This window comes from Paenarthrobacter sp. NPDC090522, assembly GCF_044769225.1.
Taxonomy (GTDB): Bacteria; Actinomycetota; Actinomycetes; order Actinomycetales; family Micrococcaceae; genus Arthrobacter.
In genome coordinates this window covers 56870-152107 of record NZ_JBIVXL010000003.1, presented here as the reverse complement: position 1 = coordinate 152107, position 95238 = coordinate 56870, and the positions used below count along the sequence as shown (strand labels likewise).

Annotated in this window: 96 protein-coding genes and 1 tRNA gene (1 of these 97 running past the window's edge); 60 read left to right on the top strand and 37 right to left on the bottom strand. The window is 64.6% G+C overall.

Annotation, left to right across the window (positions count from 1 at the left end):
- Window positions 1-76: 76 nt before the first annotated feature.
- From ACIQT2_RS04665 to ACIQT2_RS04645, 5 genes are all read right to left on the bottom strand, one after another.
- Window positions 77-484 (bottom strand): hypothetical protein, encoded by a 408-nt coding sequence (locus tag ACIQT2_RS04665; protein WP_387433762.1) that lies wholly within the window; start codon window positions 482-484, stop codon window positions 77-79.
- 49 nt (window positions 485-533) lie between these two features.
- A complete protein-coding gene (locus ACIQT2_RS04660) occupies window positions 534-1832 on the bottom strand; it encodes an alpha/beta hydrolase (protein WP_402944022.1) in 1299 nt (432 codons plus the stop codon).
- Window positions 1833-1839: 7 nt separating this feature from the next.
- The gene (locus ACIQT2_RS04655; RefSeq protein WP_402944020.1) at window positions 1840-4338 is read right to left on the bottom strand and encodes a bifunctional lysylphosphatidylglycerol flippase/synthetase MprF; all 2499 of its coding nucleotides are present in this window, start codon (window positions 4336-4338) and stop codon (window positions 1840-1842) included.
- Window positions 4339-4422: 84 nt separating this feature from the next.
- On the bottom strand, window positions 4423-4602 hold the full coding sequence (locus tag ACIQT2_RS04650; protein WP_397323899.1) for a glycine zipper domain-containing protein: 180 nt from the start codon (window positions 4600-4602) through the stop codon (window positions 4423-4425).
- A 75-nt stretch (window positions 4603-4677) separates the two neighbouring features.
- Complete coding sequence (locus ACIQT2_RS04645; protein ID WP_400331280.1) at window positions 4678-5907, bottom strand: multidrug effflux MFS transporter; 1230 nt, start codon at window positions 5905-5907, stop codon at window positions 4678-4680.
- A gap of 173 nt (window positions 5908-6080) precedes the next feature.
- Between ACIQT2_RS04645 and ACIQT2_RS04640 the strand changes: the two genes are divergently transcribed.
- The 6 genes from ACIQT2_RS04640 (at window position 6081) to ACIQT2_RS04615 (ending at window position 11334) form a co-directional block, all read left to right on the top strand.
- Window positions 6081-6929: a phage holin family protein gene (locus tag ACIQT2_RS04640; RefSeq protein WP_402944017.1), complete on the top strand. Its 849-nt coding sequence runs from the start codon at window positions 6081-6083 to the stop codon at window positions 6927-6929.
- Between the two features lie 47 nt (window positions 6930-6976).
- Window positions 6977-7600 (top strand): CDP-alcohol phosphatidyltransferase family protein, encoded by a 624-nt coding sequence (locus tag ACIQT2_RS04635; protein WP_402944369.1) that lies wholly within the window; start codon window positions 6977-6979, stop codon window positions 7598-7600.
- On the top strand, window positions 7600-8502 hold the full coding sequence (locus tag ACIQT2_RS04630) for a DMT family transporter (RefSeq protein ID WP_400331284.1): 903 nt from the start codon (window positions 7600-7602) through the stop codon (window positions 8500-8502). The genes ACIQT2_RS04635 and ACIQT2_RS04630 overlap by 1 nt, the downstream gene beginning before the upstream one ends.
- Before the next feature lie 109 nt (window positions 8503-8611).
- Window positions 8612-9808 carry a glycosyltransferase gene (locus ACIQT2_RS04625; protein ID WP_402944013.1) on the top strand — a complete coding sequence of 399 codons (1197 nt, stop codon included), beginning with the start codon at window positions 8612-8614 and terminating at the stop codon, window positions 9806-9808.
- 84 nt (window positions 9809-9892) lie between these two features.
- Window positions 9893-9966, top strand: a tRNA-Ile gene (locus ACIQT2_RS04620).
- Window positions 9967-10143: 177 nt separating this feature from the next.
- The gene (locus ACIQT2_RS04615) at window positions 10144-11334 is read left to right on the top strand and encodes an acyl-CoA dehydrogenase family protein (protein ID WP_400331290.1); all 1191 of its coding nucleotides are present in this window, start codon (window positions 10144-10146) and stop codon (window positions 11332-11334) included.
- Between the two features lie 5 nt (window positions 11335-11339).
- Here the strand turns inward: ACIQT2_RS04615 and ACIQT2_RS04610 are convergent, their stop codons facing one another.
- Window positions 11340-11861, bottom strand: coding sequence for a M23 family metallopeptidase (locus tag ACIQT2_RS04610; protein ID WP_402944010.1), 522 nt, complete (start codon window positions 11859-11861; stop codon window positions 11340-11342).
- Window positions 11862-12262: 401 nt separating this feature from the next.
- On the opposite strand from ACIQT2_RS04610, the gene rpsB reads away from it, so the two are divergent.
- The 6 genes from rpsB (at window position 12263) to ACIQT2_RS04580 (ending at window position 17136) form a co-directional block, all read left to right on the top strand.
- Window positions 12263-13117, top strand: a complete 855-nt coding sequence (gene rpsB, locus ACIQT2_RS04605) for a 30S ribosomal protein S2 (RefSeq protein WP_400331295.1) — start codon at window positions 12263-12265, stop codon at window positions 13115-13117.
- Window positions 13118-13238: 121 nt separating this feature from the next.
- Window positions 13239-14075: a translation elongation factor Ts gene (tsf, locus tag ACIQT2_RS04600; protein WP_400271383.1), complete on the top strand. Its 837-nt coding sequence runs from the start codon at window positions 13239-13241 to the stop codon at window positions 14073-14075.
- 122 nt (window positions 14076-14197) lie between these two features.
- On the top strand, window positions 14198-14935 hold the full coding sequence (pyrH, locus tag ACIQT2_RS04595) for a UMP kinase (protein WP_397323912.1): 738 nt from the start codon (window positions 14198-14200) through the stop codon (window positions 14933-14935).
- Window positions 14936-15037: 102 nt separating this feature from the next.
- A complete protein-coding gene (gene frr / locus ACIQT2_RS04590) occupies window positions 15038-15595 on the top strand; it encodes a ribosome recycling factor (RefSeq protein WP_397323913.1) in 558 nt (185 codons plus the stop codon).
- Window positions 15595-16530 carry a phosphatidate cytidylyltransferase gene (locus tag ACIQT2_RS04585; RefSeq protein ID WP_400331299.1) on the top strand — a complete coding sequence of 312 codons (936 nt, stop codon included), beginning with the start codon at window positions 15595-15597 and terminating at the stop codon, window positions 16528-16530. Before frr ends, ACIQT2_RS04585 begins: the two co-directional genes overlap by 1 nt.
- A 21-nt stretch (window positions 16531-16551) precedes the next feature.
- Window positions 16552-17136 (top strand): DivIVA domain-containing protein, encoded by a 585-nt coding sequence (locus tag ACIQT2_RS04580; RefSeq protein WP_400331302.1) that lies wholly within the window; start codon window positions 16552-16554, stop codon window positions 17134-17136.
- Here ACIQT2_RS04580 and ACIQT2_RS04575 read toward each other — a convergent pair.
- Genes ACIQT2_RS04575 through ACIQT2_RS04555 form a run of 5 tightly spaced genes read right to left on the bottom strand, consistent with a single transcriptional unit; the run spans window position 17133 to window position 21603 of the window.
- The gene (locus ACIQT2_RS04575; protein WP_402944006.1) at window positions 17133-17828 is read right to left on the bottom strand and encodes a hypothetical protein; all 696 of its coding nucleotides are present in this window, start codon (window positions 17826-17828) and stop codon (window positions 17133-17135) included. The genes ACIQT2_RS04580 and ACIQT2_RS04575 overlap by 4 nt on opposite strands.
- A gap of 45 nt (window positions 17829-17873) precedes the next feature.
- Entirely contained in the window at window positions 17874-19343 is a 1470-nt protein-coding gene (locus tag ACIQT2_RS04570; protein ID WP_402944003.1) for a cation acetate symporter, read from the bottom strand.
- Complete coding sequence (locus ACIQT2_RS04565; RefSeq protein WP_402944000.1) at window positions 19340-19693, bottom strand: hypothetical protein; 354 nt, start codon at window positions 19691-19693, stop codon at window positions 19340-19342. Before ACIQT2_RS04565 ends, ACIQT2_RS04570 begins: the two co-directional genes overlap by 4 nt.
- Entirely contained in the window at window positions 19690-20409 is a 720-nt protein-coding gene (locus ACIQT2_RS04560; RefSeq protein ID WP_402943998.1) for a LytR/AlgR family response regulator transcription factor, read from the bottom strand. Before ACIQT2_RS04560 ends, ACIQT2_RS04565 begins: the two co-directional genes overlap by 4 nt.
- A 15-nt stretch (window positions 20410-20424) precedes the next feature.
- Window positions 20425-21603: a sensor histidine kinase gene (locus ACIQT2_RS04555; RefSeq protein WP_402943996.1), complete on the bottom strand. Its 1179-nt coding sequence runs from the start codon at window positions 21601-21603 to the stop codon at window positions 20425-20427.
- Between the two features lie 213 nt (window positions 21604-21816).
- Here ACIQT2_RS04555 and ACIQT2_RS04550 point away from each other — a divergent pair, with 213 nt between their 5' ends.
- Window positions 21817-22197 carry a DUF485 domain-containing protein gene (locus ACIQT2_RS04550; protein WP_402943994.1) on the top strand — a complete coding sequence of 127 codons (381 nt, stop codon included), beginning with the start codon at window positions 21817-21819 and terminating at the stop codon, window positions 22195-22197.
- Window positions 22198-22202: 5 nt separating this feature from the next.
- On the top strand, window positions 22203-23810 hold the full coding sequence (locus tag ACIQT2_RS04545) for a cation acetate symporter (protein ID WP_400331644.1): 1608 nt from the start codon (window positions 22203-22205) through the stop codon (window positions 23808-23810).
- A gap of 59 nt (window positions 23811-23869) precedes the next feature.
- Here ACIQT2_RS04545 and ACIQT2_RS04540 read toward each other — a convergent pair whose 3' ends face one another.
- The 5 genes from ACIQT2_RS04540 to ACIQT2_RS04520 form a co-directional block, all read right to left on the bottom strand.
- Window positions 23870-24889 (bottom strand): PHP domain-containing protein, encoded by a 1020-nt coding sequence (locus ACIQT2_RS04540; RefSeq protein ID WP_402943992.1) that lies wholly within the window; start codon window positions 24887-24889, stop codon window positions 23870-23872.
- A 75-nt stretch (window positions 24890-24964) separates the two neighbouring features.
- The gene (locus ACIQT2_RS04535; RefSeq protein WP_402943989.1) at window positions 24965-25552 is read right to left on the bottom strand and encodes a hypothetical protein; all 588 of its coding nucleotides are present in this window, start codon (window positions 25550-25552) and stop codon (window positions 24965-24967) included.
- A gap of 56 nt (window positions 25553-25608) precedes the next feature.
- A complete protein-coding gene (locus tag ACIQT2_RS04530) occupies window positions 25609-26016 on the bottom strand; it encodes a DUF4383 domain-containing protein (RefSeq protein WP_400331329.1) in 408 nt (135 codons plus the stop codon).
- Window positions 26017-26148: 132 nt separating this feature from the next.
- Window positions 26149-26913, bottom strand: a complete 765-nt coding sequence (locus ACIQT2_RS04525; protein WP_402943985.1) for a hypothetical protein — start codon at window positions 26911-26913, stop codon at window positions 26149-26151.
- Between the two features lie 125 nt (window positions 26914-27038).
- On the bottom strand, window positions 27039-27509 hold the full coding sequence (locus ACIQT2_RS04520; RefSeq protein WP_397323932.1) for an Lrp/AsnC family transcriptional regulator: 471 nt from the start codon (window positions 27507-27509) through the stop codon (window positions 27039-27041).
- A 195-nt stretch (window positions 27510-27704) separates the two neighbouring features.
- On the opposite strand from ACIQT2_RS04520, the gene pdhA reads away from it, so the two are divergent.
- The 3 genes from pdhA to ACIQT2_RS04505 are packed head-to-tail and all read left to right on the top strand — an operon-like array spanning window position 27705 to window position 31323.
- Window positions 27705-28874 carry a pyruvate dehydrogenase (acetyl-transferring) E1 component subunit alpha gene (gene pdhA, locus ACIQT2_RS04515; protein ID WP_400331335.1) on the top strand — a complete coding sequence of 390 codons (1170 nt, stop codon included), beginning with the start codon at window positions 27705-27707 and terminating at the stop codon, window positions 28872-28874.
- Entirely contained in the window at window positions 28874-29884 is a 1011-nt protein-coding gene (locus ACIQT2_RS04510) for an alpha-ketoacid dehydrogenase subunit beta (protein ID WP_402943981.1), read from the top strand. The genes pdhA and ACIQT2_RS04510 overlap by 1 nt, the downstream gene beginning before the upstream one ends.
- Complete coding sequence (locus ACIQT2_RS04505; protein WP_402943978.1) at window positions 29881-31323, top strand: dihydrolipoamide acetyltransferase family protein; 1443 nt, start codon at window positions 29881-29883, stop codon at window positions 31321-31323. The genes ACIQT2_RS04510 and ACIQT2_RS04505 overlap by 4 nt, the downstream gene beginning before the upstream one ends.
- 90 nt (window positions 31324-31413) lie before the next feature.
- On the opposite strand, the gene ACIQT2_RS04500 is transcribed toward ACIQT2_RS04505, so the two are convergent.
- The 3 genes from ACIQT2_RS04500 to ACIQT2_RS04490 form a co-directional block, all read right to left on the bottom strand.
- On the bottom strand, window positions 31414-32286 hold the full coding sequence (locus ACIQT2_RS04500) for an NAD-dependent epimerase/dehydratase family protein (RefSeq protein ID WP_402943976.1): 873 nt from the start codon (window positions 32284-32286) through the stop codon (window positions 31414-31416).
- A gap of 148 nt (window positions 32287-32434) precedes the next feature.
- A complete protein-coding gene (locus ACIQT2_RS04495; RefSeq protein ID WP_402944366.1) occupies window positions 32435-33715 on the bottom strand; it encodes a DUF222 domain-containing protein in 1281 nt (426 codons plus the stop codon).
- A 195-nt stretch (window positions 33716-33910) separates the two neighbouring features.
- Window positions 33911-34570: a TetR/AcrR family transcriptional regulator gene (locus tag ACIQT2_RS04490; protein ID WP_402943973.1), complete on the bottom strand. Its 660-nt coding sequence runs from the start codon at window positions 34568-34570 to the stop codon at window positions 33911-33913.
- A gap of 141 nt (window positions 34571-34711) precedes the next feature.
- Between ACIQT2_RS04490 and ACIQT2_RS04485 the strand changes: the two genes are divergently transcribed.
- From ACIQT2_RS04485 to ACIQT2_RS04455, 7 genes are read left to right on the top strand one after another with little or no spacing between them, the layout of a single operon-like run.
- Entirely contained in the window at window positions 34712-36322 is a 1611-nt protein-coding gene (locus ACIQT2_RS04485; protein ID WP_402943970.1) for a carboxyl transferase domain-containing protein, read from the top strand.
- Between the two features lie 2 nt (window positions 36323-36324).
- A complete protein-coding gene (locus ACIQT2_RS04480) occupies window positions 36325-38454 on the top strand; it encodes an acetyl/propionyl/methylcrotonyl-CoA carboxylase subunit alpha (RefSeq protein WP_402943967.1) in 2130 nt (709 codons plus the stop codon).
- Window positions 38451-39614: an acyl-CoA dehydrogenase family protein gene (locus tag ACIQT2_RS04475; protein ID WP_402943965.1), complete on the top strand. Its 1164-nt coding sequence runs from the start codon at window positions 38451-38453 to the stop codon at window positions 39612-39614. The genes ACIQT2_RS04480 and ACIQT2_RS04475 overlap by 4 nt, the downstream gene beginning before the upstream one ends.
- Window positions 39615-39634: 20 nt before the next feature.
- Entirely contained in the window at window positions 39635-40417 is a 783-nt protein-coding gene (locus tag ACIQT2_RS04470) for a CoA transferase subunit A (RefSeq protein WP_402943962.1), read from the top strand.
- 8 nt (window positions 40418-40425) lie between these two features.
- On the top strand, window positions 40426-41172 hold the full coding sequence (locus ACIQT2_RS04465; protein ID WP_400331653.1) for a CoA transferase subunit B: 747 nt from the start codon (window positions 40426-40428) through the stop codon (window positions 41170-41172).
- Window positions 41169-41681 (top strand): MaoC family dehydratase, encoded by a 513-nt coding sequence (locus ACIQT2_RS04460; protein ID WP_402943960.1) that lies wholly within the window; start codon window positions 41169-41171, stop codon window positions 41679-41681. Before ACIQT2_RS04465 ends, ACIQT2_RS04460 begins: the two co-directional genes overlap by 4 nt.
- A 28-nt stretch (window positions 41682-41709) precedes the next feature.
- Window positions 41710-42549, top strand: coding sequence for an HpcH/HpaI aldolase/citrate lyase family protein (locus tag ACIQT2_RS04455; protein ID WP_402943957.1), 840 nt, complete (start codon window positions 41710-41712; stop codon window positions 42547-42549).
- 79 nt (window positions 42550-42628) lie between these two features.
- On the opposite strand, the gene ACIQT2_RS04450 is transcribed toward ACIQT2_RS04455, so the two are convergent.
- The 7 genes from ACIQT2_RS04450 to ACIQT2_RS04420 are packed head-to-tail and all read right to left on the bottom strand — an operon-like array spanning window position 42629 to window position 49890.
- Window positions 42629-43750 carry a Gfo/Idh/MocA family protein gene (locus tag ACIQT2_RS04450; protein ID WP_402943954.1) on the bottom strand — a complete coding sequence of 374 codons (1122 nt, stop codon included), beginning with the start codon at window positions 43748-43750 and terminating at the stop codon, window positions 42629-42631.
- Window positions 43735-44436 (bottom strand): ThuA domain-containing protein, encoded by a 702-nt coding sequence (locus tag ACIQT2_RS04445; protein WP_402943951.1) that lies wholly within the window; start codon window positions 44434-44436, stop codon window positions 43735-43737. Before ACIQT2_RS04445 ends, ACIQT2_RS04450 begins: the two co-directional genes overlap by 16 nt.
- A gap of 34 nt (window positions 44437-44470) precedes the next feature.
- Window positions 44471-45475, bottom strand: coding sequence for a sugar phosphate isomerase/epimerase family protein (locus ACIQT2_RS04440; protein ID WP_402943948.1), 1005 nt, complete (start codon window positions 45473-45475; stop codon window positions 44471-44473).
- Window positions 45472-46716, bottom strand: a complete 1245-nt coding sequence (locus tag ACIQT2_RS04435; RefSeq protein WP_402943945.1) for a Gfo/Idh/MocA family protein — start codon at window positions 46714-46716, stop codon at window positions 45472-45474. The genes ACIQT2_RS04440 and ACIQT2_RS04435 overlap by 4 nt, the downstream gene beginning before the upstream one ends.
- Window positions 46717-46728: 12 nt before the next feature.
- Window positions 46729-47634 (bottom strand): carbohydrate ABC transporter permease, encoded by a 906-nt coding sequence (locus ACIQT2_RS04430; protein ID WP_400331383.1) that lies wholly within the window; start codon window positions 47632-47634, stop codon window positions 46729-46731.
- 1 nt (window position 47635) lies between these two features.
- Window positions 47636-48565: a carbohydrate ABC transporter permease gene (locus tag ACIQT2_RS04425; RefSeq protein WP_402943942.1), complete on the bottom strand. Its 930-nt coding sequence runs from the start codon at window positions 48563-48565 to the stop codon at window positions 47636-47638.
- Window positions 48562-49890: an extracellular solute-binding protein gene (locus tag ACIQT2_RS04420; protein WP_402943939.1), complete on the bottom strand. Its 1329-nt coding sequence runs from the start codon at window positions 49888-49890 to the stop codon at window positions 48562-48564. The genes ACIQT2_RS04425 and ACIQT2_RS04420 overlap by 4 nt, the downstream gene beginning before the upstream one ends.
- A 210-nt stretch (window positions 49891-50100) precedes the next feature.
- Between ACIQT2_RS04420 and ACIQT2_RS04415 the strand changes: the two genes are divergently transcribed.
- The 3 genes from ACIQT2_RS04415 to ACIQT2_RS04405 all read left to right on the top strand — a co-directional run bounded on the left by ACIQT2_RS04415 (window position 50101) and on the right by ACIQT2_RS04405 (window position 53133).
- A complete protein-coding gene (locus ACIQT2_RS04415) occupies window positions 50101-51159 on the top strand; it encodes a LacI family DNA-binding transcriptional regulator (protein WP_402943937.1) in 1059 nt (352 codons plus the stop codon).
- A gap of 182 nt (window positions 51160-51341) precedes the next feature.
- Window positions 51342-51704 (top strand): hypothetical protein, encoded by a 363-nt coding sequence (locus tag ACIQT2_RS04410; protein ID WP_402943935.1) that lies wholly within the window; start codon window positions 51342-51344, stop codon window positions 51702-51704.
- Window positions 51705-51756: 52 nt separating this feature from the next.
- Window positions 51757-53133, top strand: coding sequence for a hypothetical protein (locus ACIQT2_RS04405; protein WP_400331397.1), 1377 nt, complete (start codon window positions 51757-51759; stop codon window positions 53131-53133).
- A gap of 16 nt (window positions 53134-53149) precedes the next feature.
- On the opposite strand, the gene ACIQT2_RS04400 is transcribed toward ACIQT2_RS04405, so the two are convergent.
- Window positions 53150-54601, bottom strand: coding sequence for a lipase maturation factor family protein (locus ACIQT2_RS04400; RefSeq protein ID WP_402943932.1), 1452 nt, complete (start codon window positions 54599-54601; stop codon window positions 53150-53152).
- 99 nt (window positions 54602-54700) lie between these two features.
- Here ACIQT2_RS04400 and dxr point away from each other — a divergent pair, with 99 nt between their 5' ends.
- The 6 genes from dxr (at window position 54701) to ACIQT2_RS04370 (ending at window position 60492) form a co-directional block, all read left to right on the top strand.
- Window positions 54701-55885, top strand: a complete 1185-nt coding sequence (dxr, locus tag ACIQT2_RS04395) for a 1-deoxy-D-xylulose-5-phosphate reductoisomerase (protein ID WP_402943929.1) — start codon at window positions 54701-54703, stop codon at window positions 55883-55885.
- A 39-nt stretch (window positions 55886-55924) separates the two neighbouring features.
- Window positions 55925-57256 (top strand): M50 family metallopeptidase, encoded by a 1332-nt coding sequence (locus tag ACIQT2_RS04390; protein WP_400331405.1) that lies wholly within the window; start codon window positions 55925-55927, stop codon window positions 57254-57256.
- Window positions 57257-57315: 59 nt separating this feature from the next.
- A complete protein-coding gene (locus ACIQT2_RS04385; RefSeq protein ID WP_397323971.1) occupies window positions 57316-57609 on the top strand; it encodes a YciI family protein in 294 nt (97 codons plus the stop codon).
- Between the two features lie 46 nt (window positions 57610-57655).
- On the top strand, window positions 57656-58822 hold the full coding sequence (gene ispG, locus ACIQT2_RS04380; protein ID WP_387433889.1) for a flavodoxin-dependent (E)-4-hydroxy-3-methylbut-2-enyl-diphosphate synthase: 1167 nt from the start codon (window positions 57656-57658) through the stop codon (window positions 58820-58822).
- The gene (locus ACIQT2_RS04375; RefSeq protein WP_402944364.1) at window positions 58785-59663 is read left to right on the top strand and encodes a DUF4081 domain-containing protein; all 879 of its coding nucleotides are present in this window, start codon (window positions 58785-58787) and stop codon (window positions 59661-59663) included. Before ispG ends, ACIQT2_RS04375 begins: the two co-directional genes overlap by 38 nt.
- Window positions 59664-59751: 88 nt before the next feature.
- Window positions 59752-60492: a hypothetical protein gene (locus tag ACIQT2_RS04370; RefSeq protein WP_402943926.1), complete on the top strand. Its 741-nt coding sequence runs from the start codon at window positions 59752-59754 to the stop codon at window positions 60490-60492.
- A gap of 59 nt (window positions 60493-60551) precedes the next feature.
- Here ACIQT2_RS04370 and ACIQT2_RS04365 read toward each other — a convergent pair whose 3' ends face one another.
- The 3 genes from ACIQT2_RS04365 to ACIQT2_RS04355 are packed head-to-tail and all read right to left on the bottom strand — an operon-like array spanning window position 60552 to window position 62694.
- The gene (locus ACIQT2_RS04365; protein WP_400331410.1) at window positions 60552-61154 is read right to left on the bottom strand and encodes a TetR family transcriptional regulator; all 603 of its coding nucleotides are present in this window, start codon (window positions 61152-61154) and stop codon (window positions 60552-60554) included.
- Window positions 61151-61894 carry an ABC transporter permease gene (locus ACIQT2_RS04360; RefSeq protein WP_402944361.1) on the bottom strand — a complete coding sequence of 248 codons (744 nt, stop codon included), beginning with the start codon at window positions 61892-61894 and terminating at the stop codon, window positions 61151-61153. Before ACIQT2_RS04360 ends, ACIQT2_RS04365 begins: the two co-directional genes overlap by 4 nt.
- Window positions 61895-61902: 8 nt before the next feature.
- The gene (locus ACIQT2_RS04355; protein WP_402944359.1) at window positions 61903-62694 is read right to left on the bottom strand and encodes an ABC transporter ATP-binding protein; all 792 of its coding nucleotides are present in this window, start codon (window positions 62692-62694) and stop codon (window positions 61903-61905) included.
- A gap of 474 nt (window positions 62695-63168) precedes the next feature.
- On the opposite strand from ACIQT2_RS04355, the gene ACIQT2_RS04350 reads away from it, so the two are divergent.
- Window positions 63169-64980: a proline--tRNA ligase gene (locus ACIQT2_RS04350; RefSeq protein ID WP_402943922.1), complete on the top strand. Its 1812-nt coding sequence runs from the start codon at window positions 63169-63171 to the stop codon at window positions 64978-64980.
- A complete protein-coding gene (locus ACIQT2_RS04345) occupies window positions 64977-65771 on the top strand; it encodes a sulfite exporter TauE/SafE family protein (protein ID WP_402943920.1) in 795 nt (264 codons plus the stop codon). The genes ACIQT2_RS04350 and ACIQT2_RS04345 overlap by 4 nt, the downstream gene beginning before the upstream one ends.
- 3 nt (window positions 65772-65774) lie before the next feature.
- On the opposite strand, the gene ACIQT2_RS04340 is transcribed toward ACIQT2_RS04345, so the two are convergent.
- The 3 genes from ACIQT2_RS04340 to ACIQT2_RS04330 are packed head-to-tail and all read right to left on the bottom strand — an operon-like array spanning window position 65775 to window position 68649.
- Window positions 65775-66767, bottom strand: a complete 993-nt coding sequence (locus tag ACIQT2_RS04340) for an aminoglycoside phosphotransferase family protein (RefSeq protein ID WP_402944356.1) — start codon at window positions 66765-66767, stop codon at window positions 65775-65777.
- 49 nt (window positions 66768-66816) lie between these two features.
- Window positions 66817-67545 carry a VIT family protein gene (locus tag ACIQT2_RS04335; RefSeq protein WP_400331420.1) on the bottom strand — a complete coding sequence of 243 codons (729 nt, stop codon included), beginning with the start codon at window positions 67543-67545 and terminating at the stop codon, window positions 66817-66819.
- Between the two features lie 51 nt (window positions 67546-67596).
- Complete coding sequence (locus ACIQT2_RS04330) at window positions 67597-68649, bottom strand: DUF4439 domain-containing protein (RefSeq protein WP_402943917.1); 1053 nt, start codon at window positions 68647-68649, stop codon at window positions 67597-67599.
- A 105-nt stretch (window positions 68650-68754) separates the two neighbouring features.
- Here ACIQT2_RS04330 and rimP point away from each other — a divergent pair, with 105 nt between their 5' ends.
- The 6 genes from rimP (at window position 68755) to ACIQT2_RS04300 (ending at window position 75000) form a co-directional block, all read left to right on the top strand.
- The gene (gene rimP, locus ACIQT2_RS04325; protein WP_400271339.1) at window positions 68755-69366 is read left to right on the top strand and encodes a ribosome maturation factor RimP; all 612 of its coding nucleotides are present in this window, start codon (window positions 68755-68757) and stop codon (window positions 69364-69366) included.
- Window positions 69366-70346, top strand: a complete 981-nt coding sequence (gene nusA / locus ACIQT2_RS04320) for a transcription termination factor NusA (RefSeq protein ID WP_397323982.1) — start codon at window positions 69366-69368, stop codon at window positions 70344-70346. The genes rimP and nusA overlap by 1 nt, the downstream gene beginning before the upstream one ends.
- Before the next feature lie 77 nt (window positions 70347-70423).
- The gene (locus tag ACIQT2_RS04315; RefSeq protein ID WP_400331428.1) at window positions 70424-70840 is read left to right on the top strand and encodes a YlxR family protein; all 417 of its coding nucleotides are present in this window, start codon (window positions 70424-70426) and stop codon (window positions 70838-70840) included.
- Window positions 70841-70992: 152 nt separating this feature from the next.
- Window positions 70993-73860 carry a translation initiation factor IF-2 gene (gene infB, locus ACIQT2_RS04310; protein ID WP_402943913.1) on the top strand — a complete coding sequence of 956 codons (2868 nt, stop codon included), beginning with the start codon at window positions 70993-70995 and terminating at the stop codon, window positions 73858-73860.
- Between the two features lie 78 nt (window positions 73861-73938).
- Entirely contained in the window at window positions 73939-74442 is a 504-nt protein-coding gene (gene rbfA, locus ACIQT2_RS04305; RefSeq protein WP_402943910.1) for a 30S ribosome-binding factor RbfA, read from the top strand.
- A gap of 75 nt (window positions 74443-74517) precedes the next feature.
- Complete coding sequence (locus ACIQT2_RS04300; protein WP_402943907.1) at window positions 74518-75000, top strand: nucleoside deaminase; 483 nt, start codon at window positions 74518-74520, stop codon at window positions 74998-75000.
- Between the two features lie 41 nt (window positions 75001-75041).
- Here ACIQT2_RS04300 and ACIQT2_RS04295 read toward each other — a convergent pair whose 3' ends face one another.
- The gene (locus tag ACIQT2_RS04295) at window positions 75042-76196 is read right to left on the bottom strand and encodes a pyridoxal phosphate-dependent aminotransferase (protein WP_402943905.1); all 1155 of its coding nucleotides are present in this window, start codon (window positions 76194-76196) and stop codon (window positions 75042-75044) included.
- A 34-nt stretch (window positions 76197-76230) separates the two neighbouring features.
- Here ACIQT2_RS04295 and truB point away from each other — a divergent pair, with 34 nt between their 5' ends.
- The 8 genes from truB to ACIQT2_RS04255 all read left to right on the top strand — a co-directional run bounded on the left by truB (window position 76231) and on the right by ACIQT2_RS04255 (window position 83990).
- Entirely contained in the window at window positions 76231-77178 is a 948-nt protein-coding gene (gene truB / locus ACIQT2_RS04290) for a tRNA pseudouridine(55) synthase TruB (RefSeq protein WP_400331442.1), read from the top strand.
- Window positions 77179-77180: 2 nt separating this feature from the next.
- On the top strand, window positions 77181-77534 hold the full coding sequence (locus tag ACIQT2_RS04285; RefSeq protein WP_400331445.1) for a hypothetical protein: 354 nt from the start codon (window positions 77181-77183) through the stop codon (window positions 77532-77534).
- A 2-nt stretch (window positions 77535-77536) separates the two neighbouring features.
- Window positions 77537-77983 (top strand): hypothetical protein, encoded by a 447-nt coding sequence (locus ACIQT2_RS04280; RefSeq protein ID WP_402943902.1) that lies wholly within the window; start codon window positions 77537-77539, stop codon window positions 77981-77983.
- A 105-nt stretch (window positions 77984-78088) separates the two neighbouring features.
- Window positions 78089-79072: a bifunctional riboflavin kinase/FAD synthetase gene (locus ACIQT2_RS04275; protein ID WP_402943899.1), complete on the top strand. Its 984-nt coding sequence runs from the start codon at window positions 78089-78091 to the stop codon at window positions 79070-79072.
- A 157-nt stretch (window positions 79073-79229) separates the two neighbouring features.
- Window positions 79230-79499 (top strand): 30S ribosomal protein S15, encoded by a 270-nt coding sequence (rpsO, locus tag ACIQT2_RS04270; protein ID WP_387433932.1) that lies wholly within the window; start codon window positions 79230-79232, stop codon window positions 79497-79499.
- A gap of 236 nt (window positions 79500-79735) precedes the next feature.
- Window positions 79736-81985: a polyribonucleotide nucleotidyltransferase gene (locus ACIQT2_RS04265; protein ID WP_402943895.1), complete on the top strand. Its 2250-nt coding sequence runs from the start codon at window positions 79736-79738 to the stop codon at window positions 81983-81985.
- A gap of 76 nt (window positions 81986-82061) precedes the next feature.
- Window positions 82062-83405 (top strand): M16 family metallopeptidase, encoded by a 1344-nt coding sequence (locus ACIQT2_RS04260; protein ID WP_402943893.1) that lies wholly within the window; start codon window positions 82062-82064, stop codon window positions 83403-83405.
- A 93-nt stretch (window positions 83406-83498) separates the two neighbouring features.
- A complete protein-coding gene (locus tag ACIQT2_RS04255; RefSeq protein ID WP_400331458.1) occupies window positions 83499-83990 on the top strand; it encodes a DUF1579 domain-containing protein in 492 nt (163 codons plus the stop codon).
- 3 nt (window positions 83991-83993) lie between these two features.
- Here ACIQT2_RS04255 and ACIQT2_RS04250 read toward each other — a convergent pair whose 3' ends face one another.
- Window positions 83994-84260 carry a MoaD/ThiS family protein gene (locus ACIQT2_RS04250; protein ID WP_402943890.1) on the bottom strand — a complete coding sequence of 89 codons (267 nt, stop codon included), beginning with the start codon at window positions 84258-84260 and terminating at the stop codon, window positions 83994-83996.
- 4 nt (window positions 84261-84264) lie between these two features.
- Window positions 84265-85386, bottom strand: coding sequence for a GTP 3',8-cyclase MoaA (gene moaA / locus ACIQT2_RS04245; RefSeq protein ID WP_402943887.1), 1122 nt, complete (start codon window positions 85384-85386; stop codon window positions 84265-84267).
- 180 nt (window positions 85387-85566) lie between these two features.
- Between moaA and ACIQT2_RS04240 the strand changes: the two genes are divergently transcribed.
- The 9 genes from ACIQT2_RS04240 to ACIQT2_RS04200 all read left to right on the top strand — a co-directional run bounded on the left by ACIQT2_RS04240 (window position 85567) and on the right by ACIQT2_RS04200 (window position 93099).
- A complete protein-coding gene (locus ACIQT2_RS04240; RefSeq protein ID WP_400331466.1) occupies window positions 85567-86301 on the top strand; it encodes a response regulator transcription factor in 735 nt (244 codons plus the stop codon).
- Window positions 86288-87478: a sensor histidine kinase gene (locus tag ACIQT2_RS04235; protein ID WP_402943885.1), complete on the top strand. Its 1191-nt coding sequence runs from the start codon at window positions 86288-86290 to the stop codon at window positions 87476-87478. Before ACIQT2_RS04240 ends, ACIQT2_RS04235 begins: the two co-directional genes overlap by 14 nt.
- A complete protein-coding gene (locus tag ACIQT2_RS04230; protein WP_402943882.1) occupies window positions 87475-89022 on the top strand; it encodes a molybdopterin-dependent oxidoreductase in 1548 nt (515 codons plus the stop codon). The genes ACIQT2_RS04235 and ACIQT2_RS04230 overlap by 4 nt, the downstream gene beginning before the upstream one ends.
- A 73-nt stretch (window positions 89023-89095) precedes the next feature.
- A complete protein-coding gene (glp, locus tag ACIQT2_RS04225; protein WP_402943879.1) occupies window positions 89096-90334 on the top strand; it encodes a gephyrin-like molybdotransferase Glp in 1239 nt (412 codons plus the stop codon).
- Window positions 90322-90861 (top strand): cyclic pyranopterin monophosphate synthase MoaC, encoded by a 540-nt coding sequence (gene moaC, locus ACIQT2_RS04220; RefSeq protein WP_400331476.1) that lies wholly within the window; start codon window positions 90322-90324, stop codon window positions 90859-90861. The genes glp and moaC overlap by 13 nt, the downstream gene beginning before the upstream one ends.
- Entirely contained in the window at window positions 90858-91361 is a 504-nt protein-coding gene (locus ACIQT2_RS04215) for a MogA/MoaB family molybdenum cofactor biosynthesis protein (protein ID WP_402943875.1), read from the top strand. The genes moaC and ACIQT2_RS04215 overlap by 4 nt, the downstream gene beginning before the upstream one ends.
- Entirely contained in the window at window positions 91351-91806 is a 456-nt protein-coding gene (locus ACIQT2_RS04210) for a molybdenum cofactor biosynthesis protein MoaE (RefSeq protein ID WP_402943872.1), read from the top strand. The genes ACIQT2_RS04215 and ACIQT2_RS04210 overlap by 11 nt, the downstream gene beginning before the upstream one ends.
- A 41-nt stretch (window positions 91807-91847) precedes the next feature.
- Window positions 91848-92606 carry a 4-hydroxy-tetrahydrodipicolinate reductase gene (dapB, locus tag ACIQT2_RS04205; protein WP_402943869.1) on the top strand — a complete coding sequence of 253 codons (759 nt, stop codon included), beginning with the start codon at window positions 91848-91850 and terminating at the stop codon, window positions 92604-92606.
- 4 nt (window positions 92607-92610) lie between these two features.
- The gene (locus ACIQT2_RS04200) at window positions 92611-93099 is read left to right on the top strand and encodes a hypothetical protein (RefSeq protein WP_400331487.1); all 489 of its coding nucleotides are present in this window, start codon (window positions 92611-92613) and stop codon (window positions 93097-93099) included.
- On the opposite strand, the gene ACIQT2_RS04195 is transcribed toward ACIQT2_RS04200, so the two are convergent.
- Window positions 93075-94310 (bottom strand): heparan-alpha-glucosaminide N-acetyltransferase domain-containing protein, encoded by a 1236-nt coding sequence (locus tag ACIQT2_RS04195; protein ID WP_402943867.1) that lies wholly within the window; start codon window positions 94308-94310, stop codon window positions 93075-93077. The two genes, ACIQT2_RS04200 and ACIQT2_RS04195, sit on opposite strands and share 25 nt — an antisense overlap.
- 109 nt (window positions 94311-94419) lie before the next feature.
- Here ACIQT2_RS04195 and ACIQT2_RS04190 point away from each other — a divergent pair, with 109 nt between their 5' ends.
- Window positions 94420-94767, top strand: coding sequence for a hypothetical protein (locus ACIQT2_RS04190; protein WP_402943865.1), 348 nt, complete (start codon window positions 94420-94422; stop codon window positions 94765-94767).
- 58 nt (window positions 94768-94825) lie between these two features.
- Window positions 94826-95238 carry the 5' portion of a 4-hydroxy-tetrahydrodipicolinate synthase gene (dapA, locus tag ACIQT2_RS04185; RefSeq protein WP_402943863.1) on the top strand. Its footprint extends 499 nt past the window's final position, so 413 of the gene's 912 nt are visible here — the first part of the coding sequence; its start codon is at window positions 94826-94828; its stop codon lies off the right edge, out of view.

Genomic DNA, 95238 nt, shown 5'->3' with positions numbered 1-95238 from the left:
TTACTGGTTCAAGTCCAGTCGGAGGAGCGCACGGACCCCGTACCGGCTACACGCCGGTGCGGGGTTCATTTTTTGCCTAGACGAAGTCCATTTCCACCTGGAGGAAGCGCGAGGCCTCGGCCACCGCCGCAAGGAAAGCCTCCTGCTCTGTTGGCGGAGTCCTTGGCTCCCGTGGGTGCCACTCATGGGGCGCAGAGTAGACGCGCGTGAAGCCTCCGCCCGGTGGCGCATAGAAAATACCAAACCGCTGGACCGGCCATTCCGGTGATGTCTCGGGAGCCACCAGCAGCGCAGCATCGGCCTCGGGATTGAACCACTGGGCGATGGGGCGGCGGCGATCGTCGGTGAACAGGCCGGCGGCGTAGAGGGCCGCTGATTGGGGACTTGTCACGGAGCACAGCCGGTCCCACCACAGCGGCAGGATGCGCTCATCCCGACGCTGCCATGGTGCCGGTAGCGGCTGCAGCTCTTGCCAATGTGGCACACCTCAACTTTATCGTCCGGGCACCCGCCACAACAGGGGCGGACTTCGCCTAGCGGGACAATCCCAGGCGCGGGTAGAGGACCTCGAAGCCCTTGACCAGCCCGGCATTCAAGGCGATGCCAACGTGTCCGCCGTTGGGCACCTCGTAGTACGTCACCGTCATCCCGGAGGCCTTCGCCGCGGCAGAGACGGCCTTGGCAGCGGCAACGTATACAACGTCGTCCGAGCCGGCCGTGAAAACCGCAGTGGTGTCCGGGAACTGCTTGCCCTTCATGATGTTGATGGGTTTTTGGGCGTCGTAGGCGGCCTGGTCGCCGTGGAAGATCTCCGCAAGGTTGCCGGCCGGGTCCTCGGCGCCGGGAAATTCTTCACCTGAGATGTCCACCACGTTGCCCCACATTTTTGGATACTTCACCGCGAAGGAAATGGCGCATTGCCCGCCGTTGGAGTAACCGGCAATGGTCCAGTGGTCCCGGTCCGGAAGAATGTTCAGGTTTTCCTTGGCCCAGTTCACCACGTCCACGTTGATGTATTTCTCCACGTTGCCGTAGGTGGCAGTGTCGAGGCAGAGGGTGTCGTCCTGGTCCGGGCCGATCTGGTCGGCCACGATCACGATCGGTGCGAGCCCGTTGTTCTTCGCAGCGAAATCATCCAACGCCGCCGCCACGTACTGCGGGTCCGGCAGCCCCGGTTGGCCCATCATGAGCACATAGAGCGGTAGCTTGGGCGGATTCTCCGTCAGGGCCGCAGGAGGCAGGTAGATTCCGGCAGGGCGGGCGTTGAACCCGGATGCCGTAGCCGGAATGACCTGGGTTCCCACCTTGCCCTGGGAAGGCATGTTGGCCGGCGGCTTCCAACTCTGCCAGAGCGGGCCCGTGGGGATGGGGTCGTCGGGGTTGGGTTTGGACAGTTGGATGGGATCCTCGGTAGGAATGCCCAGTGCCGAACCGAGCGTGTTGTTCAGCCCGAACTCGGTATTGATGCCCAGGGCTGTGACCAGCAGGAAGACGGGAATGGAGATGGCTGCTGCAACCTTCCGCCACCGGGGACTGTGGCGGAAAGTGACAATAGCCAGCCCCAGGGCCGCGAAACCCGTGATGACCCAGAACCACACCCTGGGAGTGAGGCCCACGTGGAACACGTCCATGACGTCCTCCACGAGCCACACCGTCAACCAGCCCACCAGGGCGGCCACGGAGATGCCCAGCACCGCCGTCATGGCCCAGCGCGAGGAGGGCCGGAGGAAGAGCAGCAGGAACGTGCCCACGCCAACCACCACGGCGATGGTCATGACCACGGGGCCGGTGATCTCGATTTTCAGGATGTCGTTCATTGCGGCCGCGTCCATCCCTTGCTCATGCGGCCGCCTCCCGGGCTACCATCTGGCGGAGCAATCCGGCGCTTTGGGCAGGGGACAGGCCGGGGAGGTAGGCGGAGCCTACAGCCAATCCGATGGCCGGAAGGGACAGGGGATCCCGGTAGTACATGTACAGGGTGCGGTGCTCAGGCTGGAACCGCGATTTGAAGGCCGCGAGGGACTTGAAGCCGTACATCGGTTCCAGGGCATTGCCGAGCAGCGCCAAGACGCGGTCCAGTGCACTGTGGTCGCCATCGTCCGGTGCGGAGCCCGTGTTGGAAAGGGGCGATCCGGACAAGGAAATCTGCGGGACATCTTCCTTGAAGTGGGTCACGGCCGATGCGATCAGGAACTCCATGACGCCCTTGAATCCCGTGGTACGGCGCCGCATGAAGTCCAGGGTCCAGCCGGTCACCACGCCATCGCTGAAGACCGGCAACCAGCTGGTGACGCCGTGCACCAGGCCGTCGTCGTCCAAGGCCACGCAGCAGAGCACCTCGGGATCTTTCAGCTCATCGAGGCCACCCAGGGTGAAGCCCATCTCCGGGAGGGCCTTGTCAGCGACCCACTCTTCGGAGATCTCCGCCAGTTGCGCGCGGATGCCGGGAGGCATGAGGTGGTAGTGGTGCCAGTGGTCTTTGATGGAGAGCTTCTCCGCCCGGTTCAAGGCTGTCCGGACGTTCTGCCACTCTTTGCCCTTGAACGTCATGGTCTGTACGTTCAGCAGCGTCTCTTCAGCCACCTCCAGCTTGCGGAAGTCCCGGGGCATGAGCGCTGCGTCCAGCTCATCGGTGGCCGAATAGAAGCAGGGCGTGAGGCCCTGGGCTGCACAATGGGCCAGGAACCCGGTGGCCGCGCCGGAGTGGTGTTCCTTGGCCCCGAAGGGGCCCGCGACCGTGAGGGCCACGCCGTTGTGGACCTGGTAGGCAAGGCCTGCTTTGCGGTCGGGCGTGAACCAGTACTGGTTGTTGTCCCAGAGCGCCATCCACGAAAGCGAGCTGCCGCCGTCGTGAATGAGTTCGCGGGCATGCCCCAGGTCCGCGGCCGGATCCGTAGCGAGCGTCCTGAACCGCTGGAAGTTGTTCAGCACTAAGAGCAAAATACACAGCCAGATGATGTCCCCTCCAAGGCCGTACAGGACGGTGCTGAAAAGCCCCTGGGGGAGCTCGGTAACAAACGGGACCGGGAAAGGGACCAGGATGTGCGTCAACTGGCCCAGCAGGTCCCAGGGGGTGGAACGGTCCGGGTTGCCTTCAAGGAACCAGGCGGCCGCGTAGAGGATCACCGCTGCGCCGGTCATGGCCAAGGTGGTCCTGCCCAGGACCCGGTAGCCCGCGTCGCTTGATTCGACGCGGAACTTGTGGCGGTTGCCGAGCAGGAGGAAAGCGATGATGAGCGGTGCCAGGATGGCCGGCACAGCGTACAGGAGCAGGAATCCCACGTCATCGCTGCCCAGCGTCACTTCCGGGTCGGTGGCGTATTGGACGATGGTGAACGTCGTCACGGCGGCCAGGTACAGCTGGATGGCCAGCGTGAGCCTGTAGGCCAACCGGCGTCCCCTTCGGAGCCCTTCCGCACACACCAGGAGCAGCAACACGGGGATCACGGTGAGGATGGTGGCCCCGAAGCTCTGGACGCCCACCACGCTTTGCAGGGTCACGCAGCTCTTGTCGTTGTCGCAGGCTTCCTGGACTTCGTCCATGGTGGGACTGGCCTGCAACATCACCTGGGACACGACGGAGAGCGGCCCCACGTCCAACGTTCCCGTCACTTGGGTCAGCAGCGGCCCCAACGCGAAGACGCCAACCACGGTACCTACCAGGAACCGGGTTTCGCGGAGGCTCGAGGAATGGAAGGAGCCTGCCTTGCGCCGCAGGACGAGGGACTGGATGCCCCAACCTGCCAGGATGCCGATCACGGCACCAGCCAAGGCCTGAAGCGTTTGGGCCACGCCAACAAACAAGGCGAACATCAGCGTGGCGGCAAGCAACCACGTCCTGAGGCGCCGCCGCCAAAGTGCCTCAAGTGCCGCCGTCGAGCATCCCAGGGCCGCCGCCGCTCCACCGTAGGCACCCACGACGTATTCGCCGCCCAGGAAGCTGAGCCACTGGTCGCTGTTGTCCGTACCGAACTCCACCAGGACAACCACCACCAAGGCGCTGAGCGCGGTTCCTGCCACGAAAGCGGCCAGCGCCAACCATGGTCCCATGGTGCGTTCGGCGATTCCCACGCCAACCAGGATCATCACAGTGCAGGCCAAGTAGTCCAGCAGGGATGACGCGAAGAATCCTGAGGTGAAAACGGACCACCACGGTCCAGGTTCCACGGCCAGGCCCAGGCCCACCTGCTCCAGGAGTGGCTCGCTTGGCCCGGCCAGCACGCTTCCCGTTGCTGCCCCGATGATCCACAGGACCGCGATGAGTCCCAGCGTCAGCGGCAACCTTCGCAAGGCAGCCGCGCCACGTACCGTTCCCCTCAAGCCCACAGCCGCACTCATGTGATGTCCCCTTCACAGGTGTTGCACGGGTATCCCCGGCTGGCCACCATTCTGCCTTGCCGGCGCCCGGATGGGGAGGTGTGGCTACTGCCGGTTCCAGGGGCCGGGGTTGACCCGGTACAGCAGGGCGGCCCCGATGACCGCGCCAAGGATCGCGCCGAAGAGCGCGCTTCCGGCCATGCGGCCAAGCAGGGCTCCGACGACGGCGCCAAGCACGGCTCCGAGGAACAGTCCCCGGCCGTTGCGGTGCGGTTTTTTCGTCATGGTCCCAGCCTACGGGGCGGTGGTGACAGGCATGGCCAGGTCGTCGGTCCTGTCAGGAGATGGAGGGCTGCAGTGTCAATGGATTGACGGCACGGTACGCGGCCGGACCACCAGCCACAGCGCGGCGATCGCTCCGGCAATGCACACTGCCTGGACCGCACCCATGGGGACGGCCGAGCTCACGCCAAGCCAGCCCACCACCGGCGGAACGATGCCTGCCATGGTGAATTGCGAGGCGCCCAGCAGGGATGCTGCGGTTCCGGCGCGGGCGCCGTGGTTTGCCAGCGACAACACCTGGACGCAAGGGAACATGAAGCCCGTGGCACAGATGTAGAACCACAACGGAATGAGGATGCCCCACAGGCCAACGTGCAGGAGGTCCAGGACGATGATGAGGACGGCCATCAGCAGGAGGAAGACAGTGGCGCCGGCGACGATCCACTGCGGCGCAACCCGCTTGATCAGCCGGGAGCTGATCTGTACACCGGCAACGATGCCCAGTGAGTTGACTCCGAAGAGGATGCCGTATTCCTGCGGGGAGAAATCGTAGATGTCCTGGAACAGGAACGTCGATGCCGAGAGGTAGGCAAACAAGCCGCCGAAGTTCAGGCTTCCCACCATGAGCATGCCCACGAAGACTCGATCAGTCAGGACAGTTTTGTACCGCTGTCCCACCGTGGCATCGGACTTCCCCCGCTGGTCCGCGGGGAGGGTTTCCTTGATGAAGAAGATGGAGGCAAGGATTACCAGCGTGCCGTAGCAGGCAAGGAAGTAGAAGATGCCGGGCCAGGGGAATACCAGCAGAAGCTGTGAGCCGATGATCGGTGCCAGGATCGGGGCAAGGCCGTTGACCAGTGACATCCGTGAGAACATCCGGACCATCGCATAGCCGTGGAACAAGTCGCGCACCATGGCCATCGCCACCACGCCGCCGCCCGCAGCCCCGATGCCCATGAGCACGCGGAACAGCGAAAGCAGCCCAATGTCGGTGGACAAGGCGGCACCGAGAGAGGATCCGATGTGCACAGCCGTGGCCAGGATCAACGGCAGGCGTCGGCCGAACTTATCGCTGAACGGTCCAACTACCAGCTGGCCCAGGCCGAAACCGACCGTCGTGCCCGTCAGTGTGAGCTGGATCGCCGCCGCCGACACGCCAAAACTGTCCTCAAGTGCCGGGAATGCCGGGAGGTAGAGGTCCACCGTAAACGGGCCCAGCGCTGTGAGCGCGCCCAGAAGAAGTATGTAGACAAGTTTTTCGCGTCGGCTCAGGGAATCGCCCGGGGCTATGGGGTTCGTCACGATCATCTATCCTATGGCCGAAACATCAGATTTTTTAGCCCTGCAGGGGCGCGCCGCGCACTGGCACGCGGAAGGTGAGCAGGAACCTGAATGATAGTTTTGAGGTCAGGTGCCCGTGGCCTGCTTTTCAGCCGCGTTTGCCCATCACGAAGCCCAGAGGAAGCAGTTAGGCGGAACCCATGAGTGGACGTCACACCAGCCGGACAGGTAGAGGTCCGGCCATCCGAACTTTGCCGAAAACCCTCAAGCTTGTTGCGCGGTTGGCTCCACGGCAACTCAACGACGAGATTGCGCTGGCCAAAGTCGAGCTCAAGCGCAAGGCGACGCAGGTTGGTATCGCCGGTGCCTTCTTCGGCGTCGCACTGGTATTCCTGGCACTTTTGGTCATCGCCCTGGTGGTGGCCGCCATCCTCGGCCTGGCAACCATCATGCCCGGCTGGTTGGCCGCTTTGATCGTTTCCGCTGTTTTCCTGTTGATCGTGGCACTCGGTGCCTTGATCGGGGTCGCCAAGTTCAAGAAGGCCATGCCGTTGGTTCCCGAGGACACCATCCGCGGCATCAAGCATGATCTTGGCATCGCCAAGGAAGGTTCGGCCTTCGACGAATCCATCCTTGATCCCAACTCGCCTGCAGCCAAGGCGGCAAAGGCCGCGAAACAGGCTGCGGCTGAAAAGGCCAAGGCAGAGAAAGCAGCCAAGGAAGCTGCCAAGGAAGCCGACGCGGTCAAGGCACCCACGGAGGCCGAACTGCGCCGCCGGCTGGACAAGCGCCGTGAGCACCTCACGGGTGTCCGCGATGAACTTGGTGAGCAGTTGGACGTCAAGAAGCAGGGCCAGGCCCTTGTGGACAGCGCCAACCAAAAGCTTCAGGAAGGACGGGAGTTCGCCGCCGCCAGGTTCGCCGGCGTCAGCGAATCCGTCCCCGAGGACCTTGCCGGGCGCCTCAAGGCCCGTTGGAAGGACCTGGCCGCCTTCGGGGCAGCCGCAGCCGTTTTTGTGTTCGCGTTGCGCAAGTTGCTGAAGAAATAGCACTCTGACGCACCGCACACACTGAAAACGAGGGGAAGGGGGACATGATGAGGCTGATCGGTGCTGGATCACGCCCTGACCGTCCCCAAGTGGATCATGACCTCATTTTCACGGTTCCCAATGTCCTGACCGTTTTGCGTTTCATGGGCGTCCCGCTCTTCGTCTGGTTGGTCCTTGCCCAGAAAGAGTACGGTTTCGCCGTCCTGGTCCTGGTGGTCATGGGCAGCACGGACTGGGTTGACGGCTACATCGCCCGGCGCTTCGACCAGACGTCCAAACTTGGCAGGATCCTGGATCCCATGGCGGACCGTGCGGCCCTCATCGCGGTGGCGGTCACCCTGGCGATTGCCGGCGTCGTGCAGTGGTGGTACCTGGCCGCGCTGGTAGTTCCGGACGCAGTCCTGGCCATAGCTTCACTGATCTACTTCCGGAACCACCCGGACCTGCCCGTCAGCGTGGTCGGCAAGATCCGCACGGCCCTGCTGCTGTTGGGGACCCCGTTGCTGGTGCTGTCCAAGCTGCCGTTGCCTTTCACGGACGTGTACTTCGTTGCCGCCTGGACGTTCCTCAGCCTCGGACTGATAGGCCACTGGATCGCTGCCTACAACTACTTCTGGGCCATCCTGCGGAAAGGCAAGGAACTGCAGAACGACGACGGCGGACGCGGCTGATGGTGTGGCTTGCGGTTTTCCTTGCGGTGCTTGGCGCATTCTTCCTCGCCGTCGGCGCCCAGCGCCAAGGCAGCGCGGTCAAGGCCGATACCGGAGGCCTGGCGCTGAGCTCCAACGGCTTCCTCCGACTGCTTCGCAATCCGCGCTGGATGTTCGGGCTCCTGCTGTTGTGCCTGGGCATGGCCTCGAACGCGATCGCCCTGGTTTCTGCACCGTTGACGGTGGTCCAGCCGATCGGCGCCATCGCCTTGGTCATCACCACGGTGGTCAACGCCAAGGACCAAGGGCTCAGCATCAACCGAGCCACCGTGGTAGCTATCAGCGCGTGCGTCACGGGCTCGGCCTTGTTTGTGTTGCTGGCTGTGTTTGTGACGCAGGAAAACCACCACGTCAGCGGCGACGATGAACTGACGATCGTCTTACTGTTGGCCCTGGCGGTTGGGGTCTTCGGTACACTCGCTGTCCTCTTCAAACACCGTATGAGTGCCTTCGTCTACATTCTCGGCGCGGGCGTTTTGTTCGGTTTCGTCGCCGTCCTGACCCGCATCATCGGCAAGCATTTGCTGGATCCCAACGGACTGTTCCTGCTCAACGTCCAGTGGTACACCCTGATTGCCATCGCCGCGGCCGGTGGCCTGGGCTCGTGGTTCGTGCAGAGCGCCTACTCCAGCGGTCCACCGGACCTGGTCATCGCCGGACTGACCGTGATCGACCCCATGGTGGGCATCGCGATCGGCATCGTCATCCTGGGTGAGCTTCGTCCCGATGTCCACGCCGTCATGGCAATCGCCATGGCTGCGGCGGCTGTCCTTGCTATCGTGGGGGTTATTGCCCTGAGCCGCCACCACCCGGAAGTCACCAAGCGCAAGAAGGACGCGAAGGGACCCCACCGGAAGGCCTAGGGGAGTGCAGTACCTTGCGCCACCGCCTCGGCGGACCCGCAAACCGGCGACACCGCAGCATTGCCACCACTCATGCTGTCCGCACCGTGACCATCAGGAGTTCTCCATCGTGACCATTCCCGACACCAACAAACCCCTTACCATCCTGATCGCGGCGGACACCTACCCGCCGCACGTCAACGGCGCCGCACAGTTCGGCTACCGCCTGGCCAAGGGAATGACGGCGCGCGGTCACAACGTGCACGTGCTGGCCTGCCGGCAGGACAAGGGCAAGAGCTTCACGGAATTCCGTGACGAGGCCACCGTCCACCGTCTCCGTTCGCACAGTGTCCCCACGCACGAGTACTTCCGGATCTGCTTTCCGTGGGAGATCAAGAAGGAAATCAGCCTTCTCTTCGACAAGGTCCAGCCGGACGTGGTGCACATCCAGAGCCACTACATGATCGGCGAGCACGTCCTGTACGAGGCCGTGAAGCGTGGCATCCGGATCGTAGCCACCAACCACTTCATGCCGGAGAACCTCAACCCGTTCCTTCCCTTCCCGCAGTGGTTCAAGAACATCGTCGGCCGGATCTCCTGGAAGGACATGGGCAAGGTCATGGGCCAGGCCCAGGTGGTCACCACGCCCACGCCCTTGGCGGCGAAGGCCATGCACCAGCACGCCTTCCTCCGCAAGGTCCTGCCGCTTTCCAACGGCATCGACTCCGCGGCCTACGAACTCCAACCTGGGGAAACCATTGAGCGGCACGCCAGCCCCACCGTTCTCTTCGCCGGACGGCTCGCCGAAGAGAAACACGTGGACGTGTTGATCGACGCCATTGCAAAGACTCCGCGCGAACTCAACGTCCACCTGGAGATCGTGGGCGGCGGCGAAGTCCGTCCTGCCCTCGAAGCCCAGGTCGCAAGGCTTGGACTGGGTGAGCGGGTGAAGTTCCTGGGCCTCGCGAGCGACGAAGACCTGCGCGAGGCCTACATCAAGGCCGACATCTTCTGCATGCCCGGCACGGCTGAACTGCAATCCCTCGTAACGCTCGAGGCAATGTCCGCCTCCACGCCTGTGCTCCTGGCCGATGCCATGGCCCTGCCGCACCTGGTCCGTGACGGCGAGAACGGGTACTTGTTCACGCCGAACGACAGCACTGAGTTGGCCGCCAAGATCACCAAGCTCGTGGAACTGCCGGAGGACCAGTTGCAGGCCATGGGTAAAGTCAGCCGCGAAATGGTTGAGCCACACAGCATCAACGGCACCTTGCAGACGTTCGAGGACCTGTACCGCGGGGCCACGTACGAGGACAAGGTGGTGTGACCAAAGCACTCCTTCACAGCTATTAGAATTGCTGGAGTGCTTTGCCCGGAACAGTTGCTTTGCGGCGGTTTCCCGGGCATCCACGGGGCTATAGCTCAGCTGGTTAGAGCGCGGGACTCATAATCCTAAGGTCCTCGGTTCAAGTCCGAGTAGCCCTACCTCACGGGAGCCGTGGTTGACGTAAGACGTCGGCCGCGGCTCCTTTGCTGTCCGGGGTCTTCTGCGTTGCGGGGGAGTGGACCGATGAGGTATGTTACTGGTCAGTAACATATACTCATCGGTAACTTCTACTGCCCTGCTGTGGTCATCGCGGACCACTCCCTGAAGGAGAGAACATGCCCAACCCCGCCTTCGATCCCTCCACCCTTCCGTATGCCGACGGCGACTTCTATGCGTTCGAGCAACTGCTGACCGGCAAGGAGCAGGACCGTCTGGCAGAAGTCCGCGAATTCCTTGCACGGGAGGTGAAGCCCGTGGCGGTGGACTGCTGGAACCGCGCAGAATTCCCCATGGAACTGATCCCCAAACTTGCCGAGCTCGACCTCGTGAGCCCCGTCCGCAGGCAAGGCTATTCAAACCTCTTCGCCGGCATCCTCCATGCGGAAGTCACGAGGGCAGATGCGTCGATCGCTACCTTCATGGGCGTCCACGATGGCCTGTTCACGGGCTCCATAGAAGCCCTGGCTTCCGAGGAGCAGAAGGCTGCCTGGCTGCCGGACATTTATGCGCTGAAGAAGATTGGCGCATTCGGCCTGACCGAGCCGCTCGGCGGATCCGATGTGGCCGGTGGTACGCGGACCACCGCCCGGCGCGAGGGTGACACCTGGGTACTCAACGGCGCCAAGCGCTGGATCGGTAACGCCACCTTCTCTGATTGGGTGGTCATCTACGCCAAGGATGTGGAGGACAACCAGGTCAAGGCCTTCCTGGTGGACACATCCCTTCCGGGTTTCTCCGCCAGCAAGATCGAGAACAAGATTTCGCTGCGCACCGTCCAGAATGCCGACATCACGCTGGACAATGTAGTGGTCCCGGAGTTCTTCAAGCTTGCCCATGCCAACAGCTTCCGCGACACCAACAAGGTCCTCAAGGTCACGCGCCTGGCCGTTGCGTGGCAAGCTGTGGGGCTGCAGCTTGCGGCGTTCGACATTGCCCGCAGCTACGCCGTGGAGCGCCAGCAGTTCGGCCGTCCCTTGGCAGCCTTCCAATTGATCCAGGACCAGCTGGTCCAGATCCTGGGCAACGCGGTGGCATCCATGGGCATGATGGTGCGGTTGGCCCAGCTGGAAGACGCCGGTGTGGCCCGGGATGAACAGTCCGCGCTGGCAAAGGCCTTTACCACTGCCCGCATGCGCGAAAGCGTCGCGTTGGGCAGGAGCATCCTTGGTGGCAACGGCATTGTCACGGACTACGGCATGGCCAAGGTGTTCGCAGACGCGGAGGCCATCTACTCGTATGAAGGCACGCACGAGATCAACACCCTGGTGACCGGCCGGGCCATCACGGGAGTCTCGGCCATCGTCTGAGGAATTCAGTCCAGTGGCAGGAGGATGGAAGGCCGGAGGTCCTGAACCAATCCCAGGGGGTTGATGTACTCCTCGCCGCGGCGGACACCCCAGTGCAGGCATGTGCCGGGGCAATGGCCTGATCCTGGCGCGGCGGCCACGGTGCCGACGGCATCGCCCTTGGCTACATGGTCCCCGGGCTTCAGTTCGCTGGTCACCGGTTCGAAGCTGCTGCGGAGCCCGCCGCCGTGGTCAATGGTGAGGACGGGCCGGTCCACCACCACTCCCGCGAACGTGACGGTGCCATCCGCCGGCGAGGTGACCTCCAGTGCGGTGGTGACCAAACCGGCGTCGTGCTTTGCTCCCAGGTCCACACCCCGGTGGCCACTCAGCCATGGCTTGTCCGGCGGGTCAAACGTCCGCCGGACGGATGGTTTGGGGGCGAGCGGCCACGCCCACTGTTGCTGTGCCGGAGCCGGGATCGGAGCATCGATGGGGCCGGCCAGCAGGGCGGCAAGGACCAGTGGAATGAGCTTGGTGATGGCCATTCCCCAAGGCTTCCGCACACCGGGGCGTGGAGCCATCTGAGCGGCGCCCTATGTGGACAAGCGGCCTCGATGGCCGGTCAAAAGAGTGGGTCCGCTGTAGTACACTAAGTGGAGCAGTTTGCTGTGCCCTCAAGCTTGTTCAGGAGCATGTCTCATTCAGATGTGCGGGGGACTCAGGCTGACTACGCGTATCCAGCCCTCCACCAGCGAAGCCTTGTGGCTTCAGGCTGCGGAGGATTGTGCCTCCTGCGGTCCGGCCATGAACCATGCCGGATGGGAAGTGCAATGGATACCAGGAGCCGTGCCCGTCCGGGCAGCGGCTGAACAACCGTCAACTATTGGCAGGGTAAGAGCAGCCCTATGGGCTCTCTCATGAATGACCTGCCGGAAGGAGCGTCGGCATGCCCGTCGTAACCATGCGCCAGCTGCTTGACAGCGGCGTCCACTTTGGACACCAGACCCGTCGTTGGAACCCGAAGATGAAGCGCTTCATCTTCACGGAGCGCAACGGCATCTACATCATTGACCTCCAGCAGTCGCTGTCCTACATCGACCGCGCCTACGAGTTCGTCAAGGCTACTGTCGCCCACGGCGGCACCGTCCTGTTCGTTGGCACCAAGAAGCAGGCTCAGGAAGCAATTGCCGAGCAGGCTACCCGCGTTGGCCAGCCGTACGTCAACCAGCGTTGGTTGGGCGGTATGCTCACCAACTTCCAGACCGTCGCCAAGCGTATCCAGCGCATGAAGGAACTCGAAGAGATCAACTTCGAGGACGTCGCCGGCTCCGGTTACACCAAGAAGGAGCTCCTGCTCCTCAAGCGCGAACTCACCAAGCTTGAGTCCAACCTCGGTGGTATCCGCAACCTGACCAAGGCTCCTTCCGTTCTGTGGGTTGTTGACACCAAGAAGGAACACCTGGCTGTCGACGAAGCCAAGAAGCTGAACATCCCGGTTGTTGCCATCCTGGACACCAACTGCGATCCGGACGAGGTCGACTTCCCGATCCCGGGCAACGACGACGCCATCCGCTCCGTCAACCTGCTCACCCGCGTTGTTGCCGACGCCGTTGCCGAGGGCCTCATCGCCCGCAACCAGCGCGCTACCGGCACCACCGAAGCTCCGGAAGAGCCGCTGGCGGAGTGGGAGCGCGAGCTCCTCGAAGGCAGCAAGGCAGAAGCAGCGGCCGCTGAAGCAGCCGAAGCTCCTGAAGCAGCCGAGGCTCCTGAGGCTGCAGCCGGCGAAGCCGAAGCCAAGTAAATCTGGACCTTCCCTGAGGCGGGCCACCGCATCGGGGGCAACTGACAGGATGGCGGCCCACGGGGTGGGTTGCCGTCCTGTCAGTACGTAAACACAAAAATTTCTACACAGAGGGGTTCACATGGCGAACTACACTGCTGCTGACATCAAGGCCCTGCGTGAGCGCACCGGCGCCGGCATGATGGACGTCAAGAAGGCTCTTGACGAGGCCAACGGTGACGCCGAGAAGGCCATCGAAATCATCCGCATCAAGGGCCTCAAGGGCGCTACCAAGCGTGAAGGCCGCTCCACCGCGGAGGGCCTGGTTGCTGCCAAGGTCACCGGCGGCGTGGGCGTAATGATCGAGGTCAACTGCGAGACCGACTTCGTCGCCAAGGCTGACAAGTTCATCCAGTTGGCTGACAAGGTCCTCAACGTAGCAGTCGAGTCCGGCGCTGCCGACCTCGAAACCCTGCTCGCCACCGAGGTCGACGGCAAGAAGCTTGCCGACGTCGTTATCGAAGAGGGCGCAGTCCTCGGCGAAAAGGTTGTTGTCCGCCGTATCTCCCGCATCGAGGGCACCACGGTTGACGCTTACCTGCACAAGACCTCCAAGGACCTCCCGGCACAGGTCGGCGTTCTGTTTGCTGTTGACGGTGAAGGCGAAGCCGCTGCCACCGCCGCACACGACGTCGCTGTCCACGTTGCAGCCATGGCTCCGAACTACCTCACCCGCGAGGACGTTCCGGCCGAGCTCGTCGAGTCCGAGCGCCGCATCGCCGAAGAGACCGCCAAGGCCGAAGGCAAGCCGGAAGCAGCCCTCACCAAGATCGTCGAAGGCCGCGTGACCGGCTTCTACAAGGGTGAAGTACTCCTGGACCAGGCATTCGCCAAGGACTCCAAGAAGACCGTCGCACAGGTCCTCGAAGAGGCCGGCGTCAAGGCAACCGCAGTAACCCGTTTCCGCGTCGGAAACTAGCAAGTCATGAAAAGGGGTGGTCACTTCGGTGGCCGCCCCTTTTTCATGCACCCGTCCGGGTAAGTACCTGTACGGACCCACAGCACTGTAATCTAGCCAAAGTCCACCAACGGGAAGGCACCATGGAAACCGACAACACTGCAATCCAGCCCGAGAAGACCCGCCGCCGTGTGCTTCTGAAGCTTTCCGGCGAGGTCATCGGCGGAGGCAAGCTCGGCGTCGATCCCGAAACCGTACGTGCCATTGCCAAGCAGATCGCCGCCGCCGTTTCCGACGTCGAAGTAGCAATCGTGGTGGGCGGAGGCAACTTCTTCCGTGGCGCTGAACTCTCGCAGAGCGGGATGGACCGTTCCCGTGCCGACTACATGGGCATGCTCGGTACGGTCATGAACTGCCTTGCCCTTCAGGACTTCCTGGAGCAGGCCGGCGTCGAGACCCGCGTCCAAAGCGCCATCACCATGGGCCAGGTGGCAGAGGCCTACATTCCCCGCCGTGCCATCCGCCACATGGAAAAGGGCCGCGTGGTCATCTTCGGTGCCGGCGCAGGCCTGCCGTACTTCTCCACGGACACCGTTGCCGCGCAGCGTGCCCTCGAGGTACACGCCGACGTGGTCCTGATGGCCAAGAGCGGTGTGGATGGCGTCTACACCGCAGACCCGAAGAAGGACCCGGCCGCCGAGAAGCTCGACGTCCTCAGCTATGACGACGCCCTGCGCCGCGACATCCGCGTGATGGACCAGACTGCCATGACCATGTGCAAGGACAACAAGCTCTCCATGGTGGTGTTCGGTATGGAAGGCGAGGGCAACGTTACCCGCGCCATCCGCGGAGAAACGCTGGGAACGCTGGTTACTCCGTAGCAGCGGCTAGGATATTTCCAGGACCATCCGCCCTTGGTGGCGGAACTTTACTGTGCATGGCCGCCCGAAGCCGGGCAGCGACTATTTGAGGAGAGAGACCCCGTGATCGAAGAAACCTTGCTCGAAGCCGGCGAAAAGATGGACAAGGCGGTTGAGGTAGCCAAGGAGGATTTCGCCTCGATCCGTACGGGCCGGGCCAACCCCGGGCTCTACAACAAGGTGATCGTGGAATACTACGGCACGCCCACTCCGCTGCAGCAGCTGGCTTCCTTCGCGGTGCCGGATGCCCGCACCATCCTGATCACCCCTTACGACAAGTCCGCCCTGCGCGATATTGAGAAAGCCCTGAGCGATTCCGAGGTTGGGGCCAACCCGTCCAACGACGGCAACGTCATCCGCGTGACCATCCCGGAGCTCACCCAGGAGCGCCGCAAGGAGTACGTGAAGATCGTCAAGGGCAAGGGTGAAGACGCCAAGGTCTCCGTCCGCAGCATCCGTCGCAAGGCCAAGGACTCCCTGGACAAGCTCGTCAAGGACGGCGAAGCCGGCGAGGACGAGGGCGCACGTGCCGAGAAGGAACTGGACGCCCTCACCAAGCAGCACGTCGACAGCATCGACGAGCTGCTCAAGCGCAAGGAAGCCGAGCTGCTCGAGGTCTGATGAACCAGGCAGAGCCGGCGCCCGCTGAGCGGGCCCCGACACGCGAAACCCGCAAGGACGCCAGGCGTCCGCGCGGGAACCCCACGCCGAAGGCGGGCCGCAACCTGCCGGCCGCCATCGGCGTCGGACTTGCCATGCTCATCGCCGTCCTGGGGGGACTGCTGTTCCTGCCCCTCGGCTTTGTCCTCCTGGTGACGGCATTCGCGGTGATGGGTGTGTGGGAGGTTTTCCGGGCACTTGAAGCCCAAGGTACCCGCATGCCCGTGGTTCCGGTGATGGCAGGTACCCTCGCGTTGCCTGTTTCGGCGTTCTTTGGTGGTCTCGAAGGCCTGCTTTTCACCATGGTGGCGAGCTGCGTGGCCGTGCTCCTGTGGCGGTCCATCGAAAGCGCCGCCGGTGCGCCGCGCAGTGTCTTCGCGGGAGTCTTCACTCTTGCGTGGGTGCCGTTCCTGATCAGCTTCGCGGCTTTGCCCCTGCATTCAAGCGGCGGCGCCACACCGGTGGGATTCTGGCCCGAGGGCATTCCCGGCGGGGCCTGGCAGATCGCCACCATGCTGTTGCTCGTCGTAGCCAATGACACCTTCGGTTACATCGTGGGAGCGTCGTTCGGGAAGCACCCCATGGCGCCAAAGATCAGCCCTAAGAAATCCTGGGAGGGCTTCGCCGGTTCTGTTGGTGGTGCCATGGTGATTGGCGTGCTGGCGTGCCTCTTCATCCTGGACAAGCCATGGTGGGTTGGTTTGGTGCTGGCCATCGGTATGGTTGCCGCTGCCACGGCCGGCGACCTCGCGGAGTCCATGGTCAAGCGCGAACTCGGCGTCAAGGATATGAGCAGCATCCTCCCGGGACACGGCGGCGTGATGGACCGCCTGGATTCGATCGTGTTCGCCGCCCCCGTGGCCTATGTTCTGTTCGCGCTGCTCAGCGGCGTCTGACAACCCAACGAAGGATAATTGATGGCTTTGGATATTCGACGCCAGATTCCCGCAACGTTCGACCGCGTGGAGCGGAGCAAGTACGGCTACAACGCCAAGCAGGTGGACGCCTTCCTGAACCGCGCCCGCAATTCGTTCGAGAATCCTGTTGGAGCTGCGGAGCCCGTGGCCAGCAGCGATGTACGCGATGTAGCCTTCGATCCCGTCAAGGGCGGCTATGACGCCCACAGTGTTGATGCCGCTTTGGACCGTCTTGAAGATGCCTTTGCGCGCAGGGAACGCGATGACCTGATCAACCAACAGGGCGAGGAAGCCTGGCTGCGCCAGATCGGCAAGCTCTCCGGGGTGCTCCGGGGCCGCCTGCACCGGCCGGACGGTGAACGCTTCCGGCGGCCGGCCCGCAAGAAGGTCCGCAGCTACAACGTCCAGGACGTCGACGCCCTGTGCGTGCAGCTCATCGGGTATTTGGAAAACGACCAAGCGCTCAGCGTGGATACCGTCCGCCGTGCCGTGTTCCGCGCAGCCAAGGGCGATGCCGGCTACGAGGAAGCCCAGGTGGATGCTTTCCTGGACCGCGTGGTCGAGCTGATGGCCGCCATCGACTAATCCCGGCGACCTGGCGCGATCGGCGGGTTGTTCTGCCACACCTCGTCGTACCGACGCTTTCCACGCAACAGTGACGTGGCAAAGAACGCCAGGGCCGCAACAATGGCTGTTCCAACAGCCAAGGGCATGGCCACCCCGGCAATCAGCAGTGCAGACCCCACCAGCAGTCCGATGAGGGCGGCATTGACCGTGCCCATGAACACCATGCTGCTTCCGGCAACCTGCGTGAAGTCCCTGCGCGCCCCCAGGAAGTAATACGAGCGCCGGGCGCCTGCTTCGTCGTCGGTGTAGGCGGCCATCAGGTACGGAGCGATGCCGGGTTCCAGGTCCACATAGGCCGCCCGAAGCCTGTTCATGGCGATGACATACATCAGGTCTTCCATGCCGACGCTCATGACGCGGACATGGGTGAGCAGTCCCACCAGCACATCGATGCTGAGGATGGTCAGCGCGAAGGCCCGGAAGGCGTCCGAGAACTGGGTGGCGTTACCCACCAAGGCAACACTGAGCAGGCTCGCCGAGGTGAAGGTGAGGAACATGCTGATGCGGGTGAGGACTTCGCCCTGGGTGGTGCTTCGGGAAGCCAGCAGGCTCCAGTGTTCCGTGGCCAGCAGTTGGGCCCTGATACTGGGCGAGGACGGCGGCTGGGCGGCGGGCGGTTCGGTTTCGGCCGGTCCCGGCTGTTGGGACATGGCCACATTCTCCACCTTGTGCGGTCCGCGGACAACGGGTGCCGGTCAGGGGCGTTCCGTGGCCACGGGCCGTTCGGGGACGTGGAGCCGGGTCATCACGCGGTTCACTGATGACGGGATTCTGCCCTTGGTGGCCAAGGAGACTCCGATGGTTGCAGCGAAGGCGGCCGGGACGGTCCACGCGGCAGGTTGGGCCAGCCAGGCTGGAGCTGCTGCCGCACCCAGTGCAGTGCCAGCCACCATGGCTCCGCCACACAGCAGCCCACCGGTCACCATGCCGGCTATGGCTCCGGTATCGGTGAGTCCGCGCCACCAGATCCCCAGGAGCAGGACGGGGCAGATGGTTGAGGCAGTAAACGCGAACACCAGGCCTACGCTTCCGGCCAGTGCCAAGGTGTCCGTCATGAGGGCAAAACCCAAGGGAACGACGGCGGCCAGCAGCGCTGCGAGGCGGAAACCGCGGACGCTGCCTCCAAAAAGGTCCTGGCTGATGACCCCGGACAGCGACACAACCAGTCCGGAGGTGGTGGACAGGAAGGCGGCGAAAGCCCCTGCCACCACCAAGGCGGACAAGAGATCGCCCGCGGGACCACCCACCAGCCTTCCGGGAAGCAGGAGCACCAGGGCGTCCGACTGCCCGGCCCGGGCAAGGTCCGGGGCAAATACGCGGCCCACGGCCCCGGCCAGCGTGGGGAAGAGATAGAAAACAGAGAGCAGTCCAAGCACGATCAGGGTGGTGCGCCGGGCGGACTGCCCATCCGGATTGGTGTAGAAGCGCACCAGGACATGGGGGAGACCCAGGGTGCCGAACAGCAGGGCCACCGTCAACGAAATGTTCTGGTATCCGCTTGCGGCAGCCTGGCCGGTTGGATTGGCGGGCAACGACGCCTCCGGCGGGGTGCCGTTGCCCGCGAGCACCAGCAGGACGAAAACCACGGGAACCGCCAGGGCAGTCAGCTTCAACCAGTATTGGAACGCCTGGACGAACGTGATGGACCGCATGCCGCCTGCCACGACCGTGAGGCACACCACCAGCACCACCGCCGTCGAACCTACCCACGACGGCAGTCCGGTGGTGATGCGGATGGCGAGGGCGGCGCCGTGCAGTTGCGGAACGATGTACAGCCAGCCGACGGCCACCACCACCAGGCTGGTGACCCGGCGGACGGCTTTCGAATCGAGGCGCGCCTCGGTGAAGTCGGGGATGGTGTAGGCGCCCGAGCGCCGCAGGGGAGCGGCGACAAAGAGCAGGAGCATCAGATAGCCGGCGGTGTAGCCCACGGGAAACCAGAGGGCATCCGTCCCGGACAGCAGGATGAGGCCGGCCACCCCCAGGAAGCTCGCGGCGGACAAGTACTCGCCACCGATGGCCGAAGCGTTCCACCACGGCCGCACAGTGCGGGAGGCAACATAGAAGTCTCCCGTAGTGCGGGAGACGCGCAGCCCATAGAAGCCGATGGCCGCCGTCGCGAGCGAAACGGCGACGAAGGCGGTCAAGCCAACCACCGGATTCACTTGTCCTCCACGAGGTCGCGGTACCGGGCTTCGTTCCGTGCGGCCGCCCGGGTAAACAGCCAGGCACTGAGGCCGATCACCGGGTAGATGCCTGCCCCCAGCAGGAGCCAATCGAGGGGGATCCCGAACACCCGGGTCTCCGCCACTCCGGGTCCAAAAAGTAGCAAGGTGGCAAAGGCGGCCAGGATCAGCAGGAAGCCGCAGCCCACCACCAAGGCCAGGCGCAGCTGTGAACGGACCAACGATCGGATGAAGACCTGACCGGCATCGGAGTCCTCTCCGGCATCCAGGGGCTTTCCGGGGGCCGTCCTGGCCGCCTGCCGTGGCGCCGTGACCCGAACGCGCGTCATCCTTGCGGCCGGGGGCGCGTGGCCTGCAGCTTGTCACGGACGGCGGGCAGGTGCCGCCTGCTGATGGGCAGCTCGGCGCCCGCCACTGTGACACTGGGACCGGTCGCCGAGAGCTTCAGGTGTCCCACGTGGTTGAGGGCGATCAGGTAACTGCGGTGGATGCGGATGAAGCCGGCCTCGGCCCACTGCTGTTCGAGGTCGCTGAGTGGCACGCGGATCAGGTAACTCGCCTCGGCCGTGTGGAGCCGGGCGTAATCACCTTGGGCCTGGACGTAGCTGACGTCGTCCCGGCGGATCATCCGGGTGGTGCTGCCGAGGTCCACCGTGATCATCTCAGGGTCGGGGGCGCCATCCTTGATGAGCTCGCTGATCCGGTCCACGGAACGGGCCAGGCGCTCCGCCCGAAGAGGCTTGAGCAGGTAGTCGATCGCAGCGAGGTCGAAAGCCTCCAGGGCACAGTCTTCGTCTGCGGTGACAAAAACGACGGCGGGCGGGTTGCTGCTGCGGGAAATGGCGCGGGCGATATCCAGGCCTGACAAAGCGGGCATATGGATGTCGAGGAACACAGCGTCAACGGACTCGTTCTCAAGGGTACGGAGGGCCTCGGCACCGGACGATGCCCGGTGGATGGCGCCAATCCGGCCGTCACGCCCCAGCAGGAAGGCCAACTCCTCCACGGCGGGCAGTTCGTCATCAGCGACGAGCACGTTGATCATGCTTAAAGACTAGCCTCACGCGTCATGGCCCGGCTGGGACTTGGGCACCCGCATGGTGATCAGCGTGCCCTCGCCGGGGGCGGTTTCGATCACCAAACCGTGCTGGTCGCCATAGACCTGCCGGAGCCGGGCATCGACGTTCCGGAGTCCCACATGGTCCCCGTCAACGTGCCCGGCGAGGACGGACCGCAAGTGCTCCGGATCCATCCCCACGCCGTCGTCCTCGATGGTGACCTCGGCGAAAGCCCCCGAATCGTTGGCGCAAATGATGATGTGGCCCGGTCCTTCCTTGGCCTCGAGGCCGTGCCGGACGGCGTTCTCCACGAGTGGCTGCAGGCTGAGGAACGGTATGACAGTGCTCAGGACTTCGGGGGCCACCCGCAAGCTGACCTGGACCCGTTCACCGAAGCGTGCCCGCTCCAGGAGCAGGTAGCGATCGATGCACCGCAGCTCCTCGGCCACCGTGGTGAAGTCTCCGTGGCGTCGGAACGAGTAGCGGGTGAAGTCGGCGAACTCCACCACGAGTTCCCGGGCGCGGGCGGGATCGGTGTTGATGAAGGACGCGATGGCGTTCAGCGAGTTGTAGATGAAGTGGGGACTGATCTGGGCACGCAAGGCACGGACCTCTGCCTCCATGAGGAGGGTGCGGGAGGACTCCAGCTCCGCCAGTTCAAGCTGCGTGCCGATCCAGTCCGCCACCTCGCTGGTGGCCCGGACCAGACCGGCGCCGACTGCCGGTGCCAACGCCGCGACAGAACCTACAACGCTCGAACGGGCACGAATCGGGGCGATGACGGCGCTGTAGCTTCCAGGGGTGTTCGCCGCGTGCGGGACAACCGCCGTTCGCCCGCTGTTGAGGACGCCGGTGGCAAGTCCCATCAGGAGGGGCTTCAGGTCCTCAGCCACCCCGTCCCACGCCAGCACCGACCCGGTGTCCGTGATGGCCAGCGCATCACAGGCCAGGAGGGACCGCAGCTGTTTGCTGGCCTTGGCGGCCCCCGTTTCCGTCAACCCGCCGCGGAGGTGCTGTCCTGCCCGCGATGCTGCATGGAGGGTGTTGTACGTGGCGCGCTCGGCATCGGTTCCCAGGTCCCGGAAGGAGCGCACCACCTTCAGGCCAACGCCCACCACCACGGCGACGGCCAGCACGATCACGGCAAGTGCGGCCGCGGTGAAGAGCGGGGAATCGGGCATGGAGCCTAGCGTAGCCAATCAGGCCAAAGGACGACGCCGGCGTCCCTGTCTCCCGCCGTTCGGCGCAGCAGCGGGACCGTTGAGCGACGGCTTGGTCCTGGGTGCTGGAACCAGCCTCGGACGGCGTTCGATAGTGAGTGAAGTCACATTGGCGTGCGGGAGCTGGTAACGCAGACTTTGCCGATGTGGACACACCACAACCAGGAGGAACCCATGGGTAACGAAGCCCACCCCCAGGACGCAGCGGCGTCCGTGGACTTCCAGGAAGTCCAGCAAACGGAACGGTTCAAGACACTGAGGAAACGGCACAGGAGCTTCGTCTTCCCCATGGCGGCCGCGTTCCTGCTGTGGTATTTCGCCTACGTCCTGCTGGCCGACTATGCGGTGGGCTTCATGTCCATCAAGGTCTGGGGCAACATCAACGTCGGCCTGATCCTGGGCCTGCTCCAATTCGTCACCACGTTCGGCATCACCGCATGGTACGTGAGCTACTCCAACCGGAAGCTGGACCCCATCGCCGCCGAGATCCGCAATGAAATCGAAGGGCACGAGTTCGACAAGTCCGGCACCATGACCCGCGGAGGAGCCCAGTGAACACCATGGTCCCCGCAGTGGAGGTTTCTGCCCTGAAAGACTCGACGCTCCTGAACATGGGCATCTTTGCCCTCTTCGTCGCGGTCACCATGGTGATCGTCTTCCGGGCGAGCCGGAACAACAAGACCGCTGCCGACTACTACGCAGCAGGACGGTCCTTCACGGGATCGCAAAACGGAACGGCGATCGCCGGCGACTACCTGTCCGCGGCGTCCTTCCTGGGCATTACCGGCGCCATCGCCATCAATGGCTACGACGGCTTCCTCTACTCCATCGGCTTCCTCGTGGCGTGGCTCGTTGCGCTGCTGCTGGTGGCCGAATTGCTCCGGAACACCGGCAAGTTCACCATGGCGGACGTCCTTTCCTTCCGCTTGCGGCAACGCCCGGTCCGCATCGCCGCCGCACTGTCCACCCTCGCCGTCTGCTTCTTCTACCTGCTGGCCCAGATGGCCGGCGCCGGAAGCCTCATTTCGCTCCTCCTGGGCATCAGCGACTGGGGTGGACAAGCCTTGGTGATCATCGTCGTCGGCGCCCTCATGATCATGTACGTCCTGATCGGCGGCATGAAAGGCACCACGTGGGTGCAGATCATCAAAGCCATCCTGCTCATCGCCGGCGCAGCCGTCATGACGGCCTGGGTCCTGGCGATCTACGGGTTCAACCTTTCCAGCCTCCTCGGCTCCGCAGCCGAAACGGCCAACAACCCCGCAGTCCTCAACCCGGGCCTGCAGTACGGCAAGACCGAGACGTCCAAACTGGACTTCATGTCCCTGGGCATGGCCCTGGTCCTCGGGACCGCCGCCCTGCCGCACGTCCTGATGCGCTTCTACACCGTTCCCACGGCCAAGGAGGCACGCAAGTCCGTGGTGTGGTCCATCTGGCTGATCGGACTCTTCTACCTCTTCACCCTGGTGCTCGGCTACGGTGCTGCCGCACTGGTAGGGGCCGAAACCATCAAGTCGGCCCCCGGCGGCGTCAACTCGGCAGCTCCGTTGCTGGCCTTCCATCTGGGCGGACCGCTGCTCCTGGGCTTCATTTCCGCCGTCGCCTTCGCCACGATCCTGGCAGTGGTTGCCGGCCTGACAATCACCGCGGCGGCATCCTTCGCCCATGACATCTACGCGAATGTCATCTCCAAGGGCAAGGCGGACGCCACCACCGAGGTCAAGGTGGCCCGCCGGACCGTGGTGGTGATCGGCATCCTGGCCATTCTTGGAGGCATCTTCGCCAACGGCCAGAACGTTGCGTTCCTCGTTGCGCTCGCCTTCGCCGTCGCCGCTTCAGCCAACCTGCCAACCATCATCTACTCGCTGTTCTGGCGGAGGTTCACCACCCAGGGCGCGGTCTGGAGCATGTACGGAGGCCTTGCCGCAGCAATCCTGCTGATCACTTTCTCGCCCGTTGTTTCTGGTGCCAAAACCTCCATGATCCAGGGGGCAAACTTCGCGTTCTTCCCGCTGAGCAACCCGGGCATCGTGTCCATCCCGTTGGCCTTCTTCCTGGGCTGGCTGGGAACCGTGCTGGACAAGCGCAAGGAGGATGCGGCCAAGCAGGCCGAAATGGAAGTGCGCTCGCTGACCGGCGTCGGCGCCGAGAAGGCGGTAAACCACTAAGCCGTCCACGAACGGGAGCCCCTGCCGCTGTGACGGCGGCGGGGGCTCTTTCGCGTGGCCTACTTTTCCAGGGCCAGCCATTCCTGCAACTGCTGCAGCGGCCAGGTAGTGACGATGCGCTCCGGGGGGACGCCCGCGGCTTCCGCACGCTCAGCGCCGTACTGGAGGAAATCCAGTTGGCCCGGGGCGTGGGCGTCGCTGTCAATGCTGAAGAGGCAGCCGGCGTCGAGGGCCATCTTGATGAGCCGCTCGGGCGGGTCCTGCCGCTCCGGCCGTGAGTTGATCTCCACAGCCACGCCCCACTCCGCGCATTCCTTGAACACTTTCGCCGCGTCGAACTCGGACTCCGGCCGGGTGCCCCGCGAACCTTGGACCAGCCTGCCGGTGCAGTGTCCCAGGACGTTGGTGTGCGGATCCGAAATGCCGCCGAGCATTCTTCTGGTCATAGTCTGCTGGTCGGAGCGCAGCTTGGAATGGACGCTGGCAACAACCACGTCCAGCCGGTCCAGCATTTCCGGCGTCTGGTCCAGGGTGCCGTCTTCCAGGATGTCCACTTCGATGCCCTTGAGGAGTCGGAAGCCGTCCTGGCCTGCGTTGATGCCGTCCACGATTCCCAATTGTTCATCGAGCCGCTCGGCACTGAGGCCGTTGGCGATGGTCAGGTTGGGGGAGTGGTCCGTGAGGGCCTGGTACTCCCGGCCAAGGGTACGGGCAGCCGCCACCATGGTTTCGATCGGTGATCCGCCGTCCGACCAATTGCTATGGCTGTGCAGGTCGCCGCGGAGGGAGGATGCGAGGTGGTGGCCGGTGGCCGCGAGCGGCTGGGCGCCGCGCTCCCGGAGGTCCTCCAGATAATCGGGAACACCACCCTCCAGGGCCTGGCCGATCACCTCGGCGCTGCGGTTGCCTACGCCTTTGAGGCTCGTCAGCCGGTTGGCCGCCACCAACCGGGGCAACTCACCGGGCGGAAGGTGCCGCACGACGTCGGCGGCTTTTCGGAAGGCCTGGACTTTGAAAGTGGGAGCCAGGCTGCGTTCCAGCCAGAAGGAGATTTCATCGAGCGCCTCAACGGGATCCATGGCTCTATCCTCCACGAAGGAGGCTCACCATCAACAGGGCACGGCTGATGGTGAGCCTCCTCGGGCCTTCCCACCCTAGTGGTGGTGGCCTGGGTTGAGCCCCGGGGTCACGCCCTTCGTCGGAGCCTGGCCGTGTTCTCCGTGGGGGACGGCGTGCTGGCCGGCCATCGAGGCGGCCAGTCCCGGAGTCGCTACTGAGGCAACAACGACGGCGGCTCCGAACGCGGCTGCCAGAAGCCGCCCGGTCCTTGGCTGGCCGTGGGTGCCGCCGCCGTTGGTCTTGGGGTGCCGCCGCAGCCAGCCCGCGCCGGCCAGTGCCATGAGGGTTACCCCCAAGGCCGCCAGGTGGCTGATGTCCAGGGAGCGGGAGGGAGCCAAGAGGCCCGCTGCCAACACGGCGACGTGGATGGCTGCCGCTGCACCCAGGGCTGGGAGGACCAGCCGTGGAAAGACGAGCGAGTTGCGGTGCAACCCCCACAACGACCACGCCAGGAACGCCAGTCCGGCCATCAGGGCGGCAACGCCTCCGATCAGGGGACCGGCCCCGGAGGAGGCGAGATAGCCGGCAGACAGGGACAGGTCAACCATTCCGGCGGCCATGGCTGCGAAGTAGACGAACAGCAGGGTCGCTGCCTTGAGCGTTGGATGGTCCTGTCCTGCCACGCTGGTCTCCTCTCGGTCCTGGACCTGATGGGTGCTGTGGGGATGCATCACGTGGATCAGGCGCGGGCCGAGGCGGCGGTGACCTTGTCCTGGGAGAGCGCTACGCCAAGGAGAACCACGGCACTGGCCAGGTGCAGGACGTTGTCGGCGCCGTTCAGGGCGATGATGTTCAAGGAACTGCCCACAAGGAACAGGCCCAGGATGCCGACCAGCAGGTAGACGCCGCCCACCGTGGTGTTCACGGTCTTGGACAACGTGACGCTGTTCAGTCCGGCATAGAGCAAGGCGGCGCCAATGGCCAGGTGGATCACGTTGTGGAGGGGATTCACGGCGAAGATGATCAGGGTTGCACCTTCGGTGGCAAAGAACCCGGTTCCTGATGTGACGAAGAAACCGAGCACGCCTACCAGGAGGTACACGGCTCCGAAGATGGTGGCGATCAAGCGATTGGGCGAAGTACGCATGGTCCGAACCTTTCGGTGGTAGCCGGTTGTTCCCGGCTTTGTCGCGAAGCTCCGGGTGGAGCTTTCACGGGTTGTTCGGACCATGCGCCCAGGTGGATGGGTGGTTCTTCGTAAATTCTTTGTGACGGTGGGTTAGGGGCGGAGCCGGATGCTGCTCATCTTGAGGTCGTTGGTGCCCTCGAAGACGTACCGGAGGTCGATGCTCTTGCCATCGCATTGCAGCGTGCCCGAGATGTCCGCCGTATTCTTGCCGTTGGTGTTGTTGACGTTGACGGAGCTGTAATTGGGCTTGCAGGAACTGTCCAGTTCCAGGCCCGCGATGCCATCAACGAACGACTCTTTGTCGAGCTGGTCCTTGAGCTCCTGCTGCAGGTAGTCGTCGTAGGCCCGCTCCGTATCTCCGGCGACCACCAGGTTGGTGAACTCATCCGCCAGCGAGCGTGCCTTCGACGTTGCGTTGCCCACCAGGTTCACCAGCACCAGCACGCCCACCACGGCCAGGACGATCACGCCCGCAACAATGCCGAGCACAATCCACAGGACCTTCCGCTTTTTTGCCGGTTGCGTGGGCTGCTGGCCGTAGGGGTATTGGTTGGGCGGGTACTGTCCCGGCGCGTACTGGCCTTGTGGATAGGGGTTCTGGGTACCGGGGTTGGTGTTTTGGGGTCCGCTGTAGGGCGGGTTGCCGGCTGGGGAACCGGCGTACGACGGCGGCTGTTGCCACTGCGGCGGCGCTGCGGGCTGTCCCGGGTACTGTGGCTGTCCAGCCTGGTTGGGGTCGCCCGCCTGCGGGCCGTTGCCGGGTGCCGGTGGCACGGGTGGCGGTGGATATTGCCCGGGTTGGTTGGGATTGCGCGGGATGTCCTCGCGCCCGTTCGGTTCTTGCGGGTTGCTCACTACGGTGCCCCTTTCAGCAGCCTGCGGCCGCGCCACCACCTGTTCGGGACCTTTGGGCGGCCCCACGCGTCCCTCTGAATCAAACAGCATGCTTGCGTTCCCGGGCAAGAGGACCCTGGTGTGGCTCAGGCCTCGGAACGCCTGCCCAGAAGCGGCTGCACGCGGTACGGAATCATTTCGCGCATGGCCAAGGCGGTGTCCGTCCGCTCAACTCCGTCGCAGGCCAGGATCTTGCCGTTGATCCGGTAGAGGTCCTCGGCGTCCAGGGCAACGACGCGCAGGAGCAGGTCTGCGGATCCGGTCAAGCCGTGCCCCTCCAGGATTTCGGGGATGTCGGCCAGTTCCCGCGCCAGGCTGGCGAGCTTTTGCTGTTGGACGTGGACGCTGATGAACGCCGTCAGCGGATAACCCAGGGCCACGGGATTGATGCGTCGCTCGAAGGACAGGAAGGCGTGCTTCTTTTCCAACTGGGCCATGCGCGCCTGGACGGTATTCCGGGAAAGCCCGAGCCTCTGCGCCAATGCCACTACGGTCCCTCGGGGATCCTTGGCCATCGCTGAAAGCAGCCGGGTGTCAGTGCCATCCAAGGGTTGCATAATGCGCAAGATTAGCACGGGTGGCACGCTCCAAACAGTGCAGGATGCTCAGTGACGGCGTGGGTAGTTGTACCCGATGCCTGTTGTGAGTAGGGTCACAAATATCCCGGGCGAAGGTGCCAGGGGGCCGGTCTGCGGCTGGATCACAAGTCCGGCAAGGGCCGACGAACACGAGCCGGAAGGTCGCGATCACCTGTGTTGACGGATAAGGCGGGAAAGGGAGTGGACCAAGCCACTCCGGACCCGGAACAAAGTGCACATCATCCACTGCGGACTGGCGGCAATCTGCTGCAGTTGATATCGCCCGACGGTGAGCGGATCAGCCATCCGGAGTTCGATCTGTGGATCAAGGACATCGGCGACGAGCAACTCTGTGCCCTTTACGAGGACATGACCGTCATCCGGCGCATCGACACTGAGGCAACCGCACTCCAGCGCCAGGGCGAACTGGCCCTGTGGCCGCCGCTCCTGGGACAGGAGGCCGCACAGATCGGCTCCAGCCGTTCCCTGCGCGACGACGATTTTGTCTTCCCCAGCTACCGGGAGAGCGGAGTGGCCTACATCCGCGGCGCCCATCTCTCCGAAATCGCCAAAGTCTGGCGTGGCAATGCCTTGTACAGCTGGGATCCGCAGCGCATCAACATGGCCACCCCGCAGATCATCATCGGTTCGCAAAGCCTGCACGCCACCGGTTACGCCATGGGTGTCCAGCTTGACGGTGCCAGCACTGCGGTCCTTGCCTACTTCGGAGATGGAGCAACCAGCGAGGGCGACGTGAACGAGGCCATGGTCTTTGCCGCCAGCTTCCAGGCGCCCGTGGTGTTCTTCTGCCAGAACAACCACTGGGCCATCTCGGAACCCGTCCGGCTCCAGTCCCACATCCAGCTTGCGGACCGGCCCACCGGATTCGGCATTCCCAGCATGCGCGTAGATGGCAATGACGTCCTGGCGGTCATGGCTGCAACGCGCATAGCGCTGGACCGGGCCCGCAAGGGCGGCGGACCGACGTTCATCGAGGCCGTGACCTACCGGATGGGCCCCCACACTACGGCCGATGATCCCACCCGTTACCGGGATGCCAATGAGCTTGAAGACTGGGCCGCGAAGGATCCCATCCTGCGCCTGCGGAAACTGCTGGAGGCCAAGGGACTGCTCACCGGGGAACTTGAAGCCCAGGTCAAGACCAAGGCCGATGCCGTGGGTGCCGAACTCCGCTCCAGCTGCACCACCATGCCGGACCCGGAACCCCTGGACGTCTTCAACCACGTCTACAGCACCCCGAATCCGTGGATTGAACGGCAGAAGGACCACTATTCACGCTACTTGAACAGCTTCAACGAAACAGTCGAGGAAGGTGCCCTCTGATGTCCAAGCTCACTTTCGCCCGGGCCATCAACGCAGGCCTCCGCAAATCCCTCGAGAACGATCCCAAAGTGGTGCTCATTGGTGAGGACATCGGCACCCTCGGCGGCGTCTTCCGCGTCACCGATGGCCTGCAGAAAGACTTCGGCAAGCACCGTGTGATCGATTCCCCGCTGGCTGAGTCGGGCATTATCGGCACGGCCGTCGGTTTGGCCTACCGCGGCTACCGCCCGGTCTGCGAGATCCAGTTCGACGGCTTTATCTACCCGGCCTTCGACCAGATCGTCAGCCAAGTTGCCAAAATGCATTACCGGACGCAGGGCCGGGTGAAGATGCCCATTACCATCCGTGTTCCGTTCGGCGGCGGGATCGGTTCGCCGGAGCACCACTCGGAATCGCCGGAGGCCTACTTCACGCATACTTCCGGGCTGCGCGTGGTGGCAGTGTCCAACCCGCAGGACGCCTACACCATGATCCAGCAGGCCATTGCTTCCGATGATCCCGTGCTGTATTTCGAGCCCAAGCGCCGTTACCACGACAAGGGTGATGTGGACGAGGGCCTGGACCTGTCCGCGGCGGTGCCCCTGGACAAGGCCGCGGTGGTCAACGCCGGTACGGACGTCACCCTGGTTGCCTACGGACCGCTGGTGAAGACTGCCAAGGACGCTGCGCAGGCTGCGGCCGATGAAGGAACTTCCGTGGAAGTCATCGACCTGCGGTCCTTGGCTCCCGTGGATTACCCGGTGGTGGAAGCCTCAGTCCGCAAGACAGGCCGCCTGGTCATTACCCATGAAGCCGGGCAGTCCGGCGGACTCGGCGCGGAGATTGCCGCGAGCATCACCGAACGCTGCTTCAACTACCTCGAGGCCGCGCCGGTCCGGATCACCGGCTTCGATGTTCCGTACCCGTACTCGAAGGTGGAGATGCACCACCTGCCGGACCTGGACCGGATCCTCGATGGCGTGGACCGCGCGCTGGGGCGCCCCAACTCGCTGAGTGGACTGGAAGGATGACCGCCACCATGATCAAGGAATTCAGGCTGCCGGACCTTGGCGAAGGACTGACTGAGTCGGAAATCCTCAGCTGGAAGGTCGCCGTGGGCGACACCGTGGCGCTGAACCAGGTCATCGCCGAGGTGGAAACGGCCAAGGCCGTGGTTGAACTGCCTTCGCCGTTCGCGGGCGTCGTGGCAGCGCTGCATGAGCAGCCAGGAACGGTGGTGGAGGTCGGCAAGCCGATTGTCTCCTTCGAAGTGGAAGATGCCCGTTCTTCCGAAAACGCCGGTTCCTCCAACGGTGCCGCCCCCAACGGCGGTGCCGCCCCCAACGGCGGTGCCGCCAGTCAAACTGATGAAGCTCCGGCAAACCCCGCCAAACGCGAGCCGAACCTGGTGGGGTACGGCGCCGTCGTCGAGCATTCCGGACGAACCGTGCGACGAGCCCGTGGGACGGTCCGCACGGACGCAGTGGCACCCGCTGCGGTGCCTCCCGCCACGGTGCCTCCCGCTGCGGTGTCTCCCGCCGCCGCGCCTCCCGCCGTCGAGCATGAAACGGCAGCCGACAGCGGGACAGGGGAGCGGCCGCGCTCCACTCCGCCGGTCCGCAAGCTCGCGCGTGACCTCGGGATCGACTTGGCGAACGTCAGCGGCACTGGACCCGGCGGCTTGATCACGCGCGAAGACGTGCAGTCGTTCTCAGGTGCCAGGCACGAGGACACGGCGACGGACGTCGCGCCTTCTGCGTCGGAGGGTGAACGCGAGACGCGAACTCCCATCAAAGGCGTTCGTAAGTTCACCGCAGCGGCCATGGTCCAGAGCGCTTTCACCGCACCGCATGTCACAGAGTTCCTCACCGTTGACGTCACGGCCACCATGGATCTGCTGGCACGGCTCAAAGGCAGCAAGGCCTTCGAGGGCGTAAAGCTGACGCCGCTCACCATCGCGGCCAAGGCTGTGTTGATCGCGCTGCGGAACAACCCCACGCTGAACTCCCGCTGGGATGAGGAGCGGCAGGAGATTGTCCAGTTCAACTACGTCAATCTGGGCATCGCCGCGGCGACGCCCAGGGGGCTGACCGTGCCCAACATCAAGGATGCGCACGGGCTTTCACTTCACGGGCTCGCCACGGAACTCTCGGAGCTGACGGCTACCGCCCGTGCCGGAAAGACGGCGCCCGCCGGGCTCTCCGGTGGCACCATCTCCATTACCAACATCGGTGTTTTCGGGATCGACGCGGGCACGCCCATCCTGAATCCCGGAGAAGCGGCAATAGTGGCCTTGGGTGCGGTCAGGAAAGCTCCGTGGGTGGTCAACGACGAACTGGCCGTCCGTCAGGTCATGTCCCTCAGCCTGTCCTTCGACCACCGCCTGGTGGACGGTGAGCAGGGGTCCCGGTTCCTGTCAGATCTTGGCGCCATCCTCACGGACCCGGCCATGGTCATGACCATGGTCTAGCCGAAGGCTGCGCCGCCCCGCCCCTTGACGAGTACCCGCAGGAAACCGCGGCGAAGGGGTGGGCCGGCGCGTTCTGCTGTCCCGGCGAATTCAGTCTTCCGTGGGAGTGGTCCGGTTGGAATGCACGTCCCGCCAACTGTGCTCGGGCTCGAACCCCAGGTGCCGCCGCGCCTTGTCGATGGACAGCATGGTTTCGTGCCGTCCCAGTTCCTTGACCACGTCGACGCCGGGGAACACTTCGGCGGCAAGTTCGGCGCTGCTTCGGCTCATCACCGTGTCAGCGGCCGCGATGATGAACGCTTCGAAGCCCGGAGCGGCGGTCTTCAAGGCCCGGGCAACGGCCTGCGCGCCGTCGCGGGCGTCAATGTAGCCCCAGAGGTTCCACTTCCGGAGGTTGGCGTCCTGGTCGAAGGAGGGGAAGGCCTCGTAGTCCTCTGGATCCATGACGTTGGAAAAGCGCAGTGCCGTGATGCTCACATCGGGGTCCCAGCGGGTCAGCTGGATGGCCATTTGTTCCTCGAGGTGCTTCACGAGGGAATACGTGCTCTCAGGACGCGCCGGGTACTCCTCGTCCACCGGGATGTACGGCGGCGGTGTATCGAACGGCAGACCGAGCACGGTCTCGCTTGAGGCGTAGACGAGCTTCTTGATCCCCGCCCGGCGTGCGGCTTGGAAGACGTTGTAGGTGGACAGCATATTGTTCTCGAACGTGGCTGCATCCGGCGCCAGGCCAGGCGCCGGGATGGCCGCCAGGTGCACCACAGCGTCGAGTCCGTTGTGCCGGTCGTCCAATCCGTGGATGACGTCGGCTACTTGTCCGTAGTTCCGGAGATCCACGGTGACGAAGCCTTGGCTGCGCTGACCCACCTGGTCCAGGTTGAAGACAGTGTGGCCATCCTGCCTCAGCCGGCGGACCACGCTCCTGCCCAGCTTTCCACTTCCACCCGTAACGGCAATCTTCATGATGAGCTCTCTTCCTGGACCGACGTGTGACGTTTCAAACCGCTGCACTTCAGCCTAGGTGGACACGGACGCGGTGACAGCCCCTGAGAGTGGCCCTGTGAGTCCTAGGAAAGATAGTCCGTGCTGAGCACAGGCGCGGGTGGACTGCTCAGGCGTTGGCAAGGCTTGGGTGGTGCCTTTGGCTCCTGGCTGCACTCCCGGGCAATGGTGGAGCGGTTGAGGAGTAGTGGTGGCCGGTGGGTGTGGTGATTTCGAGTTGGTGTCTGTTGCCTGGTTCGGGCTTGGTGCTCCAGCCGGGGTTTTCTTTGGTGTGGTTGCAGTGTTCGCAGAGTCCGGCTGCGTTGTTGAGGGTGGTTTTGCCGCCTTGTGACCAGAGGATGATGTGGTCGTGGTGGCGGATGGGGGCGTCGCAGTAGGGGGTGCGGCAGAGGTTGTCGCGGGTTTGGATGAAGCGGCGCAGGCCTGCTGGGAAGAAGCGGGCTCGTGAGTCCATGGCGAGGAGTTCGCCGGTGGTTGGTGCGGTGTAGAGGCGGCGGAGCCAGATGTTGAGCTCGGGGTTGCTGGTGCTGGTGTCTTTGCTGGGGCTGTGCTCAGTGCCTGGTTGGTCTGGGACGAGGAGGTTTCTGGCCCATTCGGCGGGGACGGTGCCGTAGCCGTCCAGGCGTGCTGGTTCGGAGTCGCTTTGGAGGAGGGTGCGGTCGGTGATGACCAGTTGCAGGTCGATGCCGGAGAATCCTTGGCGCCTGCCGGTGATGCATTCGGTGAGGGTGTCGGCCATGATTTGGCCGCGTGTGCGGGTGTCGCCGTCGGAGCGTGCCGTGCTGGCTGCGTTGGTGAGTGCTTTGTAGACGGCGACTCCTTGGGCCACGGGCAGGAGCGCGGTGAGGTAGGTCATGGTGTCGGGGGCGGGGCGGAGGCTGACGTGCCGTTCGGTGGCGGCGTGGGCTGCGCGTTGGGTGATTGAGCGTGGGTCGCGGCGGTAGGCGGCGGCTTTGGCGGCGGCGATGATGGTTTTGTCCCCGGCGCCGTCGAAGGTGCCGGTGTCCGGGGCGAGTTCGTCGTCGACGGCGCAGCGGTCGTCGGCGGAGAGGCAGGCGGTTTCCTTCACGAGGAGGGTGGCGCGCCATTCGTTGAGTTGTCCTGTTTCGAGGGCTGTGAGGGTGTGGGGCATTTCGGTGACGAGTGCTTTGGCCAGGCCCAGGAGGCGGGAGCCTTTGTTGGGTGATTCGCGGCGGGCCAGGGCCACTTGGGTGGCCACGCCGCGGCCCTGCTCGCTGGCGGGGACCCCGGCGTCGGCTTGTTCTTGCCGCTGGGCCAGGTCGAACGCCACGGCGATCTTGGCTTGCAAGGCTGAGATCGCCGACTTCATGTCCTCAAGAACCCGCAACTGATCGACCATGATTTTGCTGTCTGCGGCAATCTGCAGCATGCCAATATCGGTCAGGAGCTGCGCGGTGGTGGGGGCTGCTTCTGGGCCGTAGAGTGACTCAACCCCTGCTGTCAGGACGCGAGCGTACTCGGGGGCAGGCGACGACCGTTCTGTGTCTGTCGCCTGTAGCAGTTGAGCTCCGTCCATGCCTTAAGTCTTTCAGTCGGCTGAGGCCAGCAGCAGGCCGACTCTGGCCTATGTGGACAACCTTGGATCATAGCGCTCCCCAGCCATCAGCGCAGCGAACGCCATCTGCTCAAGGATTGGCCGGGCGGTCCTGGCTGCGATCTTCCGGCCGTGCTGGCGGACAGAGTGCGGGGTGGAGTTGATTAAGCCGAAGGCGGCGTGTGCACGGACGCGGAGGTCTGCGGTGTCTACGCCGGCATGGAGCTGCCCCAGGACTTTGACCCACATTTCCACGTAGGAGCGCTGGAGGGACCTGACCTCCGCCTGGTCGGATTCGCCCAGGCTTCCGAAGTCCCGGTCCTGGACGCGGATCACCTCGGGATTCTTCAGCGCGAAGTCGACGTGGAACGCGATCAGCCCCCGCAATGCCGAGGAACGGTCATCGGCCTCCGCAATGACTTTCTGCCCACCGCTCACCAAGTTGCGGCTGACACTGAGCAACAATTCCGCCAGCACCGCCTGCTTGCCCGGAAAGTGCCGGTACACCGCTGGGCCGCTGACCCCGGCGGCAGCCCCGAGGTCTTCGAGCGAGACCCTGCTGAATCCGTTCTCGGCGAAGAGGCTGGCCGCTGCTGAGAGCAGCGCCAGGCGCCGTTCTTCCTTGGCCTGGCTTCGCTGCGTGGTGGCGGCACGGGTGCCGTCCACCTCGGCAGGGGGCGTTCCAACCACGTTTTCCTCCTCGGCGCCGGCTGCCCCGGCGGGCTGTGCTGGACATCACAGTTAATACAGACTAACCTAAATTTCAGTTACGTGGCACTAACCGAAATGGTCCGCACCTCAGAAAGCGGGCCGGGAATGGATCAGTGGTCGATGCAGACAATTGCCAGCACGGCAGGTGCCCCAACAGGCTCCTTTGACGCCAACCAGGAAGCGCAAACGGCGCTCGTGAAGGACTTGAAGGAGCGGCTCGCCAGGACAGCCCTTGGCGGACCGGAAAAGTCGAGGGAACGGCACGTCGCCCGCGGCAAGCTTCTTCCGCGCGAGCGCATCGACTACCTGCTGGACGAGGGCAGCCCGTTCCTGGAAATCGCACCCCTGGCCGCGAACGGCATGTACAACGACGATTCCCCCGGCGCCGGAGTCATCGCCGGGATCGGGCTGGTCCACGGACGCCACGTCCTGGTGATTTCCAACGACGCCACGGTCAAAGGCGGCACCTACTATCCGATGACCGTCAAGAAGCACCTCAGGGCGCAGGAAATCGCCCTGGAAAACAAGCTTCCGTGCATTTACCTCGTGGATTCCGGGGGAGCGTTCCTGCCGAAACAGGACGAGGTCTTCCCTGACAAGGAACACTTCGGGCGGATCTTCTACAACCAAGCCAGGATGTCCGCCGCCAAGATTCCGCAGATAGCCTCGGTGATGGGCTCGTGCACCGCAGGCGGAGCCTACGTGCCGGCGATGAGCGATGAGACGGTCATCGTGCGCAACCAAGGCACCATCTTCCTGGGTGGCCCGCCCTTGGTGAAGGCGGCCATCGGTGAAATCGTCACCGCAGAAGAACTCGGCGGCGGCGAGGTCCACGCCAGAATTTCCGGTGTGGCGGACCACCTGGCCGAGAACGACCAGCACGCACTGGAAATCGTCCGCGACATTGTGGCCACGTTGCCCAAGCCGGCCTCTCCGGTCTGGGACGTGCTCGACGTCGTCCTGCCGCCCGTCGTCGAACCGTCCGGGATCTACGGCGTGGTTCCCACAGACGTCAACGCCCAGTACGATGTCCGCGAGGTGATTGCCAGGCTCGTTGACGGTTCGGAATTCCACGAGTTCAAGAAGGACTACGGCACCACCCTGGTCACCGGCTTCGCCCATCTGCACGGTCATCCCGTGGGGATCGTGGCCAACAACGGGGTGCTGTTCAGCGAATCGTCCCTGAAAGGGGCCCACTTCATCGAGCTGTGCGACCAGCGCGGCATTCCCTTGATCTTCCTGCAGAACCTCTCCGGATTCATGGTGGGCAAGGACTACGAACAGGGCGGCATCGCCAAGAACGGAGCCAAGATGGTCACCGCGGTTGCCACCGCCCGGGTGCCCAAATTGACCGTGGTGATCGGCGGAAGCTTCGGGGCAGGAAACTATTCGATGTGCGGGCGCGCCTACTCCCCAAGGTTCCTGTGGATGTGGCCGGCCGCGCGGATTTCGGTGATGGGCGGCAACCAGGCGTCCAGCGTCCTTGCCACCGTTAAGCGCGAACAGTACGAGGCCCGCGGCGAGGAATGGTCCGCCGAGGAGGAAGAGGCCTTCAAAGCGCCCATCAAACAGCAATACGAGGACCAGGGAAGTCCCTACTACTCCACGGCCCGGCTCTGGGATGACGGCATCATCGATCCCGCGGACACCCGCCGGGTCCTGGGCATGGCCTTGGACGTGGTGTCCCGCCAGCAATTGCCCGAGACCTCATTCGGCCTCTTCAGGATGTGACCATGACACTGCCAGCACCCGCCGCAAAACCCCTGACCACGGCCGGCACCGCACCCTTCACCACCGTCCTCGTCGCAAACCGCGGCGAGATCGCCTGCCGGGTACTCCGAACCCTGAAGGAGATGGGAATTCGTTCGGTGGCCGTGTACTCCGATGCGGACAGGCACGCCAAGCACGTTGCGCTCGCGGACACCGCCGTGGCCATCGGCGGCACGTCCCCGTCCGAGAGCTACCTGAAGATCGAGGCCATCATCGACGCCTGCCGCCGGACCGGCGCCGAAGCCGTGCATCCCGGCTATGGCTTCCTGTCCGAGAACGTGGACTTCGCCAAGGCCCTGGGCGCCGCGGGCCTTACTTTCATTGGCCCCGGTGTCGAGGCGCTCGAGGTCATGGGGGACAAGATCCGGTCCAAGAACCACGTGATGGGCTTCGGTGTCCCGTGCACGCCGGGCATCGCGCGGCCGGGCCTCACAGACCAGGACCTCATCGACGCCGCTCCCGGCGTCGGCTTTCCCCTCCTGATCAAGCCCTCCGCGGGTGGCGGCGGCAAAGGCATGCATGTGGTTGAGCGGCCGGAGGACCTTCCCTCGGTCCTTGGAACGGCCCGCCGCGTGGCAGCCTCCGCCTTCGGGGACGACACGTTGTTCCTGGAACGCCTGGTCAGTGCACCCCGCCACATCGAAGTCCAGGTCCTGGCCGATAACCATGGCAACGTCATCCACCTCGGCGAGCGGGAATGCTCGCTCCAGCGCCGGCACCAGAAGGTGATCGAGGAAGCTCCCTCGGCACTGTTCGATTCGCTTCCGGATGGGGCAGCGCTGCGGGACAAGATCGGGGAAGCAGCCTGCAATGCGGCCCGGTCGGTCAACTACAGCGGCGCCGGCACCGTGGAGTTCCTGGTCTCCGACGAGCACCCGGATGAGTTCTTCTTCATGGAGATGAACACGCGGCTCCAGGTGGAACACCCGGTCACGGAGATGGTGACGGGTATCGACCTCGTTGAATGGCAAGTGCGGATCGCCGCCGGCGAGCCCCTCACGGTGACGCAGCCCGACGTCGTGCTTGACGGCCACGCAGTGGAGGCGCGCGTCTACGCGGAGGTGCCCGAGCGGAACTTCATGCCCTCCATGGGGCGGGTGGAGTTGCTGGACGAGGGCGGCAAGGACCCGGGGGTCCGGATCGACTCGGCCATGCGGACCGGACTCAAGATCACCGGTGACTACGATCCCATGCTCGCCAAGGTGATCGCCTGGGGTCCGGACCGCGCGGAAGCCTTGGACGCGCTCGACGCCGCCCTGGCCGGATACACACTCCTCGGCGTTGACACCAATGTGGAATATCTGCGCTTGTTGATCAACGATCCGCAGGTCCGTGGAGGGCACCTGGACACGGGGCTGATCGAGCGCAAGCTGCCGGGCATGGTTTTTCGGCACGTTGGTGCCGACGAGCTGACGGCCGCCGGGGTGGCCCGCTGGCTGGAGCGGTCCGGTTCCTTGCAGGCCGGACGCGCCTGGGCCAGCCCGGACTCGTGGCGCCTGGGTGCCCCCGCCTCATGGAGCGCCACGTTCGGCCTGCCAGGCGGGGCAACCGCCACCGCCTGGGTCACCGAGGAGCAGGGGCAGCTGAGTGTCAGGGTCGACGGCGGTGCTGGCGTCGGGCGCGCCGCCACACCGGTGACCGTGCGTGACCACGGTGCAGACCGGCTGGAGCTGGAGATCGACGGCGTCCAGGTTACCTTCGCCCTCGGCTCCGCGGATGGTGCCCTCTACCTCGGCAACGACGGCTGGTCCTGCCGCCTTGAGGTACTGGGACGGGCCGAGAGGCTGCGGCGGATGCTGGCCGGAATCCAGCGTGAAGAAGGCACCGCCGATCCGGAGGTGCGCTCGCCGATGCCCGGAACCGTGGTTTCCGTCTCCGTTGCAGACGGCGACCCGGTGCAGGAAGGACAAGTGCTGCTCGCCGTCGAAGCCATGAAGATGGAACACCAACTGGTGGCATCCGTGTCCGGAACGGTCCACCTGACCACCACAACCGGCGACCAGGTCAAAGCAGACCAGGTCCTCGCAACCATCCACAGTGCAGCACCCGCCGAAGATCCGGCGGCCGCCACAGACAAGGAAGTCCAGCCATGAGCACTTTTGACCTCTCCGAGGAGTACCAGGACCTCAGCGATACCGTCCGGGAGTTCGCCGACGAAGTGGTGGCCCCCGTCTCCGCCAAGCACGACGAAGAACACAGCTTCCCCTACGCAATCGTGAAGCAGATGGGGGAGATGGGCCTCTTTGGCCTGCCCTTCCCCGAGGAGTACGGCGGCATGGGCGGGGACTACTTCGCCCTGGCCCTGGCCCTGGAACAATTGGGCCGGGTGGACCAGTCCGTGGCCATCACCCTGGAAGCCGGCGTTTCGCTGGGTGCCATGCCGGTTCACCGCTTTGGGACCGAGGAGCAGAAGCGGGAATGGTTGCCCCAGCTTGCTTCCGGCAGCGCGCTCGCAGGCTTCGGACTGACGGAGCGGGAAGCGGGTTCGGACGCCGGCGGCACAAAGACCCACGCCCACGTGGAGAACGGCGAGTGGGTGATCAACGGGAACAAGGAGTTCATCACCAACTCCGGGACTGACATCACCACGCTGGTCACCGTCACGGCTGTGACCGGCAAGGAAGAGCGTCCGGACGGCAGCGTCAAAAAGGAAATCTCCACCCTTCTCGTCCCCACCGAAACGCCCGGCTTCAAGGCGGAAAAGCCGTACAACAAGGTGGGCTGGAATGCCTCGGATACCCATCCGCTGACCCTGGACAATGTGCGTGTGCCCGAAGCCAATCTGTTGGGCCAGCGCGGCCGCGGCTACGCCAACTTCCTGTCCATCCTGGACGAGGGCCGCATCGCCATTGCCGCCCTGGGCACGGGCGCTGCCCAGGGATGCGTGGACCTTTCCGTCAAGTACGCCAAGGAACGCAGTGCTTTCGGACAGAACATCGCCAAGTACCAGGCCATCCAGTTCAAGATCGCGCGCATGCAGGCCAGGGCCCACACAGCCCGTCTGGCCTACTACGATGCTGCGGCCAGGATGCTGGCGGGCAGGCCGTTCAAGACGGAAGCGGCCATCGCTAAGATGGTCGCAGGCGAGGCAGCCATGGACAACGCGCGGGATGCCACCCAGGTATTCGGCGGCTATGGCTTCATCAACGAGTTCACCGTGGCACGTCATTACCGCGACTCCAAGATCCTTGAAGTCGGTGAGGGCACTACGGAAGTACAGTTGATGCTCATCGCCCGCGAGCTGGGTCTGTAACCGCAGGGGAAGGATCAACGATGATTGACAAGGTTGTTGCCAGCGCCGCGGAAGCGGTGAAGGACATCCCGGACGGTGCCTCGCTCGCCGTCGGTGGTTTCGGCTTGTGCGGGATTCCCGTCGCGCTGATAGACGCGCTCCACCAGCAAGGAACCACGGAACTGGAAACCGTGAGCAACAACTGCGGCGTGGACGATTGGGGCCTTGGCATCCTCCTCAAAGATGGCCGCATCCGCCGGACCATCAGCTCCTATGTGGGCGAGAACAAGGAATTCGCCCGCCAGTACCTCGCCGGTGAACTGGAAGTGGTGCTCACCCCACAGGGCACGCTCGCCGAGAAGCTTCGGGCCGGCGGCGCGGGCATCCCGGCGTTCTACACCAAGGCCGGTGTGGGAACCCAGGTTTCCGAGGGTGGCCTTCCGCAAAAGTACGACGCCGAGGGCAACGTCGCGGTGGCCTCGGCACCGAAGGAGGTGCGCGCCTTCAATGACGCCGACTACGTGCTGGAGGAATCGCTGACTCCCGATTTCGGGCTGGTCCACGCCTGGAAAGGAGACCGCCACGGAAACCTGGTGTTCCACGCGGCGGCCATGAACTTCAATCCGCTCTGTGCCATGGCCGCGCGGACCACCATCGCTGAGGTGGAAGAGCTCGTGGAACCGGGGGATCTGGACCCGGAGCACATCCACACCCCCGGTATCTTCGTCCAACGCGTGGTCCTCGCGCCGACGGCGGAGAAACGGATCGAGAAACGGACGGTGGCCCTGTCCGCCCCGGCCGACACCAACCAGGCGGGAGCGTAGCCGTGGAGATGAACAGCCTGCAGGATGTCCCGCCCCGTCCCGAAGCCGTGCGGCACGAATACCGGCGTGCCGACGTCGAACATCACGAGGCAAAAGGGTGGACCCGGAACGAACTGGCCGCCCGCGTTGCCAAGGAACTGGAAAACGGCCAGTACGTGAACCTGGGGATCGGCATGCCAACCCTCATACCGAACTACATTCCGGACGGCGTGGAAGTCATCCTGCACTCGGAGAACGGGATCCTCGGCGTCGGTCCGTATCCTGCCGAGGACCGGGTTGACCCGGACCTGATCAATGCGGGCAAGGAAACCGTGACCACCAACGCCGGTGCCGCGTTCTTCGACTCGGCGTCCTCCTTCGGCATGATCCGGGGAGGCCACGTGGACGTTGCGGTCCTTGGGGCCATGGAGGTGGCGGCCAACGGCGACCTCGCCAACTGGATGATTCCGGGCAAGATGGTCAAGGGCATGGGCGGGGCCATGGACTTGGTGTTCGGTGCCAAAAAGGTCATCGTGATGATGGAACACGTGGACCGCAACGGCCGGCCGAAAATCGTGCAGGACTGTGCCCTGCCGTTGACCGGCAAGGGCTGCGTGGACCGCATCATCACGGACCTTGCGGTGATCGACGTCGTCAAGGACGAAGGCGAGCCGCGGCTGGTGCTCCGCGAACTGGCGCCGAATGTCACGCTCGACGACGTCCTGGCCGCCACAGGGGCTGAGCTGTTCGAAGAAGACCAGGAACTGACCGTATGACCGACTCCACGCCACGGGTGGTCGAGCAGCGGGGGCTCTACTTTGACGAGTTGGAGGAGGGCGTCGTGTACGCCCACAAACCCGGCCGGACAGTGACGGAGGCGGACAACGTGCTGTTCACGACCCTCACCATGAATACCCAGGCCCTCCACCTGGATGCGGCATGGAGTTCAACGCAACCGTTCGGGCAGAGGCTCATGAACTCAATGTTCACGTTGTCCACCATGGTGGGTCAGTCCGTGGCGCAATTGACGCAAGGAACCATCGTTGCGCAGTTGGGCCTCACGGATGTCACGTTCCCACACCCGCTCTTCCACGGGGATACGCTGTACACGGAAACGGTGGTCAGCGGCAAACGGCTCTCCTCCTCACGGCCCGGACAAGGGCTGGTCACCATGCAACACACTGGCCGCAACCAGGACGGCGTTGTGGTGGCCTTGGCAACCAGGACCTGCCTGATGTGGACCAAGGACGCCCACGCGGCCCAATCGTCCGTTTCCGAGCCGTAGAACGTCCGCCCAGCAGCAAGGAATCCTAATGCCTTCTTCCGATGCCATTCCCTTCACCATGGGTCCGGCCCTATTGTTCTGCCCGGCCGATCGTCCGGAGCGGTTCGGCAAGGCAGCGGATCGCGCCGACGCCGTCATCCTGGACTGGGAAGACGCCGTGGCGCCCGCGGACAAGCAGCGTGCACGGGAAGCGGTCCTCGCGCAGCAGGGCGCCGGCGGCTTGGAGCCGTCCCGGACCATTGTCCGCGTGAATCCGGTGGGGTCGCCCGACTTTGAGCTCGACCTCGCGGCTTTGGCGAAGACGCCCTACCGGACCGTCATGCTCGCCAAGGCGGAGAACGCGTCCCAGCTGAAGGCGCTGGAGGGCTACCGCGTCATTGCCCTGTGTGAGACGGCCGCCGGTGTGGTCAACGCTGCGTCCATTGCCGCGGAAGCGAACGTGGTGGCGCTGATGTGGGGCGCCGAAGACCTGCTCGCGTCGCTGGGTGGCCTGTCCAGCAGGAACGACGACGGCGGGTACCGGGCGGTTGCGCTGCACTCCCGTTCCGCTGTACTGCTTGCAGCGAAGGCCGCAGGCAAGGAAGCCATTGATGCCGTGTACGTGAACATTCCTGACCTGGACGGCCTTTCTGCCGAGGCGGAGGACGCCGTGGCCAGCGGCTTTGGAGCGAAGGCCTGCATTCACCCGAACCAGGTGGCGGCGGTGCGGGAGGCCTATGCCCCTGCCTCGGAAGCGGTCGCCCACGCTTCGGAGCTGCTTGAAGCCGCAACTGCTGCAGGCTCAGGAGTGTTCCAGTTCAAGGGAAAGATGATCGACGGACCCATCCTGAAGCACGCAGAGTCGGTGCTGCGCAGGGCAGGTCTCTAAGCCGGCGCGAGGTGGCACTTCATGCCAATGTTTCGTGAAACACTGCCATCACATGCCACCTCGGCGCGGGCACGAAGCGCTACGCCCGGACGGCAGCCGCCAGCTCCGTCAAAGGGACGGCGGCAGGTCGCTGCACCGTGCTGGTGATGGGCACTGCCACTCCTGACGTGGCGGATTCCAACACCGATTCCATAACCTCAAGGGCATGGAACGCCAGCTGACCACCAGCGCGGGGTTCCTGCCCGGACGGCGTTGCGGCGACGTCGGCGATCCCGAAGCCCCTGCCCGAATCCACGTAGCCGGCCGAGACCGGCAGCGTCTCCCAATCCTCGGCGCCAAGGGCGAACAGTTGCACTTCGCCCTCGAAATGGTTGGGGTCCGGCACCACGAGCGAGCCTTTTTCGCCGTGGATTTCGATGTTGGGGCTCTTGGTCTTGACCGCGTCGAAGCTCATGAAGAGCGTGGACAGGGCACCGGAAGCGTGGACCAGGACTCCGCTCACATGCGAGTCGATGTCCACGGGAACCTGCTGGCCTTCGCGGGGACCGGAACCGATGGTCCGCTCGGTCCGCGTGTGGCTTGCCGCGCCCAGCACCGAGACCACCGGACCCAGCAGCGTCACGAGCGCCGAGACGTAGTAAGGGCCCATATCCAGGAGGGGTCCGCCGCCGGGCTGGTAGTAGAAGTCCGGGTTCGGGTGCCACCGCTCGTGGCCCGGTGTGGCCATGGTGGCGGTGGCCGAAACCGGGGCGCCGATCAGGCCGTCGTCGATCGCCTTGCGGGCCGTCTGGATGCCTGTACCCAGGACGGTGTCCGGCGCGCAGCCCACCACCACGCCCGCGGCGCGGGCGGCTTCGAGGACCTGGCGCGCCTCGGAGGTGGTGGCAGCCAAGGGCTTTTCGCCGTAGACGGATTTCCCGGCGGCGATGGCCTTCAGCGCGATCTCGGCGTGGGCTGCCGGGATGGTCAGGTTCAGGACCAGGTCGATGTCATCTGCTGCCAGGAGGTCTTCCACGGACACGGCCCGGACATCATCGTGGGAGTCGGCTACGGCCTGGGCGCGGGAGGAATCGAGGTCGGCTACGGCCACCAGGTTGATCGATTCGAGGCGGCGGAAGTTGGTGAGGTACTGCTCCACGATCTTGCCGCAGCCGATGATGCCGACGTTGAGGTCAGTGCCGCTGTTCAACGGGTTGCCCACAGCATGCCCCTTTCAATGATGGTGCGTACGTTGGTGTCCTCAAGGACTTCGACGCGGTGCCCGGGGGTGCAGACGAAGATGCGGCCTTTGCCCCATTGGCGGGTCCAGATGGCGGGTGAGGTGACTTCGCGGTGCCACGGGTCCCATTCGCGGACCTTCTGGGTGGTGGTTGCCAGGACGTCGATGTAGTCGTCGGCGAGGACCCAATATTGCTCAGTGACCAGGTCAAAGTCGGACAGGCCGGCGGTGATGGGGTGTCCTGCGGCGGCCGGCAGCAGGTTCACGGTGTAGGGGACGTAGTTGTCTGATTGTTCTCCGACACGTTCCTCCGGGTGTTTGCCGGGATGGCAAGCGAACTGGCCACCGATCAGGTGGAGGTAGTCGGAGTTGTTGCGGTAGGAATCGGCGATGCCACCGTGCCATCCGGCCAGTCCGGTGCCGTTCTCTACCGCTGTCCGCAAGCCTTCGAACTCGTCCTTCTCGATGGTGGACATGGTCATGCACTGCACGATCAGGTCCACTGAGGCCATGTATTCGGGGTCGGCATAGATCTTGGGCGACTCCTCGACGCGGACCTCGAATCCTTGGGCTTTGAGGTAGGGGATGAAGAGTTCGGTGGCCTCGACGGGCTGGTGTCCGTCCCAGCCGCCGCGGACCACCAGGGCGCTCTTGGTGTTGTTTGTCATGGTTTCCTTCGTTTCGGGGCGTATCCGTTGGTGTCTATCGCGTGGCGAAGGCGGCATCGAAAGCCGCGGCCGGAGGTTGGATCGTGGCGAGGTCACGGACCATGGCCAAGGCCTGAGGGGCACCGACCAACCGGTCCATTCCGGCGTCTTCCCATTCGATGCTGGTGGGGCCGTCGTAGCCGATCGCGTTGAGGGTCCGGAAGATGGGTTCCCAGACCACATCGCCGTGGCCGGCAGTGACGAAGTCCCAGCCGCGTCGGGGGTCGGCCCACGGCAGGTGCGAGCCCAGGCGACCGTTCCGGCCATTGAGTTGGCGGACGGATTCCTTCACGTGGACGTGGAAGATCTTGTCCGCGAAGTCCTGGAGGAACATCACCGGGTCCAGGTCCTGCCAAATGAAATGGGAGGGATCAAAGTTGAGCCCAAAGTTCTCCCGGTGTCCGATCGCCTCCAGCGTCCGCTTCGCAGTCCAGTAGTCGTAGGCGATCTCGGAGGGGTGGACTTCCAAGGCGAAGCGCACACCGACCTCGTCAAAGACGTCCAGGATGGGATTCCACCGGTCGGCGAAGTCCTGGTAGCCGCGTTCGATCATTCCCTCCGACGCGGGCGGGAACATCGCCACGCATTTCCAGATGGAGGAACCCGTGAAGCCGGTGACCGTCTTGACGCCTAGCTTGGCAGCCGCGCGGGCCGTGGTCTTCATGGCTTCCGCGGCGCGCTGCCGGACACCGTCAGGGCCGCCGTCACCCCAGACCGCGGGGGAGAGGATATCCCTGTGCCTTTCATCGATGGGATCGTCACACACTGCCTGTCCCGTGAGGTGGTTGGCGATCGCATGGACTGAGAGGTTGTGCTTGTCCAGGATGTCCAGCTTGCTTTGCAGGTAGGCATCGTCTTCCACGATCCGCTGCGGATCCAGGTGGTCTCCCCAGCAGGCGATCTCCAGGCCGTCGAAGCCCCATTCGCCGGCCAGGCGCGCGACTTCCTCGAACGGCAGGTCTGCCCATTGGCCCGTGAACAATGTGACGGGCCGGTTCATGATGCCTCCTCGTGGACGTTTTCCCAGCGGCTGGCGTTGTTGGCGCTTTCCTCGACGGCGGCGAGCACCTTTTGGACCTGCAGGGCGTCAGCGAACGACGGCGAGGGCTGCTCTCCGGCGTGGATGGCATTCACGAGGTCCACCACCTGATGCGTGAATCCGTGCTCATAGCCGAGTCCATGGCCCGTGGGCCACCAATTGGCCGTGTAGGGGTGCGTCGGCTCGGTGACCATGATCTTCCTGAAGCCTGCGTCCGGCTCCAGTGAGGCGTCGTAGAACTGGAGGGAGTTCATGTCCTCGAAGTCGAAGGCCAGGGATCCTTTGGTTCCGTTGAGTTCCAGGCGCATGGCGTTCTTGCGCCCCAGCGCAAACCGGGTGGCCTCGAAGATGCCGATGGGACCTTGGCGTGATCCGCCGTCGGTGCCTTGCGCGCCGGAGGGCCTGCCGCCGTCGTGCTTTGGCGCGAAACGGGCCGTGAACAGCGCCGCGTCATCCACCGTGACCGGACCCTTGGGCCCGTCCGGGCCGCCTTGTCCGCCGAGGCCTACCAAGTCGCCCGCGAGGGGGCGTTCCTTGACGAACGTTTCCAGGAGCGCGGAAACACCTGTGATGTCCATGCCGGTGATCCACTGGGCAGCATCGATGCTGTGCGCCCCAATGTCACCGAGGGAACCGGACCCGGACTTGGCTTTGTCCAGGCGCCACGTGAGCGGGGCGTTGGCGTCGGTCAACCAATCCTGCAGATACTGGGCCCGGACATGGCGGATGTCACCCAGGCGTCCTTCCTCCACCATCCTTTTGGCCAACGCGAGGGCCGGCGTCCGGCGGTAACTGAAGCCGCACATGGAGAGCACTCCGCGTTCAGCAGCGGCCTGGGCCACCACAGTCATCTTCTCCGCCTCAGCCACTGAATTGGCCAGCGGTTTTTCGCAGAGCACGTGCTTGCCGGCTTCAAGGGCAGCGATGGCGATCTCGGCGTGGGTATTGCCCGGCGTGCAGATATCGATCAGGTCGATGTCATCCCGGTCGATGAGCTGGCGCCAGTCCGTTTCCACCGAGTCCCATCCGTACTTGGCAGCCGCAGCCCGGACGCTTTCTTCGTTGCGGCCGGCCACCGCTGTCAGTTGCGGGGCGAGCGGAAGGTCGAAGAAGCGGGGCGCGGTACGCCAAGCGTGGGAGTGGGCGGCCCCCATGAAGGCGTAGCCCACCATGCCTACCCGCAAGGGTTTGCTGTCTGCCATGGGAATTCCTTTCTATTTGCTGAATCCGGCGGTCAGGCCACTGAGCAGCTGGCGGCGCCCTACGACGTAGAGCACCAGGATGGGGAGGGTGCTCAGCACCACCGAAGCCAGGACGGCCGGAATGTTGACGCTGTATTCGCCCTGGAACGTCCACAAAGCCAAGGGGAGGACACGCAGGTTGGGGCTCTGGGTGAGCACCAGGGGCAGCAGGAAGCCGTTCCACACATGGAGCCCGTTGTAGATGGACACGGTGACGATCGCGGGCCGGGTAAGAGGCAGCGCCAGTCGCCACATCGTTTGCCATTCGCTGCAGCCATCAAGCCGCATGGATTCGAAGAGCTCGTTGGGAACGTCCCTGATGAAGTTGGACAGAATAAGGACCGTCAGGGGGATGGCAAAGGCGATCGAGGGCAGCATGATGGCCAGGAGGCTGTCATAGAGGTTCAAGCGGATGATCATCAGGTAGATCGGGATAATCGTCGCCTGCAGCGGGATGGCCAGCCCCATGAGGAACATGCCATTCACCAGTTTGAGGAACCGGCCGCGGCCACGGACAATCGCGAAGGCGGCCATGAAGGAGATCAGGACCGTGGGGACCACGGCACCCAAGGTGACCATCACGCTGTTCATGAAGTATCTGGCGAAATCGGATTCGAGGACCAGCTGGTAGTTCTCGAACGTGGGCGAGGCAGGTGGCGCCAAGGGGTTCTGGCCGAAGTAGCCCTCTGACGTCTTCAGGCTGGTAATGACGATGTAGTACACCGGAATGATGATGACCGCGAGCCAGAGCCAGCCGCCAAGGCCGCCCGGAAGGTTGAGCCGCCGGATACGGGTCAGCAGGCCTTGCCGGTTGGCTGGTGGTTTGGTGGGCGAGCCTGTTACGGGCGATTGCTGCTGGGGTGTCAGAACTGTGCTCACGCTACATACCTTCCAATTGGCTGCCCTGCTTGTCCTTGCCACCCAGGCGTTGAAGGAACAGGGCCAATACGAGGCCGATGACGACGAGAATGACGGCGATGACGCTGGCCGGACCCATGAGGTTGGCCCGGAAGCCGCGCAGGTACATGTCCAGGGCCAGGATCCGCGTGGAGTTGCCCGGGCCGCCGCCCGTCAGGACGAAGATCAAGTCAAAGTAGGTCAGCGAACCCACCACCATCAGCGTGGATGATGTGATGATCGTGTACTTGAGCTGCGGGAGCGTGATGTGGAAGAACTGCTTGATGGTGCCCGCTCCATCGATCTGGGCGGCCTCGTACAAGGACTTGGGGATTTGGCGCACTCCACCTTGGTAAATGAGTGTGTGGAACGGCACGAACTGCCAGGCGATGACGAAGATGACCAAGCCAAGGGCAAGTTGGGGTACACCCAGCCAGTCCTGTGCCAGGAAGGGCAGTCCGAGGCCCATTGCCAGGCCGAAGTTCGGGTCCAGGAGGGCCTTGAAAGCGATGGCAACGGCTGCTGAGGACAACAGGAGCGGCAGGAAGTAGAGGACCGCCAGGGCGGCCCGGTACTTCTGGCTCCCGGCGGTGAAGACGCCCAGCAGGAGACTGATGGGGGTTTGGACGAGCCATGAAACGATCATGATCAGGAAGGTGAGACCGAGCGCGTTGTACAAGCCGGGATCGGCAAGGACGCTGAACCAATTGTCCAGCCCGGCGGCACCGATCGCCCCGATGCCGTCCCAGTTGGCGAAGCTCAGGAAGAGGACACCCACCAGGGGGACGAGAGCGAAGATGACAAAGAAGAGCAGCGCAGGCACGGTAAGCCATGCAAGTGCGGAGTTCTTCCGGCCCTCAGATGCGTCCACAGTCCGGCGGGCCGCCGTCCTGGCTGCAGTGGAGGTGCTCATTTGCCCAGGGTTGCGTTCATGTTCTCGGCGAACTGCTGCGGGGTGATCGACTTCAGGAAGAGTTGGTCGATGTTGTTAAGGAGGGCCTCGGCCGCGGTGGGGCTTAGTGCCTGGTCCCAGGACTGTTGGAACGTGGGCGCATTCTTGGCCAGGTCGTAGACGAAGTTGAGGAAGTCCTTGTCCGGAGAGGACGAAAGCTTGCCTTCAATACCATTCACGATCGGTACGGAACCCGAGTTGATGTAGGCGTCAATGACCGTGTCAGTCATGATGCCGTCCTTGAAGAACTTCTTGGCGGTCTCTTTTTCCTTGTCGGAGGCCTTCGACGAAATGGACATGTACTGCGCCGGGTTGCCTACGCCGCTCTTGGGATCGCCCTTGCCGCCAGCCACCGTGGGGAACTGAACGAAGCCGAGTTTGCCGTCCTGGACAAAGTTTTGCCCGTCCTTCTTCATGGATCCATAGGTCCAGGAGCCATGAAGCATCATGGCGGCCTTGCCCGTGAAAAGGAGGGCTTGGTCGGCCTTGGAATCCGCGGTTATGGAAGAGAAGCCCTTGATGAAGCCATCGGCCGAGACGAGTTCCTGGATCTTGGTACCCGTTTCGATGACGGCCGGGTGCTTCCAGGCATCAGCCTTGCCTTCGAAGATCGCATTGAAGACCTCTGCACCTCCGATGCGGTCCAACAGGTACTCCAGCCACATCATCGACGTCCAGCGGGACTGGCCGCCCAGGGAGAAGGGCGCCACACCCATGTCATTGAACGTCTTCACCAAGGACATGATGTCGTCCCAGGTCTTGGGCGGCTGGACTCCGGCCTTCGCGAACAGATCCTTGTTGTAGTAGAGGACGATCGGTGCAACGGCCTGGTTGGGCAGCGCGTAGATCTTGCCTTTGACGGTGGCTGCGCCAAAGGACGATGGGAAGAACTTCTTTTTCAGGTCCGGGTTGGCATCGAACCATGCCGTCAGGTCTTCCACTTGGTTGGCCTCGGCGTAGGTCTTGAGGCCGCCTCCGCCCCAGCCGTAAACGATGGTCGGTGCCTGGCCGGCGCCGATGGCGGTCTTGATCTTCGTTTTGTAGGCGTCGTTTTGGAAGTACGTGATGCTGATCTTGTTGTCGGCATTCGCGGCGCCGAAAGCATCCGCTGCCTTCTGCATGATGCTCTGGTTCGGCTCTCCTGTCAGGAACCACATGCTGGCGCCGCCACCTGCGCCCGTTCCGCCGGGACCTGAGGTTCCACAGGCGGTGGTTGCCATGGCCGCGAAGGGCGTGAGGGCAGCGAGGGCCAGGAAGGAACGGCGGGAGGACTGGAATTGCTTCATTGCTTCTCCATGTGTTTTCGCATGATTGAACAAGGGAGTATTCGAAATGATTCGAAAAGTTTCGCTCACCTGATTTAGGTTGCGGTCTAAACTAAAGCGCAAACGTGTGCTCGTCAAGAGTTCTTCTGCTCATTTTCTGGAGGATGTTGCTTCACTGGGGTTGGTGCACGATGATCGAAGCACATCGAAATTTTTTCGAAAGCAGGATTCATGGGAAACAGCAGGGAGTCGGCCAAGCTGACGCTGGCCGCCGTTGCCAAGGAAGCCGGAGTTTCCACTCCAACGGTCTCCAAAGTGGTCAACGGCCGCGAAGACGTGGCCGAAGGGACCAGGGCGAGGGTCCTCGCAGCCCTGCAACGCACAGGCTACAAATCGCCGCTGCAGCGCCGGGCAGTTCCGGAACGCCGGGCCGTGGAGGTGGTCTTCGATTCACTGAATTCGGCCTACTCCGTGGAAGTACTCAACGGGATCATGGAACACGCCGCGGCATCGGACATGGAGGTGATCCTCTCGGTCACCAGCCGGGAAGGTTCCTCACCGCTGGGTCCGGAAGAGCGTGCCCAGCGGATGATCGACGAGGGCCGCAGCGGAATGATTGTGGTGACCTCGGCCTACAACTCCGCACAGTTGGAGGCCTTCCAACGGCGGCAGATTCCCATCGCCGTCGTCGATCCCCTCAATCCGCCACCGGCGGATGTCTGCAGTGTGGGTGCCAGCAACTGGGCCGGCGGAAAGGCCGCCACCACGCACCTGCTGGAGTTGGGACATCGGCACATCGCCTTCATCGGTGGTCCCAGTGAGGCCGAGTGCAGCCAGGCCCGCCTGCACGGCTACATGGCCGCGCTGATGGCTGAAGGCATCTCCGTGGACCACGAGTACGTCTCTGCCGGTGCGTTCCGGCCGTCCAACGGCGTCCGCGCCATGAAAACCTTGCTTGCCCTCGACAACCCACCCACGGCCATCTTTGCCGGGAGCGACAGCATTGCCCTGGGCGTCCTGGCGGAGGCGCGGAGGCAGCACGTCAGGATTCCGGACGACATGAGCCTGGTGGGATTCGACGGGACGCACCAAGCTGAACAGTCCGTACCGCCGTTGACCTCCGTCTCCCAACCACTGCAGGAAATGGGGCGCTCGGCCCTGCGGTTCATCCTCCGTCAAATGCATGGCGAGGACATCGACTCCCGCCGGGTGGAACTCGCCACCCACTTGGCGGTCCGCGAGTCCACGGCCCCGCCGCGTACGTCTCAGGTGGGCTCGGGCGTCCGCTGACCCTAACGTCCGCTGATCCTTCAGGCTCAGTTGCGATCCTTCGCCGCGTGTTGCGTCACGATCGGGTCATCCCGGCCACTTCTGGGTTGTGACCGGTGCGATCTTGGCCAGTCCTGACCACAGGCAGGTCAATCCCGGGACGGGTTTGATCGCACAGGTGAAAGCCAGCGAAGGAGAACCACGTGACCGATCTTCGAACCCCGGGGGCCGCGAAGCAGCCGCCGCACCGTTACCGATTGACGGTGCCCCACGCGGATGAAGCCGTCATCGCGTGGCTGGAACTGCAGGACAACCAGTCGCTGTCCATCCGCATGCTGATCCGGGAGAGCATTGCCCGTCAAGGCTATGTGGACATCGTCAACAGGCCCGTCGTGCAACTCCCCGCCGGCAGAGACCGTCCTGACGACAGCATCTCCAGTGAAGCTTCCGGCGCCGTGCCGGGGGAGCCCACGCCAACCCCCGCCGATCCCGGAGCCGCACCGGACAATCCGCCTGCGGCGGCGCCAGTTGACGTCAACCACCTCTTCGCCCAACTGCGGCGATAACGGCGCCCGCTGCAACCCGAACCACACCCACGCACACTGAAGGGACTTTCCCATGACCATTTCGACCAATCTCACCGGCGGCATCGACGTAGGCAATGGCTACGTCAAAGGAATCATCCGCGGACCGCTGGGTTCCGGTGGCTCCGATGGCGATGAGATCGACCTTCCCAGCGGCGTGGCACTTATCACCCGTTCCAATGCACTTCCAACACCGGACCGGGAGGCGCCGGCCCGGATGGAGGGCGACTTCTACAACGAATTGGATGTGAGCTTCGAATCGACACTGATCGGCGACACGTACCGGCGCCTCTTCGGCTTGAGGGCCCTGAGCGCCCAAGGAGCATTTGAGGAATTCGATGTCATTGGCCATCGGAGCAAAGCCCAGCAGGAACTGAGCAAGATCCTGGTCATGGGCGTGTTCGCAGCCAAGGCGGTCCGTGACCACGTGCGCGCCAACGGCTCATTGCCCCCGGGCGAGGAAGTCCTGAGTGTGCGTGCACGGGTGGCACTGGCGCTGCCCATCGATGAATACCTTTCGCATCGGACCAGCTATGCCGCAGAGTTCATGAACGGCGTCCACACGGTGACGGTGCACAATTTCGAGACGCCCGTGACCGTCAAGCTGCGCTTCATGGACGTGCAGGTCATACCGGAAGGCGCCTCCGCCCAATACGCGATCACCGCCAAGGGCGAGCCCTTGATGGAAGCGATGCTTGCCGATGTCCGCCGTCGGGGCCTTCCCCTGGACGGCATCACTCCGGGAGATGTCCTGGCCGCGCAGCACACCATCGGCATCGACATTGGCGAAGGAACCGTGAATTTTCCGGTTTTCACAGCGGGCCAGTTCAACGCCGATGCGTCCACGACGTTCAAGAAGGGCTACGGATCGGTGCTGACCGATGCCATGAAGGCCATGCGGGACCGCGGATTCCAGACCGGGTTCACCTCCCGCAAGCAACTCTCGGAGTACCTGCATGCCGGGCCGTCGCGGTTGAAGCTGAATTTTTACGACCGCGTCAAGGCATTCGTCGACGAAGAGACCATGTTCTTCGCGAAGGAAGTTGCCGAGCAGTTCGGCCGGGTCTTGGCCGTGGTAGGCGCCACCACGGAGGTTGCCTACGTCTATGGCGGGGGAGCCGGGGCCGGAGCTGTCAAGGAGTACCTGTACAGCGCTCTCCTGGCCAAGGCTGCGGAGATGAACAGCGAGGATTCATTCCCCACCCTGTACCTGGATTCGAGCTACTCACGGCACCTCAACCGCGAAGGCCTCTATATCGCGGCCGAAGCGGTGGAGCAGAAAGCCGTGACCGTACCAACCAGCAAGCGGAGCAGCAAGCGTGCTGCGGTGGATGAAACCGTCGCGGGGGAGGCTGCACCGGATGAGGCCACAGTCCACGGAGCCGCGGGGCTGGCCGACGCTGTGGTGTAGGCCTTGGTGCGGGCAACTAAGGAAGCCACCGGCGTCGCGTGTCCAGTGACAAAGGCGGGATGGCCTCGTAGAGGGGCACGCGCACCCAGCGTTGGCCGGTTTCCCTGAACTCGGCACGGCTGGCGAAACGGTACAGGAAGCTGCGCGCCCGCACCCAACGCGGCCGTTCGCCGTCGAAGGGGTCATGGCGAAGCAGTCCCAGCGTTGGCGCGTCGGCCGCCAGGAGCTTGTCCAGGAAAGCGTAGAACCAGTCCTCGTGGACGGTTCGCAGGGGCAGGAACCACATGAGCCAGTCCAGACGGAGGTGATAAGGCGCCCACTGCCGCGGCAACCGGCGGACATCACCGGGCTTGCCCTTGAATCCGTACTCCAGCCATCGATCGTCCGGCGCGTCCGGTTGCTCGTCCAGCGTCCCCTCCACCACCACCTCGACGCGTTGCTTGGTGACCGTCCCGAACGCTCCGTAGGCGTTGACCAGGCGCCACCGGTTAAAGCTTGCATTCATGAGCTGCCTGCGCGAAAACAGGTTGCGGAGCGGGCGGTAGCTGAGCACCAGCAACAGTGCCGTCACGGCCAGTACGACGCCGGTCCACCAGATCGGGGATTGGGCGCCCGGGTGCCACTCAAGTGGAATGAAGGGGAACACCGCGTGCGCCACGGGGTCGCTCACGGCAGCGAACGCCAAGACGATGGCCGCCCAGTTGAGCCAGGCGAAATTGCCGCTGGCCACCAGCCATAGCTGGGTGACGATGATGATCCCTGCGGCGATGCCTGCCAGTGGCTGGGGTGCGAACAGGAAGAAAGGGACCACCAGTTGGGCGATGTGGTTGCCGGCCACTTCCACCTTGTGCAAGGGCCGCGGGAGCAGGTGGGCCTGGCGGCTCAGCGGCCCGGGCATGGGCTGGGTCTCGTGGTGGTAGAACATGGCGGTCATGTCCCGCCACTCCCTTCCGCCGCGGATCTTGATCATGCCGGCGCCGAACTCCAGCCTGAAAACGAGCCAAACGATCAGGAGCAGGACGGTGGTGGGTGGGGGAGTCTGGTCCGAGCCAAGGAACGCCACGGTGAAACCTGCCTCCAGCAGGAGGATCTCCCAACCGAAACCGTAGAAGGTTTGGCCCACATTCACGATCGACATGTACAGGAACCACACGGCAAGGAACGCCAGCATGGGCACCCACGGCGGCCCTGCCTGTGGGACACCGAGCACAAGCGTCGCCGAGACCGCCAGGCCCACCCAGCAGACCAGGCGCAACAGCCGGTCCGAGTAGCGCCAGCGGAAGAGGGTGGGCCTGCCCATCCGCCGCGCCAAGTCCGCAACCGGAAGCAGGCCGCGCTCGCCCAGGAGTACCGGGAACTGGTTCAACGTGGACAGGAAGGCGAGGAAGTACAGCGCGGCGGTTCCACGTTGCAGGACCTGCCTCGCGAGCTCGTAATCCCGTGCGTCGACCCAGGAAAGCCACTCCACGATCCCCACGCTACGCCCGCTGGCCGGCGGTCAACAGGGTGTCCACCTGCGGGTGCTGCGGCGTTCACCGGGCACCGCTGCTACTGGGATACTGGAAGCATGCAGCCGCGAAAGATCGTCATCCTCGGGTCCACCGGTTCCATCGGCACACAGGCCATCGAGGTGATCGACGCCGCGCCGCATCTCTTCGAAGTAGTGGCCCTGAGCGCCGGTGGCGGGAACCCCGAACTGATCGCGCAGCAGGCCGTCCATGTCCGCGCCCAAGCCGTTGGAATCGCCCATGGCGACGGCGGCCAGTTGCGGCAGCTGATCGCCGCATTCGCGGCCTCCGCGGGACTGGGTGCCTATGAACCGGACATCTACGTGGGGCCGGACGCGTCTACCCACATTGCCGCCATCGCCTGCGATGTGGTCCTTAACGGTATTACCGGATCCATTGGACTTGCCCCAACGCTGGCGGCCCTGGGGTCGGGCGCCACGCTGGCGCTCGCCAACAAGGAGTCCTTGATTGTTGGCGGCGCCTTGGTGAAGGCGGCCGCCCGGCCGGACCAGATTGTTCCCGTGGATTCGGAGCATTCCGCCATCGCGCAGTGCCTGCGTTCCGGCACGGCCGGCGAAGTGGACAAACTGATCCTCACTGCTTCCGGTGGTCCGTTCCGCGGACGAACGCGGGAGCAACTCCAAGAGGTCACGCCGCAGGAAGCACTCGCGCACCCGACCTGGGACATGGGCCTGATGGTCACTACCAACTCCGCCAGCCTGGTGAACAAGGGGCTGGAAGTGATCGAGGCACACCTGCTGTTCGATGTTCCCCTGGACAGGATCGATGTGGTGGTACATCCCCAGTCGGTGGTCCACTCCATGGTCCAGTTCATTGACGGCTCCATCATCGCGCAGGCCTCACCGCCGGACATGCGCCTGCCCATAGCGTTGGGCCTTGGCTGGCCGGACCGGGTGCCACGCGCTGCCCAGGCCTGTGACTGGACGCAAGCCACCAGTTGGACCTTCGAGCCCCTGGACTCTGTGGCGTTTCCGGCCGTTGACCTTGCCAAGGACGCCGCGAAGCAGGGGAGTACGTTCCCGGCGGTTTTCAACGCAGCCAACGAGGAAGCCGTGGAGGCGTTCCATGCCGGCCGCATCCGCTTCACGGACATCGTGGATACTGTGGAGTCCGTCCTCAGCGAACATTCAGGGTCCTCCGAGCTAACGGTGGAGTCGGTGCTGGATGCTGAGGTGTGGGCACGTGCCCGTACCCACGATCGTTTAGCCACCAGCACCTCATAGCCATACCTACCCAGCCTTGATGGAAGCAGTCCCAGCCGCATGAGTCCCGTCCTTCTCTTCATCCTCGGAGTCGTTTTCGTCGCCATCGGCGTCGCCGTCTCCATCGCGCTTCACGAAGTGGGCCACTTGGTTCCCGCGAAGCTCTTCAAGGTGCGCGTGACCAAGTACATGATTGGCTTCGGTCCCACCCTGTGGTCCCGCAGGAAGGGTGAAACCGAGTACGGGTTCAAAGCACTTCCGCTCGGCGGATACGTGGCGATGATCGGCATGTACCCGCCCAACAAGGAAGACGGCGGTGTCCGCCCGTCCAGTACGGGCATGTTCCAGACCTTGGCTTCCGAAGCCCGCTCCGTGGCGCACGAGGAAGTTGGCCCCGGCGACGAGAACCGGGTGTTCTACAAGCTGCCGGTGTGGAAAAAGATCATCATCATGCTCGGCGGTCCCGCCATGAACATGCTCATTGGGCTGGTGCTCACGGCCGTCCTCCTCATGGGATTCGGTACCGCGCAGGCAACCACCACTATCGCCGACGTCTCCAAATGCCAGGTGGCCGCAGGGCAGACCGTGGATCCGGATTCCGCCGACTGCAAGCCCACCCCGGCCGCGGCGGCAGGACTCCAGCCCAACGACACCGTCAAGACCTTCGACGGAAAACAGGTCACCAGCTGGGATGAACTGACGGGCTGGATCAGGGCCTCCGCGGGCAAGGAAGTTCCCATCACGGTGGAACGCAATGGGTCCGTCGTCTCCACCACAGTCACTCCGGTCCTCTCGTCCCGCCCGGTCATCGGTACCGACGGCCGCCAGGAGCAGGACGCCAGCGGCGTCCTGAAATACCAAGAGGTCGGGTTCCTGGGCATAGGCGCCCAAAGCGCCTTGGTGCCCCAACCGGCGTCGAGCGTTTTGCCCATGGCCGGGGAGAACATCAAGCAGATCTCCGGTGTGATCTTCAACCTGCCCGCCAGGGTGGTGGGTGTCGCCAAGGCCGCCTTCAGCGAAGAGCCCCGGGACCCGAACGGCCCCATCAGCGTGGTGGGCGTGGGCCGCGTGGCCGGCGAGGTCGCAGCCATGGAACAGGTGCCGTTGCAGGCCCGGATCGGAACGTTGGTGGGGCTGCTTGCGGGCCTCAACTTCGCCCTGGCGATCTTCAACCTCATCCCCTTGCTTCCGCTGGATGGCGGCCATGTGGCCGGTGCGCTCTATGAAGGCGTTCGACGCCGGGTGGCCGCCTTGCGCGGCAAGCCTGACCCCGGTGCGTTCGACATCGCCAAGCTCCTCCCGGCTACCTACGTCGTGGCCGCGCTCCTGATGGCCATGGGTGCGCTGTTGATCTACGCGGACATCGTCAAGCCGGTCAACATCTTTGGCTAGGCCGATTGGCGGGGCCTTCCGATGGCGGATCATGCGGCGGACCGGGATAGGCTAACTCCATGACTGTTTTCGCTGTTGAGTATGTGTACGTCGCCGAATCCGGCGCCCTCCGCGATGAAGCCCGCCCCGCCCACCGAGCCTGGCTCGGCGACCTGGCTGAAGAGGGCAAGCTCCTCGCGAGCGGCCCGTACGGTGACGGCGCAGGCGCGCTCCTCGTCTTCAAGTCCCAGGATGAGGCCGAACTCAATGAACTCCTGAAGAAGGATCCGTTCGCGGACGCTGGTGCCATCGCCGGAATCCGCACCACTGAATGGTCCCCGATCATCGGCCTCCTCTCGGACCACGTGTCCTAGTCCGGGCATCCCACCACCAGATACACCCCAAACCCAAGGAGTCCACGTGACCTCGGTCAGCCTGGGAATGCCAGCAGCCCCACCACCCGTCCTTGCCCCACGCCGTAAGACGCGGCAAATCAAGGTTGGATCCGTTGGTGTTGGCTCCGATTACCCCATCAGCGTGCAGTCCATGACCACCACGCCCACCACGGACATCAACGCCACGCTCCAGCAGATCGCCGAGTTGACGGCCTCCGGATGCGACATTGTCCGGGTTGCGTGCCCGTCCGCGGACGACGCCGAGGCGTTGCCGATCATCGCCCGCAAGTCCCAGATCCCCGTGATCGCGGACATCCACTTCCAGCCGAAGTACGTGTTCGCCGCGATCGAGGCAGGCTGCGCAGCGGTCCGCGTCAACCCGGGAAACATCCGCAAGTTCGATGACCAGGTCAAGGAAATCGCGGCCGCTGCCAAGGACCATGGCACGTCCATCCGGATCGGGGTGAATGCCGGCTCGCTGGAGCCCGGCATCCTCAAGAAGTACGGCAAGGCCACTCCTGAAGCATTGGTTGAGTCGGCAGTCTGGGAAGCCTCGCTGTTCGAGGAACACGGCTTCCACGACTTCAAGATCTCCGTGAAGCACAACGATCCCGTGGTGATGGTTGCCGCCTACGAGATGCTCGCAGAGAAGGGCGACTGGCCCCTGCACCTCGGCGTTACTGAAGCCGGCCCGGCGTTCCAGGGAACCATCAAGTCGGCCACCGCCTTCGGAGCTTTGCTGTCCCGTGGCATCGGCGACACCATCCGCGTCTCCCTCTCTGCACCGCCGGTGGAGGAGATCAAGGTGGGCAACCAGATCCTGCAGTCCCTGAACCTGCGTCCGCGCAAGCTGGAGATTGTGTCCTGTCCGTCGTGCGGCCGCGCCCAGGTGGATGTCTACACCTTGGCCGAGCAGGTGACCGCCGGCCTGGAAGGCATGGAGATCCCGTTGCGCGTGGCCGTCATGGGCTGTGTGGTCAACGGACCGGGCGAGGCCCGCGAAGCAGACCTTGGCGTGGCCTCAGGCAACGGCAAGGGACAGATCTTCGTGAAGGGCGAAGTCATCAAGACCGTGCCCGAAAGCCAAATTGTTGAGACACTGATCGAAGAGGCGATGCGCATCGCCGAAGAGATGGGGGAGGCCGATGGCGAAGATGCTGTCAAAGGTAGCCCCGTGGTTAGCGTCTCGTAACGGGACTGGCCTGGGCGTCAGGGTGCTCGGCGGTGCCGACACCCTGGCCCTTCGCGCGCTTGCGAACCAGGATCCCGTAGCCAACGTCTTCATCCTCGCCCACCTGGACAGCGTGGGGACGGCTGCGCCCACCAGCGGTGGAGCCAGCGTCATCGGCGTTTTCGACGACGACCGGCTCCTGGGAGCTTGTTGGGCGGGGGCCAACCTGGTTCCCGTGCAACTGGACCCCGAATGGGTGGGCGACGTGGCAGCAGCAGCCCATCAATCGGGTCGTCGTTATGCATCTATTTTCGGGCCTGCGGAAACCGTGCTGGCCCTTTACTCACGGTTTGAACAACTGGGCCACTATGCCCATGAGGTTCGTTCCCGGCAACCGCTCCTGACCATTTCGGGTGCGCCGGCCATTCCAGCCAACCCGTCGCTGACATTCGGTACCATGGCGGACTTCGAGCTCATCCTTCCGGCCTGCGCCGCCATGTTCGAGGAAGAAGTGGGGTACTCGCCCTATCTGGGCGGCCAGGACTTCTACAGCCGGCGCGTCGCAGGGCTCATCCGGCAAGGTCATTCCCTGGTTCATATCGATGCCCGGGGCACGGTGGTGTTCAAGGCCGAACTCGGCGCGGTCACGCAGGACGTCACCCAGGTGCAGGGCGTCTGGATGAATCCGGAGCTCCGTGGCCGTGGCCAAAGCGCAGGCTACATGGCCGCCGTCGTCAATCTTTCCCGGACCTTCGCTCCGGTGACGAGCCTTTACGTGAACGACTACAACTCGAAGGCCCGGGCAAGCTACGAGCGGGTGGGCTTCAAGCAAGCAGGAACGTTCGCAACTGTGTTGTTCTAGGCCCGGTTCCTTTTCCGCGCGTTGCAACTTGTAGTCTTATCCCGCTGACGTTCGTCAGCACATCACTCGACTTTCCTTTGGGGAACAAATGAATAAGAATGCTCTGCGCGGATTCGCCGTGTCAGGACTGTTGGTCATGGGGCTCACCGCATGTGGCGGTGCAGGCACGTCCACGGATGCAGCATCCGCTCCCGCCAGCGAATCGGCGACTGCGACACCTACGCCAACACCCACCCCGGCGAAGGAGTTCACGCTCGAAGATCTTAACGCCGTCCTCGCGAAGATGACAGATAAGCGCGGGACAAAGCTCAGCGTGACATCCACGGCCGACCTCTCCGGGTCCATGGCCCAAAGCAAGGCCTTGATGGAGCAAGTGGATGTCCAGCCGGCGGTGTGCAAGGACATGGCCATGGGATCACTCGCCCGGCCGTTGGAGGGGGTGAAGGCAGCCGTCGGCGTCAGCCAGGATGCGGCCTCTGGCAGCATCTCAACCATCTCGCTCGGCACCGGGCTGGGTGACGCCATCGCAGCCGAATTGGACGCGAGCAAGGAAAACCTCGCCAAGTGCGGCACCCTCACCATGAACGGACCCACCGGATCCAGCACCATGACGGTCACGGATCTTGGTGCCAAGAAGCCGGCCCATGCCACAGTCGCCTACCGGATGGACACGGCAGCTGCCACCGGCGAAAAGGGCTCGATGATCCTGGCCCAAACCATTGACGAGAATGTCTTGGTCTCGGTGATCGGGATCGGCGGCACGTCTGAAGCCGACGCCATCGAAAGCGTCTCGGCACTACTCGACCAAGCGGTGGAACTCATCAAGTAGCACCTGCTTTGGGCGGCAGTGGTTGGACCCGGCCCAGGGCCAACCACTGCTGGTGTTGCTCAGTCCAGTTCGCCCGTGAGGTACCGGTGGATGGTGGGAGTCACCATGCGCACCACGTCTTCTTCAGTGGCCGATGCCAAGGGCTCCAGCCGTACAACGTAGCGGGCCACCATGAGGCCGATCAGCTGCGAGGCCACCAGGTTGCCGCGGAGCTTGGCTTCCTGCTCGTCCACGGGAAGGCCTGTGGCGATCCGGGCCAAAACCGTCCTGCTCACCATTTCGCGGAGGAGTGCCGTCTTGGCCTTGGAGCCGATGGTGCCCCTGACGAAGGCCACCAAAGCGTGCTGCGCGGGCCCCTCCCACAGCCGCAGGATCGCTTTGACGATTGCCTCGGCGCGGGCGGAAGGGTCAAGGGCATCGACGCCGGCCAGGACCTCGGCGGGGTTGGCGGGCAACTCCACGCTCGCGGCAAAAAGTTCGTCCTTGCCTTTGAAGAAGTGGTGCACCATGGCCGGATCCACGGAAGCTTCTCGGGCAACCTGGCGCAGGCTGGTGCCATCGAAGCCCTGCTCGGCGAACAGCTTGCGGGCAGCCGTGAGGATCGCTTCCCTGGAATGGTCGCCGGCTCCCCGTCGGCCCCGGCGCAGGGGCTGCAAGCTCATGCAGTCTGCCTCCGTAGTGTCAGTGAGGCAAGGACCAGGACTCCCACCACGATTGCTCCCATCACCAGCGTGTCCTGCCAGAGTACCTGTGTTGCGTCGGTATTCCCGGCGATCTCCTGCAGCGCGTCCACGGAGAAGGTCAAGGGCAGGACTCCGGAGATGGAGTCGAGGACGTCATTCATGTGGTCGCGTGCCACGAACAGGCCGCACAACAGGATCTGCGGCACCACCACAACCGGCATGAACTGCACGGCTTGGAACTCGGTCCGGGCGAAGGCTGAACACAGCAGTCCCAAGGCAACGCCCAGCACGGCGTTGATGACGGCGATCATCACCACCAAACCGGGGCTGCCCTTGATGTCCAGATTGAAGACCCAGTAGGCCACTGCCGTGGCCACCAACGACTGCAACGCGGCCACGATGGAGAATGCCAGGGCATAGCCGAACAGCAGGTCGGCCTTGTGGATGGGCGTGGTAAGCAGCCGTTCCAGCGTCCCCGACGTCCGCTCGCGGAGCATGGTGATCGACGTGACCAGGAACATGACCACGAACGGGAAGATTGCAAGCATCATGAGCCCAACACGGTCGAAGGTGCGCGGGACGCCCGGAGGCAGGGTTTCATTCTCGAAAAGGAAGTACACCGCCGCGAGCAGCAGGGCCGGCACCACCAGGATGAGGCCAACGCTGCGGTGGTCGTGGCGCAATTGGCCCAGGACCCTGGCAGCGGTGGCCAAGGTCATGCGCGGATTCATGATGCCACCGTCCTTTCGTGACGGCCCAGCGTCGGGGCCGAAGTCCCCGGGCCTTCCTTGATCAGGGTCAGGAACGCCCGTTCCAGGTCTTTGCTCCGACCACGTTCGGCGAGTTGGTCCGGAGTCAGTTGTGCCAACAGCAGTCCGTCGCGCAGCAGCAGGAGCGAGGAACAATGAGATGCCTCTTCCATGACGTGGCTGGACACCAGCAGCGTGGTGCCGGTCTCCGCCATGGCCGCGAAGCGTTCCCAAAGCTCCGCGCGCAGCACCGGGTCCAGCCCCACGGTCGGTTCGTCCAGTACCAACAGTTTCGGGCGGGACACCAGCGCACACGCCAGCGACACACGGCTGAACTGTCCGCCGGACAGGTCGGCGGCCTTCCGGCGGGCAAAGTCCTGAAGCCCGACGGCGGCAATCGCCTCGCTGGCGTCGGCCGCCGTCGCGCTGTGCATGGCTCCGAAGTACCTGACGTTGCCCTCGACGCTCAAGTCCCCGTAGACGCTGGCGCCTTGGGTGACGTAACCGACGTCGTGCCTCAGTGCCGCGCTCCCGGCAGGCAGTCCCAGGACGGTCAGGGAGCCGTGGGTGAGGCGCTGGACGCCCACTATGCCGCGCATGAGCGTTGTCTTGCCGCTGCCGGAGGGGCCAAGGAGCCCAGTGATCCGACCACTGCCAACGGTGAAATCGAGACCGCGGATAATCCTGGTCCGGCCACGCGAGATGTGAAGTCCTGATGCTTCGATCGCACTGGCCTGCGTCCCTCCAGCGTGCTTGGCAACCCGGGACATGGCGACCTCCGAGACTGACAATTCATCACCTGATGAAATAAAAGTAGGTCCGTGCACCTCCTTGGTCAAGGCCGGATCATGCCCTGGAATCCTTGAAAAGGTGTCTCCAATCACATACATTCGTCCCTAGCCGTGTCGTTGGGGTGCGGGTGGCTAGGGGGAAATCATGACTTTGACCTTGAAGGTTGCTACACGCAGCTGCGCCACCCGTGAGTTCGGCAATGACCAATGCTTCCCAGTCGCAGGCGATCCCATTCCGCTGGAGGGAATGGGGGACTAGTCCCCGGACAGAGCCTGCGGCCGGCCGGCCGTTGAGCCACGCCTTCGCAGGATGACCAGCCGGATTCGGCCAGGGGCTTCCAGACGCGAGGGCGTGGCTCTTCTGTGTCCCGCGTTCCAGAGGGGCGGCGCGCAGCCGGTAGATTAGTACACAGTTCTTTTTGCCCTGACTGCCATAGAAACGGATAGGTACCCGTGGTCCTTCGCCTTTCCCAGTTGTTCCTGCGCACCCTGCGCGAAGATCCCGTCGACGCCGAGGTGGCCAGCCACAAGCTCCTGGTCCGTGCCGGCTACATCCGCCGCGCTGCCCCCGGCATCTACACGTGGTTGCCCTTGGGCCTGAGCGTGCTGCGCAAGGTGGAGGAAATCGTCCGCCAGGAGATGGCAGCCATCGGTGCGCAGGAAGTGCATTTCCCGGCGCTCCTTCCCCGCGAACCCTATGAGGCCACCAACCGCTGGACCGAATACGGCGAAGGCCTGTTCCGCCTCCAGGACCGCAAAGGCGCCGACTACCTCCTGGCACCGACGCACGAGGAGATGTTCACGCTGCTGGTCAAGGACCTGTACTCGTCCTACAAAGACCTGCCTCTGAGCATCTACCAGATCCAGAACAAGTACCGCGATGAGGCACGTCCCCGGGCGGGCCTCCTCCGCGGCCGCGAGTTCATCATGAAGGACTCATACTCCTTCGACGTCGACGACGCCGGCCTGGACGCCAGCTATGCGGCCCACCGTGCTGCCTACCTCAAGATCTTTGAACGGCTCGGCCTGGAGGTTATTCCGGTCGCGGCCACGGCCGGTGCCATGGGCGGCTCCAAGAGCGAAGAGTTCCTGTTCCCCACGGAGATCGGCGAGGACACCTTTGTGCGCTCGGCAGGCGGTTACTACGCCAACGTCGAGGCCGTCACCACGGTTGTTCCGGCCGACATCGACTTCAGCAACGCCCCCGCAGCGGAGGTGTTGGACACCCCGGATACTCCCACCATCGAAACGCTGGTGAACGCAGCCAACCAGCTCGCGCCCCGCAGCGAGGCCGACGGCGGCGCCTGGACTGCCGCTGACACGCTCAAGAACGTCGTCCTCGCCGTCACGCTCCCCACGGGTGAGCGCCAGATCGTGGTCATCGGCGTTCCGGGCGACCGAGCCGTAGACCTCAAGCGGGTTGAAGCGAACATCGGGGCCTTCCTGCCGATCGCCGGCGAGATCCAGCTCGAGGCTGCGAACGAGGAAGACCTCAAGAAGCTGCCGTGGCTGGTCAAGGGCTACATCGGCCCGGGTCTGTCCTTGGCAGAACCCGTCCTTGGCCTGGAAGGTTCCTCGAAGCTCCTGTTCCTGGTTGACCCCCGTGTGGTCTCCGGAACTGCCTGGGTCACCGGCGCCAACCAGGACGGAAAGCACGTTTTCGGGCTCGTTGCCGGCCGCGACTTCACCTGGGACGGCATCATCGAAAGCACGGAGGTCCGTGCCGGTGATGAGGCCCCCGACGGCTCGGGTCCGCTGGAAACCGCACGTGGCATCGAGATGGGGCACATCTTCCAGCTTGGCCGCAAGTACGCCGAGGCGCTGGACCTCAAGGTCCTGGACCAGAACGGCAAGCAGGTAGTGGTGACCATGGGCTCCTACGGCGTGGGTGTTACTCGCGCCGTCGCAGCCCTCGCCGAAGCCAACCATGATGACCGTGGATTGGTTTGGCCGCGAACGGTGGCCCCCGCCGACGTCCACGTGGTGGCCGTTGGCCGTGGCGACGAAATCTTCGAGGCCGCGGAGAAGCTGTCCGCCGAGTTGCAGGACGCCGGACTGGACGTCATCTACGATGACCGCCCCAAGGTTTCCCCGGGCGTGAAGTTCGGCGATGCCGAGCTCCTGGGCGTCCCCACCATCCTGGCCGTTGGCCGCGGACTGGTTGACGGCGTCGTGGAGATCAAGGACCGCCGCAGCGGCGACGCCGAGAACGTTTCGGTGGACAAGGCCGTGGACTACGTGGTCAACGCCGTCCGCGGCCGTTGATCTCCGGCTTCGAGTCGATCCAGCTCACCACGGTCATCCTGATCGTGGTGGCTGGATTCGCTGCCGGCTGGGTTGATGCGGTGGTGGGTGGCGGAGGACTGATCCAGCTTCCGGCACTGCTCCTGGTCCCGGGCATCACGCCCGTCCAGGCCCTGGCCACGAACAAGATGGGCTCCATCTTCGGCACCACTACGAGTGCCGTGACCTTCTACCGGCGTGTCGGTCCCGACCTTAAGACGGCCATCCCCATGGCCATCATCGCTTTGGCCGGAAGTTTTGGCGGAGCCATCCTGGCTGCGTCATTGCCGTCCAGCGTCTTCAAGCCCATCATCGTGGTGGCTCTCATCGCCGTCGCGGTCTTCACGGCACTGCGCCCCAATGCCGGCGAGCTGACGGCGCTCCGGCACGATGGCCACAAGCATTATGTGGTGGCATGCCTGATCGGGGCAGCCATCGGCTTCTATGACGGCCTGATTGGCCCAGGAACGGGCTCGTTCCTGGTTATCGCCCTGGTGTCGGCCATGGGGTACGCGTTCCTCGAAGCCAGCGCCAAAGCCAAGATCGTCAACATGGCCACCAACGCCGGGGCTTTGATCTTCTTCCTGCCGCATGGCTCCCTGCTGTGGGGACTCGGGCTGGTGCTGGGCGTGTCCAACATGGCCGGCGGCTACCTCGGTGCCCGGACGGCCGTGGCCAGGGGAAGCAGCTTTGTCCGCATTGTTTTCCTGATCGTGGTTGCCGCGCTCATCATCAAGCTTGGCGTGGACGTCTGGAACGACAACTTCGCGTAGGACTCAGGTGACCGCTTCGCCCGGACCAGGGAGGTCGTGCGCGGGCGGGAGGCCCGCCAGTGTTTTTCCGACGAGCGTACTGGCCACCCAGAGGGAACGGGCCAGATCGCCGGCATGCAATGGTTTCCGGGCGTACCACAGGGCATTCCCAACCTCCCGTGCAACACCCCACTGCCGGGCAGTTTCCGGGTCCAGGCCCGCGGCGAGGCTGAAGTCGGCACACCGTTCCCGCAAAGCTGCCTCGGGAGAGCTGCGCGGGAGGTCCTTGATACGGTTCCACAGGACCGGCGCAACCGCGAACTCGGCTTCGCCGACCTGCGGTTGCGGGTCGATCGCGAGGTATTCGCCGCCGTCGTGCTCCGCCAGGACGTTCATGTAGTGCAGGTCGGTGTGTACCAGTACATCCCTGCTGGAACGGCGGCCAACCGCTCCCCGGGTCTGGCAGACCTCGAGGGCTGCCTCCAGCAGCCAGCGGGGAAACGGACGGTTGAGCTGTTCCCAGTCCTGCGGCAGTTCATCGCTCCACCGCTCCGCCGTCGCGGCCACGTGCTCGAACGCCCGCCACTGCGGCCGCTCGTCGGGGCTGATGGAGAGGCGCCGCACAATGCCACCCCAGGCATCGCGGGCCACGTCCAGGGGAACGTCCTGCAGCCACGCAGAAGCATCAAGGCGCTCGAGCAGCATGGAGCAACTGCCGGCATCCGACTCCAGCATCCGTACGGCCCCGTGGCCGTTCCACAGGGTCAACGCATGGCGCTCCACCAACGCCTCGTCGTGGGGGTAGGCGATCTTGAGGGCGCCCTGGACGCGGTCCCGGAGGACAGGAACAACCAAGGCGCCGTGGCCGCTCCAGGGTTCGGTTCCGGGGGCCAGGTCAACCGTCAGGTCCCACCGGTCCAGGGAGTCCCGGATGAGCCCAGGCAGGCTTGCCAGCCAGTCACGTCCCGCGGAGTCGCGGTTGTACCTGGCGTGCAGGTCGCCCGGGATGGGGATCATGGCGTGGATTCTCACGCGATCAGCCTAGCGCCGCGGAGCGCCCGTGCTGTCAGAAAACGCCGCTGGCGCCCAACAGGCTGCCGATGGAGAACGTGGCTGCCAGCGCCAAGGCACCGCCCAGGACCACCCGCGCAGCCGCCCGGAACCTGGATGCGCCGCCGATCCACGCGCCCACGGCACCCGTGACCGCCAGGGCGAGCAGCACTGCGGCGAACGTCAACGGCACCCGGAGGCCGGGAGGCGGAAGGAGGATGGCCAGCATCGGGAGGATGGCTCCGAGCGTGAAGGCGACCGCGGAAGCGAAGGCAGCATTCCAAGGGCTGACGATGTCGTCCTCCTGGATGTTCAGCTCGGCGGACAGGTGGGCGGCCAAGGCATCATGCTCGGTCAACTCGAGGGCCACGGTGCGGGCGGTCGCAGCGCTGAGGCCCTTGGCCTGGTAGATCGCAGTGAGCTCCTCCAGCTCTTCCTCAGGCTGTTCGGCGAGCTCCCTGCGCTCCTTTTCAATGAGGGCCTTCTGGGTGTCGCTTTGGCTGCTCACCGAGACGTACTCGCCCAGGGCCATGGAAATCGCACCACCTACCAGCCCGGCAGTCCCGGCGGCCAGGATGCTGCCAGTGTTGGTGGTGGCACCGGCCACGCCCACCACGATCGCTGCAACCGAAACGATTCCGTCATTGGCCCCGAGGACGCCGGCGCGCAACCAATTGAGCCGGTGGGCGAGGTCGTCGCGGTGTGGTTCGTTCTCGTGCATCGTGGCAGGTTCTGTTGAAGCCATGCTCCAAGCCAAGCACCGCCATGCCGTCTCCGCCAGCATGGCAAGGCTGGCCTACCCCGGCGTGGATGCGGGGGTAGGCAGCTGCGGCAGGTCGCCGTCGTCGAGCTTGAGCCCCGGCAGCGGGGGCTGGGCAGAGCCCCATGCTGCGCCGCGGCGGGCAGCGGCCAGGAGCGATTCCACGGCCCACTCGCGGGTGGGACCGGTGGACAGGGCCACGAGATCGCCGAACACCGGCAGGGAGTCGATTTCCAAAGTGCCCAGTGCCGCGGCAGGGTCTCCGGCGAACTGCGTTGAGAGGCTATAGCCGGCCTCCCGGTTGGGAACGTCTCCGCAAGTGAGCCGGATGAGGGATTCAGCCTGTTCCAAGAGGCGCTCATGGGTGGTGAGCGCCTTGGCGGCGGTCACCGCTGCCGTTGCATCCAGGCGCTTGAGTGCTACCTGGTGGACGTAGACGGCCTGGTGCTCGGACCGCACTGCGGCGGCCAGGGCGGCGTCCGTCGTGGCTGCTGTGGGCTCCGGCGTCGGGCTCACCGAGGGGCACGGGGTCCTTGCCTGCGCGGACGCTGTTGCTTTGGTGTCCGGACCAGCGGTGGGAAGGGGGAGCTTCAACAGGCTTGCCAGCCGTTCGGCGTCCAGGACCTGGGCGGTCCCGACGGCGGCGAGCAGCCGGGCGATTCCGGCGTCGGCCTGCTTGGCGTCCTCGAGCCGCTTCCGGCCGCTCGCGGCCAGGTCCGAGATGAAGGAAGGCGCCGTTGGTTCCGCGGCCCTGGCACTGCTGGAAACAGGGGAGGAAGCACCGGATACTACCGGGGACAACAGGGCCCGGGCATGCGTTGTCAGCAATGTCACAGAACCCGTCCAGGTGCCCGCTCCGACACCGGAGGAGGGCGAGGCGGCGAGCGAGGAGGCCGAATCACGAAGCGCGAGGGCGTCGTTGAAAGCGCCGCTCCGTGCTGCCTCCGTGAAGGAAACGGCCGCCGGAGCCCCGGAATCCCGGGGAACAAGGACCATGCCCGTGCCGATCACGAGCAGGGCGACGATCGCAACGAGCGCAATCCGGACCCAGTGGCGGGGTGGCCGTTTTTCACTTGTTTGCTCGTTCACAACACACCATGGTGTCACGTGTGCGGCGAACTCCGTGCACCATGTTGTTCTGAAAATCGTTAGGCTAGTAGTCACAACAACATCTATCGGGAGGCGGCGGGCAGCGTGAGTGACTCGGAAGCCACGACTTCAACAGACCGTACTGACACCAACTCGACGGCCACCATCCGCAACCCGGAAGAAAGCAGGCTCAAGGCCCTGCTTGAACCGGCTGTCCTGGCCAACCGGCTCTACCTCGAGGATGTTGCCATCCACGTTGCAGGCTCGCACCGCACCGTCCACGTCGTGGTGGACCTCCCGCAGGAAGAAACCGGGGGAGTGAGCCTGGATGCGATCGCGGACGTTTCCCGCGGCCTGTCCGACATCCTGGACAACGACCCCCAGGACGACGGGCGCCCCTACGACCTCGAGGTTTCCTCACCCGGTGTGGGCCGCCCTCTGACCGAACCCCGCCACTGGCACCGCGCCCGCGGGCGGATGGTCAAAGTCAACGTCATCCAGGGCGAGAACCTCACCGGCCGCATCGCCTCGGTGGAGGATGATGCCGTGACGCTCATCCCCGAGCATGAGGTCAAGAAGGGCATGAAGCCCAAGCAGGGTGACCCCATCACCATTCCTTTCGACAGGATCCGCCACGGAAAAGTCGAGATTGAATTCAGCCACCTCCACGAGGCCGGGCTGGCAGACGAACACAATGGACCTTCCGAGGAGGCCTAATGGATATTGATATGAGCGCACTGAGGCTCCTGGAGCGTGAGCGTGAAATCCCGCTGGACCTCCTGATTCCCACCATCGAGCAAGCCTTGCTGGTGGCCTACCACAAGACGCCCGGTGCCTTTGAGAAGGCCCGTGCCGAACTGGACCGCAAGAGTGGCCACGTCACCATTTGGGCTACCGAACTGGACGACGACGGCGAGGCCGTGGGCGAGTTCGAGGACACCCCGGCCGGCTTTGGCCGGATCGCAGCCAGCACCGCACGCCAGATCATCCTCCAGCGACTGCGCGATGTTGAGGATGACAACGTGCTGGGTGAATTCAAGGGCCGCGAGGGCGAGCTCGTCGCAGGCATGATCCAGCAGGGCAACAACCCGCACATGATCCAGGTCAACCTCGGCACCGTTGAGGCGCTGCTTCCGCCGCCGGAACAGGTCCCCGGCGAGAAGTATCTCCACGGCAGCCGTCTCCGTGCCTTCGTGGTGGACGTCCACCGCGGGGCCAAGGGGCCGTCCATCACCTTGTCCCGATCGCACCCGGGGCTTGTCCGCAAGCTCTTCGAAATGGAAGTTCCGGAGATCGCGGACCGTTCGGTGGAGATCGTGGCCCTGGCCCGCGAGGCCGGTCACCGCACCAAGATCGCGGTGAAGGCCAACGCGGCCGGCGTCAACGCCAAGGGTGCCTGCATCGGTGAAATGGGTTCACGTGTCCGCGCCGTCATGACCGAACTCAACGACGAAAAGATCGATATCGTCGATTTCAGCGACGATGCCGCCACCTTCATCGCCAATTCACTGTCGCCGTCGAGGGTGACTTCGGTCACCATTACGGACGAGGCCACCCGTTCAGCCCGCGTGGTAGTCCCGGATTACCAGCTTTCACTGGCCATTGGCAAGGAAGGCCAGAACGCCCGGCTCGCGGCGAAACTGACGGGCTGGCGGATCGACATCGTCTCTGACGCTGCGCCGGCGAAGACCGACTAGGAGAGCCGGTGCCGCGCGTCTGCGCCGCGCTGGACCGACCCTCGGTTTCGGCTGTCAGGGGCAGGGGGCTAGAATAGATGGAACCGGGCTTACGTCCGGTATCCGTTCGTAGAGGGGCATGCGCAGCTGTGGGACACATCGTGGCTGAACTGCCTGAGCACGGCGATGGCCACGCGGCTGGGCCCGTGCGCACCTGTATCGGATGCCGGAAGCATGGCTCCCGGTCCGAGCTTGTCCGGCTGGTCGCCCAGGGCAGCGGTTCTCCCGTTGTCGTAGTGGATGAACGACGCCGGATGGCCGGCAGGGGTGCGTGGCTGCACCCCAACGAAAAGTGCTTGGCATTGGCGATCAAGCGGCGCGCTTTCGGGAGGGCCCTTGCGGGCGTAACCGAAACCACCGCCGTCGAACGCCGTTTCATGTCCGGCATGCCACTTGTGGAGGCTCCGGCCGCCACGGGAAAACCGTCCAAACCTGAAAGCGGGTCAGAAATCTGATGGAAACCCGATGAGTTCCCAGCGATGAGTGCGTAACGATGACAACTTTGTTGCGCTCTGCAAAGGGCCTTTCCGCCGTGGAAGCGGCAAGGGCCCGCAGTAAGAAGTAGACGGTTCGTGCCTGGCTCGGTGCGGACCGAGACAGGAGAAATGTGGCCAAGGTCCGCGTACATGAGCTCGCCAAAGAGCTCGGTATCACTTCCAAAGATGCAGTAACCAAACTGCAGGAATTGGGCGAATTCGTTCGCTCCGCCTCTTCAACCATTGAGGCCCCCGTCGTGAAGAAGCTTCGCGACGCCTACCCGGGTGCAGGTGCCGCAAAGTCGGCAGCACCCGCCGCCCCCGCTGCAAGCCGTCCCGCAGCGCCGGCTCCGTCCCGTCCGGCCGCTCCGGCTCCGGGTCCGGCAACCCCCAAGGCTCCGGCCGCTTCGGCTCCGGCGGCCCCGGCAGCTCCTGCTGCTCCCGCCCCGTCGGCTCCCGCAGCACCGGCAGCCCCGGCTGCTCCGGCAGCCTCCACGCCGGTGTCCGCAAAGCCCGGTGCCCGTCCTGCTCCCAAGGCAGACGCCCCGGCCCAGGGACGTTCCGGCGGCGGCCAGGCTCCACGCCCCGGTGGTCCGCGCCCCGGAAACAACCCGTTCGCCACCTCGCAGGGCATGCCCCGCGGCCGTGGTGGCGATGGCGAGCGTCCGCCGCGTCCGGGCAACAACCCGTTTGCAACGTCCCAGGGCATGCCCCGTCCGGGCGGCCGCACTGAAGGCGAACGCCCCGGTGGTCCGCGTCCCGCGGCCGGTGCAGGCGGTCCCCGTCCGGCAGCCGGTTCCGGTGGCCCGCGTCCCGGTGCTCCGCGTCCCGGCGCTCCCCGCCCGGGAGCTCCGCGTCCCGGCGGTGGCCCTGGCGGAAACCGTCCTACTCCGGGCATGATGCCCAACCGCACTGAGCGTCCGGCCCCCACGGGTGGCCGTCCCGGTGGCCCCGGCCGTCCGGGTGGTCCCGGCCGTCCGGGTGGCGCTCCTGGTGGAGGCACCGGTGGCGGAGCTCCCGCCGGCGGTGGCTTCGGCAAGGGTGGCCGCGGTCGCGGTGGCACCCAGGGTGCCTTCGGCAAGGGCGGCGCAGGCCGTGGCAAGCAGCGCAAGTCGAAGCGCGCAAAGCGCCAGGAACTGGAGCAGATGAGCGCTCCGTCGCTGGGCGGCGTAACCGTACCCCGCGGCGATGGCCAGACGATCATCCGCTTGCGTCGTGGTTCCTCCATCACCGACTTCGCCGAGAAGATCGATGCCAACCCGGCCTCGCTGGTGACCGTGCTGTTCCACCTCGGTGAAATGGCAACGGCTACCCAGTCCCTCGACGAAGACACCTTCGCCTTGCTCGGTGCCGAACTCGGCTACAAGCTGCAGGTTGTCTCGCCGGAAGACGAAGAGCGCGAACTGCTCGACTCGTTCGACATCGACCTCCAGGGTGAACTGGATGCCGAAGGCGACGACGTCCTTGAGGCGCGTCCGCCGGTAGTGACCGTCATGGGCCACGTTGACCACGGTAAGACCCGCTTGCTTGACGCCATCCGCAACTCCAACGTTGTGGCCGGCGAGCACGGTGGAATCACCCAGCACATCGGTGCTTACCAGATCAGCCACGTCCACGAGGGCACTCCGCGCGACATCACCTTCATCGATACCCCGGGTCACGAGGCGTTCACCGCCATGCGTGCCCGTGGTGCCAAGGTCACCGACATCGCGATCCTGGTTGTCGCAGCCGACGACGGCGTCATGCCGCAGACGGTTGAAGCGTTGAACCACGCCCAGGCCGCAGAGGTGCCGATCGTGGTTGCCGTGAACAAGATCGACAAGGAAGGCGCCAACCCTGACAAGGTCAAGGGCCAGCTGACCGAGTACGGCCTGGTTCCTGAGGAATACGGTGGCGACACCATGTTCGTGGAGGTCTCTGCCCGCCAGAACCTCAACATCGACGAACTTATCGAAGCCGTCCTCCTCACCGCGGACGCTGCCCTGGACCTGCGTGCCAACCCGGACAAGGACGCTCGAGGCATTGCCATCGAAGCGAACCTGGACAAGGGCCGCGGTTCCGTGGCCACCGTCCTGGTGCAGTCCGGTACCTTGGCCGTCGGCGACACGATCGTTGCCGGCACGGCCCACGGCCGTGTCCGTGCGATGTTCGACGAGAACGGCGAGGCACTCGATGTCGCCCTGCCGTCCCGCCCGGTCCAGGTCCTCGGCCTGTCCAACGTGCCGCGTGCAGGTGACACCTTCCTGGTAACGCCGGACGAGCGTACTGCCCGCCAGATCGCCGAGAAGCGTGAAGCTGCGGACCGCAACGCTGCCCTGGCCAAGCGCCGCAAGCGCATCAGCCTGGAAGACTTCGACCAGGCAGTCGCCGAAGGCAAGATCGACACCCTCAACCTCATCCTCAAGGGTGACGTTTCCGGTGCCGTGGAGGCCCTCGAAGACGCCCTGCTCAAGATCGACGTGGGAGACGACGACGTTCAGCTCCGTGTCATCCACCGCGGTGTGGGTGCCATCACGCAGAACGACGTCAACCTGGCGACGGTGGACAACGCCATCATCATCGGCTTCAACGTCAAGCCTGCCGAGCGTGTGGCCGAACTGGCCGACCGCGAAGGCGTGGACATGCGCTTCTACTCCGTCATCTACGCAGCAATCGATGACATCGAGATGGCCCTCAAGGGCATGCTCAAGCCGGAGTACGAGGAAGTCCAGCTGGGCACCGCCGAGGTCCGCGAAGTGTTCCGTTCCTCCAAGTTCGGCAACATCGCCGGCTCGATCGTCCGCACGGGCATCATCCGCCGTAACACCAAGGCACGCGTCAGCCGCGACGGCAAGGTCATCGGTGACAACCTCACCGTCGAGACCCTCAAGCGGTTCAAGGACGACGCCACCGAAGTCCGTACCGACTTCGAGTGTGGTATTGGCCTGGGCTCGTACAACGACATCGCCGAAGGCGACATCATCGAGACCTTCGAGATGCGCGAGAAGCCGCGCGTCTAGGTTCCGTTCGGAGCGGGTCCGCCAGGGTTGTCCCGGCGGGCCCGTTCCGTTCCCGTTTCTACTTTCCAGGAGGAAGTCATGGCTGATCCGGCACGCGCTGCCAAGTTGGCACAACGGATCAAGGTGGTGGTTGCCGAGGCACTCGGCCGTCGGGTCAAGGATCCGCGCGTCGAGCCCATCACAGTAACCGACGCCCGCGTCACCAACGATCTCCAGCACGCTACCGTCTACTACACGGTGTTCGGCGACGAGGTTGCCCACACGGATGCCGCAAAGGCCTTGGAGAAGGCCAAGGGTGTCCTGCGGCAGGAAGTCGGCCGCAACATCACGGTGCGGCTGACCCCCACCCTCGAGTTCGTGGCCGACCAGATTCCGGTCAACGCCTCGAACCTTGAGGAACTGTTGCGCGAGGCCAAGCGCCGCGACGCCGAAGTAGCCGCCTTGGCTGCCGGGGCAAAGCACGCGGGCGAGGCCGATCCCTACAAGGGCGACTCCGCGCAGGAGATCGACGAAGACGACTTCGACGAAGAGGACACGGACCTCTCCGACGACGACGACCTCGACGAGGACGCCAACCGCTAGCAAGCAGCATCCAAGGGCCGGTTCCCCGTGCAGGGAGCCGGCCTTTCTGCTGCCCGGCATCGCTAAGATCAGTGCATGTCGGCTCACAGTGACCAGCAGCGGAACGAATACCTTGAACGTGCCATCGGGCTTGCCGTCCGGAACGTGTCCGACGGCGGTGGTCCATTTGGCGCCGTCGTGGTGACGCCGGACGGCACAGTGCATGAGGGAGTGAACCGTGTCACCCGGGACAACGATCCCACCGCCCACGCGGAAGTCGTGGCGATCCGCCGCGCAGCAGCGGAGACCCGAACGTTCGATCTCAGTGGTTCGGTGCTCTATGCCAGTTGCGAACCGTGCCCGCTCTGCTTGTCCGCCACCCTGTGGGCCAGGATCGGGCGGGTGTACTTTGCCGCGGACCGGCACGGTGCCGCGCGTGCAGGCTTCGACGACGCCCTGTTTTATGAATACTTTGCGGGCGAACGCCCTGGGTTGCTCCCCGTGGAGCATTCGCCGCTGGCCTCAGCCGACTCGCCATTCGACGCGTGGCGGCGGAATGCCGGACGCACCGACTACTGAAGGCTCGACGGCGGCGTCCCGGTTCAGCAGCCCGGCGCCACTTACGCCCGGGCAGGCAGGCGACGGACGCCGTCGAGCAGGTCCGCCTGGCTGCCGCACAACGCAACCCTGATCCAGCCTTCGCCAATGGACCCGAAAGCCGTCCCGGGTGCGAAGGCGACGCCGGACTCGGCCAGGAAGGTGCGCACCCAGGCCCGGACGTTGCCGCCGCTCACATGGGACACATCGGCCCACAGGTAGAAGGCGCCCTGGGCTCCCAGGAACGGAATTCCCTTGGCCGCAAGGATGGCCGAGGCCGCGTCACGGTTTCCCCGGTAGTGCCTGCGCGCTTCTTCGACATAGTCCTGGGGGCCGGTCAAAGCCGCCAAGGCCGCGTACTGGGATGGTGAAGCGACGCAGGAGACGATCGACTCCATGACGTTGTTCATGGTCTTCTCCAAGCCTGGAGGACAGACCAGCGCGCCAATGCGGAGGCCCGTGAGTCCGTAGGTCTTGGAGAGGGTCAGTGACGTAAAGACGCGGGCCTTGCCCGGAACATCGCTGTCGAAGCGGGCCGGACTCACGTGCGGTACGTCGAAGGTGAAGGCCTCGTAGCATTCGTCCGAGATGACCCACAGGTCATGCTTGGCAGCCAGTTCCACCAGCAGGCGCATCGCGTCCTCGCTGATCACCGCGCCCAAGGGGTTGGAGGGCGAATTCAGCATCAGGACCTTGGTGCGCGGCGAAATGAGTGCCTCGATGTCCTCGATATGCGGCTGGAAGTCGTTCTCCGGATACAGCGGGTAATGCACGGGTTCCGCATGCAGGAGGTGGCTCGTCATGGCGAACGTGGGGTAGCCGGGATTGGGGATCAGGATCTCGTCGCCGGGGGAGAGCAGCATGCTCATCACGAAGTGCAGGCCCTGCTGGGCGCCATCAACCACGTAGACGCGGTCCGCCTGGACGTCCACGTGCTGCTGCGCCCGGAACCTTGCGGCGAACGCTTCGCGCAGTGCCGGGATTCCGGCGTTGGGAGTGTAGTTGGTCTCATCCCGGTCGAGGCAGGCGATTCCGGCATCCAGGACGTGCCGGGCCAGCGGAAACCCGGGTTCGCCGATGCTCAGGACGATCGCGCCGCGAGTGGACCACGCCGCCTCGGTGATTTCGCGGATCTGGTTCACGGGGACGTCGCGGACGTGCTCGGCAAGCTCAGGCATGGGAGCCATCCTAGCCACCCATATACTGGTAAGCGTGCTTTCTGGACTGGTGATCGTTGACAAACCGCAGGGATGGACCAGCCATGATGTGGTTGGACGGATGCGGCGGCTGGCCGGTACCCGGAAAGTGGGCCATGCCGGCACGCTCGACCCCATGGCTACCGGGGTCCTCGTCCTTGGCATCAATAAGGCCACGCGCCTCCTGACGTACATCGTGGGCACGTCAAAGACCTATACCGCCACCATTCGGCTCGGCGAAAGCACCATCACGGACGACGCCGAAGGCGACGTCACTGAGGCACGGAGCGCCGCGGACGTCACCGACGACGCGATCGCTGCAGGTGTTTCTGCCCTGACCGGACCCATCCAGCAGGTGCCCAGCAGTGTCAGCGCCATCAAGGTCAACGGCGAGCGTTCGTACGCCCGCGTCCGGTCCGGCGAGGAAGTAAAGCTGGCCGCCCGGCCGGTGACCATCCACCGTTTTGAGGTCCACGGCATCGAAAGGATCGACGGCGGCAGGGTAGTGGACGTCGACGTCACCGTGGAATGTTCTTCCGGAACGTACATCCGGGCGTTGGCCCGCGACCTCGGTAACGCCTTGGGCGTGGGCGGCCATTTGACGGCCCTCCGGCGCACGCAGGTTGGTCCGTACGGCATTGGGCAGGCCCACACGCTTGAGCAGCTCGCCGAAGAGTTGGATGTGCTGGAGATGTCCGTCGCGGCACGCGCCCTGATGCCTAACCGCGACCTCACCGAGGACGAAACCACTGAGATTTCGTTCGGCCGCCGCATTGCTGCCGGCCCGGGCGCCGGAACGGCTGCGGCTGCTACCTCGGAGAATCCTGCCGCAGCGTTCGCGCCGTCGGGAGAGCTTGTTGCGCTCCTGGCTGATACAGGGAGTTTCGCCAAGCCGGTGCTGGTCTTCGCGCCGGGAACGGGCCAGGGAACAAGTGCCGGCGCCGGAACGGGGTCGGACAACTAACCATGGACTGGTATTTCTACTCCATCCTGATCGTCGGGCTGGTTTCCACCATCACGTGCGTGGTGGCAGGCCTGTTGAAGAAGGCCCCCAATGACGTCACCATCTTTTCGGTGCTGGCCGTCGAAGTCGCTTTGCTGGTGTACCTCGTTGGCTCGATCGTCCGGGTGGCCTTGGGGGAGCAGATGGCGGGGGAGCCCTGGGAATTCTGGGGCTACCTCATCACCGCGCTCATGATCCCGCTGGGTGCCGTGTACTGGTCCATCCTTGAAAGAACCCGGTGGAGCAACTTTGTCCTGGCTGCCGTGGGCGTCACCGCCCTGGTCATGGCCGCGCGCATGAACCAGATCTGGTACTGACCTTGAAAGAAGAACACAACGTGACTGGAACCGAGACCGAAGCCTCCGGAAAGCAGAAGAAGGACACCCGCAACACGGGTCCGGGCCGTTTGCTGATCGCGGTCTACGCCGTCTTTGCCCTCTCGGCCACGGCCCGTGCCGGGTACCAGATTGCCACCAAGTTCTCCGAGGCGCCCTTGGCGCACATCCTTTCCGCCTTTGCTGCCCTCGTGTACATCGTGGCCACCATCTCGCTGGCCAAGCCCGGACGCACCTGGTTCAAGGTGTCCTTGGCCGCCGTGCTGGTGGAACTGGTGGGCGTCCTGGTGGTGGGGGCCGTGAGCCTCTTCGATCCGGTGGCGTTCCCGCACGATACTGTGTGGTCCCTCTTCGGCCGCGGCTACGGTTTCGTCCCCTTGGTCCTTCCCGTGCTGGGCCTGCTCTGGCTGAACCGCCGCCGGCCCTCCTGATCCGCGACCGTCCCTCAGCAGTGGGGCATTGCGGGTAACCTTAGAATGTTCCGGCGCCGGATGGTTGCCGGGTGCAACGAAAATCAGCAGTAAAAGGCGAGGTTGATGGTCCACATCTGGAACGATCCCACCGAAGTCCCCGCGGACTTCGGACCGACTGTCGTTACCATCGGAAACTTTGACGGCGTCCATCGGGGCCACCAGCACGTTCTCGCCCAACTGACCCGGACAGCCAAGCACCATGGCATTCCTGCCGTTGCCGTCACCTTCGATCCCCATCCGGCGCAGGTGCACCGGCCCGAGTCCGCGCCGGAGCTCATTATGGGCCTTCAGGACAAGCTCGATGCCCTTGGCTCCACGGGCGTGGATGCCGTCCTGGTCATGAAGTACACGCTTGACCTTGCGGCGATGACTCCCTTGGAGTTCGTCCGGGACATCCTGGTGGACGGCCTTCGCGCAGCCCACGTGGTGGTGGGGCACGATCTCCGCTTCGGTGCGGGCAACGTGGGCGACGTGGACACTATGCAGGAACTCGGCGACGAGTTGGGCTTCAGCGTGCAGGTGGTCAACGAGTTCGGCGCGGGAGGCTTCCCGGTGCATCACGACGGCGATGCCGACCGCCGTTGTTCCTCCACCTGGGTGCGTGATGCCCTGGCCGAGGGCGACGTCGTCACGGCGGCCGCAGTGCTGGGCCGGCCGCACCGCATGCGGGGTGAAGTGGTCCATGGTGCCGCACGCGGCCGTGACCTTGGCTTCCCCACGGCCAACCTGGCCCACGATTCCACCGGCTACGTACCGGCTGACGGGATTTACGCGGGGTGGCTGATCGACCAGGCGGGCACCCGGTGGCCGGCTGCGATTTCCGTTGGTTCCAACCCCACTTTCGACGGCGTGAGCCGGCAGGTGGAGGCCCACGTGATAGATCGTCCGCACGAGAAAGTGGAGGATTTCAACCTCTACGGACAGACCGTGGCAGTGGAATTCACCCAGCGACTGCGCGGCATGGTGGCCTACCGGGGGCCGGAAGCGCTGGTGGAACAGATGAACCTCGACGTTGCCCAGGCCCACGAGCTTTTGGCCCAGGGCTAGCGTTTTCGACAACACTGCTGACCTGCCGGTAAACTGATGAATGGTTCCGGCCGCAGTCCGTGGCAGCTGGACCTGTTTTTATGTGCGGTGACGCACTGGAAGCAACCCGTCAGCGAATTGCTGCATCGGGAAGCACGGCACAACTCTAGGAGTTCACGTGGCACTTGACGCCGCTGTAAAGCAGTCCATCATCAAGGAATACGCAACCTCTGAAGGCGACACCGGTTCGCCCGAGGTCCAGGTTGCAGTCCTGACCCAGCGGATCAAGGATCTGACTGAGCACATGAAGGCGCACAAGCACGACTTCCACACCCAGCGCGGCCTGCTCGCACTGGTTGGTCGCCGCAAGCGCATGCTTTCCTACCTGAAGGACACCGACATCGCCCGCTACCGTTCGCTCATCGAGCGTCTCGGCCTGCGCCGCTAGTCTGCCTTTCGGGCGGCCCGGTCCCTCGCGGAACGGGCCGCCTTCTTCAACAACTAAAATCAGGAATCAACCGCATCGCGCATTCGCGGTCCTCGGTAGTGATTCCCGGGATGGGCGCCGGAGACGGTGCAGCCCGTGGGTCTCGATCGATGACCGGGTGTAGTACAGGCCAGTAATAAAGAAGGGGCCTGGGTTGATGCGGCGGACTTCCGCTAACAGAAACGGAGGTGACTCTCATGGAGGGTCCCGAAATCCAGTTCTCCGAAGCGATCATTGACAACGGCCGTTTCGGCAAGCGCGTCATCCGCTTCGAAACCGGCCGCCTTGCCAAGCAGGCCGCCGGCGCTTCGATGGTCTACATCGACGACGACACCGCACTCCTCTCCGCCACCACTGCGGGCAAGCAGCCGCGTGAAGGCTTCGACTTCTTCCCGCTGACGGTGGACGTCGAAGAGCGCATGTACGCCGCGGGCCGCATCCCGGGCTCGTTCTTCCGCCGCGAAGGCCGTCCATCCACCGAAGCCATCCTGGCTTGCCGCCTCATGGACCGCCCGCTGCGCCCGGCCTTCGTCAAGGGCCTCCGCAACGAAGTCCAGATCGTGGTCACCGTCCTGGCCATCAACCCGGACGAGCTCTACGACGTCGTTGCCATCAACGCGTCCTCCATGTCCACCCAGCTTTCCGGCCTGCCGTTCTCCGGCCCGATCGGTGGCGTCCGCGTTGCCCTCATCGCCGACGAGCAGGGTTCGCAGTGGGTGGCCTTCCCCAAGCACTCGCAGCTGGAGAACGCTGTCTTCAACATGGTTGTCGCCGGCCGTATCGCAGGCGACGACGTCGCGATCATGATGGTCGAAGCCGAAGCCACGGACAACTCCTGGAACCTCATCAAGGAACAGGGCGCAACCGCTCCCACCGAAGAGGTTGTTTCCGAGGGCCTTGAGGCCGCCAAGCCGTTCATCAAGGCACTGTGCGAGGCCCAGGCCGACCTGGCTGCCCGCGCCGCCAAGCCCACGGTGGAGTTCCCCGTCTTCCTCGACTACCAGGATGACGCCTACGCCGCTGTGGAAGCTGCCGCCGCCGACAAGCTGGCTGCCGTCTTCCAGATCGCCGACAAGCAGGAGCGCGACAACGCTTCGGATGAGCTCAAGGATGAAGTCCTGGGCGCACTCGCCGCAGATTTCGAAGGCCGCGAGAAGGAACTTTCCGCTGCTTTCCGTTCGGTCACCAAGCACGTTGTGCGCCAGCGGATCCTCAAGGACCAGATCCGCATCGACGGCCGCGGCCTGACGGACATCCGCCAGCTCACCGCCGAGGTCGAGGTTCTTCCGCGCGTTCACGGTTCGGCCATCTTCGAACGCGGCGAGACCCAGATCATGGGTGTCACCACGCTCAACATGCTCAAGATGGAGCAGCAGATCGACTCGTTGTCACCGGTAACGCGCAAGCGCTACATGCACAACTACAACTTCCCGCCGTACTCCACCGGTGAGACGGGCCGCGTTGGCTCCCCGAAGCGCCGCGAAATCGGCCACGGTGCCCTCGCTGAGCGCGCCCTGGTTCCGGTCCTCCCCACCCGTGAGGAATTCCCGTACGCCATCCGCCAGGTCTCCGAGGCACTGGGCTCCAACGGCTCCACCTCCATGGGTTCGGTCTGCGCTTCCACCCTGTCCATGCTCAACGCAGGCGTGCCGCTGAAGGCCGCTGTTGCAGGTATCGCCATGGGCCTGGTTTCCGACCAGGTTGACGGCCAGACCCGCTACGCAGCGCTGACTGACATCCTCGGCGCCGAAGACGCCTTCGGCGACATGGACTTCAAGGTTGCCGGCACCTCCGAGTTCGTCACGGCCATCCAGCTGGACACGAAGCTCGACGGCATCCCGGCCTCCGTCCTGGCCGCTGCCCTGAAGCAGGCCCGCGAGGCCCGCCTCCACATCCTTGAGGTCATCAACGCAGCGATCGATACCCCGGACGAGCTCTCCGAGTTCGCACCGCGCGTCATCGCAGTGAAGATCCCCGTTGACAAGATCGGCGAGGTCATTGGCCCCAAGGGCAAGATGATCAACCAGATCCAGGAAGACACCGGCGCGGACATCTCCATCGAGGACGACGGCACGGTCTACATCGGTGCAACCGACGGCCCGTCCGCCGACGCCGCACGTTCGGCCATCAACGCGATCGCCAACCCGCAGGTTCCGGAAGTCGGTGAGCGCTACCTGGGCACCGTGGTCAAGACCACCACGTTCGGCGCGTTCGTTTCCCTGACCCCGGGCAAGGACGGCCTCCTGCACATCTCCGAACTGCGCAAGCTGGCCAACGGCAAGCGCGTGGACAACGTGGAGGATGTCGTCTCGGTGGGCCAAAAGGTCCAGGTCGAGATCACCAAGATCGACGACCGCGGCAAGCTGTCCCTCTCCCCGGTTGTTGCCGAAGAAGAAAGCGCTTCCGAGGACGCTCCGGCCGAGGCCGCTGAGGCGTCCGCAGAGTAGTCTGCAAAGCAGTACCCTGAAGGGGCCGGTGGGCTTAAAGGTCCACCGGCCCTTCCGGCTTATCTGAAAGGTTTGAATGACTGTCGTACCCCTGCCCTTGCAGCAGACGCTTCCGGGCGGAGAATTGATCCATGGCGCCGAAGGCGGTTCGGTCGTGCGGCGCTCGGTCCTCCCCGGCGGCGTGCGTGTCCTCACGGAAGCGATGCCGGGACAGCGTTCGGCCACGATCGGTTTCTGGGTGGCAGTAGGTTCGCGCGATGAGGCCGAGGGCCAGCACGGCTCTACCCACTTCCTGGAGCACCTCCTGTTCAAGGGGACCAAGCGCCGCACCGCCTTGGAAATAGCCTCGGCCTTCGACGAAGTCGGCGGCGAATCCAACGCAGCGACGGCCAAGGAAAGCACGTGCTACTTCGCGCGGGTCCTGGACACCGACCTGCCCATGGCCATTGACGTGATCGCGGACATGATCACCGGTGCCGTCCTGGATCCCGCCGAACTGGAGCAGGAACGGGACGTCATCCTCGAAGAAATCGCCATGGACAGCGACGACCCCACGGATGTGGCCCACGAGAAATTCGTGGCTGCCGTCCTGGGCAGCCACCCGCTGGCCCGTCCCATCGGTGGAACTCCGGACGCCATCAAAGCGGTGGCCAGGGACTCGGTGTGGGCGCACTACCAGCGGTACTACCGCCCCGAGGAACTTGTGATTACGGCAGCTGGCGGCTTGGACCACGACGTCGTCTGCGAGTTGGTGCAGCAAGCGCTCGAATCGGCGGGCTGGCAATTGGACACCGAAGCCGCCCCCGTTGACCGCCGTGCCACGGACCGCGCCGTCATCACCGGCACGGCCGGCCTCCACGTCGTCAAGCGTCCCGTGGAGCAGGCGAACATCATCATGGGGTGCCCCACGATCGTGGCGACCGATGACCGGCGGTTCGTGATGAGCGTGCTCAATGCCGTCCTGGGCGGTGGAATGTCCTCGCGCCTGTTCCAGGAAATCCGGGAGAAGCGCGGACTCGTCTACTCCACCTATTCCTTCACGGCCGCGTATGCCGATGCCGGCTACTTCGGTATGTACGCCGGCTGCACCCCGTCCAAGGTCACCCAGGTCCTGGAACTCCTGGGCGTGGAGCTGGAAAAGTTGGCCGCAGACGGAATCACGGAAGAAGAATTGCGCAAGGCCGTGGGCCAGCTCAGCGGCGGAATTGTGCTGGCACTGGAAGACACCGGCTCGCGCATGTCCCGCCTGGGCAGGGCCGAACTGGTGTCCGGAGAATTCCAGGACATTGACGAGACCCTGGACCGGATCAAGGCCGTCACGGTGGATGAAGTCCAGGAACTCGCCCGAGAGCTCGCCGCAGCCCCCCGGACCATTACCGTCGTCGGGCCTTTCGAATTGAACGAGACATTCGGCCTTTAGGCCGTGGACCCTCTGGACTCAGGACTTCCGGCAAGGCAGCATGATCACACGATCATGCTGCCTTGTCCTTTAAGGCCGAACGTTGGAGTCGCCATGGGCCAGCCACCCCGGGACCATCCGGACGCCGGACGCGCTGCTGAGCTGCTGCGCCCGTTCATCGGGCATTGGCGTGGACTGACCGAGATTGCGTCTTCTCCGTGGGGTCCGGCACGCACTGCGGAAGCCGAAGTCGTTTTCACCGTGGCGGCCGGTGGGCATGCAGTGGTGCAGAGCTACCGCCATCGTGAACCCGATGGCGGCCATCTGGAGGGGCACGGCATGTTTACCGTGGACCCTGGGCACGGCGGCACGCTGTGGTATTACGTGGACAGTATGGGACGTCCGCCTGCCGCTCCCGTCCGGGGACTGTGGTCGGCGGGCGTGTTGACCCTGGAACGCAGGACGGACGACGGCGTCGCGCGCCACACGTTCCGCATCGAGGACGATGTCCTGGTGCACACCGCGGAGCTCCGGCTGGAAGCGAAGCGAGGGGAGGGCAGGCCGGCATTCAGGCCGTTGTTGAAAAGCGTCTTCCGGAGGGACTGATCCTTAGCCGCCTGCAAAGGGAGGCAGGACATCGATGACGTCGTCGGCGCCCAGCGGCGCCGAATGGTCACGGACAGCCACTTCGTTGCGCAGGAAGCTGCTGCGCGCAACCACCCGGGACAATGACGGAGTGCCTTCCGGCGGCTCCGGACGTTCGACGGCGAGTGCCGCTTCCAGCAGTGTCTCCAGGCTGCTGCCTTCCGGCAGTTGGTGTACTTCTTCTTCGAGTCCCGCTGCCGCGCGTGCGGCTGCGAAGTAACGGACGAGCAAGGGTTCAGCCTCCGATTGCACTCATGCTGCGGTCCGGCTGCACGAAGTCGGGTGCACCCAGGCCGGTGTGGTCCATGCCGTGGGCCTTGGGCTTGATCCACATGGCATCCTGCCAACGTTCGGCGAGCTGTTGGTCCGTGGCGCCCTGGCGAAGAAGGCCCAGCAGGTCGAATTCTTCGTGGGAGAAGAGGCAGCTCATGATCTTGCCTTCGGCGGTGATGCGGGTGCGCCGGCAGTCGGCGCAGAAGGGTTCCGTGACAGAGGCGATGATACCTACGGTGCCCAATACCGGTCCGGTGGCTTCACCGGAAGCCGCCTCACGGCGTCGTACTTCAAAACGTTCGGCAGGCGCGCCGTCGCGTTCGCGGGGATCGGCACTGAGCACGAAGCGCTCGGACATCAACCCGCGGATCTCGGCCGCGGTAATCATGTTGCGCCGGGTCCAGCCGTGGTCGGCGTCCAACGGCATTTGCTCGATGAAGCGCAGTTCGTAGCCGCGGTCCAACGCCCAGGCGAGCAGGTCAGGGGATTCGGCGTCGTTGATTCCCCGCATCAGCACGGCGTTCAGCTTCACCGGTCCCAGGCCCGCTGCCCAGGCGGCATCCACGCCGGCCAGGACACGGTCCAGGAAAGGCCGGCGCGTCAGTTTGGTGAAGGTTTCCTCGTGCAGGGAATCGAGGGAGACATTGATGCGGGTCAGGCCTGCGGATTTCAGGGCCTTGGCCTTCTTGTCCAGCCCAACCCCGTTGGTGGTCATCGAGATGGGCAGGTCCGGATGCTCGCTGCGCAAGGCCGTGATGATCTCTGCAAGGTCCGCCCGGACCAGCGGTTCGCCGCCCGTGAGCCGCAGTTCCCGCACGCCCAAGGCACTCACGCCCACGCGGACAATGCGGACGATCTCATCCTTGGTCATGACGGCCTGCTTGGAGAGCCACTCCAGGCCCTCGGCGGGCATGCAGTAGGTGCACCTCAGGTTGCATTTGTCGGTCAGGGACAGCCGCATGTCCGTGGCACGGCGGCCGTAGCGGTCCCAGAGCCCTGCAGGCGTGCCGGCCGGACGCGGCGGCGGTACCGGACCCGCGCCGTTCCCTCCGGGAAGCGGCGGCATCCCCAGCTGAACACTCATATATCAAGGCTACGTCAAGCGGACGTGATCCGTGACACCGGCCACTTCGCAGTCCACGCATTGGACCTGCGCAGGCAGTCATATCCGGCTGGAACTGCCAGTTCTTACGGAATCCGTACGCTTGCTGTCGCCGGCCCGGATTCGGGTGCCGCGCCCCGGCAGCGAACCTATGCTGAAAGCGTGAGCACGCAATCGGCAGCACCAGCGACGGAAACCGGAAACCGCCGCATCCTCCTGGTGGAGGACGAAGAGACCATCGCCGGAGTGGTCCGTGACTATCTCCTGAAAGCGGGCTTCCAGGTGGATATCGCCGGGGACGGCTTCACTGCCCTCAAACTTGCAGCGGGCCGGCAGCCGGACCTGGTCATCCTCGACCGGATGCTGCCCGGACTTGACGGCGTGGAAGTTTGCCGCCGGCTGCGCTTGAGCATGAGCGTGCCCGTCATCATGGTGACGGCGCTCGGCACTGAAGACGACCGGATCCTGGGCCTGGAAATGGGGGCGGACGACTACGTGACCAAGCCGTTTTCGCCGCGGGAGCTCGTGCTCCGCGTGAAATCAGTGCTTCGCCGAAGCGTCAAGGAGTACGCGCCCGAACCTACCGTGGAGTTGGCCGGGTTCGTCCTGGACCCGGCATCCCGAACTGTCACCCACCACGGGACAGCCTTGACGTTGACAGTGCGGGAATTCGACCTGCTGGCGTTCCTGCTCCGGAGGCCCAACCAGGTCTTCAGCCGCGAGGAGCTCATCAAAGCCGTGTGGGGCTGGGACTTCGGGGACCTCTCCACGGTGACGGTCCATGTGCGCCGGCTCCGGGAAAAGATCGAGGACAATCCCACCAAACCCGAACTGCTCAAGACGGTGTGGGGCGTCGGCTACCGGTTCGATTCAGGAGACGGCCTTGCAGGGCAATGACCTGGCCACCATCCTCGCATGGGTGCTTCTCTGGGCGGTGGTGATCGGGACGGCCACCCTGTTCCTGCTCCGCGCCCTGCGGCGGGCCTCGGTCCTGGTTCAGATTTGCCTGGTGGTGGTGGCTACCGTCGCCGTGCTCGTGGCGGGGATGGTCAGCGCCTTCAATGCCATGTTCATCTCCGCCAGGGACCTCGAAGTCATGTGGTACATCCTTGCCATGGCCTCGGTGGTCGCGGTGTCGTTGTCCCTCATGCTGGGTGCCGGAGTTTCGCGGAACGCGGCCCGGTTGGTGGACGCCGCCCGCAGGCTGGGCCGCGGGGAAACCCTGGAGACCGCGGACAACCAGCAGAAGGCCGCCCCGGCCATGACGTCCGAGCTGGCCGGGCTCGCGCAGGAATTGGAGGCCAGCAGCAGGCGCCTGGCGGAGTCCCGGGAACGCGAAGCAGCGATCGAGACCGCCCGCCGGGAGCTGGTCTCCTGGATTTCCCACGACCTGCGGACCCCGCTCGCCAGCATGCGCGCCATGACCGAAGCTCTGGAGGACGGCATGGCCTCGGACGTTTCGGCCTACTACCGGAAGATCATTGGCCAAACCGAGCAGATGACTGCCATGGTCAACGACCTCCTCGAGTTGTCGAAAATCCAGGCCGGCTCGCTCCAGTTGCGTGCCGAACCCCTGGACCTCTACGACCTCGTGAGCGATGCCTTGTCCGATGTGGCTCCTTTGGCGGCGAAACGCGGCATAACGCTGGACGGCGGTGGCGACCGGGAATGCATGGCAGTCGCTGACGGTCCGAGCGTGGCAAGGGCGCTCCGGAACGTCCTGCTGAACGCCATCATCTACAGCAAGCCTCATACGGACGTGCATGTGACCGTGGGTCGGGACGACGGCCACGCGGTGGTCGCCGTGCAGGACCGTTGTGGGGGAATCCCGGCCGAAGACCTGCCACATCTGTTCGAGACCGGTTGGCAGAAGGACCCCGCCCGGGGGAGCGCAGCCGGACTGCAGGGGAGTTACAGCGGGGCCGGGATCGGTTTGAGCATGGTGGCAGGGATCGTGAAAGCCCACGGTGGAAGGGTCAGCGTGGAAAACGTCGACGGCGGTTGCCGCTTCGCACTCTCACTGCCGGCTGGCGGAGGTACTGTGGCGAACAACGTCCAGGGAGGGACTGCATGAGAAGAAGGGCCGGAAGGTGGGCCGCCGGGGCAGGAGTTGTTGCCGGTGCCGCCGGGATTGCCGCAGGGGAGCTCACTGCAGGCTTGCTGAGTCCGTTGGTCTCGCCGGTCACTGCCCTGGGCGGCGCGGTGATCGACGCCGTTCCCCCGGGAGTGAAGGACGTGGTGATCCAGCTCTTCGGAACGGCGGACAAAATCGTGCTGGTCGCCTCGATTGTGCTCGTGGCTGCGGTCCTTGCCGCGGTGGCAGGCGTGCTGGAACGCCGTCGGAAGGGCCTGGGACTGGCCTTGGCGGGCCTGGCGGGCATCGCCGGGCTCACGGCCGTCCTGACGCGGGCCCAATCCACTCCGCAAGCCGGGTTTGCCCCGATCGTTGCCGCCGTGGTGACCATGGTGTTGCTCCGGACGCTCGTGCGGCGGCTGCTGGAATGGGCGCCGCCGGAGGACCGGAAGGAGCCTGCCGGAGAGCCTGGACCGCTGGCGCGCCGCAGCTTCCTCAATGCCATGGCCGTGACCTCCATAGCCGCTGCCGTGGCGGGCGTCGTCACAGTGGTCCTCACCCGGGCCACCGCGGTCGCTTCGGGCTTCCGTGGCTCGCTGACGCTGCCGTCCGCCGTGACCGCACCGCAGCCGGTCCCCGCTGGAGCCTCCTTGGCCGTTGACGGCATCAGCCCCTTGGTTACGTCCAACGAGGATTTCTACCGGATCGACACTGCCTTGACCGTCCCGGCCATTGATCCACCGTCCTGGAAGCTGAAAGTGACGGGAATGGTGGAGCGGGAAGTCGACATCGACTTCGCCACGCTGCTCACCAAACCCATGACGGCCCGGCACATCACCATCGCGTGCGTCTCCAACGAGGTGGGGGGAGAGTTGATCGGCAACGCACTGTGGCTCGGCTGGCCGGTCCGTGAACTCCTGGCCATGGCGGGCCCCCAACCCGGAGCGGACATGGTGCTCTCCACGAGCAATGATGGATGGACCGCGAGCACGCCGCTCGAGGTCCTCACCGATGACCGGGACGCCTTGTTGGCCGTCGGCATGAACGGCGAGCCGCTGCCCTTGGAGCACGGCTTCCCCGTCCGCATGATCGTGCCGGGACTCTACGGATTCGTCTCGGCGACCAAGTGGCTCACGGAACTCAAAGTGACCCGCTTCGCCGACGACACCGCATACTGGTCCACGCGGGGGTGGAGCGACCACGGACCCATCAAGACGCAATCACGGATCGACGTACCCCGCAGCGGCCGGACGGCCAAGGCCGGAACAGTCCGGTTTGGCGGCGTAGCGTGGGCACAACATCGCGGGATCAGCCGCGTGGAACTGCGCGTCAACAGGGGAGCCTGGCAACAGGCAACGCTCGCAGCGGGCATCTCCAACGACACGTGGTACCAGTGGCAACTGGGAATCGACCTGGCTCCCGGAGACTACGAGGTCCAGGTCCGGGCCACCGACCTGACCGGGCAGCCCCAAAGCGAAAACCGGGCCCCCGTGGCCCCCGACGGAGCCACCGGCTACCACACGATCAACCTGAAGGTGGCTTGAGGCCCTACTCTGGGTAGGGCCGGACAACTCCGGATCCCAAGCTTGAAGACTGCGCAACCACAGGAGGACCTCCGTGCCCAGATCTGTTGCAGACCACCGTGCCGCCGTGGTGGAGCTGCTCACTGCCCGGTTGGTGGACACGACGCAGCCCTCGGACAGCGCTGCTGTACAGAACCAGGGCAGCGATCACGTGCCGTTGCTGGAGGCACTGGGCCGGGCGCTCGCCGTCGACCTCCACGCCCCGTGCTCCCTGCCGCCCTTCGACAACTCCCAGATGGATGGTTTTGCCGTCCGGACCTCTGATCTTGCCGATGGTGGTGCGGTGCTGAAAGTGGCAGCTCCGATCCCGGCAGGCGCGGCCCCCGAAGCGCTGCGGCCAGGCTTTGCCGTGCCCATCATGACCGGCGCCATGATCCCGGAGGGTGCCGATGCGGTCGTGCCCATCGAGAAGGCCGTCCCGGACACCTTCCCTGCGCCGGGTGCCGACGCCGAGGTCCGGCTTCCGGCCACCGACCCCGGCACGTTCGTCAGGAACGTGGGCAGCGACATAGCCGAGGGCCAACTCGCCCTGGCAGCCGGTACCCAGCTGGGCCCTGCCCAACTGGGATTGCTCGCGGCGTTCGGACTGACCACGGTGGAAGTGCGCCGGCCCGTCCGCGTCCTCCTGGTGACTACGGGCGACGAAGTGGTTGAACCTGGACAGTCCCTCACTGCGGGAAAGATCTTCGATTCCAACGGCACGTTGCTGGAAGCCTCCATGCGGCAGGCCGGCCTCGAGGTGGTTCGGACGGGAATCTCGGACGACCATCCGGAATCGCTCCTTGCGGTCCTTCGCGGGCATGCCGCCCAGGTAGACCTGATGGTCACCACTGGTGGCGTCAGCAAGGGGGCCTACGAGGTGGTCCGCCAAGCACTGGCTGCTGAAGACGTCGACTTCGTGCCGGTTGCCATGCAACCCGGCGGCCCACAAGGCATTGGCCGCTTCCAGGGCGTTCCGTTCCTGGGCTTCCCGGGCAATCCGGTCAGTTGCCTCGTCTCGTTTGAAATGTTCCTGCGCCCGGCACTGTCCCAGGTGCTGGGAACCCCGGCGCCCCGACCGGTCCAACAGGCCCGCCTCGCGGCGGGCCTGACGTCGCCGGACGGCAAGCACCAGGTGCGGCGCGGCAGGCTCTCCAACGGTGTATTCCGCATGGAGGGCGGGGCGGGCTCGCACTTGGTCCATGCGTTGGCCCGCTCCAACGCCCTGGTACAGATCCCGGCGAACGTCACGGAACTGCCCGAAGGGGCCGAAGTGGAAGTATGGGTACTGTGAACCACCTTTCCAATGAGCCGGGCGAGCTGACGCATCTCCGGCAGGACGGGACGGCCCAGATGGTGGACGTCTCCCACAAAGCAGTCACCACCCGCGAAGCCACAGCCACGGCGACCGTCCGGAGCACCCCGGAGGTGCTTGCCTTGCTGGGCTCCGGCGGCCTTCCCAAGGGTGATGCGCTGGCCGTAGCCCGCGTGGCCGGAATCATGGCGGCGAAAAAGACTCCGGAACTGATCCCGCTTTGCCATCCCCTGCCGATTTCCAAGGTCACCATCGACTTTGAGCTGGACCGCGCATCGGTAACCGTCGTGGCGACGGTCAAGACGCGTGGGGTGACCGGCGTGGAAATGGAAGCGCTGACCGCCGCGTCCGTGGCGGCCCTGAGCGTTTACGACATGATCAAGGCCGTGGACAAGCACGCCGTCCTGACGGACATCCACGTCCTGGCCAAGAGCGGCGGCAAGAGCGGCGACTGGACCATCACCGGACAGGGCGTCCCGGCCGAGCCGGGAGGTGCCGCTGAATGAGTGCGTGCGAGCCGAACACCCACGGTCCGCGGAAGGCCGGCGTCGTCATAGCCTCCACGCGGGCGGCGGCAGGAATCTACCGCGACGAGACCGGGCCCGTCATCCTGGACTGGTTGGCGGAACACGGTTTCGAGACGTTCCCCGCCATGGTGGTCCCTGATGGGGAGCCGGTTGGCGCGGCCCTGCGGGCCCTGCTGACCCAACAACCCGCCGTCGTGATCACCAGCGGCGGTACGGGCCTCAGCCCGGATGACCGGACGCCGGAAATGACCTTGCCGCTCCTTGACCGGGAGATTCCGGGAATCATGGAGGGCATCCGCAGGGCGGGTGCTGCCAAGACGCCCATGGCGATGCTCAGCCGCGGCCACGCCGGGGCCGCCGGACAGACGTTCATCATCAACCTTCCGGGCTCCCCGAAGGGTGTCATGGACGGCCTGGCCGTGCTCGATCCGCTGATCGGACATCTTTGCGAACAATTGGAAGGAAGCCATGCCCACTGAAACAGACTTCGAAGTCGTCAACGCCGTGCTCAGTGCCGAGGCGATCTCCGTTGACCAGGCGATCGCCGCCGTCGAATCGGAAACCTCCGGTGCGGTGGTGAGCTTCAGCGGCGCGGTGCGCAACCACGACGCCGGCAAGGCCGTGGACCGGTTGAGTTACAGCGCCCATCCCACTGCGCACCGCACCATGACCGAGGTGGTGGCACAGCTGGTGGCCGAACATGCCGGGGAAGCCTCGCAGCCGGTGCGCATCTGGGCAGCCCACCGGATCGGCACGTTGGAAGTGGGGGATCCCGCACTGGTGTGCGCGGTGGCCGCCGCCCACCGCGGACAGGCCTTCGCGGTCTGCTCCGAACTCGTGGACCGGATCAAAGCGCAGGTTCCCATCTGGAAGGAACAATTTTTCACCGACGGCACCGTCGAATGGGTGGGCGCCGGGGAGTAACGGTTCCGGGGCCTGCCCGACCCGACGGTAGGCTTAAGGGCATGACCGAACAACTTGCCGTAGCAGTGCTGGGCGCCAACGGGCGCATGGGAATCGAGGCCGTGAAGGCAGTCGAGGCCGCCGAGGATATGACGTTGGTGGCTGCCCTCGGCCGAGGTGATTCCCTGGAGACGCTGCTCGAGGCAGGTGCGCAGTACGTGGTTGACCTGACGGTTCCGGATACCACCGAGGCCAACGTCCGCTTCGCCGTTGAGCACGGCATCCACGCCGTTGTGGGGACCACCGGCTGGGACGCCCAGCGGCTGGCATCGCTGGGTGAACTGCTGGAACAGAAGCCCGGTACGGGTGTCCTGATCGCTCCCAACTTTGCTTTGGGGTCCGTCTTGGCGTCGGCCTTTGCCGCCAAGGCGTCGCAGTACTTCGAATCCGTCGAAATCATTGAACTGCACCACCCGAACAAGGTGGATGCACCTTCCGGTACTGCCGTGCGCACCGCCCAGCTGATTGCCGAAGCCCGCCAGGAGGCAGGCGTCCCGGCCAGCCCTGACGCCACGGAATCCGAACTGGATGGTGCGCGGGGCTGCGACGTGGAAGGAGTGCGCGTGCACAGCGTCCGCCTTCGCGGCCTGGTGGCGCACCAGGAGGTGCTTTTCGGCGGTCCGGGTGAACAGCTGACGCTTCGCCACGACTCCTTCGACCGGGCGTCGTTCATGCCCGGCGTGCTGCTGGGGCTGCGGAAAGTTGCCGCGCACCCCGGCCTCACCGTGGGGCTGGACGGTTACCTTGACCTGGGGCTTTAGCACCATGGGCAGTTTGTGGCAGGCATTGAAGAAGAACCGCACCAAGATCTGGGTCGGGGCGATCACGTTGCTCCTGGTGCTGTACCTGGTGGTTTCCCTGCAGCGGTCTCTGCTGTTACTGGGCGATCCCAGCCTCGTTGCCAAGGGAATCGGCGCCGCGTACCTGGTGTTGCCCGTTATCGGTGCGTGGGCGCTGATCCGGGAACTGCTGTTTGGTGCCCGCACTGAGCAAATGGCCAAAGTCCTTGAATCCGAAGGCGGCCTTCCGGTCGACAACCTGCCGCGGACTCCCGGCGGACGGATCGTCCGCGCCGCAGCCGACGCCGAGTTCGAAAAGTACAAGGCCGAAGCCGAGGCGGCTCCCGAGGACTGGCGCTCCTGGTTCCGGCTTAGCTGCGCGTACGACGCCTCGGGAGACCGGAAACGCGCCCGCGCCTCCATGCGCGACGCCGTTAAGCTGTTCCGCTCTCAGCCCACCGCTGCGGGGCGGTAGCTGCCCAGCCGGGACGCCTGGTGGGCGAGCCATTCAAGGGGGCCGCGACGCCGCAGCAAGGCAAAACAAGCGCCAATGGATACTGCGGCCAAGGCTTGTGCCCAGTACATGCCTTCGTCCGTCCAGCCTGCCGGCAGCGGGTTGCCGGCAAAACCCGAAACAACCCAGACGTGGGCTGTGTACAGGGTCAGGGTCATGGCTCCAGGGCCGCTGAGGACCACAAGGAAGTTGACCTTGAGACGCTGGGCCACCCTGCCGAGGAGAAGGAACACGCCGGTGACGGCTGCGGCAACGCCGCTGGTGTGCAGCAGGTCCAACGTGGTTCCCGCATGCGGCGACGCTGTGGCAAGCCACCACCAGGAACCGGTTTGCTGGAGCCCGGTGAGGTTGACCTGGAGCATGCTCTCCAAGGGATAGCCGCGGGTTTGCGGGAGCGCTTCCAACGCAGCGCGGCCGCCCCACGATTCCATGGCTGCTGTTCCCGCGAGTTTTGCTGCCACTGCCGCTGCCGTGCCCGCCCCCACCAGCAGCCACTGGACGCGAACGGTTGTGAGGGCGAGGCGGCCGATGACCAGCCCGATCAGCAGGTACGCCATCCACTGGAACACCGGGTAATAGCCGGTGAAGAAGAGATCCGCGAGGAGCTTGCCGGGCGTTTCGAGGTCATCGGTGCCAGGGTTATGGCCCAACTGCAGGGGTGGGTTGGCCTCCAGGAGCAGCGGGCGGACCAGATAGGCCAGGACCGGCGCGGCCAGTACCCAGCCGGCGGCCCAGGCACACAGGGCCTTGAGCCGAAGGCCCAGGAACGGCAGGACGCAGAGGAACAACACGGCGTAGTGGACCAGGATGATGGCGATGTTGACGTCGAGGCCACCGAGCATCAGCCCGACGACGGCAATCACCAAGGCCCGCAAGGCGACGCCGCGCCGCGCAGCCCACAGTCCGGAACCCTGCCGGGGCTCCTGTTTGCCGGTTGAGAGCGCCAGGCCAATGCCCGCGAGGACGGCGAACAAGGCCGAAGAGCGCCCGGAAAACGTCAGGCCAACCCAGGTGGGTGCCCACTCCGGTGCCGGCCCAAAGGTTGGTACCAGATGGGTTGCCATCATGCCCAGGAGTGCCGCGCCCCGTGCGGCGTCGATCCCGGTGAGGCGTGTGGCGAGCGTGCTGCCGCCGGGAGATTCCCGGGATGGAGCCGTCTCTCGCCACGTCATGAAGTGATCGTCTCATGGGCTGCTGTGAAGGCGCTGTGCCGGCAGTGGGATGGTCTTTGGCGGATGCCTGCCCTTGTTTTTCGAAGATATGTTCGAATAATATGGCTTCATGAACAATGCTTCCGAACCCGCGGATGGCCTGGCTGGTCCCATGAAGGCGATGAGCCCCGGTGTGGTGGACTTCCTGTTCAGGCAACTTGTTGCGGGGGAGGCGCCCGAGGATGTCCAGTGGCGTCGCGAGGGTGTGGTGCTGGGGGAGCAGGCTCCCGGGGCGGAATTGGCCCGGCGCCTTGCTGAAACAGACCTTGAAGCCCTCACCCCGCTGGAGCTCTTTGAGTATGTACGGGCATCGCAGCGGCTCGTGGCGTGGGCCGAACAGCTTAAGGAGCGGGCTGTCGCGCACTATTGTGCCGAGGAGCCGAGGCATCGGACCGTCCGCCCGGCCTCTACCCCATGACGACCATCACGCGGACCGTATTCCCATAACCCGCGCGGGACAGGGTAACGTTTTTCCTATGTCTGACTCCCGCGCCCACATTCCCGCTCTTGGTACCCTGCTGACCGCCATGGTCACCCCGTTCACCGAGGACGGCAAGGTCGACTACGACCAAGCCGCGGCGCTGGCAGAAAAGCTCGTGGCAGATGGCTGCGATGGCCTTGTAGTTACCGGTACCACCGGTGAGACGTCCACCCTCACTGACGATGAAAACATCGGCATGTTCCGCGCCGTCAAGGACGCAGTCGGCGGCAAGGCAGCGATCATTGCCGGCACCGGCACCAACGACACCGCACACTCCGTCCACCTCTCCCAGCGTGCCGCTGAGGTAGGCGTCGACGGCCTCCTGATCGTCACCCCCTACTACAACAAGCCAAGCCAGTCCGGTGTGCGCGCGCACTTCGAGACCATTGCGTCCGCCACCGACCTCCC

Bases quoted from the DNA above. Each gene is read 5' to 3' on its own strand.
- ACIQT2_RS04660 (WP_402944022.1), bottom strand. From the start codon at position 1,832: ATGGACGCGGCCGCAATGAACGACATCCTGAAAATCGAGATCACCGGC.
- ACIQT2_RS04655 (WP_402944020.1), bottom strand. From the start codon at position 4,338: ATGAGTGCGGCTGTGGGCTTGAGGGGAACGGTACGTGGCGCGGCTGCC.
- ACIQT2_RS04650 (WP_397323899.1), bottom strand. From the start codon at position 4,602: ATGACGAAAAAACCGCACCGCAACGGCCGGGGACTGTTCCTCGGAGCC.
- ACIQT2_RS04645 (WP_400331280.1), bottom strand. From the start codon at position 5,907: ATGATCGTGACGAACCCCATAGCCCCGGGCGATTCCCTGAGCCGACGC.
- ACIQT2_RS04640 (WP_402944017.1), top strand. From the start codon at position 6,081: ATGAGTGGACGTCACACCAGCCGGACAGGTAGAGGTCCGGCCATCCGA.
- ACIQT2_RS04635 (WP_402944369.1), top strand. From the start codon at position 6,977: ATGAGGCTGATCGGTGCTGGATCACGCCCTGACCGTCCCCAAGTGGAT.
- ACIQT2_RS04630 (WP_400331284.1), top strand. From the start codon at position 7,600: ATGGTGTGGCTTGCGGTTTTCCTTGCGGTGCTTGGCGCATTCTTCCTC.
- ACIQT2_RS04615 (WP_400331290.1), top strand. From the start codon at position 10,144: ATGCCCAACCCCGCCTTCGATCCCTCCACCCTTCCGTATGCCGACGGC.
- ACIQT2_RS04610 (WP_402944010.1), bottom strand. From the start codon at position 11,861: ATGGCCATCACCAAGCTCATTCCACTGGTCCTTGCCGCCCTGCTGGCC.
- rpsB (WP_400331295.1), top strand. From the start codon at position 12,263: ATGCCCGTCGTAACCATGCGCCAGCTGCTTGACAGCGGCGTCCACTTT.
- tsf (WP_400271383.1), top strand. From the start codon at position 13,239: ATGGCGAACTACACTGCTGCTGACATCAAGGCCCTGCGTGAGCGCACC.
- pyrH (WP_397323912.1), top strand. From the start codon at position 14,198: ATGGAAACCGACAACACTGCAATCCAGCCCGAGAAGACCCGCCGCCGT.
- ACIQT2_RS04585 (WP_400331299.1), top strand. From the start codon at position 15,595: ATGAACCAGGCAGAGCCGGCGCCCGCTGAGCGGGCCCCGACACGCGAA.
- ACIQT2_RS04580 (WP_400331302.1), top strand. From the start codon at position 16,552: ATGGCTTTGGATATTCGACGCCAGATTCCCGCAACGTTCGACCGCGTG.
- ACIQT2_RS04575 (WP_402944006.1), bottom strand. From the start codon at position 17,828: ATGTCCCAACAGCCGGGACCGGCCGAAACCGAACCGCCCGCCGCCCAG.
- ACIQT2_RS04565 (WP_402944000.1), bottom strand. From the start codon at position 19,693: ATGACGCGCGTTCGGGTCACGGCGCCACGGCAGGCGGCCAGGACGGCC.
- ACIQT2_RS04560 (WP_402943998.1), bottom strand. From the start codon at position 20,409: ATGATCAACGTGCTCGTCGCTGATGACGAACTGCCCGCCGTGGAGGAG.
- ACIQT2_RS04555 (WP_402943996.1), bottom strand. From the start codon at position 21,603: ATGCCCGATTCCCCGCTCTTCACCGCGGCCGCACTTGCCGTGATCGTG.
- ACIQT2_RS04550 (WP_402943994.1), top strand. From the start codon at position 21,817: ATGGGTAACGAAGCCCACCCCCAGGACGCAGCGGCGTCCGTGGACTTC.
- ACIQT2_RS04545 (WP_400331644.1), top strand. From the start codon at position 22,203: ATGGTCCCCGCAGTGGAGGTTTCTGCCCTGAAAGACTCGACGCTCCTG.
- ACIQT2_RS04540 (WP_402943992.1), bottom strand. From the start codon at position 24,889: ATGGATCCCGTTGAGGCGCTCGATGAAATCTCCTTCTGGCTGGAACGC.
- ACIQT2_RS04530 (WP_400331329.1), bottom strand. From the start codon at position 26,016: ATGCGTACTTCGCCCAATCGCTTGATCGCCACCATCTTCGGAGCCGTG.
- ACIQT2_RS04520 (WP_397323932.1), bottom strand. From the start codon at position 27,509: ATGCAACCCTTGGATGGCACTGACACCCGGCTGCTTTCAGCGATGGCC.
- ACIQT2_RS04510 (WP_402943981.1), top strand. From the start codon at position 28,874: ATGTCCAAGCTCACTTTCGCCCGGGCCATCAACGCAGGCCTCCGCAAA.
- ACIQT2_RS04505 (WP_402943978.1), top strand. From the start codon at position 29,881: ATGACCGCCACCATGATCAAGGAATTCAGGCTGCCGGACCTTGGCGAA.
- ACIQT2_RS04500 (WP_402943976.1), bottom strand. From the start codon at position 32,286: ATGAAGATTGCCGTTACGGGTGGAAGTGGAAAGCTGGGCAGGAGCGTG.
- ACIQT2_RS04495 (WP_402944366.1), bottom strand. From the start codon at position 33,715: ATGCTGCAGATTGCCGCAGACAGCAAAATCATGGTCGATCAGTTGCGG.
- ACIQT2_RS04485 (WP_402943970.1), top strand. From the start codon at position 34,712: ATGCAGACAATTGCCAGCACGGCAGGTGCCCCAACAGGCTCCTTTGAC.
- ACIQT2_RS04480 (WP_402943967.1), top strand. From the start codon at position 36,325: ATGACACTGCCAGCACCCGCCGCAAAACCCCTGACCACGGCCGGCACC.
- ACIQT2_RS04475 (WP_402943965.1), top strand. From the start codon at position 38,451: ATGAGCACTTTTGACCTCTCCGAGGAGTACCAGGACCTCAGCGATACC.
- ACIQT2_RS04470 (WP_402943962.1), top strand. From the start codon at position 39,635: ATGATTGACAAGGTTGTTGCCAGCGCCGCGGAAGCGGTGAAGGACATC.
- ACIQT2_RS04465 (WP_400331653.1), top strand. From the start codon at position 40,426: ATGAACAGCCTGCAGGATGTCCCGCCCCGTCCCGAAGCCGTGCGGCAC.
- ACIQT2_RS04460 (WP_402943960.1), top strand. From the start codon at position 41,169: ATGACCGACTCCACGCCACGGGTGGTCGAGCAGCGGGGGCTCTACTTT.
- ACIQT2_RS04455 (WP_402943957.1), top strand. From the start codon at position 41,710: ATGCCTTCTTCCGATGCCATTCCCTTCACCATGGGTCCGGCCCTATTG.
- ACIQT2_RS04445 (WP_402943951.1), bottom strand. From the start codon at position 44,436: ATGACAAACAACACCAAGAGCGCCCTGGTGGTCCGCGGCGGCTGGGAC.
- ACIQT2_RS04440 (WP_402943948.1), bottom strand. From the start codon at position 45,475: ATGAACCGGCCCGTCACATTGTTCACGGGCCAATGGGCAGACCTGCCG.
- ACIQT2_RS04435 (WP_402943945.1), bottom strand. From the start codon at position 46,716: ATGGCAGACAGCAAACCCTTGCGGGTAGGCATGGTGGGCTACGCCTTC.
- ACIQT2_RS04425 (WP_402943942.1), bottom strand. From the start codon at position 48,565: ATGAGCACCTCCACTGCAGCCAGGACGGCGGCCCGCCGGACTGTGGAC.
- ACIQT2_RS04420 (WP_402943939.1), bottom strand. From the start codon at position 49,890: ATGAAGCAATTCCAGTCCTCCCGCCGTTCCTTCCTGGCCCTCGCTGCC.
- ACIQT2_RS04415 (WP_402943937.1), top strand. From the start codon at position 50,101: ATGGGAAACAGCAGGGAGTCGGCCAAGCTGACGCTGGCCGCCGTTGCC.
- ACIQT2_RS04405 (WP_400331397.1), top strand. From the start codon at position 51,757: ATGACCATTTCGACCAATCTCACCGGCGGCATCGACGTAGGCAATGGC.
- dxr (WP_402943929.1), top strand. From the start codon at position 54,701: ATGCAGCCGCGAAAGATCGTCATCCTCGGGTCCACCGGTTCCATCGGC.
- ACIQT2_RS04390 (WP_400331405.1), top strand. From the start codon at position 55,925: ATGAGTCCCGTCCTTCTCTTCATCCTCGGAGTCGTTTTCGTCGCCATC.
- ACIQT2_RS04385 (WP_397323971.1), top strand. From the start codon at position 57,316: ATGACTGTTTTCGCTGTTGAGTATGTGTACGTCGCCGAATCCGGCGCC.
- ACIQT2_RS04375 (WP_402944364.1), top strand. From the start codon at position 58,785: ATGCTGTCAAAGGTAGCCCCGTGGTTAGCGTCTCGTAACGGGACTGGC.
- ACIQT2_RS04370 (WP_402943926.1), top strand. From the start codon at position 59,752: ATGAATAAGAATGCTCTGCGCGGATTCGCCGTGTCAGGACTGTTGGTC.
- ACIQT2_RS04365 (WP_400331410.1), bottom strand. From the start codon at position 61,154: ATGAGCTTGCAGCCCCTGCGCCGGGGCCGACGGGGAGCCGGCGACCAT.
- ACIQT2_RS04360 (WP_402944361.1), bottom strand. From the start codon at position 61,894: ATGACCTTGGCCACCGCTGCCAGGGTCCTGGGCCAATTGCGCCACGAC.
- ACIQT2_RS04355 (WP_402944359.1), bottom strand. From the start codon at position 62,694: ATGTCCCGGGTTGCCAAGCACGCTGGAGGGACGCAGGCCAGTGCGATC.
- ACIQT2_RS04340 (WP_402944356.1), bottom strand. From the start codon at position 66,767: ATGATCCCCATCCCGGGCGACCTGCACGCCAGGTACAACCGCGACTCC.
- ACIQT2_RS04335 (WP_400331420.1), bottom strand. From the start codon at position 67,545: ATGGCTTCAACAGAACCTGCCACGATGCACGAGAACGAACCACACCGC.
- nusA (WP_397323982.1), top strand. From the start codon at position 69,366: ATGGATATTGATATGAGCGCACTGAGGCTCCTGGAGCGTGAGCGTGAA.
- ACIQT2_RS04315 (WP_400331428.1), top strand. From the start codon at position 70,424: ATGGAACCGGGCTTACGTCCGGTATCCGTTCGTAGAGGGGCATGCGCA.
- rbfA (WP_402943910.1), top strand. From the start codon at position 73,939: ATGGCTGATCCGGCACGCGCTGCCAAGTTGGCACAACGGATCAAGGTG.
- ACIQT2_RS04300 (WP_402943907.1), top strand. From the start codon at position 74,518: ATGTCGGCTCACAGTGACCAGCAGCGGAACGAATACCTTGAACGTGCC.
- ACIQT2_RS04295 (WP_402943905.1), bottom strand. From the start codon at position 76,196: ATGCCTGAGCTTGCCGAGCACGTCCGCGACGTCCCCGTGAACCAGATC.
- ACIQT2_RS04285 (WP_400331445.1), top strand. From the start codon at position 77,181: ATGGACTGGTATTTCTACTCCATCCTGATCGTCGGGCTGGTTTCCACC.
- ACIQT2_RS04275 (WP_402943899.1), top strand. From the start codon at position 78,089: ATGGTCCACATCTGGAACGATCCCACCGAAGTCCCCGCGGACTTCGGA.
- ACIQT2_RS04265 (WP_402943895.1), top strand. From the start codon at position 79,736: ATGGAGGGTCCCGAAATCCAGTTCTCCGAAGCGATCATTGACAACGGC.
- ACIQT2_RS04260 (WP_402943893.1), top strand. From the start codon at position 82,062: ATGACTGTCGTACCCCTGCCCTTGCAGCAGACGCTTCCGGGCGGAGAA.
- ACIQT2_RS04255 (WP_400331458.1), top strand. From the start codon at position 83,499: ATGGGCCAGCCACCCCGGGACCATCCGGACGCCGGACGCGCTGCTGAG.
- moaA (WP_402943887.1), bottom strand. From the start codon at position 85,386: ATGAGTGTTCAGCTGGGGATGCCGCCGCTTCCCGGAGGGAACGGCGCG.
- ACIQT2_RS04230 (WP_402943882.1), top strand. From the start codon at position 87,475: ATGAGAAGAAGGGCCGGAAGGTGGGCCGCCGGGGCAGGAGTTGTTGCC.
- moaC (WP_400331476.1), top strand. From the start codon at position 90,322: ATGGGTACTGTGAACCACCTTTCCAATGAGCCGGGCGAGCTGACGCAT.
- ACIQT2_RS04215 (WP_402943875.1), top strand. From the start codon at position 90,858: ATGAGTGCGTGCGAGCCGAACACCCACGGTCCGCGGAAGGCCGGCGTC.
- ACIQT2_RS04210 (WP_402943872.1), top strand. From the start codon at position 91,351: ATGCCCACTGAAACAGACTTCGAAGTCGTCAACGCCGTGCTCAGTGCC.
- dapB (WP_402943869.1), top strand. From the start codon at position 91,848: ATGACCGAACAACTTGCCGTAGCAGTGCTGGGCGCCAACGGGCGCATG.
- ACIQT2_RS04200 (WP_400331487.1), top strand. From the start codon at position 92,611: ATGGGCAGTTTGTGGCAGGCATTGAAGAAGAACCGCACCAAGATCTGG.
- ACIQT2_RS04195 (WP_402943867.1), bottom strand. From the start codon at position 94,310: ATGACGTGGCGAGAGACGGCTCCATCCCGGGAATCTCCCGGCGGCAGC.
- ACIQT2_RS04190 (WP_402943865.1), top strand. From the start codon at position 94,420: ATGAACAATGCTTCCGAACCCGCGGATGGCCTGGCTGGTCCCATGAAG.